The following is a 112,691-nucleotide window of genomic DNA, read 5'->3' on the forward strand; positions in this document are numbered from 1 at the left end:
CCGGGATCGCCGGCTTCAGTGACGACAGGCAGAAACGACCAGTTCCGGGGTCGTGTCGCCGAAAACTACCGGCTCACTTTCCGGGTCGGATACATCTTCCGTGCTGTGGCGGAGTCTCGACGTTCGCGTGGTGTCTCGACGCCCGGATGCGGTCTCTCGACGCCCGGACGCGGAGTCGGCGTTCGACGCGGTGGCATCGTTCGGACGCGCTCGGCGACGGCCGCTCCAGCGGGTGGTACGCTTATTGCGGTCGGTGGGAAAGCCCGAACGAAGCGAATGCCGCTCACCGACCTCATCGAGGACGCCGAACGGGGCGAAAAGCGGATCACGGTGTTCGATCCGCCGACGGACGCCGTCGTCGCCGAACTCCGCGAGTACGTCGCCGACCAGCAGGTCCGCGTCGACGTCGCCGCGACCGACAGCGACCTCTCCGGGTACGCGGTCCTCTCGGACGAGCGCGGCGACGAGGTGCTCACGGCCGTCGACCTCCGACACCTCGGCGGCGACCCCGTGGGCGAACTCGGGGCCGAACGGACGCTCTCGCCGATCTTCGAGGAGTTGGCCGACACGACGTTCACCTCCTACGACGTCGGGCAGATGATCGCGGCCTCCCGCGAGATCGAGGACCGCGCGTGGCGGACCGGCGTGGGCGAACTCCACGCCGGGTTCCAGACCGGGACGGCGCTGAGCGCACAGACGGCCGCATACCGTGACCTGGCCGCCAAGGACCTCGACGTCCACGTCTACTGTACCCCGGACACGAACGCGCCGCACCTCGACGGGGTCACCGTCCACGCGGCGGACGTCCGCGAGATCCGGGAGTCGTGGTTCGTCGTCTTCGACGGCGGAGGGGAGGACGAACGGGCGTGCGCCCTGCTGGCCGAGGAACGGGGCGCCGGCGACGAGCGGGCGTTCTACGGCTTCTGGACGTACGATCCGGCGATCGTCGCCGACGCGCTGGAACACCTCTGGGAGCGGTATCACCTCGCCGCGTGACTGGTTGTCTGAACGTTCATTCAGTTTCTGCTGGTTTGGCACGACTTATGAGTCGTGACCGTCAATCGCCGACATCGAGTTCATGTCCCGCCGCTCCATCGTCGTCTGTTTCGTCGTCCTGCTCGTGGCCGTGCCGATGGCCGTGAGCGCGGTCGACATCCGATTCGAAACGAGCGTCCCCGAACCGAACGTGCAGCCGGGGGCGTCCCAGGAACTCACGTTTCAGCTGACCAACGACGCGTACAGGGCCGACGACCGGGCCGACACCGCACGCGAAGTCGAGGTGACGGTCCGTGGCGGCGACACGAACATCTCCGTGCAGTCGGGGGTTCGGTCGCTCGGAACCATGCGGGACGGCGTCCCGCAGACGGTGAGCGTCCAGATCCAGGTGCCCGCCGACATCCCCGCCGGCACTCACGAACTGCCGGTGAGGGTGGAGTATCTCGACGCGGATGACGACCGCGAGACGAAGACCGTCACCGTCCCGGTCAGGGTCGAGGAGCGCGCACGGTTCGTCGTCGAGGACGTCGACACGACCGTGCCGGTCGGCGGCAGCGGCACCGTCACCGTCAACGTGACCAACGAGGGCGAGGAGGCGGCTTCGAACGCGGTGCTCGCCTTCCAGTCCGGGAACGCCGACGTGACGTTCTCCACCTCCGCGACCACCCGCCGGTTCGTCGGCGAGTGGGAACCGAACGAGACGAAATCCGTCGAGGTCGACGCCTCCGTCGCCAACTCCGCCGAGACGCGCGAGTACGCCGTCGATACCACCGTCGAGTACGAGGACACCGACGGCATCGCGGCCACCTCCCAACCGCTCTCGTTCGGCCTGACGCCGCTGTCCGAGCAGACGTTCGGCGTCGAGGGCGTCGAGAGCACGCTCCGGGTCGGTGACGACGGGACGATGACCGGCACGGTGACGAACACGGGCGAGCGCACCGCCCGGAACGTCGTCGTCATGCTGGAGACCTCGAACCCGAACGTCTCGCCGCTCGAAACCGAGGCCGCGGTCGGCGACCTCGAACCCGGGCAGTCCGCCGAGTTCGCCTTCGACGTCTCGGTGTCCGATTCGGCGGAAGCCGGCGCGCGACAGTTCGGCCTCACGATGCAGTACCGTGACGACGAGGGAACCCAGCGCACGAGCGAGTCGACCGACGTCCGCGTCGAGGTCGGCGAGGAGCGCGACGAGTTCGGCGTCTCGCCGGTCGACGCCAGCTTCGAGGTCGGCTCGGGCGGCGAGCTCGTCCTCGAACTGACGAACAACCGGGAGACGGCGGTCTCGGACGTCTCGGCGAAGCTGTTCGCCGACGCGCCGCTCTCCTCTGCCGACGACGAGGCGTTCGTCCCCGAACTCGGCCCCGGCGAGACGGCGGAGGTCGTCTTTGACCTGAGCGTCGCCGGCTCGGCGACCGACAAGACGTACCCGCTGAGCGTGGACTTCCAGTACGAGACGGCCGAGGGCGACACGCGAATCTCTGACGCCTACCAGGTCCCCGTCGAGGTCACCGAGCCCGAGGGCGGCGGGCTCCCGCTGCCGGTGCTTGGCGGCGTGGCGGCGCTCCTCGTCCTCCTCGGCGCCGGCGTCTACTACAGGCGTCGGTAACTGATGGCGGGGTTGGATCACGAACGGCTTCTCGAGCGGGCGAGCGGGCTGGTCACCGACCGTCCCGGCCGGATCATCGTCGCGTTCCTGCTCGTGACGTCAGTGTTCGCGGTGGGACTGGGCAACGTCTCGACCGAGGCCGGCACCTCGCAGTTCGCCGCGGGCATCCCGGCCGAGGAGGCGCTCTCGGACGTCCAGCGCGAGTTCGGCCCCTCGTTCACGGCCGACACCGGCAGCACGCAGCTCATCCAGCGGAACCGGAACGTGCTCACGAAGCCGGCGATGCTTCGGATGTTGCGGACACAGGAACGGATACAGGAACGTGACGACCTGCGCGTCACCGGCGTCTCCAGTTCGGCGGCGGTCGTCGCACGGACCATCGATCCGTCCGCGACGACCACGGAGGCACAGATCAGGGCCCTCGAGCGGTCGACGCCCGCCGAGGTCCGCGCCGCCGTCCGCGAGAACGCGGACAACCCCGCGTTCACCGGATCGGTCTCCTCGGACTTCAACCGGGAGTCGGCGACCGCCTCCGCCACCATCGGCGTCGTGTCACACGAGCTCCCGAGCGGGCTCTCCTCGGGCGCTGCGGCCGGACAGGGTGGGACGAGCCCGCTGACGCCGATCCAGCAGCGGATCGAACGCGTCGTCGCCAGCGGCGGCGGCGACATCACCGTCTTCGGCGCGGGCATCCTCGCGGCGGAGTTCTCACAGGTCATCGTCGACTCGCTGCTCATCGTCACCCCGGCGGCGGTCGTGTTCATCATCTTCTTCCTCGTCGTCGCCTACCGGGACCTGCTCGACCTGCTGCTCGGCACCGTGACGCTGCTGATGGCCGTCGTGTGGACGTTCGGGTTCCTCGGACTCGCGGGCATCCCGTTCAACCAGGTGATGATCGCGGTGCCGCCGCTGTTGCTGGCGGTCGGAATCGACTTCGGCATCCACGTCGTCAACCGGTACCGCGAGGACCGCAAGGACGCCGGCGTCGCCGGCGCGATGAGGGTGACGACGAGACAGCTGCTCGTCGCGTTCTTCATCGTCACCGGGACGACCGTCATCGGTTTCCTCTCGAACTTCGCCTCCGATCTCGGTCCGATCCAGGACTTCGGGCTCGTCGCGGCGGTCGGCATCCTGTTCACCTTCCTGCTGTTCGGGGTGTTCCTCCCCGCCGCGAAGGTGTGGATCGACCGCCGGCGCGACCGGATCCCGATCCCGACGTACAGTCAGGAGCCGCTCGGGGCCGAGGGCTCCCGGCTCGGGTGGGCGCTCTCCGGCGGCGTCACTGTCGCGCGGAAGGCGCCGGTGTTCTTCCTTGCCGTCATGCTCGTCGGCTCGATCGCCGCCGGCGGCTACGCGACCGGCGTGGACACGTCGTTCACCCAGGAGGACTTCCTCCCGCCCGAGGAGACGCCGGCGTATCTCGATTCGCTCCCGGAACCGTTCGCCCCGGCCGACTACTCGGTCGTGGGGACGCTGAACTACCTCGAGGACAACTTCGAGACGACGAACGACGGGCAGGTGACGGTGTATGTCGAGGGACGGTTGCAACGTGACACCTCCCTGGAGGAGATCCACAGGATGGGGAGCGACCCGCCGAACTCGTTCGTCAGCGAGGACCGACAGGCCGACTCCACCTCCATCGTGACGGTGATCCGGTCGCACGCCCGGGAGGACGAGGAGTTCAGCGAACTCGTCGCGCGAAACGACCGCGACGGCGACGGCATCCCCGACGAGGATCTGGGCGAGGTGTACGACGCGCTGCTCGCCTCCTCGGCGGGCCCGGAGGCGGCCCAGTACCTCGCCGAGGACCGCCGGTCCGCCCGCGTCGTCTACACGACGAAGGCGAGCGCGTCACAGAGCGAGATTACGGCCGACGCCCGCGGGGTCGCCGATCGCTTCCGCGGCGACGCGACCGCGACCGGCAACACGGTCGTGTTCCAGGCGGTCTCGGACCTGATCTTCCAGTCGGCGGTCCAGAGTCTGGCCATCGCGCTGGGGCTGACGGTCGTGTTCCTCCTCCTCATCTACCGGCTCTTCGAGGGGTTCGCGTCGCTGGGACTGGCCAACACCGTCCCCATCGTCATCGCGGTGGCGAGCGTCGCGGCCACGATGCGGCTCGCCGGCATCTCGTTCAACGCCTTTACCGCCACGATTCTCTCGCTCACCATCGGGCTGGGCATCGACTACTCGGTCCACGTCACCCACCGGTTCATCGACGAGCGTCGCGAGGCCGGGCTGTTCACCGCGCTCGACCGGACGGTCCGTGGCACCGGCGGCGCGCTGGCCGGCAGCATGATCACGACGACGACGGGAATCGGCGTGCTCGTGCTCGCCGTCCTCAGCATCCTCGGCCAGTTCGGCGTGCTGACGGCGCTGTCGATCCTCTACTCGTTCCTCGCGTCGCTGTTCGTCCTCCCCTCGACGCTGGTCGTCTGGGACCGCGCGCTCGGGTTCGATCCGGATCGCCCGATTCCGAAATCGTCCTCGGCGGGCGACGGCTCGCCGAGCGAGGAGTCCGCTGCTGCTTCCGCCGTGGACTGACTCCCCGTCCCGATACGACCATCCGTGTCGCACAGTCCGGCGATGGGTTTCGTGACCACGAACTCATCAGTGACGGGACTCAGCGACGAATGTGGAACCCCGACTCTCCCTCGGGGTCGCCGTACTCCGCCTCGACGTCCTCCACGAACGCGGCGTCGCTCCCGGAGTGACACCACTCGACCATCGTGGCCACGTCCGGACGCTCGCCCTCGAAGACGGCCTCGACCCGGCCGTCATCGAGGTTCCGGACCCAGCCGTCGACGCCCCGGTCGCGTGCGGCGTCCCGGGTGCTCGCCCGGTAGAAGACGCCCTGGACGGTTCCCGAGACGAACACGTGCGCGCGGGTGCGGTCGACGGAGTCGTCTGTCGCATCGCTCATACCAGTCGCTGTGTCGTCCGTCGGCAAAAGTCGGACGGCGACGGCGGTGGATGTGGGCTAGCAGGCGGCACGGGGAGGGTCCGAAGCGGTCTGCCGCACGTCCGCCTCGTCCACCGGGGCGACGCGGGAACCAACCGCTGGCCGCTTCGGATGCGTTCGTCAGGTCACGGGACGGCTGGCCGCGTCATCGTACATGAACGCTCGGGGCCGATTCCGGGAGAGTCTTTTAGCGCCGCCGTCGAGCCACCCGTATGGACCTGTTCGGTACCGCCGGAATCCGCGGAAGCGCCCGGGAGCGCGTCACGCCGGAACTGGCGCTGGACGTGGCACGCGCCGTCGGCGCTGCCGCGGTCGAGGCGGGCGACCGGGAGTTCGTGGTGGCCCGCGACGGCCGCGTGACGGGCCCGTCGCTCGCGGCGGCCGTCGAGGCCGGCCTCACCTCTGCGGGCGCGAACGTGACCCGGCTCGGCCAGCTACCGACGCCGGGGCTCGCGTTCGCCTCGCGCGGCCGGCGCGGCGTCATGCTCACCGCCTCGCACAACCCCCCGACCGACAACGGGATCAAGCTGTTCGCCGACGGCGTCGAGTACGCCGAGACGGCCGAGACTGACGTGGAACGCCGGGTCGAAGCCGGCGTCGCGCCGGCCCCGTGGGACGAGTGGGGCGACGTGTCGGCCGACGACACCCTGACGGCCTATCGGAACGCGGTCGCGGCGTACGCCGCCGGGTTCGGGTCGGACCCGGCGGGCGTCCGCGTCGCGGTCGACTGCGGCAACGGGATGGCCTCGGTGGCGACGCCGCACGTCCTGCGGGCACTCGGCGCGGACGTGGTCACCCTGAACGCGAACGTCGACGGCCACTTCCCCGGGCGGGAGTCGAAGCCGACCGCCGAGTCGCTCGCGGACCTGCGCGCGTTCGTGGCCGACGGTGGAGCCGCCTTCGGCATCGGCCACGACGGCGACGCCGACCGCATCGTCGTCGTCGACGGCGACGGGGCGGTCGTCCACGAGGACACCGTCCTCGCCATCCTCGCCGAGCGGTACGTCCGGGAGAGCGACGCGGCCGAGCCAGTCGTGGTGACGACGCCGAACGCGTCGGGGCGCATCGACGAGCGCGTCCGCGAGGCTGACGGCCGCGTCGAGCGGGTCGCGCTGGGATACCTCCACGACGGAATCGCCGCCGCCCACGAGGACGGTGACGAGGTCGTCTTCGCCGCCGAACCGTGGAAGCACATCCACACCGGGTTCGGCGGGTGGATCGACGGCGTCGCCAGCGCGGCAGTGTTGACCCGGCTGGTCGCCGAATCCGCGCGGGAGCGTGCGGACGCGACCGACGGAGCCGAATCGGCTGACGGAGCCGAAGCTGACGCGACCGACGGGGTCGAAACGACCGACGATGCGGACCGGTCCGCGACGGTCGACGGGCTCGCCGGCCTCCGGGAGCCCGTGACCGAGCGACCGTACCGGAAGGTGAGCGTCGACTGTCCGGACGGGGCAAAGCGGGCGGCGATGGACCGGCTGGGGACGACGCTCCCGGAGGCGTTCCCCGACGCATCGGTGTCGACCGAGTACGGCGTCCGGCTCACGTTCCCCGACGACGCGTGGACGCTCGTCCGGCCGAGCGGAACCGAGCCGTACGTCCGAGTGTACGCAGAGAGCGACGCGGTCGACGAGCTGGTCGAGGCGGTGGCCGGTCACGTCGAGTCGGCCGTGAAAGCCGTCAGCGAGCCGTAACGACCGGAGCGACGATTTTAAACCGGACTACTACGGGTCTACGTGTATGTCCCGAGACATAGACAGGCGTACGTTCGTGAAAGGAGCGAGTACCGCGGGAATCGTGGGACTCGCCGGCTGCGCCGGCGGTCCCGAGGACGGCGGCGGCGACGCGACGGACACGCCGAGCGACGAGGAGACCCCGTCCGGCGAGGACACGGCGACTGACACCCCCAGCGGGGGGTCGGCCGAACTCAACGTCGGGATGGTGTACGCCACCGGCGGCCTGGGCGACGGGTCGTTCAACGATCAGGCCCAGACCGGCATCCAGCAGGCCGCGGACGAACTCGGCGTCTCCTACGACGAGTCCCAGCCCGGCTCCGTCTCGGAGTTCGCGACCTACCAGCAGCAGTACGCCCAGTCCACGGACCCGGACTACGGGCTGGTCTCGTGTATCGGTTTCCTGCAGGCCGACGCGCTCTCGGAGACCGCCGCCGACTTCCCGGATCAGGACTTCATGATCGTCGACTCCGTCGTCGAGAGCGACAACGTCGCCTCCTACACGTTCGCCGAACACGAGGGGTCGTTCCTGGTCGGCCAGCTGGCCGGCCTGCTCACGACCTCCGAGTTCTCGGCCGGCGCGGGGTCGACCCAGCCCGACGAGACGAGCGTCGGCTTCGTCGGCGGCGTCGAGAGCAGCCTCATCCAGAAGTTCGAGGCCGGGTTCAGGGCCGGCGTCGCACACGCGAACTCCGAGGTCGACGTACAGACGACGTACGTGGGCGACTTCAACGACCCGAGCGGCGGGCAGGAGGCGGCGCTCGCGATGTACAACTCCGGCGCGGACATCGTCTACCACGCGGCGGGCAACACCGGCACCGGCGTGTTCCAGGCGGCACAGGAGGCCGGCCGGTTCGCGCTCGGCGTGGACTCCGACCAGTCGATCACCCGCTCGAACTACGCCGACGTCATCCTCGCCTCGATGGTCAAGCGCGTCGACACGGCCGTCTTCAACGCCGCCGAGGCGAAGATCAACGGCGAGTTCGAGGGTGGTTCGATCAACGCGCTCGGGCTGGAACAGGAGGGCGTCGCCATCGTCTACGGCGCCGAACTCGGCTCGGAGCTCTCCGCGGACGTCACGGACCCGGTTTCGGCCTCCCGGGAGGCGATCATCGACGGCGAGATCGAGGTCCCCCAGAGCCCGAGCGAACTGTAACGACGACCGACGGGACCGGCTCGACCCGTTCGCGGAACCGCCTCGTTTTTGGGACCGCCCGAACTGAACTGGCGGCTCTCCCCGCGCCCAGACCCGCCAGTATCGCTTTTCACCCGCGCGCCGCGTCCGAACAGAAACGGGCCGTTTATGCCGCCACCGTCAAAAGCGGGTACGAATGACTGAGGCCGTCCGCCTCGACGGAATCACGAAACGCTTCCCCGGCGTTGTCGCCAACGACGACGTGACGCTCTCCGTCGAACAGGGGACGGTACACGCCCTGCTCGGCGAGAACGGCGCCGGGAAGACGACGCTGATGAACGTCCTCTACGGGCTCTACGAGCCGACGGCCGGCGACGTGTACGTCGACGGCGAGGGGCTCGAACTCGACGAGGACGGCGAGTACGTCGCCGCCCCCAGACGGTTCGACTCGCCCCGTGACGCCATCGACGCCGGCGTCGGCATGATCCACCAGCACTTCATGCTGGTCGACCCGATGACGGTCGCCGAGAACATCACGCTCGGCAACGAGCCGCGAAAGTGGGGCGGGCTCGCCATCGACCGCGAGGCTGCACGGGAGTCGGTCATCGACCTCTCCGAGCGCTACGGCTTCGACGTCGAACCCGACGCGACGGTCGCGGACGTGAGCGTCGGCGTCCAGCAGCGCGTCGAGATTCTCAAGGCACTGTACCGCGGCGCGGACGTGCTCATCCTCGACGAGCCGACCGCGGTGCTCACGCCACAGGAGGTCGAGGACCTGTTCGAGGTGCTCGCGGAGCTGACCGACCAGGGGAAGACGGTCATCTTCATCACCCACAAGCTGGGCGAGGCGCTGGAGGCCGCCGACGAGGTGACGGTGCTCCGCGACGGGAAGAACGTCGGCAGCGTCCGGACCGACGAGACCTCCCGGGAGGAACTGGCCGAACTGATGGTCGGCCGCGAGGTCGTCCTCGAGACCGAGTCGTCCCCGGCCGACCCCGGCGGCCCGGTGCTCGACGTGGACGGCGTCTCCGCCACCGACGACCGCGGCGTGACCGCCGTGGACGACGTCTCGCTCACGGTCCGCGAGGGCGAGGTGTTCGGCATCGCGGGCGTGGACGGCAACGGCCAGTCGGAGCTCGTCGACGTCGTCACCGGCCTGCGCGACCCCGAGGCGGGCTCGGTCGCGCTCGACGGCCGGGACGTGACCGACGCCTCGCGCCGGGAGCGGACCCGTGCCGGCATGGCGTACATCCCCGAGGACCGCCAGGAGCGCGGGCTCGTCATGGAGTTCGATCTGACCGAGAACGGCGTGCTCGGCTCCCAGCACGACGCGCCGTTCGCCAGCGGCGGCCGCCTCGACTGGGACCGGGCCGGCGAGCACGCCGAGGACGTCATCGGCGAGTACGACGTGCGGCCGCCCGACTCGTCCGCGACGGCCAAGTCGCTCTCGGGGGGCAACCAGCAGAAGTTCATCGTCGGCCGGGAGTTCGCCCGCGAGCCGACGTGTCTCGTCGCCTCACACCCGACACGCGGCGTCGACATCGGCTCGACGGAGTTCATCCACGACCGGCTCATCGAGCTGCGGGACGACGGGCGCGGCGTGTTGCTCGTCTCCTCGAAGCTCGACGAGGTTCGTCGGCTCTCGGACCGGCTCGCGGTGATGTACCGCGGCCGGGTCGTCGCCGTCGTCGACCCCGACGAGGTGACCGAGGAACAGCTCGGCCTGCTGATGGCCGGCGAGGAGCCCGAGGACGTGCCGTACGCCTCCGAGACGGCCGCCGCGGCCGCGGAGGCCGACGGGTCGGGTCGGACCGCGGACTCCGTGGGGGGCGACCATGAGTGAGGACGGCGGCTCGGACGCGTCCGGCGGCGGGTCCGAGTCGGGGCTGCGGGCGCGGGCGGTGGCGATAACCAGGCGGCTCACGCACGCTTCGGCGACCGAGCGGCTGCTCATCTCCGGGTCGGCGCTGCTGCTCTCCATCGTCATCGGCTTCTTCCTCATCCTCGCCGCGGGGCGGATGACCGCCTGCCAGTCGGCGGCGTACTCGGTCGCTGGCGTCGGCTTCTGTTATGACCCGTTCGTGGTGTACGACCGGCTGTTCCTCGGCGCGTTCGGCGACGTACTCACCGACCCGCTGAACGGCCAGTTCGCCACGACGCTCGCCGAGACGACGGTGCTCCTGTTCACTGGCCTCGCGGTCGCGGTGGCGTTCAAGGCCGGCATCTTCAACATCGGCGGCCAGGGACAGCTCGTCGTCGGCGCGCTGGCGACCGCGCTGTCGGTGCTGTACGCCTCCTCGCTCGTCTCGGGCGTGCTCGGCACGCTCGTGCTCGTCCCGTTCGGCCTCGTGGTCGGCGCGCTCGCGGGCGGGCTGTTCGGCGCCATCCCGGGCGCGCTGAAGGCGTACGCGGACGCGAACGAGGTGATCACGACGATCATGCTCAACTTCGTCGCCACCTCGGTCGCGCTCTACCTCGTGCAGAACCACTTCAAGGACCCCGACAGCTTCGCCACCCAGACGGTCGCGCTGCCCGACTACGCGGTGTTCCCGCACGTCGTCTTCCCGGCGCGTGCGAACGTCTCGCTGCTCGCGTTCGCGTTCGCGCTGGTGCTCGCGGTCGCCATGGCGTACCTGCTCGCCCGGACGGCGTTCGGCTACGACCTCCGGACGAGCGGACTCCAGCCGGAGGCTGCCGAGTACGGCGGCGTCGACGCGCCCCGAACCATCGTCGCCAGCATGGCGCTCTCGGGCGCGCTCGCGGGCATCGGCGGCGCGGTGTACGTGCTGATGATCCTCGGCAACTTCCAGGTCGGCGTCCCGGACTACGGCTTCGACGGCATCACCGTCTCCATTCTCGCGGGCAACAACCCGCTCGGGGTCGGAGCCGCGGCGCTGCTGTTCGGCGTGCTCAAGTCGGGCAGCATCGTCGTCGACGTCGGAACCGACGTGCCGCCACAGCTCGTGGGCGTGTTGCGCGGGCTCATCGTCCTGTTCGTCGCGATGCCGGAGTTCTTCCGGATGGCCGGCCAGTACGCCGGCCTGGATCGCCCCGAGGGCGAGACGGTCGCGACCGACGGCGGCCGCGTCGTCGACGGCGCTGTCGAGACCGGGGACGACGCCGCGTCGGACTCGGGAGGTGAGCGGCGATGAGCGGGAACGAGTCGGGGACGGCGACCGTGCTCCGTGACTGGGTCGCAGGCCTGGGAATCCGGTTCGCCATCGGGCTCGCGGCGCTGGCCGCGTTCGCGCTCGTGGTCGTCGCGGGGGTGCTCCTGCCGGGGACGACGCTCGGTCGCTTCGTGGACGTGCTGTTCGCCAACACGACGATGTCGGCGGCGCTCCGGCTCTCGGTGCCGATCGCGTTCGCGGCGCTCGGTGGCATCTTCGCCGAGAAGTCCGGCGTCATCAACATCGGGCTCGAGGGGCTGCTCATCATCTCGGCGTTCGCCGGCGTGTACGCCACCGACATCACGGGGAGCGTCTGGCTCGGGCTCGGCGGCGGCATCGTCGCCTCCGCGCTGCTCGCGCTGCTGTTCGCGGTCGTCTGCATCGAGTTCCGGGCCGACCAGATCATCGCCGGGCTCGCGGTGTGGCTCATCGCGCTGGGGCTCGCGCCGTTCCTCTCGCAGGTCGTCTACGGCAGCACGAACACGGATAGCGTCGCCACGTTCCGGAGCCTGCCGCGCATCCTCGCCGAGAGCGGGGTCCCGGTGCTCTCGACCTCGTTCGTCGACTTCCTCGCTTGGGGCGCGGGCCTCCCCGTCGTGGGCGCGCTGTTCGACGCCTCGCCGATGGTGTATCTCATGTTCGTCGCGGTCGCGGCCTCGTGGTGGGCGCTGAACCGGACGACGTTCGGCCGCCACGTCCGCGCGTCGGGCGAGAACCCGAAGGCGCTCGACACGGCGGGCGTGAACGTCTCGCTCGTCCGGTATAAGGCGGTCGTGCTCTCGGGCGTGCTCGCGGGCATCGGCGGGGCGGCGCTCGCGCTCTCGCTCGGGCAGTTCACCGGCAACGGGCCGACGATGGTGAACGGCAAGGGGTTCATCGCCATCGTGGCGTTCCTGTTCGGCAACTACAACCCGGTCGGCGCGCTGCTCTCGACGATGCTGTTCGCCGGCCTCGACGCGCTCCAGCTCACCCTGCAGGCGCGGGACATCTTCGCCGTCCCCGCCGAACTGGTGCGGACGGTGCCGTACGTGACCGTCATCGTCGTGCTCGCGCTGTTCGGCCGGACGCGCATCCCCGAGGCCGCCGGCGACCACTACGAGTCCGGCGAGGAGTAGCCGCGGAACCGCATTTCGTCTCACCTTCTCCGACGGACGAACGCCGTTAGGTCGCTTTCGACGGCCTGCCGATTTCCCGGCGACGCGTCCGAAATCGCACCTGCGACGCGCAATCCCGACTACCGACGGCGATACCGCGGTAGTCCGACCGCGGCGACCCCCGAAGCCCGCAGAGCGACGCTCGGCCGACTTCCGGCGGGTGGGACTGAAAGGGGCCGCGGGGGCTTTCGCGGTCTGTACCACGATGGTCCCGGATGCGACCCAACCAAACCGGCATCGGCGGCGTTCAGGGAATAAAGAGTAAAGGCGCGCCGCGAGGGAGTTCCGCCCAATGACCACCTACGAGCCCGACGTCGCTGTCGTCGGCGCGGGTACCGCGGGCTGTTATGCGGCCGCGACGGCGGCGGAGGCCGGCCTCGACATCGTCGTCGTCGAGCGGAAGGACGAGGAGGAGGCGGGCCACATCGCCTGCGGCGACGCGCTCAAGGGCGCGGACGCGTTCCCGGAGGCGATCCCGAAGGAAACCATCGAACCGGCGTTCACGAACACGGGCGTCACGCACGGTCGGTTCGAGATCCCGAGCGAGGACACGATCCTCGAGATCCCCGTGCCGGGCGAACTCGCGGTGCTGGACCGCTGGGAGTACGGGCGTCGCATCATCCGGGGGGCCGCGGAGACGGGCGTCGAGTTCCACTACGACACCGTCGTCCAGGACGTGGTCCAGGACGACGCGGGGCGCGTCGAGGGCGTCCGCGGGAAACGGAAGGGCGAGCCGGTCGAGTACGACGCGGAGGTCGTCATCGACGCAGCGGGGTCGCTGTCGATCCTCCAGGACAAGGCCGACCTCTCGGGGGCGACGTTCGACACGAACGTCTCCTTCTCGCAGTTCTGCTCGGCCTACCGCGAGGTCGTCGAGGTCCAAGAGCCCGTCGAGTGGACCGACGCGTTGGTGTTCAAGCCCACCACGACGGCCGCGGGCTACGTCTGGTACTTCCCGCGGACGAGCACCGAGATCAACGCCGGCCTCGGCTTCCAGATGACCGAGGAGCCGATGAAGCTCGTCGAGGACCTGAAGGCGGACCTCCGCAACCGCGCGGAGTTCGCGGGCGCGACCGTGAAGGACAAGCTCGGCGCGGCGCTCCCGACCCGCCGGCCGTACGACTCGGCGGTCGCGCCGGGCTTCGTCGCCGTCGGCGACGCGGCGGGCCACGTCAACCCGACCACCGGCGGCGGCATCGCGGGCGCGGCTTACGCCGGGAAGTACGCCGCCGAGCAGGCCGTGAAAGCCATCTCGGACGGCGACACCTCAGAGGAGGCGCTCTGGCACTACAACGAGCGCGTGATGGACCACTTCGGCGGCCGCTACGCCGGTCTGGACGTGTACAACATCCTCGCCACCGCGGTGGACGTGGACGACCTGATGGGCCTGCTCGCCTCACTGCCGGGCGAGAAGCTCGCCGAGGCGCTCTACTCGGGCAAGACGTCGATGGGCTGGCGACTGAAGCTCCGGACGGCCATCGACAGCTTCGGCCACTGGCGACAGATCAGGGAGTTCTACGAGGTGAAGGGCTACGCCGAGGACCTCATCGAGCACTACGACCGGTACCCGACCAAGCCGGCGGCGCTCGCGGGCTGGCAGGACCAGCGCGACGACCTGATGGAGGACGTGTACGCGGCGACGGGCGCGGATCCGAAGTACTAGACCACGAACCTCTTTTGACGGGGGTCCTCCTCGCTCGGTCGGCCTGCGGCCTCCCGTGCTCGTGGTACTGACGCTAATGGTTACCGCAACCGGCTGTCCGGGTCTCGTCTCTCGGGGGATTTCGTCTTCAGCTACCCCGGTTGGAACCTCACGGAGTACGAATTGATTCCGAGGGCGGACCGATCCCAATGGGAACACGCCTTCAGGTTCTGGAACGAACAGGTCGGTATGGAGTCACGACGGAGCCTCTACGCGGCCGGGTTCGTGGGCCCCTCGATATCGTACATCTTCAACGTCCTGGCGTTCACCGGGCAGTTCGACGTGGGCCAGTGGGCCGTGTTCGCGGCGCTGTTCCTCGCCGTGTTCTTCGGCTTCGAGAAGTTCATGGAGTGGGCCGAGACGCTCGAACCCGCCTGACTCAGGGTCGCCGCTTCGCCGCTTCCAGCACCGCCTTCGAGAGCACCTCGACGCCGATGTCGAGCGACTCCTCGTCCACGTCGAACGTGCTCGTGTGGTGGCCGCCGGGGTGGTCCGTGCCGATGCCGACGTACGTGGCGTAGCCGCCGTTGTTCTGGACCGCCTGCATGAGGAACGTCGCGTCCTCGCTGCCGCCGAGTTCGTCGCGGACGGGCACCGACTCCACGCCGGACACGCCGTCGGCGACGTCGGCGACGACGTCGACGAGTTCCTGGTCCGAGGTGGCCGAGGGTGCACGCCCCAGGCGCTCGGTCTCGACCTCGACCTCGTGCATGTCGGCCGCGGACCGGAGGACAGTCTCGGCCTTCCCGTCCATGAACTCCATGAGGTCGGTCGTCTCGCCGCGCACCTCGCCCTCGATGAACGACTCCTCCGGGATGATGTTCGTCGCCGTCCCGCCGCCGACGAGGCCGGCGTTCACCCGCGTCGCGCCGTCGTGGTGGCGCGGGATGGCGTAGAGGTTCTGGATGGCCGCCGCCATCGCCTGCACCGAGTTCTTCCCCTCCTCCGGGTGGCCGCCCGCGTGGGCCGGTTCGCCCGAGAACTCCGCGCGGAAGTGCGAGACCGCGAGGAAGCCGTCGACGCCCGCGACGACCTCGCCGGTCGGGTGGTCGAGGCCGACGTGGGCGGCGATGAGATACTCCACGTCCGCGATCAGTTCCGAGTTCGCCATCGGCTCGCCGCCGACGATCTGCTCCTCGCCCGGCTGGAAGAACACCTTCAGCGTGCCCTCGAAGTCGGAGTCGAGCACCTCGTCGATGGCTCCCAGACCGAACGTCGCGTGGGCGTCGTGACCGCAGGCGTGCATCCAGCCCTCGTTCTCCGAGCGGAACGGCTCCGCCGCGTCGGCGGGCGCGTGGTCGGCGTCGGCCTCCTGGATGGGGAGCGCGTCGATGTCGACCCGGAGGCCGACGACGGGCCCCTCGCCGCGGCGGACCACCGCGACCGCGCCGGTGTAGCCGCCCTCCAGTTCCGCGAGGATTTCCTCGCGCGCGCCGGCCGCCTTCGCGCGCTCGAACCACTCACCGAGTTCGTCGTCGTCGGGGACGTTCATCCGCTCGGAGCCGAGGATCTCCGGGCCGTAGTGGATCTCGTCCACGTCGCGTTTCTCCAGTTCCTCGACGATCCGGGCGGTCGTGTAGAACTCGCACCACGCCGGCTCGGGGTGGCGGTGGAGGTCACGTCGGAACGAGACGAGCTCGTCGTGTTCGACTGCGAGGCTCATGATCGCCGTTTCGTGGGAGAGGGGATAAATGGCCACCTCGCGGCGACGTGGACCGTCGGCGCGGGTTCAGTCGGCCGGGCGCCACTCGGCCGCTGGCGGTCGCTCCGGGCTTCTCGTTCGGAGGTTCTCATCGGGGGTCCTCATCCGGGGCTCCTCATTCGGGGGCGCTCCCCTCCTCGTCTTCGCGCAGTCTGACCGTCAGTACGGGCTGGTTGGCCGAGCGGACGACGCGTTCGCTGACGCTCCCGAGCAGGTAGCGGTCGATGCCCGTGCGGCCGTGCGTCCCCATCGTGATGAGGTCGATGCCCTCCCGGTCGGCGTACTCGAGGATGGAGCGGAACGGCGTCCCGGAGACGACGGACTCGACGACTGGGACGTCGGCGTCGGTTCCCGACGCGGCGATGCGATCCACGGCGTCCTCGCCCTCCCGCCCGAGCGCCTCGGAGACGATCTGGCTGCCGGCGTCCAGCGATGAGTAGGCCGTCGAGTCGACGACGTACAGCGCGTGGAGCGTGGCGTCGAACCGGTCCGCGAGCGTCACCGCGTGCTCGATGGCGGCGTCCGCGGCTCGACTCCCGTCGGTCGGCACGAGGATGTCCTCGTACATGTGGGAACTGTTCGCACGGGCGGGACCTAAAGCCGACGGGCGATCAGGGAGTCAGTTCGAGTCCGACCCGGCGGACGGGTCCTGCTCGGGCGCGGTTTCGGCCCCGTCGGCCTCCCTGATGGCGTCCTCACACCGTCGGAGCCCCTCGTAGCGGTCGTCCTCCGACTCGACGGCGACGCTTTCGGCGACCTCCCACGCGCCGCCGAGGAAGCGGAGCCCCTTCACCCAGTCGTCGGTGGCGAGCAGCAGCCCCTCGGTCGGCCCGGACTCCTCCAGGGCGATGGCGAGCCTGACCGGGTCGGCCCTGTTCAGCTTCGCCACTTCGGCTTCCGAGAGCGGGCGGCCGGGGAGCGCGGCGACGAGTGACATGGCGTCTCGTGTGTCGACTCGGGGGCGTCCGGAAAGAGGATGTCGAAGCGACCGGACGAGCCACGGTCACGACCCGTTCGGTTCTCCGAGCGGACACGACTGACCGAGTCGAACTCGAAGTGGGGCTACCTCGAGCAGGAGGACAGAGTGACTCCTCGGAGGACTCGTCCCGTCGCGGACGCGGCTCCGGCGGCCCCGACCGGCGACCGTCGGCGGCAGTTCCCCGACCGGGACGGTGAAGTGCCGTGGGTCCCCAGCCCATCCATGGACTCCGTGGCGCTGGCGATGCGGGCGGCCGTCGTCCTCGCCGCGCTCGTCGCGTCCGTCGGCGTCGCCCTGCTCGAACGGAAACGCGGGGGAGACGCGCCGGGGCTCGGGACGCTCCTCCGGCGGCGGTTCGTCCTCGGCGTTCCCTGGGGGACGCTGACGACGGCCGCGCTCGTGCTGGCCGTCTACCTCTTCGTGCAGGGGGGCTTTGGTCACTGGTACTCGCCCGTCGTGTTGCCGTTCCGCGCGTGGTCGTATCTCGCCCCGCTTGGCGTGCTGTTTGCCGGCCTCTCCCACGTCGGCCCCGGACATCTGCTGGGCAACCTGATGGGGACGCTCGTGCTCGCGCCGCTCGCGGAGTACGCGTTCGGGCACTACGCCGCCGGGCGCGGCGAGTCGACGTTCGGGTCGCCCCGCCGGAACCCGTACGTCAGAGCGTTCCTGGTCTTCCCCGCCATCGCGGTGCTGCTCGCGCTGGTCTCGGCCGCCTTCTCGCTCGGCGCGGTCATCGGCTTCTCGGGCGTCGTGTTCTCCTTTGCGGGCGTCGCGCTGCTGTACTACCCGCTGGCGACCGTGATCGCGCTCTCGGCGACGAGCGCGCTGAACCTCGCGTACCAGTCGCTCCGGCAGCCGATCGTCGTCGCGTCGAGCAGGCCGGCGTACGTCTCGCCGGGCTGGGCGGACGTCGCGATCCAGGGCCACGCGCTCGGCCTGCTGGCGGGCGTCCTGCTCGCCGCGACGCTCGCTTCGCGCCGCGGCGACGACCTCCCCAGACCGCGGCGGCTGCTGGTGGGCGCGCTGCTGGTCGGGGTCGCACAGTCGCTCTGGGCGGTGTACTGGTACCGCGGGGCCGAGACGTTCGTGCTCTACCGGGCGGTCGGGCTCGCGCTCGTGCTGCTGTTCGCCGTGCTGCTCGCGGCGCTCACGGTCGGGGAGTGGGAGCCGGTCACGCTCCGCCCCGCACGGACCTTCGTCCGGACGCTGACCGCCCAGAACGCCGCGGTGCTGTGTCTGGTCGTCGTCACCGCGGCGCTCGCGGGACCGGCGGTGCCGGTGAACCTCACGACCGTCGGCGACGAGCCGCTCCCGGGCGAGCCCGTCGAGGTTCGCGGCTACAGCGTGACGTACGCCGAGAACGTCGAGAACGGGATGGTGTCGGTCGTCGACGTCGAGGCGTTCGGCGAGACGACGAGCGTGAACACGTCGGGCGTCGTCGTTCGCAACCCCGACAGGGGGATCTGGATGACGGAGACCACGAAGGGGCGGCTGGCGTTCTCGGGCCGGTCGCGCGTGGTGCTGGGCGGGCTCGGCTGGCGGGAGACGGTCGTCGCGGATCGTGAGGGCTACACCGCGGTCGGCGGCGGCACCGCCTATCGGGTGACGCTCGAACACGACGGGCGGGAGCGGGTCGCCTACACCTCCCCCCCGGCCACGGCGGAACCGTACATCGCGGGCCGGAACGTCTCCGTCCTGGTGAACGAGTCGTCGTTCTCGCTCGCGGTCAAACGGGACGAGGAGATCGCTCACGCGCCGATCCCCGGCGAGAACGAGACGGTGACCGCGGCCGGGCTCTCGTTCGTCAGGGACGGCAACGCGGTGTTCGCGCTCACGGCGGACAACGCGACGAGGGTGCGGGTGGCGAGCAGGGAGACGTACAATTAGGCGCTGGTAATCGCGGGAGGGAAGCGATCTCCGGGCGACTACCCCCACTCGATCCGGAACGCCTCGGCGTCCAGATCGCGGCGCTCCTCGTCGTGGTGGTCGAACTGGTGGTCGAGTTCGAACGTCGCCCGGAAGGCGTCGGTGACCTCGCCGCCGGCGTCGGAGGCGAACGACTCGACGAACTCGCGGCTGCCGGCGTTGTGCAGCGAGTAGGAGACGTCAGCGAACGACGAGACCGCGTCGAGGAACCGCCTGTCGGCGTGTTCGTTGCCCGACTGTGCGCCGAACGGCGGGTTCATGAGGACGGTCACCGGGCCGGCAGTCGAGGGATCGAGGCGAAGCGGCGCGCGGGTGGCGTCGGCGTGGATCCAGTCGACGGTCGTCCGGGCGCCGACCCGGCGCTCGTTGTCGCGGGCGACCGCGAGCGCGTCCCGGTCGAGTTCGACGCCGACGACGCGGGCCGCGCCGCGCAGGGCCGCGCCGAGCGCCAACATGCCGGTTCCGGCGCCGAGATCGACCACCGTCCGTCCGGCGACGTCGCCCCGGAGGTCCGCGAGGTGGACGACGTGGGCCGCGAGGTCCGGCGGCGTGGGGTACTGTTCGAGCGCGGCCGTCGGGTCGGTGAACCCGGCGACGACCGCGAGCCGTCCTTCGAGCGCCCGCTTACTCACGGTCGAGGCTGACGGGCCCCTCCACCGTGAGCGTGACGCCTTCGCGTTCTGCCCGCTCGGCGAGCGCGGCGAGCGCGGGTTCGACCTTCGACGGCTCGGCGACGTCGTCGGCGACGACCGTCAGGCGGCTCGCGCCGAGGAACGACGCCGCGCGGACGAACCCGCGGAGCCGGTTCGCCTCCGACTGCGTCTCGATGGAACAGTCCGCCGAGAAACAGGCCGACACCCGGAGGCCGGCGGGGAGATACCCTTCCTCGGCCAGGTCCGCCTTCAGGTCGTGCAGGTACTCGGGCCCCGTCGAATCCAGGGATTCGCCCGACAGCGTCACCGGTTCGACGTCCGCAGGCTCGCTCGAGGCCACCGCCCGTTCCACGCTCGCCTTCGCGCTCGTGCTCATGGTACCCGGATAGACGCCGATAATACAAAACACTTTGTAAATGCTCGATAGTAATGCCGGCGCGCTGAACGCGACGCGTTGCCTCCACCGAAACCCTCCTGGGGGTTGCGAGCGGATCACGCGCGAGGGCGACTCACACCAAAACTGTGGACAGACGACATGTCGAGGCGAAAAACCGGTGATATGACTATCGGTTCCCTCCTCGGGTGAAACGCGCGTCAAACCGGTCCTGTCGGGCCCCCCGGCGAGAATCGGGTTCCCAATCGCCGCCAAAGGTTTTTATACTGTCGTCACCACAAGCCTTATAATGGAAGGTCCGAGTCGACAGCGCCAGCGAGAAGCGGGTGAGTCGGAGCAGCAGTCGGACGAGAGCGTCTCCTGTCCGGAGTGTGAGTCGGAGGACGTGATCATGGAGGCCGACCAGGGTGAGCTCGTCTGCAACGACTGCGGACTCGTGCTCGACGAGCGCCAGATCGACCGCGGGCCGGAGTGGCGCGCGTTCAACCACTCCGAGCGGCAGTCGAAGTCCCGCGTCGGCGCGCCGGTCACGGAGACGATGCACGACAAGGGGCTGACGACGACGATCGACTGGAAGGACAAGGACGCGTACGGCCGGTCCCTCTCCTCGGAGAAGCGCTCCCAGATGCACCGGCTGCGCAAGTGGCAAGAGCGGATCCGCACGAAGGACGCGGGCGAGCGGAACCTGCAGTTCGCGCTCTCGGAGATCGACCGGATGGCCTCCGCGCTCGGCGTTCCCCGGAGCGTCCGGGAGGTCGCGTCGGTCATCTACCGGCGCGCGCTGAAGGAGGACCTCATCCGCGGCCGCTCCATCGAGGGCGTCGCCACGGCCGCGCTCTATGCGGCCTGCCGGCAGGAGGGCATCCCGCGCTCGCTCGACGAGGTCGCGGAGGTCTCGCGCGTCGAGCAGAAGGAGATCGGCCGAACCTATCGCTACATTTCCCAGGAGCTCGGCCTCGAACTGAAACCGGTCGACCCAAAGCAGTTCGTCCCGCGCTTCGCCTCCGCGCTCGGCCTCTCGGAGGAGACGCAGGCGAAGGCGACCGAGATCATCGACGTCTCCGCCGAGCAGGGACTGCTCTCGGGCAAGTCCCCGACCGGCTTCGCCGCGGCGGCCATCTACGCCGCCTCCCTGCTCTGCAACGAGAAGAAGACCCAGCGCGAGGTCGCCGACGTCGCCCAGGTGACCGAGGTCACCATCCGCAACCGCTACCAGGAGCAGATCGAGGCGATGGGCTTCCGGTAGACGAACCTCTTTTTCGGGGGTCCTCCTCTCGCGGGCCGGCGGAGCCGGTCCGCGTTCGTCGAACCTCCGAAATCCGTTCATGCCGTGGGATTCCTTCGAAATTCCACTGCTGACGGGAAATCGAAGATTTCCCGTTCATGCCAAAACGCCGCGACCCACGTCGGCGCGGCTCCGCCGCGCCTCCCTCGCTCGCGGTACTACTGCTGAACGAACACGACGACGTCCCGGTTCCAGAGCCCGAGCCGCAGTTCGAACTGCTCGTACTCGCCGTCGAGCCGTTCGGTCACCGCGGCCCGGTGGGTCGGTTTCGTGACGATGACGGGCGGGTCGTCGCCGGTGAGCAGGGACGGCGAGCGGACGCTCCGCGTCTCGGCGTCGATGCGCTCGAAGTACCACTGGAGCGGGAGCCGCGCCCCCCAGGCCGCCTGATCTGCGGCAGCCACGGGCGGGTCCCGGTACTCGTCCAGCGTGGCGAACTCCGACCCGACGTACACGACGTCCGCGCCGTCGGTGTGCCCGTCCATGGCGGCTGCGGCGGCCGCGAGCATCGCGTCGGGGTCGTCGACCGGCTGGCCGTACTGCGCGTACGCCGAGCCTGGCCCGGCCGGCCCGTAGGCGGCCGCGGCCATCGACCCGGCACCGCCCGCGACGAGGGCGACGACCAGCAGCGCGGTGACGGCCCGCGCGGGCGCGGCCCGATCCGTACGCGTCCACAGGAACCGCCCGCCCGCGGCGAGTGCAACCGCGCCGGGGAGCGCGAGCCAGGGGAGGAGGTGGACGGCCGTCCACGGTTCGGCGTTCATCGCGGCGAGTCCGAACACCAGCACGCCGAACCCCGCGACGTACGCGCCGAAGTTGACGACGGCCCGCGAGCCCCGTCGATACCGCTCGCGCAGGAAGCCGAGCAGCCCGAGGACGACCAGCAGCCACGACGTCGCCAGCGCGGTTCGGACGTAGCCGGTGATCGCCGGGATGAACTCCCTGCCGCCGGCGTAGCCCCGGTCGAGCCGGGGCGCGACCCGCACGCCGGCGAACTGCTCGGCGGCACCCGCGAACGCGGCGGCGACGACGTCGGGGAACGTGGCGGGGTTGAACAGTCCCGTGCCCATCCCGCCCGCGCGCGGCGCGAAGAAGAACAGCGTCACGCCGAGGAAGACGAACAGTGCGCGGGCCAGCGGCGTGGCGCGCTCGCGGAACCACTCGCGTCCCTCGTCGAGTCGGGCGACGGCGGCCCGGGGCGCGCCGCGGACGCGCGCCTCGTCGAGCACCAGCAGGCCGCCGAGGAGCCAGAGGAACGGGTAGGCGACGGCGAAGCCGGAGGACGCGAGCGCGAGCGCGGCGGCGGCTGCGGCGAGGTAGAGCCCCCAGCGCGCCCCGGTCTGCCGGTAGCGCACGATGCCGCCGACCGCGACGAACCCGAACGCGGCGGCGGGGACGTCGCCACGCAGGAACCGCGAGTAGTACAGCAGGAGCGGCTCGACCGCCAGGATGCCGGCCAGCGCGACCGTCTCGTCGTCGCGGAGCGCCCCGCGGAACAGCAGCGCGGCGAGCGGGAGCAGGCCGCCGACGAGCGCGACGACGGCCCGCGCGCTGGCGTCGCTCGCGCCGACCAGCGCGAACACCTGCCGGTTGACGACGTAGAGGAACGGGCCGCCCGCGGTCGGTCGGTACGAGTACGCGCCGGATTCGAGATAGCGCAGCGTCCAGTAGCCCACCCGACCCTCGTCCCAGTGGAACGGGCGGTCGCCGAGCGAGACGACCCGGGCGACGAGCGCGAGGAGGGCGATGCCCGCGACCGCGAGCGCGACGCGGTCGGGGCGGCGTCGGGACCCCTGACGGTCCCCCGTGTCGGACATACCCGCCCGTGTCCCCGCCTCGGTAGTATGTCTTCGGGTTCTTCTCCGTATGCTTGGTTCGCCGTATCGAGACCGACAGGTGTCTGGTGGTGAAAACCTCGAAAGCCCCAGCACGCGCCGGAATCGTCGGATCGGTCGTTCCGTCCGTTCGGAACGCTTCGGAAGCCCCCGCGGCTCTCGGCTCCGCGACCGCCGCTGCGCTCCTCGTCGTTCGCTTCGCTCGCTCCTGTGGTGCTTGTGGGGTCGGGGTCCCCCGAGAGCCGCGGCCCCTTCCATTTCCACCCGCGGGAAGTCGGCCGAGTGCAGCAGGCCTGACTACCGCTCGCGCCGCTGCGGGTAGTCCGCCGAGACGTTCGCCCGGCGGGCCGGCGAGTGCGTCGGCAGCAGCGGTGCGGTCAGCGCGTACTGGCGGTCGGCGCGCGTGGCTTGCGAGCGGTCTCGGCCGCGAGCATCGGCGCGCGCGAGGGGTGAGAAGCGCAGCGAGCCTGCGAGCGAGCATCGCAAGCGGCTGGGGAGGGCGAGGCTGCAATCACCGCCAGCAGTAGTGGTCTGCCCGGTTGAAGAGCCGGCAGAGATAGCGATGGTGAACCAATAAGCTCACGAAAACACCCAACAACCGACTCACTCCCACCCTCACCGTTCCAGTTCGTCCATGATCGGCCGCACCTTCGGCTGCAACTCGTCCCACTCGGCCTCGGGGTCGCTGTCGGCGACGATGCCGTTGCCGGCGAACAGCGTCGCCCCGGTCCCGCCCGCGACGCCCGACCGGATGCCGACCGCGAATTCGCCGTCGCCGTCGCCGTCGAACCAGCCGACCGGCGAGGCGTACCAGCCGCGATCGAACGACTCGGTCTCGCGGATGGTCGCCAGCGCCTCCGAGAGCGGCAGCCCGCCCATCGCGGGGGTCGGGTGGAGCGCCTCGACGAGGGTGAGGACGTGCTCGTCCTCGTCGAGGGTCGCCTCGATGGGCGTGTGGAGGTGCTGGATGTTGGTGAGTTTCCTGACGCCGCGCTCGCCCTCCCGGACCGTGCCGAACGCGTCGAGTTGCTCGGCGACCGTGTCGGCGACCAGTTCCTGCTCGTGCCTGATCTTCTCGCTTTCGAGCAGCGAGCGTGCGTGCTCGGCGTCCGCCTCCGGCGTCTCCCCGCGCGGCATCGATCCGGCGAGCGCCTCCGTCCGGACCGCACGGCCGTCGAGTTCGACGAGCCGTTCCGGCGGCGGGCCGAAGAACGCGTCGCCGTCGGTCGGCTGGACGAGGAAGCGGTAGCACTCGGGGTACGTCCGCCGGAGCCGTTCGAGCACGCTCGGGATGTCGATCTCGTCGGAGAGTTCCACGTCCAGCGCCGTGGCGAGCACGACCTTCAACAGCCCGCCGCCGCGGATGCGCTCGATCACGTCCTCGACCTGCTCGGTCCACTCGGCCTTCGGCGTGCGCCAGGCGGTGTCCGCGACGCCCGGTTTCCGACCGCTCGGGCGCATCATCGGCAGCGATTCGAGCGCCGCCTCGGCCTCGTCCAGCGCCGCCGAAACCGAGGTGGGCGTCGCGTCGGCGTCGTATCGAGTGACGGTCAGCCACGTCCCGGCGTCGGTTCGGGTGAGCTGGACCGCCGGGAGGACGAACGAGGCGGCGGGGAAGCCGCGCCAGGTGTCGGCCGGCTCGTGGTCCGCGTCGAACGAGAGTCCGCCGAGCATCCGCGGCCGAGTTTCGGGCGGGCCCTCGTGGTCCGCGTCCGCGAAGACGGTCGCGGCGTGGGTGCGGAGCGTGGCGAACCTGTCCTCACCCGACGCGGCGACGCGAACGGCCGCGCCGCCGCCGACGAGTTCCAGCCCGCCCGGCGAGGCCCAGTGGACCCGCGGCGTCTCCCGGGCCGCGAGGAACGCGCGAAAGGAGACGTCCGCGACCTCGCGACTCCGGCTGACGAGCCCGGCGTCGGGAGCGGGGCGGGCCGACGCCGGCGCCTCGCGCTCGGGAGGGTTCATCGACGGGGATTCGACGGGCTGACTTTTGACCTCTCTGGTTGGTGGCCGCCGAGTCCCGATCGTCACCCGCGTGTCGCCGGTCGGATCACGGACGGTACGCTATCTCGGCACGCTCATCGGCTATCGGCGCCGACGTACGCCCCGATCTCGCTCGCGATTCGGTCGACCGTCGTGTCCCGGAGTTGTCCGACGCCGGCGTCGAAGTTCGCTCCCTTCAGCGACATCACGTACCACGGTGAAACGTAGCTATCGCGGAGCGTTCCGCCCCGTGTCCAATCGGTGTCCGCGAGTGGCAGCGCCTGGGGTCGGGAAACGGTCGTGAGTGCGACGACGATGTACTCTTCCCCGTGATACGGGTGGTATTCGTCACTGAGAATCACGAACGGCCGACCGGCGTCGGGGTCGTCCTTGTAGGGTGCGGGATGCCAGACGACGTCGCCCCGCTCGAATCCGGCGGTCATTCACGCTCGTCACGTGGATCGACCGCGTGCTCGCTCCATTCGTCCCAGCTTTCGGTTCCGTAGCGTTCGTCGACGGATTTGAGACTGTCGAGCATGCCGACGTACGTCCCGACGCGGTCGTCCTCACCGATCGCCCAGTACGGTTCGCTGTGTCGAACGAGGTCGCGCTCCTTCAGCCGCTGGAGCGTCGGCCCGACGCTTCCCTTCGGAACGTCGGTCGCCTCCCGGATTTCCTTCGGAGTAAATCCCTGTTCGGGGTGATCCGCGAGGAACGCGAGGATGCGATGACCGTTCGAGCCGTCGCGCAGCGCCGGATCGAACTCGTGATTCCGGTCGTCGTACTCGTCGAACCGAACGGGCATACGTATCCATCAGTACTGCCAGGTATTAGATGTATCGAGAGGTATTCCCCCTTGTCCGTCGCCACTCCATCACCGACTGGGCGTGAAGCAATCGGTGGGAACCGAACTGACGGCTCGTCGTTCCCCCGCTCCGCCTAGCTGTACCGCTCCTCGGCCCACGGGTTCGCCGTGACCGAGTAGCCGCGCTTCTCCCAGTAGCCGCGCTCGGGTTCGGTGAGGAACTCGACGCCGGTCACCCACTTGGCCCCCTTGTAGGCGTACTTGTGCGGGGTGACGACCCGGAGCGGCCCGCCGTGGTCCGCCGGCAGCGGTTCCCCGTCGTACTCGTGGACGAACATGACCTCCTCGCGGCTGCAGTCCGAGAGCGCGAGGTCCGTCGTGTAGCCGTCGAGCGCGTGGAACATCACGTGTACGGCGTCGTCCTCGACGCCGGCCAGGTCGGCCAGGTGGGGGAACGTGACGCCGGTGAACTCGCAGTCGAACTTCGACCAGCCCGTGACACAGTGGAAGTCCTGTCGCTGGGTGACCGAGTCGAGCTCGGCAAACTCCTCGTGGGAGAACGAGAGCGGCTCCTCGACGGCCCCCCACACCTCGAACTTCCACGTCTCGGGGTTCCAGTCGGGCGTGCCCGACTTCGAGAGCACCGGGAACCGCTCGGTCTTCCGCTGGCCCGGCGGGAGCCGCTCCCCGTCGAACTCCTCGTGAAGGCCGGTGACGTCCGTCGTCATCGTCGGAGATGTCCGCTCGTCCTACCTGAGGCTGTCGGATCGGGACGGTGGGCTGCCGGCACCGGAACGGTGGGCTGCCGGATCCGGGAACGTTCGCTGTCGAATCCGGAACGTCGATCGGCGCAACGCCAAGGACGATTGGCCGCGAGAAAAGGGACCCCCGTAGGTTTTAAATGCGGCGTCGGTTTAGCATCGCGTAGATGCCCAAAGTCGAAATCACCATCCCGGAGCATTTGGAGATGCAGATCGCCCAGATGGTCGAACAGGGGGAGTTCGTCAATCGGGAGGAGGCGATCGAGGAGCTCATCTCGACCGGGATGAAGGCATACAAGACGAGCGGTCCCCAGGACGAGGACGCCGAGCCCGGGTTCGAGGACGACGGGATGATGGGCCACGAGGACGAGTACGTCTTCTGACCCCGCGAACCGTGCGCTGAACGCTGTGGTACCGTCTGCCGGACAATCCTTAAATCGGTTTGCCGCATAGGCGCGCCCATGCACAAGGACGAGCTCCTCGAACTCCACGAGCAGATGGTGACGATCATGGAGCACTTCAGCGAACGCGAGGACGTCGACGAGTCGGTGTTCGAGCCGTACCACCAGCTCAGCGTCGACCCCTCCCACGTCCACAAGTCCAAGAGCGAACACACCCACGCCGTGTTCGTGCTCGGCAACGCGCTCGCCTCCTCGCTCTCGGAGGACGAGTTCTCGAACGCCGGCCGCGTCGGCAAGCGGATGGAGGAGCTCGCCGACGACGCCGAGTCCAAGCTGTAACGGTGTCGACCCGGTCGGCGGCCCGTCGACGCGTCGCCCGCGCCCGCCGGTTCGCGGAACTGCTGGACTCGTCCGTTCGCGTTCCCGGCCTCGGCGTCAGGGTCGGTCTCGACCCGCTGCTGGGACTCCTCCCCGTCGCGGGCGACGCCGTCGCTGCCTGTTGCTCGCTGCTCATCGTCGCCGAGGCCTACCGGCTCGGCGCCGACCGCCGGACGCTCGCGCGGATGCTGGCCCACGTCGCCATCGACGCCTCCGTCGGGAGCGTCCCCGTCGTCGGCGACCTGTTCGACGCGGCCTGGAAGGCGAACGAGCGGAACGCCGACCTGCTGGCGGACGCCGCGCTCGAGGACTGAGCCGCTGACACACGCCGTTCCTCTCCCGACGTGCGATTCCGATCGAGGTCACGCGCCGCGCAGCACCGTCCATCCCACCGCGACGACGACGAATCCGACGCCGAGCACGAACGGGACCGTTCCCGTCGGGCCGCCGAACTCCCAGCCGAACGCCACGGAGCCGACGACGGCCATCGCCGCGGCGACGACGCCGACGAACTGGAGGGGCCGTGAACCGGACCGCTTCATGGGCGAACGCGGGGCCGACGCGACAAAAACGCTGGCGTCGCCCCGCCGGTTCGCGCGGTCGGTTTCGCCGCCCTATTTCACCCTGCCCCCCAATTCGTCCCCATGACCGCAGGAGCGCCAAACCGGAACGCGCTGTGGGCTCGCGCGCTCGTGGACGAACTGCACGAGGCCGGGGTCCGCGCCGTCTGTCTCTGTCCCGGCTCCCGCTCGACGCCGCTGACCGTCGCGTTCAGCGAGCATTCCGAGATACGGGCGTTCTCGCACCTCGACGAGCGCTCGGCCGGCTTCTTCGCGCTGGGCCGCGGGCGCCGAACCGGCGAGGTGACGCCCGTCGTCTCCACCTCCGGCACCGCGGCGGCGAACTTCCACCCCGCGGTCGTCGAGGCCCACCAGTCACGGGTGCCGCTGCTGGTCCTGACGGCCGACCGACCGCCCGAACTCCGCGACTCGGGCGCGAACCAGACCATCGATCAGGAGAAGCTGTACGGCGACGCCGTCCGCTGGTACGGCGACGTCGCGGAGCCGGAGGCGACGCCGCGAAAGCTCCGCTCGCTCCGGACCACGGCCGCCCGCGCCGTGGCGAAGGCGGAGGGGACCCCCGCCGGACCGGTCCACCTGAACCTCCCGTTCGACAAGCCGCTCGAACCCGTTCCCGTCGAGGGCGACGTGCCCGAGGACCTCCCCGAACTCGCCGCACGCGGCCGGGACGGCGCGTTCGTCTCCACGACCGAAGGCCACCCGGTCCCCGACGAGACGGAGGTCAGATCCGTCGCCAGCGCGCTGGAGGCCGGACGCGGCCTCCTCGTCGCCGGCCCCGCCGACGCGCCGGGCCCGGATCCGGAGGCGATCACGGCGCTCGCACACGCGACCGGCTTCCCGGTGCTGGCCGACCCGCTTTCCGGGCTCCGGTTCGGCTCCGCGACGCGGGTCGCGCCCGTGCTGGGGGGCTACGACGGTTTCCTCGCCGGCGACGGCACGGCCGACTGGCCGGACCCGGAGGTCGTCCTGCGCTTCGGCGCCTCGCCCACCTCCAAGCCGCTTCGAACCTACCTGGCCGACACGGACGCGAGACAGCTCGTCGTCGACCCCGCCGCGGGCTGGCGGGAGGCGGAGTTCACCGCCACGGACCTCGTCGTCGCCGACCCCTCCCGGCTCGCCGCGACGGTCGCGCGACACGTCTCCGGGCCGTCCTCGGCCGACTGGCGGGACCGCTGGGAGGCCGCCGAAGCGGCACACTGGGGGGCGGTCGAGGAGGCGGCGGCCGACGAGTTCTTCGAGGGGCGAGTGCTCGCGGACGTCGCCGAACTCGCGCCCGAGCCGGCGACCGTGTTCGTCTCGAACTCGATGCCGGTCCGGGACGCCGACCGCTTCGCGCGGCCCCGTGCGAAGGGGCTGACGATGCTCGGCAACCGGGGCGCGTCGGGCATCGACGGCGTCGTCTCGACGGCGCTCGGGGCCGGATCAGCGACGACCGACGACCTGACGCTCGTGGTCGGCGACCTGGCGTACTACCACGACATGAACGGCCTGCTCGCGCTGGCCCGCTGTGACGTCGACGCCACGGTCGTCTGTGTCAACAACGACGGCGGCGGCATCTTCCACATGCTCCCCATCGAGGGGTACGAGCCGCCGTTCACGGAGCAGTTCAGGACGCCCCACGGCCTCGACTTCTCCCACACCGAGGGGCTGTACGACCTCGCGTTCGAGCGCGTCGAGGGCGAGGACCGGAAGGGGTTCCGCGACGCCTACGCCGACGCCGTCTCCAGCGAGGGGACCCAAGTGATCGAGGTGACGAGCGACGCCGAGGCGAGCCATCGGGTTCGCGAGCGGCTGGCCGACGAGGTCACGGAGCGGGTCGCCGGGCTCGAGTAGGCGGTGCCGACGCGGTCCGTCGCGAGCGGCGTCACTGACCCCCGACCGGAACGGCGCCCCGTCCCGCGACGCGGACCGTCTTCCCAAACAGGCCGGGCCGGGAGGCCTGGACCGTGAACGAGCAGTGCAACCGGTCGGGGAGGCCGTTGGCTCCGGGATCGAACACGGCCGGAACCTCGATCGTCCCCCGCGTTTCGACGTCCCGGAGTTCGACGGTCGTTCGACGAACGAGGCCCTGAACGTCGTAGTACGCGGAAAACTCCTCCCACTGACCCGGCGGCTCGACGCGCACGTGGTGGTTGATGCGGCCGTCGTACGTTTCCGGCGGCCGGACGCGGAACCGGAACCAGTCCGGGTGATACCCCTCGTACGGCTCGGCCGAGGCGATCCCCCCGATGGTCGAGTTGAACGTGAGATTCACCGCCGTCGGGCGGCCGTCACGCCGAACGATCCGGTCGACCTCGACCGACGCGTACCCGATCCCCTCCGTTTCCCCCTCCCGCGGCGGGTACTGCCAGAGGACGCGCGGGTCCTCGTCCCGTTCGACCGACGTCTCGACGTCGAGACGCGTCGGACCCGTGCCGGGCAGCCGGCCGTTACAGCCCGCGAGGCCGCCGGCGACCGCCGTCCCGATTCCGGCGAGAAGACGTCTTCGAGCGGTGCGGTCGTCGCTACGCGGGAACCTGGAGGGCATCGACGGTGGGACGCTCCCGATGCATCGACAAATACCCTGGGATACCACCGACGTGGCGTCGTTCGGATCGCCGCTCGGACCGCTTCGACGAACATGAGCCCCATCGAACCGTGGATTCCGGCTCGTCACTCCGTGGAACTCGAATCTCCCGACCGCTAGAACGGCACCATCGCCAACTCCCCGTCGACGGTCGCCAGAATCGCCCCGTCGTCGCCCGCGGCGGGCGTCGGCGGGTACTCCCCCGGAAGGCTCGCGCGCCACAGTTCCGAGCCGTCGCCCGCGGAGTGTGCGAACACCGTCCGCGCCTGCCCGTCGGCCGAGACGACCGCGTCGCCGCCGCGGGCGCGTGGGATCGCCAGGTCGGTCGCGTCGGCGGTCCACAGCCCCGCCCCGGTCTCGCGGCTCAGTTTGACGACGCTCGAATCCGCGTTCGTGTAGAGCGCGTCCGGATCGAACGGAACGCCCGTCAGCAGGCCGCCGCCGTCGAACGACCATCGCCGGGGCCCGGTCGGGCCGTAGCGTGCGACGGTTTCGCCGCCGACGTAGAGATCGCCGCGGTAGCGGAGCGAGGAGACGACCGTCCCGCTCAGCGACCAGTCCATCGCGCCGGTTTCGGCGAACAGCGCGTGCATCGTCGGCTCGTCGCCCTCGTAGCGATCGACCCCCACGAAGGCGCGGCCGCCGCCGACCGCGGTCGCGCTGATTCGGTCGTCCCCGTCCGGGGCGAACTGGAAGCGCCGCTCCCCGGTCGCCACGTCGAAGCAGTCGACGCCGCCGTACAGTTCGACGGCGACGAAGTCGTCGCCGACGCTCCCACCCATCGCGTCCGCCGTCTCCGCGCGCCAGCGCTCCCGCCCGTCGGCGAGGTTCACCGCGATGGCGGCGTGCCCGCCCGAGTCGACGGGGCCGATGGCGTCGTCGCTCGTGCCGAGCACGACCGCCTCGTCGCCGAAGCCGACGACCGTGTGGAACCCGCCGGTGCCGGACTCGTACGTCCAGCGCTCCTCGCCCGCGGGCGTCAGCGCGTGGAGGACGTGGTCGTGCGCGCCGGTGCCGACGCTGATGCCGACGAGCGCGTACAGGACGCCGTCGTGGCGGACGAGTTCGGCGGCCGGCCGGCCGTAGTCACCTTCGGGCGAGACGGGGGACTCGAACGTCCACGCAGTCTCGCCGGTGGCGGCGTCGACGCCGTACACGGTTGTGCCGACGACGACGGCGACGTGTCCGTCCGCGTACACCGGGTCGGTCACGAGCCCGTCGCCGAGCGACGCCGTCCACGTCGGCGACGCGCCCTCGACGTCTATCCGCGAGTCTCCGGGCGTCTCGCTCGGGGTGCCGTCGGTCGGGCCGCCGCCGTCGGGCGTCGAGCCGTCCGGGGTGTCCGACTGGGTCGCGGTCGGCGTTCGGCCGCCGCGGTCGGTACAGCCGGCGAGGCCGAGGAGGCCGGCACCGGCGAGTCGGAGGGTGGTTCTGCGGGAAACCATGCCCGAACCGTTACGAGACGGCGGTATGGGTCTTGTGGGGTTCGACCGGCGGCGGGGCGGAGGTGCAGCCTCGCGGGTGGCCACGGGGGAGGCGAGGCGGACACCTATTTGTGCGCGCCGACCGCGCTCTCGGGTATGTCCGACTCAGTCTCGGAGACCTTCGACCCCGACCGCTGGGACCCGGTCGAGGGCAGCGACGAGTTCGACGACGTCACCTACCACCGCGCGGTCGACTCGCCGACCGTCCGCATCGCGTTCGACCGGCCGGAGGTCAGAAACTCGTTCCGCCCCGGAACGGTCGACGAACTGTACGCCGCGCTCGATCACGCCCGCAAGCAGGCCGACGTCGGCTGCGTCCTCCTCACGGGAAACGGCCCGTCGGAGAACGACGGCGGCTGGGCGTTCTGTGCCGGCGGCGACCAGTCGGTCCGTGGCGAGTCGGGCTACGAGTACCGCGAGGGCGACGAGGCGGACGATTCGGACGACCCGCTCGTCAGGGAGGCCAAGGCCGGCCGCCTGCACGTCCTCGAGGTCCAGCGGCTGATCAGGTTCATGCCCAAGCCGGTCGTCGCGGTCGTGCCGGGCTGGGCGGTCGGCGGCGGCCACTCGCTGCACGTCGTCTGTGACCTCACGCTCGCCAGCGAGGAGCACGCGAAGTTCCTCCAGACCGACCCCGACGTGGCCTCCTTCGACGGCGGCTTCGGCTCGGCGTACCTCGCCAAGCAGGTCGGCCAGAAGAAGGCCCGCGAGGTGTTCTTCCGCGGGAAGACGTACTCGGCCGAGGAGGCGGTCGACATGGGGATGGCGAACGAGGCGATTCCCCACGAGGACCTCGAATCCGTCGCGCTGGAGTGGGCGGACGAGATGACGAGCAAGTCGCCGACGGCGATGCGGATGCTGAAGTTCGCGTTCAACATGACCGACGACGGCCTCGTGGGCCAGCAGGTGTTCGCGGGCGAGGCGACGCGGCTCGCGTACATGACGCCCGAGGCGCAGGAGGGCCGGGACGCGTTCCTCGAGGGGCGCGAGCAGGACTTCTCGGGGTATCCCTGGCACTACTAAGGAACCTTTTCCTACGAACCTCTTTTTCGGGGGGCATGTCCTCGCGCGTCGGCGAAGCCGACGCGCTGCGGCCAGACCCCCGAAAAACCCGTTCATGCCAAAAACGCCGCTCGCTCGGTCGGCGTGGCTTCGCCACGCCTCTCTCCCTCACGGTGGGTGACCTCGTGCGCCCGCCTCCGCACAGCACCGCAACCGCATCCGCTCCGCCTCCGCACCGCAACCACCACCGCATCGCCACAGCACCGCAACCACCACCGCATCGCCACAGCACCGCATGTCGCCGTTACGCGGCCGTGGCCTCCGCGGTATCGGGATCGAACCTGCTCACTAGGACGCCGACCATGGCGACACAGAGGACCGCGACCGCGCCGATGGCGAGGAACGTCGTCCGGAGCCCCTGCCACTCGATGAGCGCGCCGAACACGGGCGCGGCGAGGGTGTTGCCGATCATGATGCCGACCGTGATGACCGCGAAGTTCCGCCCCACGTTGCCCCGCGCCGAGAGCGCGTCCGCGAGTTTGTCCCGCGCGGGCATCGCCAGGCTCCCGGCGCTCCCGGCGAGGACCGCGAAGACCGCCGCGGCCAGCGGCGGGATCACCATCGACCCGAGCGCGAACACGAACGCCGTGACCAGGAGGTAGCTCCCGACGAGGATGGGAGCCGGCCTGAACCGGTCGGTGAGGTCGCCGCCCAGCAGCACGAACCCGGCGCCGACGACGAACGACGCCGAGAGCGCGAGGTTCGCCGTCCCCGACCCCAGCCCGTAGCCGTCGGTCAGCAGCACGACGACGTACGTCGTCACGCCCCACATCACCGTCGAGGCGACGAGCGCGAACGCCCCGAGGCCGACGATGCCTGGCGAGGCGAGCATCGAGTCGACCCCCCTGCGGACCCGTTCGACGGGTGAGCGCACGGTCGCGTCGCCCGCTGCGTCGCCGGCGTCCCGGTGCGGTCGTCGGACCGACGCCGGGACGAACAGGCGGATGGCGAGGACACAGAGCAGCCCCAGCACGAGGCCGCCGCCGCCGATGAGCGCGAACGCGTCGCGCCAGGTCAATCCCGGGAGCGCGATCACCGCGGTGATGAGCACCGGCGGTGCCGCGAACCCGAGGTTGCCCGCGAAGCCGTGGATGCTGAACGCCCGGGCGCGGCTCGATTCCGGCGTCGCGTCCGCCAGCAGCGGGAAGTGCGAGGGGTGGTGGCCGGCGACGCCGAGGCCGATGAGCGCCTGGCCCGCGACGACCCACTCGAACGTCGGGGCGCCGGCGATGACGAGGACGCCGAGCGAGCCGAGGCCGAGACAGAGTCCCAGCGCGAGCGTCCGGTCCCGCGTGTCCGCGAGGTGGCCGTACGGGAGCTGGAAGGCGGTGTTGACGAACGCCTGCACGCCGAGCGCGAGGCCGAGTTGCGCCAGGGTCACGTCGAAGTCGGCTGCGAGGACGCCGAGGATGGGCGGGAACAGCACGAGGTACATGTGGTTCACGACGTGCGAGCCGCTGACGAGGCCGACGACGAGCGCCGTCTCGCGGGGCACCCTCCCGACGGCGCGACTGAACGGGGACACTGGTTGCTCGAACGTCGGCGAGCGCGGGCGAGAAACTACCGGTGGCGGCGACGGCTGCACCCGCTGGCGAGCGCCCCCGGGCCCGGACAGAACCCGAACTTTCACCGTCCCGGCACGCCGACCACAGGCAATGAACACATCGACCCGGGACGTCTCCGCGCGGCGGGCGTGGCTCATGGCCGCGCGCCCGCAGACGTTGCCCATCGCGCTCTCGCCGGTCCTCGTCGGCACCGGCCTCGCGCTCGACGCCGGCGTGTTCGCGCCGCTCCCGGCGGCCGTCGCGCTGGTCGGCGCGCTGTTGATCCAGATCGGGACGAACTTCGCCAACGACTACTACGACGCCGTCCAGGGCGCCGACACCGAGGAGCGCGAGGGGTTCACCCGCGCGACCGCCGGCGGCCTCATCGACCCGGCCGCGGTCAAGCGCGCGATGTGGCTCACGTTCGCGGCCGCGATCCTCGTCGGCACGTACCTCGTCTCCGTCGGCGGCCTGCCCATCGTCGTCGTGGGCCTGCTGTCGGTCGCCGCGGGCGTCGCCTACACCGGGGGCCCGTACCCGCTCGGCTACCACGGCCTCGGCGACCTCTTCGTCTTCGTCTTCTTCGGCCTCGTCGCGGTCACGGGCACCTACTACGTCCAGGCCGCCGCCGAACTCGGCGTCGACGTCCTCACGCTCGTCCCCCGGCCCGAACTCGTCCCGCTCGCAGCCGTCGTCGCCTCGCTCCCCGTCGCCGCCCTGGCCACCGACGTCCTCGTCGTGAACAACGTCCGCGACAGGGAGGAGGACGAGACGACGGGCAAGCGTACGCTCGCGGTCCGGTTCGGCTACGGCCCCTCGCGCGTCCAGTTCCTGCTCCTGCTCGGGATGGCGTACACTATCCCGGTCGTCTTCGCGGTCACGACCGGGAGCCTCGCCACGCTGCTCCCCCTCCTGACCCTGCCGTACGCCGCGCTCCTCACGCGAACGATGCTCACGGAGACGTCGGGGGAGGCGCTGAACCCGGCGCTCGAACGGAACGGCAAACTGCTCGCCGCGTTCTCCGCGCTGTTCGGGCTCGGGCTGGCGATCTGAGATGCCGGCGTTCGACGCACGGCTCCGCGAATTCTCGCTCCCGCTGCGGTCGCCGCTGGGCACCGCGACCGGCGAGCTAGCCACGCGAGACGTCACGATCCTCACGCTAGCGGCCGAGACGGCGGACGGCGACCCCGTTCGCGGCGTCGGCGAGGCCGCTCCGCTCCCGCCCTGGACCGAGGACGGCGAGACGTGTCGGGCCGCGCTCTCGGACGTCCAGGAAACGCTCCGAGGGGGCGGGGACGTCCCGCTCGAGGCCCACCCGCTCGACGACCGCCTGATCGAGGACCTCCCGCCGGCCGCCCGCCACGCGGTCACGCTCGCCACCGCCGACGCCGAGGCACGAGTCGAGGGCGTTCCGCTGGCGTCGGAACTGGCGGAACGGGCCGCGATCGACGCCGACCCGGCCGAAACGGTTCCCGCCAACGCCACCGTCGGCGACGGGTCGGTCGCGGAGACGGTCTCGGCGGCGACGTCGGCCGTCGAGGCCGGCTTCGACTGTCTCAAGTGCAAGGTCGGCGCCCGTGACCTCGACGCCGACCTCGACCGCCTGCGGGCCGTCCGGGCGGCCGTCGGCGACGACGCGTCGCTCAGGGCGGACGCCAACGGCGCATGGTCCCTGGCGGCGGCCGAACGCGCGATGGACGCGCTCGCCGACCTGGGTTTCGAGTACGTCGAACAGCCGGTCCCGGCGGACGCGCACGAGGACCTGGCCGCCCTCCGGGGACGGGGGGTCGACCTCGCGCTGGACGAGTCGGTGAACGCGGCCGGGGAGTGGCCCCGACCGATCCCCGAGTACGCGGACGTGGCCGTCCTGAAGCCGATGGCCCAGGGCGGGCCGGGGGCGACGGCGGCGCTCGCCCGGCACCTCGACTCGCAGGGCGTTGCTCCGGTCGTCACCACGACCATCGACGCCGCCGTCGCCCGGACCGCCGCGGTCCACGTCGCCGCCGCGGTGCCGGGCGGCGGCGAGCGCACCCACGGGCTCGCCACCGCCGACCTGCTCGCCGAGGACGTCGCGCACGACCCGGTTCCGGTGGAGGACGGTCGGATTCGGGTCCCCGCTGGGCCGGGGCTCGCGGGCGACGCCTTCGACGAACTGCGCTGATCGACGACTCCTGGCGCGTCGGCGCTATCGGTCCGCCGTGCGGATCACTACCCCTAGACGACCTCGATGACGCCCTTCATCCCGACGTTCCGGTGTGGCGAACAGAAGTACTTCGAGACGCCGGCCTCGACGAACTCGCGTTCCCACGTCGCGTCGCCCGCCCGGTAGTACGGGCTCTCGTAGTCGTCGTTTTCGGCCACGACGTTGTGCTGGCTGCCCCTGCCCGTCCACTCCCAGACGACGGTCGTGTCGGTCGAGACGCGGACTGCGGCGGGGGAGAACGCGAACCCGTCGCCCGCACCGACCTCGACGGCGACCTCGGACTGGCCGGTGCGGTCGGCCGCCTCGCCCTCGAAGCCGCCGGTGTTCGCGAGCCAGCCGCCGTACGGTCCCTCGTCGCCCTCGGCTCCGGAACTGCTCGAACAGCCGGCGAGCGCGGCGCTCCCGGCCACGCCCGTCGCTCCCAGCGCCCGGAGGAAACTGCGCCGTGTCGTCGGTTCCGCTTCGGGGGTACCCATCGGGCTCGCGTAGGAGGGGAGGGGGTTTCACTCCGCCGGATCGGAGCCGAGCGTCATGACGTCGGATCCGGGGTCACGCCGGGCGGACTGGGCGGTCGCAACCGGTCGGCGGCGCGGTCGCAATCGGCCGACGGTACGTCCGATTCGCGTGCGGGAAAGACTTTAGCGGAAACCCCCCGTTGCGATAATCTGTCATGGTCAATCTTGTCAATAACGTCGCCGCGGCCGCCGAGGAGCACGGCGACGGGACGGCGGTCAGCTTCCGAGGACAGGACGTTCCCTACCGGGAACTGTGGGGCCAGATCGGCGCGTTCGCGTCCGGGCTGGCCGAGGCCGGCGTCGAACCCGGCAACCGGGTCGGGCTCTACCTCCCGAACCTGCCCCAGTTCGTGATCGGCTTCCACGGGACGCTCCGGGCGGGCGGGGTCGTCGTGCCGATGAACCCGCAGTACAAGGCCCGCGAGATCGAACACCTGCTCTCGGACTCGGAGGCAGACGTCGTCGTCGCGCTCGCGGACCTCGCGCCGTTCGTCGAGGAGGTCCGCGAGGAGACCGGCGTCGAGCACCTCGTCACGGTCGGCGGGGAGACCGAGGGCGGGGTCACGTTCGACGAGTTCTGCGGGTCGCCCGCGTTCGAGACGGTCGGGCGGGCGGACGACGACGTCGCCTGCCAGCCGTACACCTCGGGGACGACCGGCCAGCCGAAGGGCGTCCTGCTCACCCACGAGAACCTGCGGTCGAACGCCGAGATGTCACAGACGCTCCCGGCGGGCGGGCTCCGGCCGGACGACAAGCTGCTCGGGGTGCTCCCGCTGTTCCACATCTACGGCATGACCGTCGTGATGAACGCGACGCTGTTCGCCGGCGGCGCGTACTACCCGCTCCCCTCGTGGGACGCCCAGGAGTCGCTGGACCTCATCGAGTCCGCCGAGCTGACGATGATGCACGGCGTGCCGGCGATGTACAACGACGTCATCAACCAGCCGGACGTCGAGGACCGGCACCTCTCCTCGCTCCGGATGTGCGGCGTCGGCGGCGCGGGCATCCCGATCGAGGTGCTCCGACGCTTCGAGGAGCTGTTCGACGTGAAGGTGTACGAGGGGTACGGGCTCACCGAGACGAGCCCGGTCACACACTTCAACAGCCCCGACGAGGGGCGCCGGGTCGGCTCCATCGGCCGGACGCTGCCCGGCGTCGACTCCCGGATCGTCACGCCCGAGTTCGAGGACGTCCCCCCCGTCGCGGAGGGGCCCGTGGACGAGGACGAGGTCGACCTGGACGAGATCACGGGCGAGGTCGTCGTCGCCGGCCCGAACGTCATGAAGGGGTACCACGACCGGCCGGAGGCGAACGAGGCGGTGTTCACCCACGCCGACGGGAAGCGCTGGTTCCACACCGGCGACGTCGGCTACCACGACGAGGACGGCTTCTTCTACGTCGTCGACCGGGAGAAGCACATGATCAACACCGCGGGCTACAACGTCTACCCGCGCGAGGTCGAGGAGCTGCTGTTCGAACACGAGGCGGTCGCCGACGTCGCCGTCGTGGGGATTCCGGACGACCGGCGCGGCGAGACGGTGAAGGCGTTCGTCGTCACGACGCCCGACGCGGACGTCACCGCCGACGAGCTCCGGCAGTTCTGTCTCGACAACCTCGCCGAGTACAAGCACCCGCGTGAGGTGGAGTTCGTCGAGGAACTCCCGCGGACCACGACCGGGAAGGTCCAGAAGTTCGAGCTCCGGGGCGAATGAGCGACGAGAGCGACCCCGCCGACCCGGTTCGGACCGACGGCGGCGACGGCGCGGGCGACCCGGGCGACGCCACGGGCACCGGTGCGAGCGATGCGGGTGCGACCGGCACCGACGCCGTCCGCCTCGAAACCGACGACGAGACGGGCATCGCGCGCGTCGTCCTCGCGGACCCCGACCGCCGAAACGCGCTCTCGGTCGAGGTGACCCACGGGATCATGGCCGCGCTCGAGGAGCTGGAGGGCGGCGACGCCCGCTGTGTCGTCATCGAGGGCGAAGGGCCGGCGTTCTCGGCCGGCGGCGACGTCGCTGCGATGCTGGAGCGCCACGAGGGCGATGAGCCGCTGGACGACGCGGTCCGACACATCGTTCAGGACACGGGCCGCTGCATCGAGCGCGTCCACGACTGCGAGTTCCCGACGGTCGCGAAGGTGGACGGCCCGGCGTTCGGCGCGGGCGGCAACCTCGCCATCGCGTGCGACGTGCAGGTGATGCACGAGGGCGCGAGGATCGGGTTCGGGTTCAGGAACGTCGGTCTCGCGGTCGACTCCGGAACGTCGTACCTGCTGCCGAAGCTCGTGGGCGCGAACGTCGCGAAGGAACTCGTGTTCACGGGCGAACTGCTCGACGCCGAGCGCGCGGCGGAACTCGGCGTCGTCAACCACGTCCACCCGGACGGCGAGTTCGAGGAGCGCGCGGAGGCGCTCGTCGCGGAGCTCGCCTCGGGCCCCACGGTCGCGCTGCGGACCTCGAAGCGCCTCCTGAACGCGGAGTTCGCGTCGCTGGCCGAGGCGGTCGAGCACGAGGCCGGCGCACAGTCCGCGGTGTTCGCCTCGCGCGATCACGCCGAGGGCATCGAGGCGTTCCGCGAGAAGCGCGACCCCGAGTTCGAGGGGACGTAGGTAGCCGTTCGGACCGGGCGTCGACGCCCCGTCTGGACCGAGCCGAGCGCGCTCTCGCCGCTCGGACGGTTTCGGCACGACCCTTCGAGGGTTTCAGGCGTCCCAGCCACTGAAGCCTGTATTTACCGGGATGTGCGGTAAATTAGCATCAACCGCCTGGAAGGACCATTACCATTAAATAAACACGTCCCCGACTTCGCGTATACTTTCCCCGGAGACCATGTCAGAGGACGAAGCGTCGGCCGACCCCGAGCTAGACATCGACACGTTCGAGGAGTGGCTGACACGCGTCGCGGACTCGCGTGACTCCTCCGAGGGCGCGGTGCTGGATCGGATGATGTCCTCCTACTGGGTCCTGGACGAGCTCGAGGAGCTCCTCGAAAGCCGCGCGACGGGCGCCGACCTCGACGTGGGTTCGGCTCCGGACCGTTCCTCGGCCGAGGAGGTGGCGTCCTCCGGCGACCCCGCGGACGTTCCCCTCGACGAGCTTCGGGAGACGGTCGAATCGGTCCTGTCCGAGGCCGACCTGCCGACGGCCGACCCGTCATCGTCGCCCGAGGGCGGCGAGCGGGACGCGGACGTGACCCGCCGGATGGACACGCTCGGGCGCGAACTCGCGTCGCTCACGTGGGAGGTCGACCGCCTGGCGGACCGGCAGGACGAGCAGGCCGAGTCGCTGGCCGCCACGAGAGAGCGACTCTCGGAGGCGGCCGCGAGGATGGAAGAGGAGCAGGAAGCATCCGTCGCCGCGGTCGAGTCGGCCGTTCGATCGCTCACCGAGCGCGTCGAGGCCGTCGAGGACGAACAGCGGGAGGTCCGTGGAAACCTCACCGAGGACCTCACGCACGTCGAGGAGGTGCTCCGTTACCTGGTCGAGCGGACGAACGAGTTCGACGACCGGCTGGAGCGCCTGGATCGGAAGCTCGAACGCGAACTCGACGTAATCCGGGAAGGCCAGACCGGCCAGCAGGAACTCGCCGACCTCATGCGGAGCGCGGCCGAACACGGGATCGACGGGGCGACGTGTGCGGACTGTGACGGCCGCGTCGAACTCGGCCTGCTCGTCGAACCGCGGTGTCCCCACTGCTCGTCGCCGATCGTCGACGTGACGCCGAAGACGGGCTGGTTCGGCTCCGCGACGCTGGAGACGGCCGCCGGCCCGGCCGGACCGGACCGATCCGGGCACTCGACCCGGCGAGTGCGGGGACGACGGGACGACGACGGTGAACTGACCCCGCCCGACGTCGACCTCGACGGAACGGACTCGACGCGGGAGGACGCTCCCGACGGAGGGAACGGCACCGGTAATTCGGACGCGAGTGACCCGTCGCCGTCCGAAACGACCGATGAGTGAGACGTCCCCGTCCGCAATGTGTAGCTCCGCCGCGGGGCGGTTCGTTCCCCCCACGAGCGTCGCCGGGCCGGGTCGGGCCGGTACGGACTCCCCCCGACCCGGACGGGACGGACGCGGATCGACGTCGAACCGGTCAGGAGGCTCCTCCCATGTCAGGTGACGACTCCACGGACGGTGTGGGCAGCGAGGACGAGACGAGGGCCTCGCTCGCGGAGCTTGCCGACTCAGTCTCGAACCGGTCCCGGAAGGAGTCCTCGCCTGTACCCAGTTTGAACCTGAGCGACTCCGGGACGGCGGCCGGGGACTCGTTCGAGTGGGTCCAGTCCGGGGACGACCGCACCTCGCCGCCGACCGACCCGACGACCGACGTCGGCGACGAGTCGAACGTGCTGGTGCTCGGTCCGCTCACGGGAGCCGATCACGACCGGCACTGTACGAACCTGCTCAGTAGCGGCACCACGACCCCCGAGAACGTCCTCTTCGTGACGCTGACCCGCACCGCGACCGAACGCTGGAACACGTGGCGGCGATACACGGACGAACAGCCGGCCAACCTGTGCGTGCTCAGCGTGGGCGAACGGACCCGGGGCGCGACGCGCTCGTCGGTCACCACGGCGAACGCCGGGTCGGGGACGATCCGGACGGAGACGCTCTCGGACGCCTCGGATCTCACCAGGCTCGGGATCAAGATCAACAAACTGCTCAAGGAGTGGAGTGACAGCCCGGGGCAGTCGAGGCTCTGTCTCCACTCGCTGACGGAGCTGCTCCAGTACACGGACCCCCAGCGGCTGTTCCGGTTCGTCCACGTCCTCCAGGGGCGCGTCGACTCGCTGGACGCGACCGCCCACTATCACCTCTACCCGGACGCACACGACGACCAGACCGTCGCGGTGTTCAGGACGCTGTTCGACACCGTGGCACGCGTGACCGAGGGGGGCGAGCTTGTCGTCGAGTCGGGTTCCGACTGAGATGGAGAGCCCGCGCCGCCGTCCGGACCTTTGCCCATCGAGGAGTCCGAGGACCGCCGGTCAGTCGTCCGTCCGCAGCTCCGGCGGCGGACCGTCGTCGCCGATCCGCATCTGCCGGCTGTAGTAGAGCTGGACGAACGCGGACACGCCGAAGGAGACCAGCACGACGCCGCCCCACGCGAGGTCCGGGAGCGCGTCGAACGGTCTGACCTCGTACCACGCGAGCCCGAGCAGGACGGCGTTCGCCAGGGTGAGTCCGGCGTAGAAGATGCTCCACGGGATGCTCTCCTTCGGGACGACCTCCAGATAGAGGTCCACGCCGCTCATCGAGTCGCTCAGCTCGACGGTTCCGGCCTCCGAATCGTACTCGACGAGCCCCTGTTTGTCCATCGTCGACAGATGGGACTGGTAAAGCGAGATGTACACCCGCTTTCGCTCCTGGGAGGTGAGCGCCTCGATCGACTTCCCGTTCTCCCAGGCGGCCACCTGTTCGGCGAGTTCCTGGACCGAGACGGGTTCGTTCCGCTGTTTCAGGTGGTGCAGGGCGTACCGACGCCTGGTGTCCGAGAGCGCGCTGTACAGCGCGGTTTCCGCGAGTGGTTCCTGGCGCGTGGAGTCAGGTTGATCGAGGGACATTGCAGACGTCGAAGAGGTTTCGTGCCCGCGAGTCGGTCGTATCGTGCCGTAAAGGTTGCCGTTCGTACGTGTTCGACGGACGTGGACCGATCGCGACCGAACCGAATCGAGTGGCTTAACGACCCGTTTAACCCGGTTTAGGAGGTCCTAACCGGAAAGTAGGGAGGTCTTACAAAGGGGGTGGGTGGTGTACGGCTGAGTAAGCCTCGCCGTGCCAGCACGGACGTGCTGGCGTGTGTGGGCGATAACCAACAAGGAGATCACGATACAATGAGACCCAAAGGAAAACTGTTCGCGCTGCTCGCGGTGTTCGCTGCAATCGGCCTCGTCACCGCGTCGGGCGCGTTTACGACGGTGAGTGCGGAACGGACTGCCACGGTGAACGTTGCTGGCGACTCGAGCGCGTTGCTCCAGTTACAAGGTAACAGCACGTACGCAACCACTGACGGTGGGCAGAACGGTGGAGAGCTGACGCTTAATTTCGACACGGATGCAGGCGCATCGGGCCTAAACCAGAACGCCACGACCGAGGTAAACCATGTGTTCAACATCACGAACCAGGGGAGCCAGAACGTCATTATCGACATCGGAGTGCAGAACGACTCCGATGCGGATTCGTTCGCCTTCTTTGATGGGAACGACGATAGCAGCATCAATGGCACAGAGCTTGGACCAGGTGACTCTGTCAGTGTTGGGATGGAAATAATCACTGACGGGGACGGAAACGACTTCAACGTGGACTTTACCATCGTCGCCGACGCTGAGGAGACAGCCTAAACTACCTCCTTCGGCCGTAGATTGCGCGGGTAGTAGCTCGAGTTCAGACAGAAACGGCCCCAGCTCGACCTTCTCGTCCGTCGACGAGCAACTGGTCCAAAACGCACGAAATGAAACTCCACAGCTTCAACGCCGCGGTCCTCGCCCTCGTCCTCGTGGGACTCGTCGTCCCGACCGGGGCCGCCGTGAGCGGCGCGCTCGCCGTGGACGACCTCTGGGCCGAGAACGACGTGGTTCTCACCCCGTCGGACGGGCCGAACGGCGAGTACGCGACCGTCGGCGAGGACGGCAACCTCTCGATCGACCTCCGGGACCCCGGCGTCAACGACGGCGGCGAGACCGTCATCGCGGACGTCGTCCGGATCGAGAATCGGGGTGAGACGGCACAGCGCGTCTGGCTCACCCACGAGGGCTCCCCGGCGGTCACGCTGGTCGACAGTTCGACCGGCGAGCCCATCGCGGGCGCGGATCACAACGTGACGCTGGTGGAGGGTGCCGCGGTCGCCGTCGGCATCCGCATCGACACCCGCGGCGAGGACACCGCCGCCGGAGACCTGCTTCTCGATTCGATCACGCTTCACGCGGCCGCCGCCGATCCGACGGAGCCGCCCGAGAACGGTTCGGACGGCGGTTCGGGAGGCGGTGGTGACGGGGATTCCGGCGCCGCGCCGGCAACGCCCGTGCCGACCGAACAGCCCACCGAAGCGCCGCCACTCGACCAGGCCAACGATTCGGACGTCGAGGTCGAGTTCGAGGAGGGGTCCCCGGACCGCAACGTCACCGTTCGGGCGATGGACCCGGACACGCTCGACGGGAACACGACCGATCCGGACCCGCGCCCACAGGCGGTCATCTCGCCGGACGACTCGGCGGGCGGCTCAGCCGGCGGTGACGGAACGGACGGTCGGACGCGCCGGATCGACAACGTCACCGTCGACGCCGTAACCACCGCGGGGGAGCCGATCACGCTCACCGGGACGCGCTCGACCGTCGATACGGTTGCCGACGTCGACTCGGACCGCCGGATCGTGAAGGTCGTGGACATCACGGCACCCCCGGGCCGGGAGAATCAGCCGGCGACCGTCCGCATGCGTGTCGCCCGTGACAAGCTCGAAGGAACGCCGCCCGAGGCCGCACGCATCGGTCACCGCACCGACAGCGGGTGGCAGCTCCTCGGGACCCGCGTGGTTTCGACGGCGGACGGCTCCGTCGTGCTGGAGGCCAGAACCGACGGCTTCAGCCCGTTCGCCGTGTTCCGGAGCCCGGGGGTCACATACGAGTGGCGGCTCCCGAACGGCACGGCCGTCTCGAAGGAGCAGCTCCGGTCGACGTTCGACGAGCCGGGCTTCTACAACGTCTCGCTCACCGTGCGGGACGCGAACGGGGACCAGGACACCACGAACTACCGGATCCTCGCCAACGACCGGCCCACCGTCACGCTCGATTCGCCCGCGAACGTCTCGGTCGGCGAGCCCGTTCCGCTCCGCGCGAACGTCTCGAACCGGTACGGGAACCACACCGTCACGTGGCACCTCCCGAACGGAACCGAGCGGACGGGCGAGGCCCTGAACTACACGTTCACCGGGGTCGAACGGACCGTGCGTGTGACGGTCCAGGACGAGTTCGGCGCGAACAGCACGACCGAGGAGACGTTCCTCGTCGGCGCGCCGGGTGCCGGCGGCGGGGGCGGACAACTCGCCGTCGTCGGCGAGAGCTTCCCGGTCGGGACGTGGCTCGCGCTCTTCGGGATCGTCGCCGGGCTGCTCGGAACCGTCTACTGGGCCAGTTCGGTCGACCTCCGGTGGGTGCTGGCGCTTCTGGGCCGCCGTTCCGGGGACGACGGTCCACGCGTTACGGCGTTCGAGAACCCCTCCTGGAACCGCCGGCTGGGACTGTTCGAGGTCGGCCACCTCCGCGTCGAGGATCCGACCGGCGATCTGGACCGGATCGACCTCGCGCTGTGTGACGGTGACGGGAACGAACTGGCCAGAAAGCGGATCGAGCCGGCACGCCCGGACGTGTACAGCGCGTCGCCCGAGCGGATCCCGGGCGTCGGGCTGTCCGCCGACGGTCCCGGCGACCTCGGGCGGGACTACTCGGTGAGCGTCCGCGCGGTGGATGCGGCCGACAACGTCGCCACGTTCAGCGGTTCCACGTTCCGAGTCGACCGGCGGGCGCCGGTTGCGACCGACGGCGGCGAGCCCGTCGACGCACGCGAGGAGTTCCGGTAACGACCCTCTCGTACCGGGCCGCCTGCCCGGCGAACCCGGCGTAACTGGTACCCTGACGAACGGGGTCGGATACGTGCGGACGGGGCTGAAAAACCGGGACGTCTTCAGTCGTCGTCGTCTTCGTCCTCATCGTCGTCACCATCCTCATCGTCTTCGTCGTCGTCTTCGTCATCGCCATCGTCGTCTTCCTCCTCGTCTTCACTGTCGTGGTCGTCGTCGCCATCGTCTCCGTCGTCACCATCCTCGCCCGCTCCTCCCTCTTCGTCATCGCCGTCGCCGCCGTCGTCCTCCTCGTCACCCTCGCCCGCGACGACGGTCTTCGTGTCCGAATCCACCACGAGGCCGTCGTCGTCGACGACCTCCACGATGACGGTATACGTGTCGCCCTCCGTCCCGCCCCGCGTGTAGGTCGCCGTCCCGGTCGGCGCGCTGGTGACCGTCTTCGTCTCGGTCGCCCAGTGCTTGTCCGGGTCCGTGTGCTCGAACGTGATCCTGACCGACTGGTACTCCGCCAGGTCCGCGACCTCGTACTCGACGGTGAACTCCGTGTTGTCGTTCTCGGTGGCGTCCGAGACGGTGAACCACTCCAGGGTCGGACTCGTCGGCCTGCTCAGATCGTCGTTCCCTGCCGGGTCCTCGCCGTCGGCAACGTCCTCGATCGTCTCGGTCAGGACCAGTTCGTCCGACGCGTCGAACACCTCGATGACGACGTCGTACGGGGTTCCCTCAGTCCCGCCGTGCCAGTACGTGAGCACCCCCGCCGACTCCGTGCTCGACCGAGACTCGGTCGCCCACGATTTCGATCCCGCGACGAACTCGACCTCGATGGAGCCGAACGACTCGACGCCCTCGACCCGGTAGGAGAGCTCGTACTCGGCGTTCGTGTCCCGCGTGAGGTCCTCGAGGACCCGCCTGAGGACGCCCACCGAGTCCACGTCGACCCGTCGCGTCTGCGTGATCGAGAGGACTCCCCCGTTCGTCGCGTCGATGGTGAACGGGAGCGCGTCGACCCCGGTCGGCCCGTTCGCCGCGAGGTCGACCTCGAAGGAGGCCGACTCGCCGGGCGCGAGGACGACCGACTGCGGGCTGAGCGACCCCTGCGACGGGTCGTCCAGCGACACCGACACGTCGAGGTCGACGTTCGCGTTGTTCGTCGCCGTCACGAGCCGCGTGGGGCCCGAGCCGCTCTCGACGGACGGCACGACGTCGAGCCCCAGGAGCGCGTCCTCGTCGGACGCGACGCCGACGTCCGCCCCTCGATTCGACGTGACCTGCGAGAACGCCCGCGTGTTCGTCGCCAGGCCCGCTGCGCCGAACAGGACCATGCCCGCGCCCATCAGCTTTCGGCGGGAGTAGCCACTGCGGCCACCGTCGCGCCCCCGTGATGGTCGGTTCCGGTCCCGTCGGCCCATGGCAGTAAGACATCACTACTCGGTCTCACGGGAACTTAAACAGTGTGCCATCCGTTCGTTGCCGCGAGCGGCCGCGACGCCGCCGACCGTCTCACGGACGAGCCTCCCGGGAACGGGTTCCGCGGGGAAGCCACCCCGGCCCGGACGGCGACCGGCGTCGAAATTGTTTTGTCTCCGAGAGGTAAGGGACGGGTACGTCGAACCGATGGGCACGTCTGCAACCAGCCTGAACCCGGTGCTCGCGGGTCAGTCCCTGCCGGCAACTCCGCGGCCGGCCGGTCCTCGACCGGGTCGGGCCGGTCGGTCGAACTGCCGGACGGACGGAGAGCGACCGTTCCACCCCGATGTCGAGTAGCGAGCGCGTCGACCGGTACCTGCACCAGTACGGGACGGCCGTCGTCGTCGTCCTGCTGCTGGCCGGGCTCGCCGGACTGGGGGGTGCCGCCGTGGAGTACACCGACTCGTCGACCGAGCAGGTCTCCGAGGAGGTCGACCGGCAGCAGTACGCGACGAGCGGCCGGACGAGCGCGGTCGTCACCGGGAACACGACGCTGTACGAGGCGAACGAACGGCTCGTGGACATGCCGGCGTACTTCTTCGCCGCGTCGCCGAACCTCACCGTCGCCGTCGAGACGAGCGTGCCGGCCGACCGGGAGGTGGAGGTCACCCAGCGACTGACGCTCAGGACGCGGGCGGCCAGGGAGGGACAGCAGTTCTGGGAGTCGCGGCGGCTCCTCGGTGCCGACTCCGTGACGGTGTCGGACGGTTCGCTCCGGACGAACGCCACGGTGAACATGTCGGCGGTCCGCGCGGCGCTCAACGAGAAACGGGCCGCCATCGGCACCGTCGGCACGCTGGACACGCGGCTGGTGGTGAACGTCACGTACGAATCGGACCTGTACTCCGGGTCGCTCACCGCGGAGGCGCCGGTCGTCCTGACCGACCGCGCCTACTGGCTCGGGTCGGACCTCTCCGCGTCCCAGCCCCACAGCAGGACCGTGACCCGACAGGTCACCGAACCGCCCAACCTGCCGCTCGCCGGGGGGCTCGCGGCCGCCGGCCTGGTGGCGCTGGTGCTGGCCGGGGCAGTCTGGAACCGGTCACAGTCGATCGACGAAAGCGCGCTCGGGACGACGGTCGCCCGAGCGCGGTTCGAGGAGTGGATCTCCGACGGCGAGATCCCGACGAAAACCGGGAAGGAGTACACCCGGACCGACTCGCTCGAGGACCTCGTCGACATCGGCATCGACTCCGGCAAGCGGGTCATCTACGACGACGAACTCGACGCCTACGCCGTCATCGAGGGCGACGTCGTCCACTACTACACGACGGGTGACGAGGACATCACCGACTGGTTCGACGTGTGAGTTCGGCGCGGTTTCGCCTGCTCGAACGGCAGTACCGACTGGGGATGTTTTCCCCGATCCGGCCGTCCCGGGGGCCGCTTACCGGAGCTTTCGCCGGAGCCAATCGAGCGCCGACACGTCCCGCGACCCCGCGTCCAGCCTGATCGGCCCCCAGCCCACGAGTGCGGCCGCGAGCGCGACGAACCCGACGGCGACGAGCGCGTCGATCACGACGATCGGGGCCCAGGGGTGGAGCCGGTACAGGGTCTCGATCGTCGACGTCGGCAGCACCGCGAGATACCGGTGTTCGTGGAAGGAGCGCCGGTAGTACCCCGTCTCCGGCGGCGCCTGCAGCGTGACCGTGGCGTTCGCCCGGCTGTTGGCGGCGATCGACATGCTCTCGGGCGAGACGCTGATCCCCTCGCTCGTCGGCTCGAAGAACACGACGACCGGGACGATGCCGTTGCTCGGGACGGTGTAGGTGAGGTTCTCCGACTCGCCGGCCGGGATCACTCCCTGCCGCCCTGAGTCGCTCTGGGAGCTCACCACGTCGAACTGCTGCTGGCCGCCGGGGACGACCATGCTCGCGGTGATGACGGTGACGAGGACGACCGCGAGCACGAGGATGACCGCACGTGCGTCGACGGACCCCGTCTTGCGCCGTCCGTTGCTCCGGCGTCGCTGGGTCCGCGGGGAGCCGAACAGCTCCGTGAGGACGTACGCGACCGTGCCGATCGCGAACAGGAGATAGGAGAGCCCCTGGGTGCCGAGCACCGCACGCGTCCCGAGCAGGATCGCGAGCTGCTGCTGGAACCCGGTGAGCACGTCGTTGACGCCGGTGACGAGCGTGCCCAGCCCCGGCAGGACGACCACCTCGCCGCCGACCTGGAGCGCCTTGGCGACCACCTGGTCCTCGCCGACGGGCGGCTCGACGCCGTCCTGGTCGGTGACCGGGTTCGCGTCGCCCCTGGTGACGTAGCCGGCGTCCGTCTCGCCCACCACGCGGTGGGTCGTGAGACCACCCCCGTGCAGCTCCTGTGCCTCGAACACGATGACGTTGCCGGGCTCGACCGGGCCGGCGATCGCCATCGGGACGGCGACGAACCCGTCGCCCGGATCCATGGTCGGGGCCATGCTCCCGGTCTCGACGTAGCCGAGCAGGACCGGCTGGCCGAGGACCTGCCCGAGAAACAGCGACAGGACGACCAGTGCCACGCACGCGGTGAGGACGTAGCCGACCAGTGAGCGCAGGTTCATGTGTCTCCTCCTGTTGGGCCGGAGTTCGCCCCGAGCAGCCCGCCTCCGCCGCTCGGTGGAGTCGTGCCGGGAACGGCGCGGACTGGCCGAGTGATGTCACCAGCACGCAACGGACGGGCCAGGTTATGGCTGTCGGTACTCGACGGGGGCGGGTGCAGGCGACCGACCGCACGTGGACGTGGCGGCCCTCCGTGGCGCCGGCGGCTCACGTCGACGCGACGAACAGGATCCAGGTGTTCCAGACGGTGACCAGAACGCCGAGGGTCGCCAGCCCGAGCGGGACGCCGACGCGGTGTGGACGGGGCGTCAGCCGCCAGAGCCCCACACAGAGCGCGACGGTGAGTCCTTTGAGGACGACCAGCGGCACGTAGCCGTGGGTGAGGACGTACGCCGCGACCGGTCCGACCTCGACGACCTGGTCCAGGCTGAGGCCGATCGTCGTCGTCACGAGGTCGCCACAGACGAAAAACAGCACCGCGCCGAGCCAGAGGTAGGCGCTCCTCGCGGTGAAGTACCGTATCGTCTCCTCGCCGAACGCTCGTGACATCCGTAGTGACCGTACGTCGACCGAGCGGAGCGTAAATATGTCGGTCACGTACACAGTGTCGCCGGCTTAAACTATCCGTTCAGGCGACGTCGCTTCCCCGCTCGACCGGCACCGTGAGCACCTGCACGGGCGCGGCACGAACCACGCGCTCGGTCGTGCTCCCGAGGTTGACTAGCCTGTCGAGGCCCGTCCGGCCGTGGGTGGCCATCACGACGAGGTCCGCGTCGTACGCGTCGATCGCCGCGACGATCTCGGCGTGCGGGACGCCCCAGCGGACGTGCTTTTCGACGCTGAGGCCCCGCTCGGCGGCCGCCCCGCCGACGTCGTCCAGCGCCGCCTCGGCCCGCCGTTCCGCGTCCTCGACGACGTGGTCGTACTCCCGGGTGACGTGCCGCTCGTCCACGACGAACAGCGCGTGAACCGTCGCGTCGTGCTCCTCGGCGAGCCGCAGGCCCGCGTCGACGCCACGCCGCGCGCCGTCGCTCCCGTCCGTCGGCAGGAGGATGTTCGCGTACATGGGGGCGCATCTCGGGTGGAGGAGATAAATGGGGGTGCCGGCGGTCAGGTGCGGCAGCGGCCGGAACGTGCAGGCTCAGTCGGCACGGGATGGAATCGACCATGACGGTCGGTCGACGGCCGGTGAGGACGGCGATCAGAAGTGGCCGGTCGAGTTCCCGAGCACCTCGTGACAGCGCTCACGACACTCGATGCCGGACGATTCTGGGCACTTGTTGCCGGACGATTCCGGGCCGAGAGACAGCACCTCGCGCCGGTCGTGGCGACACGCCATGTGGGGGAGAGGTGGCTGGAGTATCCTTGGTAGGAAGATGTTTCCGACCGGTTCCGGCGACTCGACCGGGGGAGTCCGCCGTCACCGGAGTTCCACCGACGCGGGGGCCGCCCGGACCGCGTCGTCGGTCGCTCGCTCCACCGCACACGCCCCCGCGGCGCCCAGCCGATCGGCCGCGGTCGCCGCGTCGTCCCACGCGTACTCGACGTGTTCGCCGCTCAGCGACACCGTCCGCACCTCCGTGGTGCAGGGGTAGTAGACGCCGAAGCGGCCGCGGTCGTCGTCGTTCCGCCAGGCGGTCGCGTGCACCGGCGGCCCGACGTCGACCGTCAGGCCGGTCTCCTCGGCGATCTCGCGTTCGAGTCCGGGGACCGCATCCTCGTCGTGGTCGAGGCGACCGCCGGGCAGTTCCCACTCGCCGTCGCTCGCCCGGCGGACGACGAGCACGTCTCCCCCGCCGTCGCGGATGATCCCCCGGAGGCTGATCGTCGCCCGGAGCGGTCTGTCCGTCATGGAGGCTCGTGGGGCGGTGTCCGGTAAGTTAGTCGGCCGATACCGGCGTCCGTGCACCCGCGTCCGGCCTCCCCCGATGACAAGAATTTAAGCGTCGTCCGACGACGGTTCAGCCGATGACCGAGTACACCGTCGAGTTCGTCGGCACGGGCGAGACGCTCGAGATGTCCGACAAGGAGACCATCCTCGGCGCGTGCATCGACGCCGGCATCGCCCAGGAGTACTCCTGCCGGGTCGGCATGTGTCTGGCCTGCTCGGCCGAGATCGTCGAGGGCGAGGTCGCCCAGGCCGCCGCGGTCGCCCGGGGGCTCACCGAGGCCGAGGCCGAGGAGTACGCGCTCACCTGCATGGCCCGGCCCCAGTCGGACCTGAAACTGGATCGGGGCGAGTACCCGCCCAGCATCGAGGACGACGCCGCGAACCTGGACGGGGCCGACGGCGCCGCCGCGGACGACTGAACGTTCCCCTGGTTCCGTGATGTCCGACTATTCGAGGTTGCCGTCGCTGAACTCGCCGTCAGGTAGGTCTCCGTATGGTTAGTGCGCTACTGAAACACCCAGTAGATGATACCGAGGATAGAGACGGCAAGGAGGAGGAGAAATCCTTCGACGAGAAGGACACCGGCACCCCTGGTAGTTTGGAGAATGGACCAAAACTGTGCCCCGAGGAGAACGATCAGGAGCCAGATGATGATATTGAGTCGAAAAACCACGTCGTCCCGTACCATTGTACTATTGTTCGACGTAATGAAGTAAAAGCTCATCGATAGGGCCCCTGTACGTGGCGAACTACCTCACCTGTTTCTCTCGATCAAAGTACCCTGTCGACTGTGTGAACGAGACTGTTGAGCACGGCCGCTTTCTGCGGTTTCAACGGACCGACTTCCACCCCTACCGATTCGCTTCCATCCACTCGACCCCGAAGTCGACGAGCGGCCGCTGGTCCACGAGCGTCGCGGTCGCCTCGCCGACGCTCCCGCGCTCCATCCCGTATTCCCGTTCGTAGGCCGCCTCGATCTCCCGGAAGTCGTCAGGGCCGGCGACGGTCTCGAACGTCACCCAGCGCCGCTCGCCGTCCACGAGCATCGGGCCGCCGTCGGACTGGAACGACTTGTCGTACTCGGCGCGACGCTCGGCGAGGTGGAGCGACGTGTTGGCCTCGACGCCCAGCCGGAGGACGGAGGCGTCCAGATCGTACAGGCGGGCGAGCGGCGACGTCTCGCCGAACGGCGGGTCGACGGCGTGGTCGGCGACGACGGCCTCGGCCCCCTCTCCCCACGCCGCAAACGAGGAGGTCGGGTGGCGGCTCCGGACGACCTCCGGATGGTCGCGGAAGCACTCGGCGACCGCGCCCATCATCCTGGTGGGGGTGAGTTCCGGGCGGTACGGCGGCATCGTCTCCCTGATCTCCGCGATCCAGTCGTCGGGAACCGGGGGGTTCTCCCAGTTCGACGGGTCCGAGAGCTGGGTGGAGTGGGTCGGCATGGCGAGCGTGCCGACGGGGGTGACGACGTCCAGCAGGGCGTCGACGACGGCTGGCGCGCCGCCGGGTACCCACCCGAGCGAGGAGAGCGAGGCGTGGACGAGCACGGCGTCGCCGGCGTCGACGCCCAGCGCGCGGAGGTCCCCGGCGATCCGGTCGGCGGTGACCGGCGCGTCGCTTCGGTCGATCGCGTCCGCTTCGGTCATGGGTCGCCCGACGCCATCGGCCGTGAAAACGGCCCCGTTTCCTAGCTCACCGCGCAGTTGTTCGGGCCGAGCTCCGCCTCGAAGGCGTCGTCGTCGTCCATCGACTCACGGCCGAGGTTCGTCGCGATGATCCGCTCGTAGTTCGAGGGTCGCGGCGGGAGGTCCGAGGCGACCCGCTCCACGAACGCCGCGCGGTCGAGTTCCAGCACGTCCATGTCGCGGAGGTCGCCCAGCGGTGCGGCGTAGCTCCCGTCGACGGCGTCGGCGTGATCTGCGTAGTGGCCCGGCGCGACGAGGGTCCCGTCGGGCAGCGTGAGCAGGCGCTCGTGGAGCGTGTCGTACCCGCGCTCGGCGTACTCGCGGGCGGCCCCGTCGCCCCGTTCGAGGTCCGGGCGGCCGACGCTCCGGAGGAACAGCGCGTCGCCGGTGAACAGCACGTCCGCGCCCTCGTCGCCGTCCCGCAGCCGGAACGCCGTGAGTTCGCTCGTGTGACCCGGCGCGTGGATCGCCTCGAGGGCCACGTCGCCCACTTGAAGCTCCTCGCCGTCCTCGACGAACTCCGCGTCGAAGGCGAGCCCGCGGTCAGACGCTCCCGCGGGGAGGACCACCTCGCCGTGGGCGCGGTCGCCGAGTTCGCGGACGCCGCTCACGTGGTCGGCGTGGACGTGTGTGTCGAGCGCGTACCGGAGTTCGGCGTTCCACTGCGGGAGGTCGTGCTCGTACCGCTCCGCGAACGCCCGCAGCGGGTCGACGATCGCCGCCTCCCCGTCGGAGGCGACGAGGTACGCGAGACAGCCCGACGATGGGCGCTGGTACTGGACGACGGTCGCCTCGCCGGCGTCGAGTTCCACGGCGAGGGCCGTCCGCGCCCAGTCGGTCATCCCGCCGGCGAGGTTGACGGCGTCGAGCCCCGATTCGCGTAGCATTTCGGCGACCTCCGCGCTCGCCTTTCCGCGGGGGCAGACGACGACGATGGACCCGGAGAGTTCGGCCAGTTCGTCGGGAATCAGATCGGCGGGATTCCCGCGCGCGTTCGCGGCGATGAACTTCGCGTGGGGGACGAGCGCGTCGGTGACGGTCCGCCCCTCGACGTGCCACGTTTCGTACTCGTCGCGGTTCCGCACGTCGAGGACTGCCACCCGTTCGCCGGCGCGAAGCCGCTGAGCCAGCGCTTCGGGGTGGATCTCCGTCTCGTCGGTCATGACCCCAGGTAGGCCCACGCACGGGGAAACGTTAACGCCGCGCAGGCGCAACCCGTCAATCATGGATTCGGCCGCGCTGCGCGAGCGGGTCGAGGCGGAGAAGGCGACCGAACTGGACCGGCTCGGCTCGAACAAGTTCCTCGTCGCGCTCACCGACGCCGACCTCACGACGGACGCGGTCCTGCGTGCGGCCGCCGACAGCGAGCACGCCGCCCACGTCACGTTCGCCGGGTGGGCGGAAAACGAGAACGACCCGGCCGCGCGGGAACTGTTCGGCTGGGTCGCCGACCGCGAGGCCGACCACCGCGACCGCGTGCTGGACGCGCTCGACGGTGACCACGACCCGAACGAGCGGGCGGAGGAAACCTCCGCTGCTGACCGGACGCAGTCCGGTAACGGCGGCACGATGCACTCGTACCTCCGCGCGCGGACCGACACGGTCGAGCGGGTCGCGGCCGGGCTGGTCGGTCGCCCGCTCGTCAGCGTCCGGGCCCACCTCCAGGTCGTCAGCCACTTCGTGAACGAGGCCGACGGGTCCCGCGCGGAGCTGTTCCGCGACCTGCGCTCGGAGACGGAAGAGGAACTGGAGCGCGGGCTGGACTATCTGGACCAGCACTGCGACGAGGAGGACGACGGGGACTGGGAATCGGCGGCGATGGTGGCGGCGTACGTGGTGCAACTGGCCTACGACGACTACGCGGACTCGCTGCGTGGGCTCGACATCGACGTGAAGCCGGTGTGTTGACGGTCGGTTCCGGCACCCCGTCATCGCGCGTCCCGACGCTTCCCGTGGCGGACTCGTCTACCCCATCGACCGATCCGAGAACGTCTCCTCGAGCGTCGCCGCCGTCTCGTCCTTCCCCATGCGCCGATACGTCTCGACGAGCGCGTCGGGCGGGAGGATCGGAACCCCACGAACGCGGTCGAGTTCGACGGTTCCGAGGTCGGCGAGCGGTTCCTGGTGGTCCTTCGCGCGCTCGGCGTACACGACCTCGAGCTCTACCCCTCCGATTCGGTACTCGTCGACCTGCGAGACGCCGACCTCCCCGGTCCCGACGAACTCGGCCGCGAGCGCGTCGCGGATGCGGGCCGCCCCGGCCTCGGCGGTGAGCACGTCGACGTCGGACGGGTCGGCCTCGAGCCCGCGGAGCGCGAGGTTCGCGCTCCCGAACACGCACCACCTGACGTCCGCCGGGACTGTCGAGACGAGTTCCTCCAGGACCGCTTCCTGCGCGTCGGAGAGAGCCATGGCTGATTCGAGCGCGTGGACGACCATGTATGTTGGCGGAGGTGCGCGGAGGTCGGCGGAGGTCAGCGGAAATCGGCGGAAATCGGCGGAGATCTGCGGGATTGCCACCGTTCGACCCGACCGATCGAACCCGGGGTGGGTCGGGTCGGCTCTCACGGCGCCACCGCGCCGGTTCGGTTCCTCGTAGCCTCGCTTCGAATCTCGAAATCCGGGATCGGGAAACCAGCAGGAGGATGTAAAACCGCAACCCGGCGGTACGAACCCGTACCCGAGCGATTGAAGGCCACGCCGGTCCGTCCCTCGAACGATGCGACACGACCACCTCCTCTCGGCCGGCCAGCTCACCCGGGAGGACATCGAGGCGGTGCTGGATCGGGCCGCCGAGATGGCAGCCGACCCGGCGGGCGTCGCGGAGCGCCACGCCGACCGGCTGCTCGCGCTGTGTTTCTTCGAGCCGAGCACGCGCACCAAGATGTCCTTCGATGCGGCGATGAAGCGGCTCGGCGGCGACACCGTCGACATGGGCACCGTCGAGTCCTCCTCGGTGAAGAAGGGCGAGTCGCTCGCGGACACCGTCCGCGTCATCGAGGGGTACGCCGACGGCATCGTCCTCCGGCACCCGAGCGAGGGCGCCGCGAAGCTCGCCGCGGAGTTCGTCGACGTCCCGGTCGTCAACGCCGGCGACGGCGCGGGCCAGCACCCCAGCCAGACGCTGCTCGACCTCTACACGATGCGGGAGAACGCCGGGCTCGACGACCTCACGGTCGGCATCATGGGCGACCTGAAGTACGGCCGCACGGTCCACTCGCTCGCCGAGGCGCTGACGACCTTCGACGCCCGGATGCACTTCGTCAGCCCCGAGTCGCTGAAGCTCCCGCGCGGGGTCCAGTTCGACCTCCACGAGGCCGGCGCGCGCCTCCGCGAACACACCGACCTGGCGGAAGTCCTGCCCGAACTCGACGTGCTCTACGTCACGCGCATCCAGCGCGAGCGCTTCCCCGACGAGAACGAGTATCAGAAGGTCGCCGGCCAGTACCAGATCGACGCCGAGACCCTCGATGCGGCACGGGACGACCTGACGGTGATGCACCCGCTGCCGCGCGTCGACGAGATCGCGCCGGACGTCGACGCGAACGAGCACGCGACGTACTTCCGGCAGGCGCACAACGGCGTCCCGGTCCGGATGGCGCTGCTGGACGAACTGCTCTCCGGGGAGGGGGGTGAGCCATGAGCGAACACGAGCTCCGCGTCTCGAAGATCCGTGACGGGACGGTCATCGACCACGTCACCGGCGGACAGGCGCTGAACGTGCTCGCGGTGCTCGGCATCGACGGCGACGAGGGGCTCGGCGTCTCCATCGGGATGAACGTCCCCTCGGACACGCTCGGGAAGAAGGACATCGTGAAGGTGGAGGACCGGGAGCTCTCACAGGGCGAGGTGGACATCATCTCGCTGCTCGCGCCGGAGGCGACCGTCAACATCGTCCGCGAGTTCGAGGTGGTCGAGAAGAACCGCGTCGAACGTCCCGAGCGCGTCGTCGGTCTCCTGCGCTGTCCGAACCACAACTGCATCACGAACGGCGAGGAGCCCGTCGAGTCGACGTTCGGGGTCGTCGAGGACGGCGTCCGCTGTGAGTACTGCGGCGAGATCATCCGCTCGGACATCGGCGATCACCTCGCGGTCAGCTGAGCACCGACACCTGTTCCCCCGACCCCTCCACGATACTAGTCGCTGAATTGACCGATCGTCTCGTTCAAACCGGACCGGTCGATAGCGAGGGTGAAACTCACACGTCGCGTAGGCCGAGACTGTACTCGAGTGCGGTGTCGACCTCCTCCATCCGCTCGTCGGGAACGGATCCGATCGTCTCCGAGACGCGGTGCGTGATCGACACCGTCCGAATCTGGCTGCACAGTGCAACCGAATCCTGCCGCAGCGGACACTCGTCGGCGGTCATTAACACTTCGAAGGGGTACAGTTCGTCGCCGAACGACGTCGTGAACGGAACCACGATCGTCGTTGGCGCGTTCTCGTTCCCGACGTCGTTTTGCACGACGAGACACGGACGGGTGCCTCGTTGTTCGGATCCCTCCGTCGGATCGAGCGCGACGATCACGACGTCTCCCCGGTGGACAACCATCGGCTACCAGTCGGGAGCCTCGCCCAGATACTCGTTCGCTTCGCGTGAGGCCCAGCGCATTTCCTCGTCGAGTTCGCGTGCCCGCGTCGCAGTCTGCCGATATCCCTCCGCGAGATCTGCTGGCGTGACTGGCTTGTCGATGATGATTCGCCCGTCTTGCTCCCGGACCACGACGTCATCACCGCCGTGGATGTCCAGCCTGTCCCGAAGCTCCTTGGGGAGCGTTACTTGGCCACGTTCACCCACCTTCCGCTTCTCGACACCGGACATACCTATTCATATCGTATTCGTACTCAAAACCGTTTCGACCCTCGAACCACGGTTGCCCCCCTCTGAATCGAGCACCAGCACCCACCACGCAGGTTTATTACTTAGTAATATTACTAGGTAGTCGATGGCCACACAGCTCGAACGCGCCAGGGAAGGCGAGGTGACGCCGGCGATGGAACGCGTGGCGGAGCGCGAACGACGCGACCCCGAGTTCGTCCGCGAGCAGGTCGCTGACGGTCGGGCCGTGATTCCGACCAACCACGAACACGAGGGGGGAGATCCGATGGTCATCGGCGAGGCGTTCGCCACGAAGGTCAACGCCAACATCGGCAACAGCGAGGACACCAGCGGGCCCGACGAGGAACTCCGGAAGCTCCACGCGGCGGTCCACTACGGCGCCGACACCGTGATGGACCTCTCGACCGGCGCGAACCTCGACCGCATCCGCGAGGCGAACCTCGCCCACTCGCCCGTCCCGGTGGGGACGGTCCCCATCTACGAGGCGGTCAAGCGCGCCGGATCGGCCGCCGAACTCACCCACGACCTGCTCCGGGACGTGATCGAGAAGCAGGCCGAACAGGGCGTCGATTACATGACGATCCACGCGGGCGTCCTGAGGGAACACCTCCCGCTGACCGACGGCCGGACGACGGGAATCGTCTCGCGGGGCGGTTCCATCCTCGCCCGCTGGATTGAGGAACACGGCGAGCAGAACCCGCTGTACGTCGACTTTCCGGACCTCTGTGGGGTCTTCAGGGAGTACGACGTGACCGTCAGCCTCGGCGACGGCCTGCGACCGGGCAGTCTCGCGGACGCCTCCGACGAGGCGCAGTTCGCCGAACTCGACACCCTGGGGGAACTGACGCGGACGGCACGGGAGCGCGGCGTGCAGGTCATGGTCGAGGGGCCGGGCCACGTCCCGCTGGACGAGATCGCCGAGAACGTGGAGCGCCAGCGCGAGGTGTGTGACGGCGCGCCGTTCTACGTGCTCGGCCCGCTCGTCACCGACGTCGCGCCCGGCTACGACCACATTACCTCGGCCATCGGCGCGACCGAAGCCGCCCGGGCCGGTGCCGCGATGCTCTGTTACGTGACGCCAAAGGAGCACCTCGGACTGCCCGAACGCGAGGACGTCCGCGACGGGCTGGCGGCCTACCGCATCGCCGCCCACGCCGCCGACGTGGCGAACGGGCTCCCCGGCGCACGCGACTGGGACGACGCGCTCTCGGAAGCGAGATACGCCTTCGACTGGCGGCGGCAGTTCGACCTCGCGCTCGACCCCGAGCGTGCCCGGTCGTTCCACGACCGGACGCTCCCGGGTGACAACTACAAGGAGGCCCGGTTCTGCTCGATGTGTGGCGTCGAGTTCTGCTCGATGCGGATCGACCAGGACGCGCGGGAGGCCGGCGACGGAATGTCTGATCTGGACGAGGGAACCGACCTCGGCACATCACGCGCCGCGAGCGTGAACCTGCCTCCCGTCGGCACGCACGACACGGCGGGCCTGCCGAACTGGCCCACGAACCTGGCAGGAAGCGACCGCACGGCGACCCTCGGTGACGACGACTGACCGGCGGCGACTCGTCCGGCGGGCCGGACTCCCGGGTGATTACCTCCCGTCCGTGGCCGCAATCGATTAGTATTCGCACGCCAATCGAGAACCATGTCCGGGAAAGCGAAACTCGTCCTCCTGTTCGGCATCGTCGTGCTGCTGTACCTCGTGCTCACCTCCGAGAGCGAACCCATCGAGATCGACGTCGAGGAGTAGCGGGGTCGCCCCGCCGTCGACTCCCGCCGAGCGATCGATTTCCGGCCGGGGTTCGATTCCCCGGGCCGCGACCGATCGGCTCCGTAGTCACGCGTCGATTCGATCCGAACGCGTTTCCGGTCGGTCACTGCCGCCCATCGACGTCTCCGTCCACCAACTCGCGTGTCCGCGGCGGGAAGTCCCGGAGAGTCGACTGGCCGTTCCCGGGCCGGCACCCGTTCAACTCCCCACTAACCGATTGTAGTCGGCTTCACGACCCCATAACGAACTGCGCCGGCGACGACCGTCCGGTGATGAGAAGCCGTCCGTGGTCCGCCCGGGGCCGATGACCCTCCGCAAACTGACCGCGTTCGTCGTCGTCTTCGAGATGTGTGCCCTCGGCGTCGTGCTTGCCGGGATACTCGCGTACACGGCCGCCAACGGCGGCGTCCAGACGTTCACCGTCGACATGACGCTGTTCGGCGAGCTGTGGCCCGAGTACGGTGCCCTGCTGGTCCTGACGGGCGTGACGCCGTACGCGCTCTACGTCGTCGAGCGGGAGCTACAGGGGGACTGATTCCCGGCCCCGATCGGCCCGTCGCCGTCACGGCGGAGGGCTTTCCCACGATCCGGGAGCCAGCGACGACTCACTCCCGTAGCCTGTCGAGCAGTGACGGGTTGAGCGTCCGGGTGTGGAACGCCGCCGAGAGGGCGATACAGCCCAGGAACGACCCCGCGATCACGCTGACCGGGAACGCCGACACCACGGGGACGCCGACGACGGCCGCGAGCACGGTCAACAGCCCGAGCACGCCGACGCCGAGATAGTACTCGCTCCAGGCGATCTCGTAGCCGGAGACGACCTCGAGGTAGACCGTCACGTCCTCGGCCGAGTCGCCCAGCCTGATCGCCCGCTCGTCCTCCCCGTACTCGACGATCCCGAGGTCGACGAGCCTGGGCACGTGCGTCTGCTGCAGTGAGACGTAGACGCTCTGGCGGACGTCGCGGGGGGCCGGCTCGACGCCGGATTCCCGCTCCGCGATCCGCTCGGAGAGCTCGTTCATCGTGTAGCTCCGCTCGTCCTCGGCCAGCACCGAGAGCAGCATCCGCCGCCGCTCGTTGCTCAACACGTCGTGGACGGCCGTCGCCTCGAGGGTCGAGCTATCGGTCACGGGTTCCCGAGAGAGTTTCGTTGCCACGCTCGACAGTGGCTACGGACACCTTGCTCATCAAACTATTCTATAATGTCATTACTGGCCGAGCGGAATTTGCCGGGCCGAGCGTTGAACCATCCCGCGATTAATCCCGAGCTTTAGCGCCGTAAGGACTCGTTTAACGGGCCGTTAAGCGGGTCATAATCGGCTCAATAATATACCACCTTGGTACCGTTGGTGTGTTGATAGCAACCACTCCGGTCGGGCGACACGACCGAGCGTTCGGAGGAATGCTCGGGTGGGTGATCGGGGTTCCCGCGGTCGGGACTCCGGTGTCGGGTGTCGCCGGGCTATCCAGGCTCATACACACATGACACAGGACTATTCACGCAAGACGCGGGCGCTCGTACTGGCGGTACTGATGACGACTTCCGTGTTCGCGGGGGTCGCCGCGTTCGGTGGAACGGCAGTTGCGGCTACGGCGAACACCGCGACGATCACGGTGGATGACGACGGGTCGGCTGATCACTCGACGATCCAGGCCGCGATTGACGCCGCCTCACCAGGTCAAACGATTCACGTGAAGGCGGGAACGTATAATGAGCAGCTCACGGTCGACAGCTCCGTGACGATCGTCGGTGCAGGGGAGGGTGCAACGACGATCGACGGTGGACTGAAAGTCGATAGCGCCGTCACGGGTCTGACGATACGGAACCTGACGATGGCCGGGAACCGTGGGGCATCCCGGACGTTGTACAGTACTTCGACGTTGACCGATCTTACCGTTTCGAACGTCACGTTCGACGGCCAGGACTCGGTCGGATTCGCCATCTACGGAAACGACTTCGCGGGTGACGTCGAGATCACGCACAGCACGTTCACCGGCTACAACGATGCCTCGCAGTGGGCGACCGTCTACGTGTCGACGAAGACGGGCATCGGGGACGTCGAGTTCTCCTCCAACGACGTCACCGACAACACCGGGATGGTCAACTTCAACGGGAACGAAGCCGCGAGCTCGGACCGGATCGACTCGCTGACCGTCACGGACAACACGTTCACCGGAACCGTGCTCGATAGCGGTGGAGCGTCCGCTGCCGCGCTGTCGGTAAAGGACGCGGACGACAGCACCATCTCGGGTAACGAGTTCAGCGGGAACTACGCCGACTTCCACTACGCGAACGCGAGCGTGCAGACGAGCGCGATCCTCGCCAACAACGACTTCCAGGCGGATGCCGTCCAGTTCAACACCTCGAACGGCTACGTCGTCTACCCGAGTTCTTCGGCCGCTCGCACCGCGCTAGCGAGCGACGACGCGACCTACGCGGAGAACGTCGAGACGGGTGACTTCCTCGTCGCGGACGGCATGTCGATCCAGACGGCGATTGATTCGGCCGACGCGGGCGATGAAATCCGTGTCGCCACGGGAACCTACGACGGGTTTATCGTCGACAAGGACGTTACCGTTACCGGCGAGGGAGCCGACGTCCTCATTGACGGTGGGGCCGACATCCGCGCGGACGCGGCGACGCTCCGGAACGTCACCTGGGACGACACCTACACTGGCAGCGGACCGCTGGTGAACGTCTCCGGGGACGAGGTTCTGCTCGAACACATCGAATTGGACAACGTTCCGACGAACCACGGCTCGTCGATCGTGATCCGGGGGGACAACGTTACTCTCACCGAGAGTACGCTGGTGCGTGGCGGTGACGGCGGGTTCGCGCTCATCCATCTCTTCAGAGGGCCGAACTCGGTCGTGGCGACCGGATCGCCTACCGGCGTCGAGATCACGGATAACGTCATCAGCGGCGGCGACGTCGGAGTGTTCCTCCAGGCCGACCAGTCGGTCACGATCGAGGACAACGAGATCACTCCGGCTTCCAGCGACGACGATGCGATCTGGGTGACCGGGGTCGCCTACGGCTCACTCTCCGCGGACGCGACGCTGAACATCGAGAACAACGGCGAGCTGGTGGAGGTGAACAACGCGACGACCGGGACGGTCCACTACATGACGTCCGTGTCGGCGGCGTTCACGAGCGACCAGTCGCCCATCACCGAGGGTAGCACGGTGTCGATTCCCGACGGAACGTACACGCTCTCGGAGCGGGCCGAGATTCCCGCCGACAACGTCACCGTCGAAGGGGAGTCTCAGGCGGGCGTCGTGATCGACGGCTCCGGCGTCCCGTGGCCAATCTACGCCCACAACAAGAGCGACCTGACGCTCCGCAACTTCACGCTCTACGGAACCGAGCAACCGAACAGCGACGATTCGATCAAGGTCGCGTTCGCGGACGGCCTGACGATAGAGAACGTCGCGGTGAACGGCTCCGACGGCAACGAAATCGACCTGAACAACGTCCGGAACGCGTCACTCAGGAACCTCGAAGCAAACGGTGAGGACACCGCGGGCGTCGGCGTCGGGCTCACCGCGGTCCAGAACGCCACGCTGGAGAACGTCGACACGCGGAACAACAGCTGGGGCGGCGTCGGGCTGTACGACGTCGCCTCGGACGTCTCATCCCCCACGGGCTGGACGCTGATCGAGAACTCCGGAGACGTAACCATCGCGGGGACGAGCGACCTGTCGGAGAGCGTTTCCCTCTACTCCGATCAGGAGTACGGAGGCACCCTCGGTGATCTGTACGCGCCCGACTACGAGTACGCGGTCGAGAACCCGGACCACAGGGAGAACGTGGATCAGCGGGGCGAGGACTTCGTCTACTTCCACAGGACGGAAGCCGACGCGATCGCGTACGCACGCGGCCTCGACAACAACCAGAGTTCGACGGTCCGGACGCTGAGCAAGGACGGATCGGGCGAGATCGACCTCGGATCGACGTTCGTCGTCGAGGACGGGATGTCCGTCCAGGCCGCGGTCGACGCGGCGGACGCGGGCGACACGATCCAGGTCCGCGAGGGGACCTTCGCGGGTGACATCACCGTCGACAAGCCGCTCACCATCGAGGGCGCGGGCGCGGACGCGACCGTCATCGACACGAACGGCGGCGGACACGCGTTCACCGTCTCCGCGTCGGACGTGACGATCAGCGGCCTCAACGCCACCAACGGCAACACGGGCATCGACGTGCCGCGGACCGCCGAAGTGTCGAACTTCCACCTCGAGAACGTCGTCCTCTCGGGGAACCAGTTCGGCGTCTACGTCCACGGGGACACCGTCAACACCGACGACACCGACAACGGCGAGTTCGACGGCGTTCACTTCGAGAACGTCCACATCACCGACAGCGTGGAGAAGGGGATGTACATCGAGAAGCTCTCGAACGCGACGTTCGATGGCGTCATCGTCGACGGCGTCACCAGCGACACCTACGGGTTCAACAACGGGATCGACATCAACCTCAAGGACGGCGACTACGAGAACGTCACCATCCGGAACTCGGTCGTCCGGAACGTCTCGAAGGGCACGCCGTACGACGGGACGGACTCGTTCTCGGCCGCCATCGCCATCAAGGCGCGCGACGACGAGAACAAGGACTACGGAGACGACCCCGGAACCCTTGATGGCGTTACCATCGACAACGTCACCGTCGAGAACTCGTTCAACGGCCTGCGGTTCGGCGAGCCCGGATCGACGAACAACGAGCCGACGAACGTGACGGTCCGGGACTCCACGTTCCGGAACAACGTCGGCTACCACGTGTCCATCGAGACGGAGTCGCTGAACCTCAGTGACGCGGTCACGACCTCGAACAGCTTCGGGAAGCAGGTCCTGCTCGCGGAGGGCCAGCCCGAGGACCGTGCGGACTTCACCGGCGGCATCTGGGCGAACATCGGCGACGCCGTCGAGTCGGCCGAGAACGGCGACTACGTCGTCATTGGGGCCGCCACGTACGACGAGACGGTTCGGATCAACACGGACAACGTCACGATCATCGGAGCGCCCGGCGCGACGATCGCGCCGTCCGACCAGACGATGGCGTCCACGAGTCGCGACCGCATCATCGACACCGATCGCCATTCGAACGTGACGATCCAGGGGCTCACCATCGTCGGCACGGGAACCAAGATCGATGATCCCGTCGGCGTGACGCTCTGGGGCGCGAACAACACGGTCGAGGACGTCACGATTGAGAACGTCCTGACCGCGGTTCAGACCGCGTCAGGCGGCTCCGACAACGCGACGGTTCGGGACGTGACGGCCGTCAACGTCGGCGTCGGTATCAGCGTCCAGTCGAACGATACCGAGGTCACCTCGAGTTCGGTCGAGAATGCGAGCATCTCCGGAATCGGGGTTCTCAACGGCCGTGAGGACGTCCGCCTGATCGGGAACGAACTGACCAACGTTGACGGACCGGCTGTCAAGGTCAGCGACCACCTCGACACGACGAGCGGATCGGTCCGGATGCTCAACAACGTGTTCGGAAACGACACCGACGGGGTGAACAACGCCGGCGGCGTTTCAGTCAACGCGACGTTCAACTACTGGGGCAGCCCAGCGGGACCGAACGCATCCGGGAACACCTACAACTCGGACGCACAGGGTGTCAACGTCACCGGCGACGTAACGTTCACGCCGTGGCTCGACAGTTCGCCCTCGACCGGATCGCCGGCCACCGGTATCGCTCCCGTGATCAACACGGACACCAACGAGACGTACGCCTCCATCCAGGCGGCAGTCAGCGACGCGAGTTCGGGTGACACGATCTACGTCACAGCGGGAACGTACGACGAGTTCGTCGACATCAGTGCGAACAACGTCACGATCGTCGCTGAGGACGGTGCGAAGATTGCGCCGTCCGAGTCGACGATAGCGAACCAGAACAGTCGTGCCTGGCTCGTTGACCTGCGTGGGCACTCGAACGTGACGATCGACGGACTCGCGTTCGAGGGCAACGGCACTGACTCCCTCGTCGGTGTGGCAGTGAACGGGGAGAACGCCACCGTACACGGTGCTACCATCGAGAACGTTCTCACCGGCATCCAGACGCACTCGAAGTGGGATCTGGCGAACAACACGTTCGGGGAGAGCTCCTCCGACGGGGCCAGGATCCTGAACAACGACATCCACAACGTGGAGTACGGGATCAGCATCCAGTCGAACGAGGCGATCGTCTGGAACAACTCGATTTCGGACGCCAACTCCGGGGTTGCGGTCCTCAACGGCCGCGACAACGTCGTCGTGATCGAGAACGACTTCGCCGCCCTCAACGAGACGGCGGTCGGAATCAGTGACGGCTTCGTGAAGGACGGCTCGGTCGTCACGACCGGATCCGTCGAGGTGCACTGGAACGATCTCAGTGGCGGCACGCACGGAGTCAACAACACTGCCGGCGTCGACGTCAACGCCACCCACAACTACTGGGGAGCGCCGACCGGGCCCGCCGGCGAAGGGCCCGGCGCGGGCGCGAACGTCAGCGAGAACGTCACGATCGTTCCGTTCTACACGGACGCGGCGCTGACCGAACTCTCGACCGAGCCGCCGCGACTCTCGGCCGTCTCGCTGATCGACGAGACCGACGGCAACGGCGTGGTCGACTCGGGTGACGTACTCAACGTGAGCGCACGTGTAGAAGACGGAAGCGGCGTCGACACCGTCGTCGTCGACGCCCAGCCGTTCGGCGGCAGCGGGACGCTGGCGCTGACCGACGAAAACGACGACGGCGTCTACGACGCGGCGTTCACGGTCGACGCCGACGCGGCGACTTCACCCGACAGCAGCTTGTCGCTGGGGGTGACCGCCACCGACGCCGGCGGCGCGAACGCCAGCGCGTCGACCAACGCCGTCACGCTCGAGACCGACTCGGAGACGACGACGACCTACACCGTCTCGGACACCAGCCCGCTAAGTTCCGAGGTGGTCTCGGTGAACGTCACCGTCGCCAACGTCGGCAACCGCTCGGCCGACCGGACCGTCACGCTGCTGGTCGACGGTTCGGCGGTCGCGACCCGCTCGGTCTCGGTGGCCGAGGGTGCCAACCGGACGGTGACCTTCGAGCGGAAGTTCGCCTACGGCGAGCACGTCGTCACCGTCAACGACTCGGTGAGCACGCTGGTGAACACGACGGTCACCGCCGTGCGGCCGACCAACCCGAACGCCGACGTGGCGATCACCTCGCCGAACGCGGGCGAGTCCTTCGCCAGCGACTCGGTCACCGTGGAGTACGACCTGACCGACGTCGACTCCGGCATCGCGAACCTCACCTACGCGGTCGACGGCGGGTCGGCGACGACCGTCACCGACCTGACCCGGTCCAACGTCACCCTGACCGCGCTCCCGGACGGTGAGCACACCGTCACCCTGACGCTCGTGGACAACATCGACAACACGGTCGCGAGCGACACCGTCACGTTCGACGTCGACTCCACGGAGCCGGTCGTGACGATCCAGCCCGGACGGGACGGGAACGTCAGCGCGAACCGGTCGGTCGACGTCGACCTCGCGGTCGACGAGGAGAACCCGGGAACCGCGACGTTCGAGGTCCGGGACGGCGGAACGACCGTCTACAGCGAGGACGTGAGCGACGAACTCGCCGACGGCTCCGAGACGCTGACCTGGGACGCGACGAACGACGCCGGCGACAAGGTTGCGACGGGCGAGTACGACCTCGTCCTGAACGCGACCGACGCGGGCGGGCTCTCGAACGAGACGACCGCGACGGTCAGCGTGGACAACACGCCGGCCTCGGTCACCAGCATCACGCCGGACACGACCGACCTCGGCAGCGGTGACTCGGTGACCGTCACGGTCGACGCGACCGACGCCCACTCGGGCGTCTCGAACGTCTCGGTGACGCTCGTCGCCGACGACGTGAACTACCGGACGACCGCCGACGCGACCCGGAGCGGCGGGTCGTGGGAAGCGACGTTCGACGTCGCGAACCTCTCGGTCGACGGGAGCTACAGCGTGCACGCGACCGCGACCGACGCGGCGGACAACGATGGAACGGACGTGAACGCGGGCGCCCTCGACGTGGACACGACCGCGCCGACGGTGAGCGCGATCATCGACACGAAGAACGACACTCACGGGTACGTGAACGTCACAGTCGCCGACGACGTGGCGGGCACGGGCGATATTGGACTCAACCTGACTCGCGGAGGAAATTCGGTGACCGTCACTGGCCTCTCCCAGGTAGATAGCTCGAACACGTACTCTGGGACATTCCCCCTCAGCTCCGGCAATTACGTTCTCGAGGCCAACGCGACCGACGCGGCCGGAAACCTCGGAAACGCCACCGCGAGCGCGAACATCACGGCCGGCCTGAACGGGCCCGCCGGTGACACGAAAACGATCTCCGGAGCGGACGGCACGGAGATCGAATTCAACTTCAACGAGTCCTACTCCGACGGGCAGGCCGCGCTCACTACGTCCGGGACGGCGCTCGCTGACCTCGGGACCAACGTGGGGTCGACGTTCCTCAACGGCGAACTCAACGAGAACCTCACCGACGCGCTCGACAACGCGACGATCCGCATCCCGGTTCAGGGCAACGTGCCCGACGGGGTCGACGAGGAGAACGTCACCATCAGCCGGTACAACGAGACCGCCGGCGAATGGGAGCAGCTCGATACGACGGTCGAGGGTGACTACTTCGTCACCACGGTGGAGCACTTCTCCACCTACGGGCCGGTGAACCCCGACACGACGGCGCCGAGCATCGACGCCTCCGACGTGTCGCCCACCTCGCCCACCTACAGCACTGACACGGTCGACGTGACCGTCGAGTACAGCGACAACAACAACGTCGACGCCGGGAACGTCACCGTCCGGTTCGACGGCACGGACGTGACCGCCGCCGCCGCGACGAGCGTCTCGCCGACCGAGGTGACCTACTCGGCCAGCGGCCTCGTCGGCTCGGGGACCCACTGGCTGAACGTCACCGTGGTCGACACGGCCGGCAACAGCGAGACCAGCAACGTCAGCTTCATCGTGCCCGAGGACACCGAAGCGCCGGACGTGACCGCCGAATTCGCGGACTCGTACGCCTACGGCACGACCACGGTCCCGATCGAGTTCAGCTTCGACGACGCGCTGAGCGGGGTCGACGCGAGCAGCGTGACGCTGACCGTGGACGGGACGAAGGTCGCCGACGCGGACGCGACGATCACCGAGGACGGCGTGCAGTACGACGCGACCGGGCTCGCGTCCGGAAGCCACACCGCGAAGGTGACCGTCTCGGACGAGGACGGGAACCCGGTGACCGAAACCGTTTCGTTCACCATCGCGAGCGACACCGACACCCCGCGGGTGACCGACTCGACGATCTCGCCGACGCCCGACGACGGCGTCCTGGCGCTCGGGACCACGCAGGCAACGATCAGCTTGGACTACACCGACGACACCAGCAGTATCGACGCGGGCGCCGTCGAGGTCACCTTCGACGGCACGGACGTCACGGACGAGGCGGTCGTCACCGCCACCGGGCTCGAGTACACGGCCGTCGGGCTCGAGAACGGCAGCAGCTACACCCTCTCGGCGAAGATCGTCGACGACGGGGGCAACACGATCACCGAGAACGTGACGGTCGAGGTCGCCGCCCCGCCGTCCGACGACTCCGGTAGCGTCGGTGGGACGACCGGTTCCACCGGCGGCAGCGGCTCGGCACCGACGAGCCGCGTGACGACCTCGCTCGTCGGCGGGCAGGCTCACATGACAGTCGGCGGGAGCGTCTCCGACGTGAGCATCCACTTCAGCGGGGGCGGCAGCGGGGGTTCGGTCTCCGCACAGCCGCTCTCCGAGCGGCCCGACTCCGTCCCGGCGATTCCCGACGCCGACGGCTTCGCGTACGTCGACCTGAGCGTGCCCGCCGACCGGGCCGACGCCAGCGCCACGCTGGAGTTCACGGTCAAGTCGAACGCCATCGGCGACACGGCCCCGAGCCAGCTCACCGTCTACCACTACGGCGACGGCGAGTGGTCGGCCCTGGAGACGACGGTCGTCTCCTCGGGCGGCGGGGAGGTCGTGCTGGAAGCCACGACGCCCGGCTTCTCGCTGTTCGCGGTCGGCGCACAACAGCAGCAGACCGACCAGCCGGACGACACGACTGACGCGCCCGACGACACGACGGACCAGCCGGACGACACCACCGACGCGCCGGACGACACGACGGACCAGCCCGACGACGGCACGGACGCGCCCGACGACACGACCGACGAGCCGGTCCAGGAGCCCGGCGGGTTCGACTTCGGCGCGCTCGCCGTGATCCTGCTGGTCATCGTCGTGCTCGTCGCCGGATACGCAGTCTGGACCCGGGCCGAGTAACCGACGCTCGGACCGCGGGTTTCGGCGCGTTCAGGTCGCCGGAGACGAGATGTCCATTTTCCGGGGTGCGATCTGGAAGGTGACGTACGGGACGATGTAGCCGAAGCAGTAGCCCAGCAGGTGCAAGAACAGGTTGAGGACGGTGCCGTCGCCGGTCACCACGTTCGGGAACGCTGCGAACTGGAGCAGGACGAACACGCAGGTGCCGAGCGCGAGCACCGGGAGCGGGTCACGCTCGCGGCCGCCGTCGGCCCGAACGTGGCCGAGCGGGACGGTGCGACTCCCGAGCAGGCTGTGGACGCACAGCCCCACCACGACGAGGTTCGCCGCGCCGACGAGCAGGCTCTCGACACCCGGCGGTACCGCCCTGAACGTGATGACGGTCGCACCCATGAAGAACGGGAGCGGCGACCGCGAGAGGTTCGCGCCGGGGACCGTGTCGTCGAAGTAGCCCGCCAGCGCGTGGGGAAGGAACCCGAGGAACGCCATGTTGAGCCCGGAGAACCCGAAGCCGATCCGCGGCCTGGTGAGCAGGACGTTCATCGCCGAGAGCGCGAACGGGAACGCGACCAGCACGGTGAGGAACGTGACGAAAAATCGGCCCCGGTGGCCGCTCCGAACGCTCACGAACCAGGCGAGCGGGACAACCGTGAGATACACGGCAATGTTCGTCAACAGGTGTCCCGAACCCAGGTGGACGAAGTGGGAGGTGTACATCGTCACCACCGTCGGCTCGACGTACGAGAGCGTGAACGAGAGCCGAACCGGCCGCGGAAGCGACGCGACGCCGAGCAGCAGCGCCGGCACTCCCAGTATCGTAGCGACGTCGAGCGGTGACGCGCCGCCGCGTCGGAGGGGCGAGCGCAGTCCGCCCACGCTATCGACCTCCCCGGGCCGGCCCGGTGCCCGCACTCGCCGCTCCACGCCGGCTGCTCGTGAACCCGGTCACACGCGTTCGACTGCGGACGGAGGGTGGTTCGCTCGCCCCGCGGCTCTGAAACCGCATGATGCTCTGATGTCCCGACCGAGCCCGTCAGGGCTTATCTACGCTCCGCCCGAATTATCGGAGCTGATACCATTCTTCGCCGGGGCCCGGTGTCGGGACTCAGTTCCGAGAGACTTACCCACACACCGACCGTAGCCGCCCGCAATGACCGACTACGGGGTCGTCACGCGAAACGCCGAGGAGGTCGCGTGGCCCGAGTTCGACCGCGGCTTCTACGAGGTGAAGGACGTCACCGGCCGCTCGGCCGAGCCGCTGGAAGACGCCGTCAACATGGTGTCCTGCTTCGGCGACAACGCGGCCGCCGAGTCCACCCCCGACCTCGTCCCGGTGAACGACGCCGGCGAACCCGCGACCCGCGACCGCACGTACTTCGACTGGGCGTACGTCTGCCCGACCCACGACGACTACCGCCGCGGCCTGCTGGAGATCATCGAGGACTGCGCCGAGGTGAACGGCGACGTCCGCCTCGACGACGTGGGGTTCCCCCGCCAGGGCTACTGCCGGTGTGACCGCTGTCGGCGGCTGTTCGAGGAAAGCGAGCACGAGGAGTGGGCGGACTGGCGCGCGGAGGTCATCACGGCGTTCGTCGCCGAGGCGACCGAGCGGATTCCCGGCCGCGCGTACCTCACGCTCTACCCGGACCCCTACCCGGGACACCTGTACGAGCGCGCCGGCCTCGACCTCGACGCGCTGGCCGACCACGTCGACGAGTTCGTCGTTCCGCTGTACGACACCCACTACGGGACGACGTACTGGCTCGAGACCATCGCGAAGGGGTTCGTGAGCCGCCTTGCCGACCTGGACGTCGAGTTCTCCGTGGAACTGTACGCCGTCGACGTCGACATCGACGACCTGGTCCACGCGACGGAGGTCGCGGAGGCGTACGCGAGGGAGGTGTTCTTCGGCTACGACGCGGGACAGGCGTCCGCGATGATCCGCCGAAAACGGGCCGATTCGAGGGAGGGCGAATCGTTCGGGAGCGATGGCGAGCGAACGGAGTGAGCGAGGGTGAGCGACCTGAACACCGTCGCTCCCACGCCGACCGATGCCGCTACCGGTTCTCCTCGACCGTCTCGCCGCCGGAGCCGAGCGTCGTCGCCGTCGGGAGCCGCCAGTCGAAGCGGACCGCCGCCAGCCGGACCAGCACCGTCACCGCCGCACACGTCGCCGCGGCGGTGCCGGCGGCTCCGCCCAGCCCCGTCACGAGCACGTGCGTCCCGCCGCCGAGCACCGCACAGCTCGCGTAGAAATCCTCGAACAGGATGAACGGCGACCGGTCGAGCAGCAGGTCGGCGAACGCGCCGCCGCCGACCGCGTTGATGGTGGCGACGGCGACGACGCCGAACGTCGGGAGACCGAACTCGACCGCCACGATGGCCCCGGCCGTCGTGAACGCCGCGAGCCCCACGGCGTCGGCGACGCGGGTGACGGCGTGGTCGTCCGGCGAGTCGAGCACGACGCTCAGTCCGAGCGCCAGCCCCACCCCCAGCAGCCCGAGGGCCATCTCGCCGGTCGACTGCAGCGCCAGCGGGATGCGACCGACGAGCACGTCGCGGGTCGCGCCGCCGGCGAACGCGGTCGCGAGGCCGACGACGGCGACCCCGAACAGGTCGAACCCCTCGCGGATCGCCTTGGCCGCGCCGACCAGCGCGAACGCGACGAGTCCGACCGTGTTCATCACCGCGAACGGGTCGCCGAGCAGCGTCCCGCCGAGTTCCTGAACCACTGGCTCGGCCCTCGAACGGGCGCGTAATGAGCACACCGCTTCGACCGCGTGTGACCGTCCGCCCGTGCCGGTCGGCCCGCCGGAATCGACCGACTCGCAGTTTCGCCCCGCGAGTTGGTTTTATTCGGACCCGCCACGAACGGCGTTCGTGGACCTGTACGACCGGCTGTACGAACTGTACGCGGAGTTCGACACCGAGACGCTGCGCGCCTACCGGGAGTTCGTCGACCTGTTCCCGCCGCTCGGCTCCCGCGTCGCGCTCGACCGCTGGGACGAGGCCAACGGGGCGCTCGCGGAGCGACACGCCGGCATCGAGGCGGCGTTCGAGGACGGCGACGTCCTCGCGTCCATCGCCCAGCGGGCCGACCGGGAGGCCGCCTTCACCGCGCTCGACCTCCGGGGGAAGTACGGCCGCGCGGTCAACGCGCTCGTGCTCGACGTGGACGAGACGCTCCGCTCGGCGGGCGATACGGACAACGAGATCCCCCGCGAGACGCTCCACCTGCTGACCGAGTTCGCGGAGAACGGCGTCCCGCTCGTCATCTGCACCGGCCAGACGCTGGAGAACGTGAAGGGCTTTCTCGTGCAGGGGCTCGGGAGCGAACTCGTCCACTCGGGCGACGTGTCGGTCGTCTACGAGGCCGGCGCGGGCGTGTTCACGCCCGGTCGCGGCGCGGACACGAAGCGCCTGCTGTACGACGACCTCGACGGGGACGTCCGCGGCGTCGTCGACGACGTCCGCTCGCGCGTGCTCCGCGAGGCACCGGAGTCGGTCCGTCGCGGCTGTCACCTCCAGGGAAACGAGTTCAACGTCACGCTGAAGCCGAACTACGAGACCGGAAGCGACCGCGCGGACGAGGTGATCGACGGCGGGATGGCCCACCTGCTCGCGCTCGTCGGCGAGGCGGCCGCGGAGCGACTCGACGGCGGGGGGACGGACGCCGGGGGCGACGGCGGAACGCTCGACGGCCCGGCCGCCGCCCGCGCGTTCTACGCGGACGCCGACCCCGAGATCGAGGCGTCGCTCCGGCGTGCCGGCGCCGGGATCCCCGACGAGGTCGACTCCGACGCGGCCGCGCTGTTCGAACGCCTGGAGGTCGCGCTGTACCGCGCCGACGCGGCGGAACTGGCCGCGAGCGACCTCGACAAGGCCGCGGGCGTCCGGGCCGGACTGGACGCGCTCGGCGTCGACGACCCGTTCGTCTGCGTGATGGGCGACAGCAAGTCCGACCTGCGGCCGATGCGGTGGGCGACCGAGACGGGGTCGGGGATCGCGGCCGCCCCGGCCCACTCCTCCGAATCGGTGCTCGAGCACGTCCGCTCGACGGACGACCTCGTGTTCGCGCCGGGCGGTGCCGACGAGATCCTCCGGACGGTGTACGCGCTGAACCGGCTGGCCGGCCTGGAGTAACACCGCGGCCGACGCCCCGTGAGTCGGCGGCGTCGCTCCCACGTCACGCGTCCGTTTCGACCGTCCACCCGGAGCCGCTCGACGCCTCAATCGCCGATCCCGCCTCCCCATCGAAGTGTCACGTATCCAAAGACATATTGTCGTCAGCTGCGAACCATTTGTGGAACGTCACATGTCGCCCGTGACCCGGCTAGAGGAGAGTCGGTTCATCTCCGACGACCGGCCGAGCGTCGCGGTCGTCCGGAGCGTCGCCAGCACGCTGGAGGTGAATCCGACCGACGTGCCGATCGTCTCGAACGTCGTCGACCCCGAGGCGCTCGACGCGGTCGTCGAGGGGGAGCCGACCACGAGCGTCACCGTCCCCCTGGCCGGGCTCTCCGTGACGGTGAACGGCTCGATGGAGGTCGTCGTCCGCGATCCCGGCTTCCGAGCGACCCTGGAGCGGTTACGCCGCGCGCCCTCGAACGTCCTCGTCCTCGGAACGCCTGAGATCCCGCTGGATCGGGTGCTGTGGTCCGACCCGTTCGTGGAGCGAGGGGGCAACCGGGGGCCACTCGTCACGGTGGTTCCGGCGGAGTCGGGTGCGGCCACCGGCACCCACGTCCCGGGGACGCGGTCCAGGGTGGCCGTCGTCATCGTCGGCGACTTCGTCCGGTCGAGAACGTCGGAGCCGGATTCGGCGCCCGAGACCCCGGAGAACCTGACGATCCGGTCGATCGGGCGGCCCTCCGACCTCACTGCGCTCGGACTGTCCGTCCACGAACAGCTCTCCGTCTGGGCCGACGCGGACCGGCCGACGACTGTCCGCGTCTCCGCCATCGAACAGCTGCTCGACGAGGTCGAGACGGCCCGGCTGTTCCGGTTCCTGCACCTCCTCGTCGGGCGCGTCCGGCTCGACGGGGGCCGCGGTCGCTACTTCGTGGACCCCGAGCGGGTCGACCGGACGGCGCTGCGAACGCTGGAGCCGCTGTTCGACGCCGTCGTCACGGTCGAGGAGAACGGCGACCGGACGATCGAGGTCCACGACCCGACCGTCACCGCCGGGGTCGACGGCACCGACCTGCGGCTCGGGTAGTGCCGCTCGGGCAGCTACCCGGCCGGTCGCTGCGACGATGTGTCACCGTGACCGAACGGGTCGGCCGCGACTCCGAGGAGACGACTCAGGGCCAGTCGCCGGGGAGCGACTCGGCCGACTCGTCGAGCAGGACCAGCAGCGGTTCGAAGTCGTCGAACGCCGGCCCCCGGCTGACCCGGTCATCGGTCCCGTTCCACTCGACGTATCCCGACTGGGCGAGCATCGGAAGGTGTGTGTGGTGGAGGTCGAGTCGGACCTCGTCGTCGCTCACCTCGCCCGACGAAACGATCGGGAGGGCCCGGATCGCCTCGTTCTCACCGCGTTCGAGCAGTTCGGCCAGGATTACGCGTCGAGTCCCGTGGGACAGCACGTGGAACAGCTCATCGAGCATGACCCGTCTGTGCGACCGGCGATGAAATGGGTGTCGCCCCGGCTATCAGTTCGTGTATCTCGCGGCTTCCACGCCGCTTTTTCGCCGTATCGTTTCTTCGCCGCCTCGCTTCTCTGCCGTATCACTGCTTCGTCACGTCGCTTCTCCAAAACCCGATGTCGCTCGCGGCGTGTCCACCGGCCGACCTCGACGGCGCTCTCACGTCCATTTCCCGAGTTCCGATCCCACCCGGCCGGGTGGGAAACTCGAACGTGCCCCCGAAACCGTTACGTGCCCCGATACGGTTCGCGCGTGCCCCGCCTCCGACCGAAGATTTACCTGCAGCCGAGTAAATCACGACCCATGAGCCGGAACTACGAGTCGCTCCACGACCCGAACGCGGAGTACACGATGCGGGAGCTCTCCGCGGAGTCGATGGACGTGCGGGCGAAACGCGGCGGCGGCCGCGACGTGGAGATCACGGACGTGCAGTGTACGATGGTGGACGGCAACTTCCCGTGGACGCTCGTGCGCGTCTACACCGACGCCGGCATCGTCGGCACCGGCGAGGCGTACTGGGGCGCGGGCGTCCCCGAACTCGTCGAGCGCATGACGCCGTTCGTCGTCGGCGAGAACCCGCTCGACATCGACCGCCTGTACGAGCACCTGATCCAGAAGATGTCCGGCGAGGGCTCCGTCGAGGGCGTCACCGTGACGGCCATCTCCGGCATCGAGATCGCGCTCCACGACCTCGCGGGCAAGATCCTCGACCTCCCCGCCTACCAGCTGCTCGGCGGGAAGTACCGCGACTCGGTCCGGGTGTACTGTGACTGCCACACCGAGGAGGAGGCCGACCCCGAGGCCTGCGCGGACGAGGCCGAACGCGTCGTCGAGGACCTGGGCTACGACGCGCTGAAGTTCGACCTCGACGTTCCCTCCGGGTATGAGAAGGACCGCGCGAACCGCCACCTCCGCCCGGGCGAGATCCGGCACAAGGCAGAGATCGTCGAGACAGTCACCGAGCGCGTGAAGGACCGCGCGGACGTCGCGTTCGACTGCCACTGGACGTTCTCGGGCGGGTCGGCCAAGCGCCTGGCGAACGCCATCGAGGAGTACGACGTCTGGTGGCTCGAGGACCCCGTCCCGCCGGAGAACCTGGAGGTACAGGAGGAGGTCACCAAGTCCACCGTGACGCCCATCACGGTCGGGGAGAACCGCTATCGCGTCACCGAGGAGCGCCGCCTGATCGAGAACGGCGCGGTCGACATCATCGCGCCCGACCTCCCGAAGGTCGGCGGGATGCGCGAGACCCGGAAGATCGCCGACGTGGCGAACCAGTACTACGTCCCGGTCGCCATGCACAACGTCGCCTCGCCGGTGGCGACGATGGCCTCCGCACACGTCGGCGCGGCCGTCCCCAACGCGCTCGCCGTCGAGTACCACAGCTACGAGCTCGGCTGGTGGGCGGACCTGGTCGAGGAGGACGTCATCGAGGGGGGCTCCATCGAGATCCCCGAGGAGCCGGGGCTCGGCGTGACGCTCGACATGGACGCCGTCGAGGCGCACATGGTCGAGGGCGAGACGCTGTTCGATCCGGCATAGCCGGATCGAACTCACGGCGCGAAGCGCCGGGTAGTTCGAGGAAGCGTAGCTCCCTCAGACTCGCCGAGCTCGCTCGGCGTCGTTCGATCCGGCGTGTTCCGGTTCGTCCTCCCCGACGAGCGCGTCGGTCCAGATTCGAGCGGCCGAGCCCCGAGTCGGCCGTGCTTGCGTGCGGACTCTCACTTGCATGCGATTGCCGGGCTGGTCTCCAAGCGGCTGGGCCCCGTAGGTCAGCAGAGAGTTCGAATGAGCCCGTCGTGGACGGAGTCGGCATGAGTTCGAGTTCGGGCGTCGTCGAGAACCCCATCAAGCGCTGGCTGCTGCTCACCGGAAGCCGTTTAGTCATTTCGCTCGTGGTTATCGTCGGTATCGTCGCCCTGACGGCGGCCCTGACCGTCACCGGCGTGCTCTACGTGGGGGCCGGAAGCAACCTCTCGACGGTGCTCGCGAGCGGGATGCTCTCGGGACTGCTCACGCTGGTCACGGTCGCGCTCTCCATCAACCAGCTCATCCTCTCGCGGGTGTTCGGCACCCCATCCGACCTGAGCGACACGGTCGAGGGGAGCATCGAGTTCCGCCAGCGGGTCGAGGACATCGCAGACCGGCGGGTGAGCCCGAACGAGCCCTCCGAGTTCCTGGCGCTCATGGGGCGGACGCTGACCGATCGGGCGGAGTACCTCCGCGCGAACCTGGACGGGAACGTGAGCGACGCCGCGGCCGCCCGACAGTTCGTCGACGGCCTGACCGACTACGGCGACCACGTCGCGAACGCCGGTGACACAACGGACGCCTTCGAGGTCATCCGGATGTCGCTCGGGACGACGTACGCGGAGTTCCTGACGGACGCCCGTCGGCTCAAGCCCTCCGCACAGGTCCTCTGGGACGAGGAGGCGGATGCGCTGGAGGAGGTGCTCTCGCTGCTGAAGGCGGTCGCGACGATGCGCCAGTTCTACAAGACGCTCGCCATCCAGCAGGACCTCGCCCGGCTGTCGCGCCGGCTCATCTACACCGGGTTCGCGGCCGTCCTGGTCTCGCTCTACCTCGCACAGGTGTACACGGCGTCGTCGTCGCTCCCGACGACGCTTCCCGAATCCGTGATGCCGGTCGTCGTGAGCGCGGCATTCGGGGTTCTCCTCTCGCCGTTCGTGGTGCTCGTCGTCCACCTGCTCCGGGTCGCGACCGTGACGTTGTACACGGCCTCCGTCGGCTCCTTCATCCCGCCCGTCGAGAGCTTCGAGGAGACGGAGTGAGGCGGATCGCTGGCAGGTCGCCTCCGCCCCCGGTCGGGTCGGCAACCATCCCCGACGGGCGGATTTATCGGCCTCCGCGCGTACTATGTTACCATGCAACAAGATGGCGTCGCGGCGGACGGCTACACGGTCGACCATCGACTCTCGGACGCGGAGGGGAACATCCATCGGGCGTGGGACAACTCGCTGGACCCGGTGCTCACCGTCGAGTCCGGCGAGGTCGTCCGGTTCGAGTGCCGTGACGCGGTCGACCGCCAGATCGACGTGGAGACGACCGCCGAGGACGTGCCGGACGTCTCGTTCGATCCGGTCCACCCGCTCACCGGACCGGTGTACGTCGAGGACGCCGACCCCGGGGACGTCCTCGAGGTCGAACTGCTCGACCTCCAGCACAAGGGCTGGGGGTACAACACGTTCTTCCCGGGCGAGATGGGGCTCGGGCTGCTCCCCGAGGAGTTCGACGAGCCTGGCATTCACGTCTGGGACCTCCAGGGCGACGTGGGGAAGTTCGTGAACGGGATCGAGGTTCCGCTCGACCCGTTCCCGGGCGTCATCGGCAACGCCCCGGCCAACGCAGGCGAACACGACACGCTCCCGCCCCGTGACGTCGGCGGCAACATGGACGTCAAGCACATGACCGCGGGATCGACCGTCTACCTCCCGGTCGAGGTGGAGGGCGCGCTGTTCTCGACGGGCGACTGTCACGCCGCCCAGGGCGACGGCGAGGTGTGTGTCACGGGCGTCGAAGCGCCGATGTTCGTCACCGCGCGCTTCTCGGTCAGGACCGACATGGACGTCGAGCAGCCCCAGCTGCACACGGGCGGGCCGTTCACGCCGACCGGCGCGGACGAGCCGATGTACGCGACGACCGGCATCGACCCGGACCTCATGGAGGCGACGCGGAAGGCGACCAGGCACATGATCGATCACCTGCACGAGCATCGTGGGCTGACGCGTGGCGAGGCGTACCTGCTCTGCTCGGCGGCGATGGACCTGAAGATCAGCGAGGTCGTCGACGCGCCCAACTGGACCGTCACGGCCTACGTCGCGGACGGCATCTTCCCGGAGTGAGGCGGGCAAACGGGGGAAGCGGTCGCTGGCGCGCCGCTACTCGCCGCCGTCGCCGCGCAGTCGGTCGACGATACGCTCGCCCATCCCGCGGGCGTCGGGTTCCAGCAGGTCGAGTTCGTCGCCGACCGATAAGGGGCCCGCATCGAGCACGTCCACACAGATGCCGCCCCGGCGCTCCTTCAGCGCCCGCGCGACGCCCTTCTCCCCCGCGACCTGCTCGACGTGCGCGCACGGCGGTCGGGGTCGCGTCCCGCGGAACGTCGCCCCGCCGATCCGGAACTTAGCGCCGAGCAGGTCGTGGAGTTCGTCGGTGCCGACGCCGCGGAGGACGACGTTCCGGCGGTGGCGGCCGTCGGTGAGGTCGAGGTCGAACGCCTCGCGGATCTCGTCGACGGCCTCGGCCGCGACGAAGGTGACCTCACAGACGTCGAACGGCGAGTAGTAGCCGGTCCCGAGCAGGTAGCGGTCCCCCTCGATGCCGCCCTCGACGCACTCGACCCGGTCGTACCGGACCATGGGGGCCGAGTCCTCCGGCGCGGTGAACAGCGCCTCTACGTGGGGATCCATGCTAGAATCATCTTCACGGATTCGGTTAGTTCTTCGTCGGTTTCGGATCGTGGTTCGTCGCTGGGTCTCGCTGGTCGCGACCGTGGAAGCCCCCGGAAGGATGGGAATCGGTGGTGGCTCAGTCACTGGATAGCAGTTCTCGAACGCCCCCGACTGGGTCCGCTCCCACGGAACGCGGCCGCCGCGTGCCAGGTGGCTCGTCCAGTCGAGTGCGGTGGCGCGCGGCCGACGGACCTCCGTTCACGCGAGCGAGCCTGCGAGCGAGGGTGAACTCACGGGACCGCAGGTCCCGGGTAGTGCCCGCCGCCGTCGCGCGAGGGATGAGGGAGCGTAGCGAGCGAAGCGAGCCGAGCGAACGAATCGGCTGGGGAGGCGTGTGGCTGTGCGGGGCGGTGGGTGGGACTGAAAGGGGCCGCATCTGTGGGCGATGGCGCGGACCGTCAAGCACCGCAGGAGGGAGGCCGCAGGCCGACCGACGAGGAGCGCAGCGGCCGCACCGAGCCGACAGGTGCGGGGGCTTTCGAGGCGTGCGCCACGACCACTGAGCCACCGAATGAATCGATAGATGCGGGGGCTTTCGAGGCTGTACTGTCGAAACCAGTCCTCAAACTCCGAAGCTCGATTCAAACAACGAATCAGAAGAACCCGACCAGGACTAGGGCCAGTTGCCGTTGTCCATGTACGCGTCCACCACGCGCTGGATCGCCACCACGTAGGCCGCGGTCCGGAAGTTCGGCACGTCGAGCGCCTCGTAACAGTCGATCAGGTCCTCGAACGCCGAGACGATCTGGGTCTCCAGTTCGTCGTTGACGCGCTCCTCGCTCCAGTAGAAGCGCTGGCGGTTCTGCACCCACTCGAAGTAGGAGACGGTGACGCCGCCCGCGTTGGCGAGGATGTCCGGAAACACGGCCACGTCGCGCTCGGTGAGCACGTCGTCGGCGTCGGGCGTGAGCGGCCCGTTCGCGGCCTCGACGACGACGTCGGCCCGCACGTCGCGCGCCAGGTCGCCGTCGACGGCGTTCTCCAGGGCCGCGGGAACGAGCAGGTCCACGTCGAACGTGAGCAGGTCCTCGTTGGAGAACTGCTCGTCGGCGCCCCCGTAACCCGTGACCGACCCCGTCTCGTTCTTGTGTTCCTTCACGTCGCGGGTGTCGAACCCGTGCTCGTGGTAGATCGCGCCCGAGGAGTCAGAGACGGCGACGACGTCCGCGCCGAGGTCCTCGAGGAGGTAGGCGGCGATGTGGCCGGCGTTGCCGTACCCCTGGACGGCGACGTCGGCGCCCTCCATCTCCTTGCCGAGGTAGTCGAACGCCTCGCGCGCGGTGAGCATCGTCGAGCGTCCCGTCGCCTCGACGCGCCCCTCGCTGCCGCCCGATTCGAGCGACTTCCCGGTGACGACGCCCGGCTCCGTGGTGTTCTCCAGCGTCTCGTAGGTGTCCTTGATCCAGTTCATCTCTCGCTGGCCGGTGTTGACGTCCGGCGCCGGGATGTCCGTGTCCTCGCCGATGAACGGGCGCAACTCCTCGGCGAACGAGCGCGTAATGCGTTCGAGTTCGGCCGCCGAGTACTCCGCCGGGTCGACGTCGATGCCGCCCTTCCCGCCGCCGTAGGGGATGTCGACGACGGCGCACTTGTACACCATCCACCCCGAGAGCGCCTTCACCTCGTCGCGGCTGACGCCCGGGTGGTACCGGATGCCGCCCTTGTACGGTCCGCGGTCGCCGTTGAACTCCGAGCGGAACGCCCGGAACCGCCCAACTGAGCCGTCGTCGAGGTCGACCGAGAGGTTGAGTTCGAGCACCCGCTCGGGGTGTTTCAGGCGCTCGAGGACGTCGCCGCTCACGTCGAGATACGCCGCCGCGTCGTCGACCTGCTCTTGCAGGCTCTCGAAGGGGTTGGCCTCGCCTGACATGGTGCGCGATTCATGGCTTCGGGTGTTAGGTCTGTCGGCGACCGTCGCGGAGTGCCCCGCCGCTGTCGGTCGATTCCCTGCCCACCGATGACTAGTGACTAGCGGGGGAAATCTATAGTATACAAATGTGTATTATGACCTTATCTCTCTCAGTATCATCAATATTTTATCTACGCGGCGGCGAGCGGGGGTATCGACCGCCGTTCCGCGCGGCGACGCGTCGACACAGCACCATGTCAACCGGAACTGCAGACACGACCGAACAGGAGTCGACCGACGGCGACGCGACGCCGGCCGACGGGCCCGAGGAGCCCGAGACGGCCCTGGAGACCGCTCGCCGGCAGCTCGAACACGCGGCCGCACACCTCGACGTCGACCCCGGCGTCATTGAGCGCCTGAAGCACCCGACGACGGTCCACCGCGTCGCGGTGCCCCTCGAACACGACGACGGCAGCGTCGAGGTGTACACCGGCTACCGCGCCCAGCACGACGACGTGCGCGGCCCGTACAAGGGCGGCCTGCGCTACCACCCGCACGTCAGCGAGGAGGAGTGCGTCGGCCTCTCGATGTGGATGACCTGGAAGTGTGCCGTGATGGACCTCCCGTTCGGCGGCGGCAAGGGCGGCGTCGTCGTCGACCCCCGCGAACTCAGCGACGGGGAGAAGGAGCGACTCACGCGCCGGTTCTCGGAGGAGCTCCGCAAGTTCGTCGGCCCGAAGAAGGACATCCCCGCGCCCGACATGGGCACCGACTCCCAGACGATGGCGTGGTTCATGGACGCCTACTCGATGCAGGAAGGCGAGACCATCCCCGGCGTCGTCACGGGCAAGCCGCCGGTCGTCGGCGGCAGCGAGGGCCGCGAGGAGGCGCCCGGCCGCAGCGTCGCGCTCGTCACCCGCGAGGCGGCCGACTACTTCGACTACGATCTCGAGGGCCTCACGGTCGCGGTGCAGGGGTACGGCTCGGTCGGTGCCAACGCGGCGCGCCTGCTCGACGACTGGGGCGCGGACGTCGTCGCCATCTCGGACACCGGCGGCGCCATCCACGACCCCGACGGACTCGACACCCACGCCGTCCCCTCGTTCGCCGAAAAGCAGAACGCCGTCACCGAACACGACGCGCCCGAACTGCTGGAGGACGGGAACGACGTCCTCGAACTTGACGTCGACGTCCTCGTTCCCGCGGCCGTCGGCAACGTCATCACCACCGAGAACGCGGCCGACGTCGACGCGGACATCGTCGTCGAGGGCGCGAACGGCCCGACGACGTTCGCGGCCGACGCCATCCTCGCCGAGCGCGGCGTCCACGTCATCCCCGACATCCTCGCCAACGCTGGCGGGGTCACCGTCTCCTACTTCGAGTGGCTCCAGGACATCAACCGGCGCACCTGGACGCTCGAAGAAGTGAACGAGGAGCTCGAATCCGAAATGCTCTCGGCGTGGGACGACGTCCGCCGCGAGGTCGAAGCGCGCGACGTGACGTGGCGCGACGCGGCCTACATCGTCGCGCTCGACCGCATCGCGGAGGCCAAGAGCGTCCGCGGCCTCTGGCCGTAAGTCGGGCGTTCGGCTCCCGGTTCGGGGTTCGATCCTGACCGTGTCCCGCCCGTCCTCCCCCTATTCGTCGCCGTTCCGTTCGCCGGTTCCTCGCTCGTCCGCCAGCCGCGCGTACTCCAGGATCCGCTCGGCCTGCGCGACCAGCGGCGCGTCGATCATCTCCCCCTCGACCTCGAACACGCCGCGATCAGCGGCGGCCGCCTCCTCGCGCGCGGCCAGCACGCGCTCGGCCCACTCGACGTCGGACTCGGCGGGCGTGAACGCCTCGTTGATGACCGGCACCTGCGCGGGGTGGATCGCCATCTTCCCGTCGTAGCCCAGCCCCGCCGCGAACTCGGTCTCCTCCCGCAGGCCATCGGCGTCCTCGAACTCCGTGAACACGGTGTCGACGGCGTCGACGCCGGCGGCCGCGGCCGCGACGACGACCTTCTCGCGGGCGTACAGCACCTCCGTTCCCTCCGTCGTCCGCGTCGCGCCGACGTCGGCAGAGAGGTCCTCCGCGCCGAACAGCAGGGCGTCGGTCGCGTCGGCGTCCGCGATCCCGGCGGCGTTCAGCACCCCCCGGGCGGTCTCGACCAGCGCCAGGACCGGCACGTCGCAGTCGTGTTCCCGCAACTGATTCGCGAGGTGGTCGACCGCGTCGGCGGACTCGGTTTTCGGGAGCATCACCGCGTCGAAGTTCCCCGGCCCCTCGTCCGCCAGCGCCTCCAGGTCGCCGTACGCGTCGACCCCGCTGACGCGGACGCACACCTCGGCGTCGGGGTCGAACGCCGGGTCGGCGAGCACGTCGCGGACCGCGGTGCGGGCCTCCTCCTTCCGCGCCGGCGCGACGGCGTCCTCGAGGTCGAAGACGATCGTGTCCGCGCCCGCGCTCGGCGCCTTTCGCATGAGTTCCGGGCGGTCGCCGGGGGAAAAGAGGACGCTGCGTCTCACCATGGCGTGAGGTTCGTGTGGGCCGGATTTCAATCCTCCCGTCTCCGACCTGTCCAGTAGTGGTGTCGGATCTTCATCTCTCGCGACGATGGCGGACACGGAGGTTCGCCAGCCACGCGCCGACTGCGTTCGACCAGCACCATTGAGCGTCGTCCGGATGGGTCACGTCTCGAAACGTCCGAGGTCGGTTCCCCCACGGTTTTGGTCCCCGGCGGCGACCCTCGCGCATGGCCGGGAAGTACTACGAGGAGTTCGAGGTCGGCGAGACCATCGAGCACGAGAAGCGCCGCACGGTGAGCGAGCGCGACAACCAGGCGTTCTGCGACATGACGATGAACCAGCAGCCGCTCCACCTCGACGCCGACTTAGCCGCCGACACGCGGTTCGGCGAGCGACTCGTCAACGGCATCTACACGATGGCGCTGGCGACCGGGCTCTCGATCCCGGACACGACCGACGGCACCATCGTCGCCAACCTCTCGTACGACGACGTCGAGCACCCGAACCCGGTGTTTCACGGCGACACGATCTACGCGCGCTCGACCGTGCTCGACAAGCGCGAGACGAGCGACGGCGAGCGCGGGGTCGTCACCATGCGCGTCGAGGCGTTCACGGTCGGCGACGGCGACGCGGAGGCTGACGGCGGCGGCGGTGACGGCTCCGACGGCGACGCGGAGGACGACACGCTCGTCTGTGAGTTCGAGCGGACGGTGCTCAGCCTGAAGCGCGAGAACGCCGAGTGAGTTCGGCCGCGGTTCCCTCGGCGACCGAGCCCCGACCGCGGGCGTGACGCTGTCGCATGGGTTTATACTGTCCCGCCCGCCACCATCGGCCATGGCTTCACCCTCCACGGACGACTCGCTCCCGGATGACTCGCTTCCGGACGGATTCGATTGGCTAACCCTCGACCCCGACGAGGACGTCGTCTGGACCGGCATCCCGCACAAGCTCAGCCTGGTCCCCGCGCTCGTCGTCGGGGTCCCGCTGTCGGTGGTCGTCGTCGGCATCCCGATCATCGTCTCGGCGTACCTCAGCCGCGAGAACACCGAGTACGTGCTGACGACCGACGCGCTGTACAAGAAGCGGGGCATCCTCTCGCGTGACGTGAAGCGGATCGGCTTCGAGAAGGTCCAGGACACCTCCTACTCGCAGGGCTTTTTCGGCACCCAGTTCGGCTACGGCACCGTCGAAATCTCGACCGCCGGCGGCTCGGGCGTCGAACTCAGCTTCGACAACGTGCCCGAACCCAAGCGGGTACAGGAGCTCGTGAACGAGCGCATCCGCACCCGCGAGGGGGGACGGACCGACGGGGAGACGAAATCCGACGTGCTCTCGGACATCCTCGCCGAACTGCGGGCGATCCGGACGGTGGTCGAGGGTGACGCCGTCGATGGCGACGCCGTCGGGGCGGACGCGACCGACGGAGCGGCGACGGACGAGGACGCGACCGACACCGAGGTGGCGGAGGCGACCGACTCCTTCGACTACCCGGACGCGGAGGAATGACCGACGCCGAGGCTCCGCCGGCGCTCCCGCTCGCGGACGACGAGCCGGTGGGCTGGACCGGCCGGCCGCGGCTCTCGGCGGCGATTCCCTCGGCGCTCGTCGGGTTCGTCGTCGCCGTGGTCGGCGTCGGCTGGTGGGCGCTCCCGGCGGTCTCGACTCGGCCGCCGCTCCTGCTGGTCGTCGCCGCGGTACTGCTCGGCGTCACGGTTCCCGCGGTCTCGCTGCTCTCGCTCGTGAACACGCGCTACGTGGTGACCGACCGCGCCGCGTACGTCAAGCGCGGCGTCCTCGGCCGCCGGGTCTCACGGGCGCGGCTCGCCAAGGTGGAAAACACCGCGTACAGACAGTCCGTGACGGGCTCGCTGTTCGGCTACGGGACCGTGGAGCTGCAGACGGCCGGCGGGTCGTTCACCTTCCGTCGGGTCGACGATCCGGCGTCGGTCCGCGCGACGGTGGACGAGCGCACGGGCGGGTCGGGCGACGCGGACGAGCCGGTTCCGGGCAGCCTGCGGGAGTGGCGGGCGGTCCGTGAGGAGGTCCGGGCGCTCAGGGCCGGATTCGAGGGGGGCGGCTGAGACCCTCAACTCGCGGCGCCGGCTGACGGACGGCGACAGGGCGGCGCGAGCGCGGGACGGGTCGCCGTGCGAGTGCGTGGCGTCTCACGGTAGTCGGTCAGCGCACGGTCGGGCCGGTCCAGCCTTCGTATTTGAACCTCGGTGACGTTCGTCTACAGCACCGTGCCGTGCTTCTTGTCGGGGACGGACTTCTCGATGTCCGCGTAGAAGTCGAACCGCTGGACGAGTTCTTCCCGTAGCTCCGAGGGCGGCACGATCTCGTCGATGACGACCTCGCTCGCCATCCGGTGGACGTCGATGTCGCGGCGGTACTCCTCGCGGAGTTCGGCCTCCCGCTCCTTTCGCTCCGCCTCGTCCTCGATGTCGTTCAGCTTGTTCGCGTAGACGGCGTTGATCGCGGCCTCGGGCCCCATGATGCCGATCTCGCCCGACGGGAGCCCGATGACCGATTCGGGCTCGTAGGCGGGCCCGCCCATCGCGTAGATGCCCGCGCCGTACGCCTTCCGGACGACGACGGTCTGCTGGGGGACCGTCGCCGAGGAGGTGGCGTAGATGAACTTCTTCCCCTTCTCGAGGATCGCGTCCTTCTCGACGTCCGAGCCGGCCATGAACCCCGGCGTGTCACAGAGGTACAGCAGGGGAACCTCGTAGGCGTCGCAGGTCCAGATGAACTCGGCGGCCTTCTCGGCGGCGTCGGGGAAGATGGCGCCCGAGCGCTGGGTCGGCTGGTTCGCGACGACGCCGACCGGGCGGCCGTCGATGCGGACGAACGCCGTGACGATCTCCGTGCCGTACTCGGGTTTGAGTTCGAAGACGGACTCCGCGTCCGCGACCCGTTCGATCAGGTCGTGGACGTCGTAGGGGAGGTTCGGGGCCTCGGGAATCAGTTCGTCGATGCCGCCGGGCGAGAACTTCGGCGGTTCGGCGTCCGAGCGCGGCGGCTTCTCGCCCGCCTTGTCGGGAAGGTACGTCATCAGTTGGGAGACGAGTTCGCGCGCGTGCTCCTCGTCGCGGGCGACGAGGTCGGCGCTCCCCGAGTACTTCGCGTGGACGTCCGGGCCGCCCAGTTCCTGCATGTCGATCTCCTCGCCCGTGACCATCTTCACCATCCGCGGCGAGGCGATTGCCATCGCGGACATCCCCTCGACCATGACGGTGAAGTCGGCGAAGACGGGGGTGTAGGCCGCGCCGGCGATGCAAGGGCCGTACAGCACGCAGATCTGTGGGACGCGCCCCGAGAGCATCGAGTGGTTGTAGTAGTACTTCCCGATCCCCTCGCGGTTGGCGAAGAATCCGGTCTGCTGGTCGATGCGCCCGCCCGAGGAGTCCATCAGGTACAGCACCGGCTTCCCGTTCTTCAGCGCGCGCTGTTGCATCCGGAGGAACTTCTCGACCCCGCGGCCGGCCATCGACCCCGCCTTCACGGTGAAGTCGTTCGCCATGAAGTGGACGTCGCGGCCCCCGAACTCGGCGGCGCCCGTGATGAGTCCGTCCGCGGGGACGCGGTTCGACTCGTCGTACTCCTCGACGTCCGGCGAGTTGCGGTGATACGAGTCGAAGTTGGCGAACTTCCCGTCCTCGAACTTGAGGCCGTCCGTGGCTCCCTCGGCGTCCGCGTCGCCGCCGCCGCCCTCGCCGCCGCCGCCGAACCAGAGGTCGAGGCGGTCGCGGACGAACAGTTTCCCCTGCTCGGGCAGCCGCTGCTTGTACTTCTCGGGGCCGCCCTGGAGGATGTCGGCGATCTCCTCGCGGAGCGTCGCCTCCCGGTCGGTCGGGCCGAGGTCGTCCGCAAGCGGGTACTCCGGTTCCGGCGGTTCGGCGACGGCCGCGGGGTCGTCGCGCTCGCCCGCGAACACCTCGATGTCGACGCCGAGGTGTTCAGCGAGCGCGGACGCGATGGCGCCCGCCTCCTCCTCGCTCGCCCCGGCACCCACGTGGACCTTCATACAACTGTCTGTGCAAGAATTGCCCTAAGGAGTTTCCATGCGCGCCGGGCGTCGCTCGCCGGATCGGTCCCGGAAGCCGACTCGGTCGGTCGACCGCACCGTCGCCCCATCCGTAAATATGTTTACAGGAGGGCGCTTCTGGAAGGTATCAAGTCGCTCCCGACCGACGTTCCCCTCGCAATGGCCGACACCCTCCAGGAACTGGCGGAACTGCCGACGATGGCGCACCCGACCGTCGCGCCGGACGGGGCCGAGATCGCGCTGTACTACGACGTCGACGGCCGGAACGAACTGTATCGGCTCGACCCGGAGACGGGCGAGTTGACCCAGTGGAGCGACGGCAACGTACCGAAGAACGTGGTCCACGGCTTCGAGTGGGGCGCGGACGGCGACCGGGTGTTCTTCCATCTGGACGAGGACGGCGACGAACAGAACGACCTGTTCGCCATCGACCGCGACGGCGACGTCGACCCGATCGTCCAGCAGGACGCCCAGGTGATGCTCCAGTCGGTCGGCGAGGACGGCGAGACGCTCCTGTTCGGCTCGAACCGCGACGGCCAGATGAACGTCTACCGGCACGACCTCACGAGCGGCGAGACGACGAAGGTGACCGGGTACGACCGGGCCGTCTGGACGGCCGAACTCTCGCCCGACTGCGACCGGGTCGCCTACGCCACGAACGAGTCCGACGACTACGACAACGTGGACACCTTCGTTGCGGACGCCGACGGCTCGAACGCCCGCACCCTCGACGTCGGCGAGACGGGTGCGGAGGCGAGCCCCGCGGACTGGCACCCCGACGGCGACGCGCTGCTGGTGTCGGACAACTCGCCCGGCCTCACTCGGGCCGGCGTCTACGACCTCGACGCCGACGAGGTGACGTGGCTCGGCGACGGCACACGCGAGGAGGAGCCCGCGTTCTTCCTGCCGGACGGCGACCGCGTCGTCGTCTCCCGAACCAGGAACGCGGAGGTCGTCCCGGTCGTCTACGACGTCGAGACGGGCGAGGGGCGCGAGTTCGACGTCCCCGACGGCGTCGCCACGTTCGGCCGCGGCGGCGCTGGCGGCGAGTGGGTCCTCGACGACGGGCGCGTCCTCCTGATGCACACGACCCCCACCCGCCGGGTCGAACTCCTCGCGTACGACCTCGAGACCGACGAGTACGGGACGGTGCTCCCGGCGGAGTACGGCCCGTTCTCGCCGGCGGAGTTCGGCGACGCGGAGTACTTCACCGTCACCTCGGACGGCGTCCCCGAGACGCCCCAGCGCGCGGTCGAACACGACCCGTACGAGGAACTGGAGATCGGCGCGATCCTCTACGACTCGGGCGAGCGACCGTCGCCGCTGGTGGTCAACCCGCACGGCGGCCCCCGCCACCGCGACAGCCTCTCGTTCGGCTACCGGACGCAGTTCCTGCTCTCGCGCGGCTTCTCCGTGCTCCAGGTGAACTACCGCGGCTCGACCGGTCGCGGCCGGGAGTTCGTCGAGGAACTGTACGGCGACTGGGGCGGGGCCGAGCAGGGCGACGTCGTGACCGCGGCCGAGCACGTCCTCGACGAGCACGACTGGCTCGACGAGGACCGCGTCGTCGTGTACGGCGGCTCCTACGGCGGCTACTCGGCCTACTGGCAGCTGGTCCAGTTCCCGGACCTGTACGCCGCCGGCGTCGCCTGGGTCGGCCTGAGCGACCTCGAGGACATGTACGAGAACACCATGCCCCACTTCCGCTCGGAGCTGATGGTGAAGTACCTCGGCGAACCCGACGAGAACCCCGACCTCTACGAGGAGCGCTCGCCGGTCACCCACGTCGACAACGTCGACGCCCCGCTGCTGATGGTCCACGGCGTCAACGACCCGCGCGTGCCGGTCTCGCAGGCGCGCATCTTCCGGGACGCGATGGACGAGGCCGGCTACGAGGCGGGCGCGGACTACGAGTACGAGGAACTGGGCGAGGAGGGCCACGGCTCCTCGGACATCGACGACAAGATCCGCAGCCTCCGACTGCTCGACGAGTTCCTCGACCGTCGCGTCGGGACGGTCGACGCGGGGACGCCAGCCGCGGACGACTGACCGGGCCGAGCGACCCGTCCCGACCGAGCGGGGTCCCCGTCGCCGCCCTCCCGGTCTCGCCCGCTCCGTTCGCTCGACCGGTTCAGTCGAACATCCGGTCGTCGAACTCGGGGATGTCGAAGCCGCCGTCGCCGCCCCAGCCGTCCATCACGCGGCTCTGGTACAGCGCCATCGCGACCTGGGGTACCGCCTGCGGCGGGACGGGCGAGGGCTCGTCGAACGCCTCGCCCGCCCACTCGTTGTACCCGTCGACCACGTCCATCGCGTCCTTGAACGAGCGCAGCATGAGTTCCTTGTAGCGATCTCTCATTGCCCCGACCTTGGGAGGGGCACGGGAATCGCTTTCGGGACGCGGCTACCGCGAGACGGCGGATTCCAGTCGCTCGATCAGGCCGCGGTTGCCGACGTGGACCGGGGTCCGCTGGTGCAGTTCGGTCGCCTCGACGTCGAGCAGCGAACCCCCACCGTCCGAGGACGCCCCGCCGGCGGCCTCGACGATGTAGCCGATGGGCGCGCCCTCGAACACCAGGCGGAGTTTCCCGTCCGGGCTGGACGCCAGGGCCGGATACGCGAACACGCCGCCGTAGGTGAGCACCTGGTTCACGTCGCCGATCATCGAGCCGCCGTACCGGAGCTTCAGCTCCCGTTCCACCTCTTCGACGTACCCCGAGAAGTCGTCGGGCCAGTCCGGGACGCGGCCGCCGAAGCCGTACACCGTCGGCTCCTCGGGGAGTTCCACGTCGCGGAGTTTCTCACGGTCGCCGTCCTCGGTGACGAGGAACTCCGTGGGGGTGCCCTCGCGGGCCACGACCATCGTCGTGATGGGGCCATAGAGGACGAACGCGGCCGCGACGAGGTCGCGGCCCGACGCCGGCAGCGGGGCGTCGTACACGCCGACGATGGTGCCCATCGTGTTGTTCGGCTTGAGGTTCGAGGAGCCGTCGAGCGGGTCGCAGGCCACCGAGAGCCCCTCGCCGGCGTTGACGACGCCCTCGCGCTCCTCGCTGGCGTACGCGCCGACGCCGTCGACGGCGGTCAGTCGCTCCTCCAGCAGGTCGTCGGCGTAGACGTCGGCGTCGAGCATCGATTCGCCGGAGGGGTTCTCCTCGTCGAGGTACGACCTGCGGCCCGCGAGCGCATCGCGGACGTCGGGTGCGGCGCGCGAGACGACGTCGACGATCCGGGCGAGGGCGTCGTCGCTCCCCATCAGTCGTCCGCGACCGCCGCGTTGCCGGTCCGTTCGAGCGCCTCCTCGGCGGTCGCCTCCTCGTAGATGACCGCCTCCAGCGCGTCGAGGATCTCGACGGGGTTCTCGCGCTGGAACACGTTCCGGCCGACCGCGAGCCCCGCCGCCCCGGCCGACACCGCGCTCTCGACCGTCGAGAGGAACGCGCGGTCGTCCGTCTTGGACCCCCCGGACATGACGACCTTCGCCGGGCCGGCCATCTCGCAGGCCTCGGCCATCGCCTCGGGCGAACCGGGGTACTTCACCTTCGCCACGTCGGCGCCGAGTTCGAGCCCCTGCCGGGCGGCGTACGCGATGGTCCGCGGGCTGGTGTCGTTTTTCATCCCCTGGCCGCGCGGGTACGACCACAGCACGACGCCCATGTCGTGCTCGCGGGCGGTCTCCTGGGCCTCGCGGAACTCTTCCGCCATCTCGACCTCGTTGTTCGAGCCGCCGTACAGCGTGAAGCCGATCGCGTCGGCCCCCAGATCGGCGGCGTACTCGGCCGACCAGTTCACCGCCGAGTCGGGTTCGCCCATCCACATGTTCGAGGTGCCGTTCAGCTTCGCGAGCAGCGACACGTCCTCGGAGTACGACGGGTAGTACGCCTCGGCGATCCCCTTCTGGACCGCGAACGCCGACACCGCGTCGTGGGTGGCGAGCTCCCAGACCGCCTCGGGATCGGCGGTGTCCGGGTTCGGGTCGAAGTCGACCGGTCCGTGTTCGAGGCCGTGGTCGTACGCGAGGATGAGGGCCTTGCCGTCACGGGTGATCGCGTCGTCCGCGTGGGGAAGCATCTCGTAAAACGGTCGCGCGTCGCGTCACATAAAGCGTCCGGTGGTGGCGGGCGTGAAATTAACTCGAAATCGAATAGCGACTTCGCCGCGTCGTCGGCTCGTTCCGGCGGTCGGTCTATCCCAGATAGTTGCTGGCCGCGTCCCGAAGGCTCGTGACGCGGTCCGCGTCGCGGTCGAGCGCCTCCGCGACCTCGCCGGGGTCCGCAGTGGAGAGCGATCGGACGGAGGTGATCCCCGCCTCGGCCAGGTCCGTGATCGTCTCGTCGTCGAGGTCCTCGAGCTCGGACAGCGGCGTCGGGGCCGAGCGCTCGCGCCACGCGGATTCGGCCGCGACCGGGTCGCCCGACCCGTCGGCCTCCGTCGCCTGTTCGGCGTTCGAGGCCGACGCCGCGACCCACGCCGCCTCGTCGTCGGCCCCGTCCTCCGAGGGGGTGAGGTCGCGCTCGCTCCAGTCGTCGGAGGCGGCGGCGACCCACGCGCGCTCGGCGTCGCCCAGCCCGCGAACCTGGGAGGACCGTCGCCGGAGGTCGTCCGGGTCCTCGGACTCGAACGACCACGACAGCGAGTGCTCGCGGCGGATCTTCGCCGCGACCCCGGGGTTGACGCCCACGTCGAGGAGCATTCTGAACGAGACGTTCTTCGAGCGAACGTCCGCCGCGTCGAACGGGGCGTCGGCCAGCACCGCGGCCGTCGCCGGTCCGACGTACTTGATGTCGGTGGGGTCAGGTGCGTCCTCTGTCACGAGCGCTCACCAGTTGGCAGTGCCTTGGACCCCGGGTCCTTAACCTTTCTGTGCCGGTTATCGAATACGAATAATTCGACCGACAGATCCGCCGGAGTCACCGATATTTGGACGGATGACGTGCGAACGAGACTACTCGATGACAGGAACGTCGCTCGGGCCCCGCTGGTCTCCCGGCGGCGGCTCCGCTACGCTTACGGCCTCCCGCCCGGCATCACTGGTCATGCGCGGACTCTCCGAGGTCGACACCGTCGCCGTCATCGGGGCGGGGACGATGGGCAACGGCATCGCTCAGGTCGCTGCGACCGCAGGCTACGACGTGCTCGTGCGCGACGTCGAACGGGAACTCCTCGACGAGGGCTTTGCCGCCATCGACTCGTCGCTCTCGCGGCTCGCAGGGAAGGACGAACTGGACGAGGACCCCGAGGCGATTCGCGGCCGCATCACGGGGACGACGGATCTCGCGGACGTCGCCGACGCCGACCTCGTCGTCGAGGCTGCCGTCGAGAACATGGACGTGAAGCGTGACATCTTCGCCGACCTGGACGAGGTCACGGACGAGGGCGTCGTGCTGGCGACGAACACGTCGACGCTCTCGATCACCACCATCGCCGCGGCGACCGACCGTCCCGACCGGGTCGTCGGCCTGCACTTCATGAACCCGGTGCCGATCATGGCCGGCGTCGAGCTCGTCGTGGGGGAGAAGACTGCTCCGGAGGTGACCGCGTTCGCCCACGAGTTCGCGGAGGACCTGGGCAAGGAGACGTGGGAGAGCGACGACAAGCCCGGCTTCGTGACGAACCGCGTGCTGATGCCCTGGATCAACGAGGGCATCCGTGCCTACGACGAGGGCGTCGCCTCGAAGGAGGACATGGACCGCGGGATGAAACTCGGGACGAACGTGCCGATGGGTCCGCTCGAACTCGCGGACCACATCGGGCTCGACGTCTGTCTCGACGCGAGCCGAACGCTCCACGAGGAACTGGGCGACCGTTACAAGCCCGCCTACCTCCTCAAGCGGAAGGTCGACGCCGGCGACCTCGGGAAGAAGACGGGGAAGGGGTTCTACGAGTACGAATAGGGAGTTCACATACGGGGTGAGACGACTTTTCGGGTGGCGCGCGTGACTGCGAGCGAAGCCGAACGAGTTCGAGCTCACGGACATCGTCTCCCCCGCGGAGCCATCCGGAACGACTAACCCCGCCCCGGCCGGTCGGGCGGACATGAAGGCGACCGCGACGGCCCACCCCATCCAGGGCCTCGTCAAGTACCACGGGATGCGCGATCCGGACCTCCGGCTCCCGTACCACGACTCCATCAGCCTCTGTACGGCCCCATCGCGGACGACGACCACCGTCGAGTGGGAGCCGGACGGAAGCGATGACGGCTACCGCATCGACGGCGACGAGGTCGACGGGCGCGGCGCCGAACGGATCGATCACGTGGCCGACCACGTCCGCGATCTCGCCGGGTTCGACCACGCGGTCCGCGTCGAGTCGGAGAACTCGTTCCCGTCGAACGTCGGGTTCGGCTCCTCCTCGTCCGGCTTCGCCGCGCTGGCGACGGCGCTCGTGGAGGCCGCCGGACTCGACATGACGCGACCCGAGGTCTCGACGGTCGCGCGCCGCGGCTCCTCGTCGGCCGCCCGCGCCGTCACTGGCGCGTACTCGCACCTCTACGCGGGGCTGAACGACCACGACTGCCGCTCCGAGCGCATCGAGACCCGGCCGAGCGAGTCGTTCGACCCGGAATCGGACCTCCGGATCGTCACCGCGCTCGTCCCCGCGTACAAGGAGACCGAGGAGGCCCACCGCGAGGCGGAGGCCAGCCACATGTTCGACGCGCGCATGGCTCACGTCCACGAGCAGATCCAGCGGATGCGCGACGCGCTCCGCCGCGGCTCGTTCGACGACGTGTTCGAACTCGCCGAACACGACTCGCTGTCGCTCACGGCGACGACGATGACCGGCCCGTCGGGCTGGGTGTACTGGCAGCCCGAGACCATCGCCGTGTTCAACGCCGTCCGGGAGCTCCGTCAGGAGGCTGACGTGCCCGTCTACTTCTCGACGGACACCGGCGCGAGCGTCTACGTGAACACGACCGCGGAGTACGCCGACCGGGTAGAGGAACGCGTCGCTGCGGTCGGCGTCGAGACCGACGTCTGGGAGCTCGGCGGCCCGGCGCGCGTGCTCTCGGAGTCGAAGGCGCTGTTCTGAACCGGGAGGATCGAATCGCCCCGGCGCGGCCGCCATCGAGTTGGCGAACTGGCGGAACCGGCGGCTCCCGTGGCGGCGTTCCGCACGACCGCGCCACGCCACGGGGCGTTCGTCACGTCACGGGGGCGCTGGTCGGGTTCCGGTACAAAAACCCTCGCCGCTACCTACTTTCCGGTGGCCCACCAAGCGCGGACGTCAATGCACGTCGTCGTCCTCGGAGCCGGGTACGCCGGTCTCTCGCTCGTCCGTCGCCTCGAATCCCGACTCCCGCCGGCGGTCGACGTCACGCTCGTGAACGACGGGGCCGAGCACGTGTTAATCCACGAGGCGCACCGGGCCATCCGCAGGCCGGCCCTCGCGGACGCCATCTCGGTGTCGATCCCGGACGTGCTGGACCGGACCGAGTTCGTGAACGCCCGGGTGGACTCGGTCGAGTTCGATGCCGGGCGGGCGGTACTGGACGACGGCGAGGCGCTCTCGTGGGACTACGGGGCGGTCTGTCTCGGGTCGGAGACGGAGTACTACGGCATCGAGGGGCTCCGCGAGCACGCGACGCCCATGAAGTCGCTCGCGGACGCGGCGACCATCCGCGAGGGGTTCCGCTCGGTGCGTGAGGCCGGCGGCCGCGCGGTCGTCGGCGGCGCGGGGCTCTCGGGCGTGCAGGTGGCGGGCGAACTGACCGCTCTCGCCCGCGAGGAGGAATTCGCGGTTCCCGAGGAGGTCGAGGTCGTCCTGCTCGAACGGTTCGACGGGGTCGCCCCGAACTTCCCGGCCAACTTCCGACGTGCAGTCCACGATGAACTCCTCGAGCGGGACGTGGACGTGCGGACGGGGACGGCCGTCGAGCGGGTCGGACCGGAACGTGTCGTGACGGAGGAGGGAGAACTCCGGTACGATCAGCTGATCTGGACGGGCGGAATCACCGGACCGGCGGCAGCGGACGGAAACAGACCGACCGTCCGCGCCGACCTCCGCGCGGCCGACCGGACGCTCGCGCTGGGGGACGCCGCGCGCATCGTCGACGCCGACGGGGAGCCGGTTCCCGCGAGCGCCTCGGCGGCCATCCGCGAGGCGAAGACGGCCGCCGAGAACCTCTCCCGACTGGTCGAGGCGGATCGCTCGGAATCCGTCGAGGCGTTCCGTCCCCGCCTCTCGCAGTACAGGTTCGACGTGCCCGGCTGGATCGTCTCGATCGGCGAGGGCACCGTCGCGCAGGTCGGCTCGACGGTGCTCCGCGGAAGCGCGGCGAAGGCTGCCAAGGCCTCGGTCGGCGCGGGCTATCTGACGTCCATCGGGGCCGCCAGGAACGCCGGATCGCTCGCCGAGGAGGAACTTCGGTGAGAGCGATGTCTGGACGATCGGAAATAACCAAAATAAATAGACGAACGTTCAGTAACTCCATATAAGGTAACTATACTGTGGGATGATGGGCAAGGAAACGTTTACTCGTCGGGCCACGGTACGTCGTCACATGCCAACCTCCGAGATCGATCCGTACACGCCGTCGGGGGGGCTGTTCGAGTGCGTCGTCTGCGGGGCGCGCGAGCGGTCGAGCAGCAACCCGGGGACCTGTTCGTCCTGTGGCGGCGCGGTGCAGAACATCGCGATCGCTCGGGAGTGAGCCCCCGTTCTCGCCGCGGTCGGGGTCCGGGAGGGACCGGACCGGCCCGCCGGGAGCGCGGGGCTTAACCCCCTCGCACCGCAATCCGCTCCAATGAGTGACGCGGCGCGGGCGGGGGGAATGGACGCCTTCGCCGCGCTCGGCGACGCCGTCAGGACGGCCCTCTCCGAGCGCGGGTTCACGACGCCCACCGAGCCACAGCGCCGCGCCATCCCGCCGCTCGCCGCCGGGAGGGACGCGCTCGTCATCGCCCCGACCGGGACCGGGAAGACGGAGACCGCGATGCTCCCCGTGTTCGATTCGCTGGTGCGGGGCGAGGGGGCCGACGGCGACGCCGCGGCCGCTGAGACGGCGGCGGGCGATGCCGGCCCGCCCGAGGGCATCGGCGCGCTGTACGTCACGCCGCTGCGGGCGCTGAACCGCGACATGCAGGAGCGGCTGGAGTGGTGGGGTGAGACCCTCGACCTCGACGTGCAGGTCCGCCACGGCGACACGACCGACTACCAGCGGAGCAAGCAGGCGAACGACCCGCCGGACGTGCTCATCACGACGCCCGAGACGGTGCAGGCGATGCTGACCGGCGAGAAGCTCCGGAAGGGGCTCTCGGATCTGCGCCACGTCGTCGTCGACGAGGTCCACGAACTCGCCGCCTCGAAGCGGGGCGCGCAGTTCACCGTCGGGATGGAGCGGCTGCGGGCGCTCGCGGGCGACTTCCAGCGGATCGGCCTCTCGGCGACCGTCGGCGACCCCGACGAGGTGGGCAAGTTTCTGACGGCCGATCGGGGCTGTGAGATCGTCGAGGCCGACGGCGGGACGAACGCCCAGTTCGACGTGCTCTCGCCCGAGATCACCGACGAGGACGAGCGGCTGGCCGGCGAACTGGCGACGGACGCGACCGTCGCCAGTCACGTCAGGGCCATCCGGGACGTCGTCCGGGACCACGAGTCGACCCTCGTGTTCGTCAACACCCGCCAGTCGGCCGAGGCGCTCGGCTCCCGGTTCAAGAAACTGGAGGAACCGGTCGGCGTCCACCACGGATCGCTCTCGAAGGACGCCCGAATCGAGGTCGAGGAGGCGTTCAAGGCTGGCGAGGTCGACGGGCTCATCTGCACCTCCTCGATGGAACTCGGCATCGACGTGGGACGGGTCGACCACGTCGTCCAGTACAACTCGCCCCGGGAGGTCGCGCGCCTGCTCCAGCGCGTCGGGCGCGCGGGCCACCGACGCGGCGAGACCTCACACGGCACCATCATCACCGACCACCCCGACGACACCATGGAGGCGCTCGCCATCGCCCGGCGCGCTGCCGCCGGCGAGGTGGAGGACGCCGGCATCCACCACGCGAGCCTCGACGTCGTCGCCAACCAGACGGTCGGCCTGCTGATGGACTTCGACGAGATCGACGCCCGCGAGGCGTACGACCTCCTGACGGGCGCGTACCCGTTCCGCGACCTGACCGAGGAGACGTTCCGGGAGGTGGTCCGGGAACTCTCCCGAAACCGCCTCGTCTGGATCGACGAGGAGCGGGACGTCCTCGAGTCCTCGAGCGGCACCTGGCAGTACTTCTACCGGAACCTCTCGATGATCCCCGACGAGGAGACGTACGAGGTCACCGACATCTCTTCGCGCCGCCAGATCGGCACGCTTGACGAGCGCTTCGTCGTCAACTTCGCCGCGCCGGGCGAGACGTTCATCCAGCGCGGCGAGATGTGGCGCATCAACGACATCGACGACGAGGAGGGCGAGGTGAACGTCGCGCCGATCGAGGACCCCGCCGGCGAGGTGCCGTCGTGGACGGGCCAGGAGATTCCGGTCCCCCGCGCGGTGGCGGGCGAGGTCGGCGAGATGCGCGGCGTCGCCGAACCGCAGTTCGCCGGCGGCGCCTCGGCGGACGCCGTCGCGCGGGAGTTCGCCTCCCGCTACCCGACCGACCGGCGGACGGCCCGGGTCGGCCTCGAACAGGTCGAACGCCAGGTCGAGACCGGCGGGCCGATGCCGACCGATCGACGGATCGTGCTGGAGGGCCGGGGCCGCTCCGTCGCGCTCAACGCCGCGTTCGGCCACGAGGTAAACCGGACGCTCGGCCGCCTGCTCTCGGCGCTCATCGGCCAGCGAACCGGCTCCTCGGTCGGGATGGACGCCGACCCGTACCGCGTCGAACTCGAGGTCCCCTCGTCGGTCGACCCCGGGACCGTCATCGAGGTGCTGGAGGAGACGGACCCCGGGCACGTCGAGGCGCTGCTGGAACTCGCGCTCAAGCGGTCGGACACGCTGAAGTTCACCCTCACCCACGTCGCCGCGAAGTTCGGGTCGCTGAAGCCGTACCAGGGGAAAAAGCGGTTCGGCGCGGACCGGCTGATGGCCGCCCTGGAGGACACGCCCGTGTTCGAGGAGGCGATCAGGGAGGTGTTCCACACGGAACTGGCCGTCGAGGAGACGGCCGACCTGCTCGCGGATATCCAGTCCGGCGAGGTCGAACTGGTGGCCGCGCGCGAGCGAACGCCGATCGGGTCGGGCGGACAGTCCTCGGGCCGCGAGTTCCTCGTCCCCGAGAACGCCGACGCGTCGGTCATCCGGACGATCAGGGAGCGCATTCTCGACGACCGGGTGATCCTGCTGTGCATGCACTGCCGGGGCTGGACCCACACGACGAAGGTGCGTCGCGTCCGGGAGACGCCGCGCTGTCCCGAGTGTGAGTCGACCCGCGTCGCCGCGCTGAACCCGTGGGACGAGGAGGCGGTGCAGGCGGTCCGGGCCGACGAGAAGGACGAGGAGCAGGAGCGGCTCACCCGGCGCGCGTTCCGCTCGTCGAACCTGGTGCAGGCACACGGCAAGCAAGCGATCGTCGCGCTCGCCGCGCGCGGGGTCGGCCCGCACAACGCCGCCCGCATCATCGGGAAACTGCGCGAGGACGAGGACGACTTCTACCGTGACATCCTCGCACAGGAGCGTCAGTACGCCCGGACCCAGAGCTTCTGGGACTAGCTCGCGGAGATCACGGGCACGACACCGAGGCCGACGGCGTTCGGACGGTGGCACCGACGGCCCGACCGAGCCGTTTTTCCGCGGGTTCGGCCTACCTGGTTCCAGATGGCGGACCGGACCAGACGCGACGTGCTCGCCGCCGGTGTCGGGGCGCTCGGGGCCTGCGCGCTCGGATCGGGGGCGGTCGGGACCGTTCGAGCCGACGCCCCGCGGGTGTCGGTCGCCACGCGCAACTGCTATCTCGGCGCGGACCTCTTCCGGCTTCTCGCCGCGGCGACGGTCGGGGAGGGGTCGGTCCGGGACGCGATCGGCGAACTCGTCGCGGCGGTCGACCGGAGCCACGTCGAGCGACGCCTCGACGCCGTCGCCGCCGAACTCGGCCGGACGGAGCCGGATCTGGTCGGGATCCAGGAGGCCGCGCTGCTCCGGACGGGCCCCCCGAGCGAGGGGACGACGCCGACCGCGACCGACGTCCGGTACGACTTCCGGGAACTACTGGTCTCTGCGCTCGACGAGCGTGACCTCCCATACCGGGTCGTCGCCGCGGCCGAGACGACCGACGTCCAGCTCCCCGGGAGGGTCGACGGGGAACGGCGCGACGTGCGGCTGACCGACCGGGACCTGATCCTCGCACGCGAGGGGGTCACGACGACCGAGCCGGTCACCGACACCTTCGACGCGGCGTTCTCGGTGACGCAGAACGAGCGCACGCTCACGGTCGAGCGAGCCTACGGCATCGTCGACGCGACGGTCGGCGACGGACGGCTCACGTTCTGTAACACGCACCTCGAGGCGGCCTCCGCCGAGACGCGGGCCGAGCAAGCGGCGGAGCTCCGGGCGGCACTCGGGGACGTCCGGGACCCCGTCGTGCTCGTCGGCGACCTGAACGACGGCCCGGGTGGGTCGGACGGGGCGTACGCGCGCCTCACGGAGACGTTCACGGACGTCGCGGGTGGCAGCGGCCCGACCTGCTGTCACGCCGCCGACCTCAGGAACCCGGAGCCGTCGCTGGGGTCGCGGATCGACCATGTGCTCGTCCGCGGGGAGCTACGCGCGACCGGCGTGACGCGCGTCGGCGTCGACCCCGCGGAACGGATCGCCGTCGACGGCGACCGGCTCTGGCCCGCCGATCACGCGGGCGTGGTGGCGACGCTCGCGCCCGGCACCCAGGCCGCGTCGGCCACGACCGAACCCGCGACGGCGACGACGTCCGCCCCTGCCACGACGACGCCGATGGACGCGGCTACTGGCGCGACGACTGCCGAGACGGACGCCACCGGCACCGACCCCGACGCGGATTCGGCCACGACCGCCCCCGGGTTCGGCGCGGCGACGGCGCTCGGCTCGCTCGTCGCGGCGGCGCTGGCCGCCCGCAGTCGGTCCGCGGAGTGACGACGGTCGAGCCTACTCCCCGTCCACGCCGGCCCCGTCCACGTCCTCCCGGTCGGACAGTTCGTCGAGCCGGACCGTCGACACCCGAGCGCCGTCCACTCGCTCGATCTCGAGCACGTGGCCGTCGACCTCGACCACGTCGCCGACCTCCGGTGCGCGCCCGAGCCGGTCCAGCACGAGGCCGCCGACGGTGTCGAACGACTCCGCCTCGAACCCGGTGCCGACCGCGTCGTTGACCGCCGCGATGGTGACCCCGCCGTCGAGGACGTACGACCCGTCGGGCCGCGGCTCGATGTCGGGTTCGCGCTCGTCGCTGTCGAACTGGTCGCGGAGGTCGCCGACGAGCACCTCGACGACGTCCTCGACGGTCGCGATGCCCTCGAAGGAGCCCCACTCGTCGATGATTGCGGCCATCTGGACCCGCTCGCGCTGGAACTCCGCCAGGAGGTCGTCGATGCGGCCGCTCTCCGGGATGACGGGGAGCTCGCGGGCGAGGTCTCCGGCCGTGATCGCGCCCTCGTCGCCGTCGCGCCCTTCGCCGCCGTCGAGCGACTCTCGCGCACGGAGCACGTCCTTCACGTCGACGAACCCGACCACCTGCTCGGCGTCCTCGGCGTCGATGACCGGGTACCGGGTGTGGCCCGAGTCGATGATCAGGCGACGCAGCTCCGGGAGCGGGAGATCGGACGGGACGCTCACCACGTCGGGACGGGGCACCATCACCTCGCGGACTGACGTGTCGTCGAGCTCGAACACGCGCTCGATCATCTCCACCTCCGACTTGTCGACCTGGCCCTCCCGGCCCGAGCGCGTCAGCACGAGCAGGATCTCCTCCTCCGTGAACGTCTCCTCGGACTCGGAGGCGGGCGGGATGCCGATCAGCCGGGTGAAGAAGTTCGCCGTCCCGTTGAACACGATGATGCCCGGCACGAACAGGTAGTAGAACGCCCGCATCGGCGCGGCGACGAGCAGCGACACGCGCTCGGCCCGTGCGATTGCGATGGTCTTTGGCGCGAGCTCGCCGAACACGACGTGGAGGAACGTGATGGTGCCGAAGCCGAGCGCGAACGCGACGAGGTGGATGACGCTCCCGGGGAGGACCGGTTCCAGCACGGGTTCGATGAGCGCCGCGACGGCGGGCTCGCCGATCCAGCCGAGCCCGAGCGAGGAGAGGGTGATGCCGAGCTGGGTGACCGCGAGGTAGTCGTCGAGGTTCGCCATCGCGTCCTGGAGCATCGTCGCGCCCGGCGCGCCCTCCGCGACGAGCTGGTCGACCGCGGTCGAGCGGATGCGCACGTAGGCGAACTCGGCGGCGACGAAGAAGCCGTTCAGGAGCACGAGCACCAGCGCGAGGAGCAGTCGCCCCGCCGAGAGCGCGAGGTCTACCATCCCGCCACTCCCGTCGACCGGGGTCGCCCGGGTCGGTCCCGCCGACCAGCCAACTGACGACGGACGGCACGAACAGTTCGAGTCATGGCTTCGATACTTCGCGGCCTCACAAAACGGTGGCGTCCTGACGGCCCGGGCCGGCCACCCCGAGTCCGGGCCAGCAGGACCGGGTCCGGCCGGTCCACCCGACCAGTCAGGCTTCCCACTCGGCCAGCGTCGCGGTCAACGCGTGGGCGAGCGCGTCGAAGTCGCGCAGTTCCACGCCGTCGGTCGTCACGAACACGCCGGTGTTCTCGCCGCCGACGCGGACGAGGTAGCCGTTCTCGAACACGCGGAGCGTGTATCGGTACCCCCCGAGCTCGGACCCGCGGTAGGCGTCGGTCGTCGTGTTGAAGTCCTGGCGCTCGTTGCCGATGAAGCCCATCAGGTCGGCGTCCTGCTCCAGGTCGTCGCGGAGGTACACCTGCTCGAAGTCGCTCCGCGTGAAGTACGTCACCGACCGGAGGTTGTCGCCGACGGTGGTCCGACAGGTCGCGATGAGCCGCTCGGTCGCCTCCTCCGGCAGCAGTCCGTCCATGCCTCCCCCTCACGCTCCGGGGGGTTGACCGCACCGGTCGGCGAGAGCCTTGCCGAGTCCATGCGACTCAGTACCAGTTCTCACGCAGGTTTACGGTCGCACTCGGCCGAGGGGGAGCCATGTCCGACCCGTTCGGTCGCGCCATCCGCGACTTCCACCGGGACGAACAGGACGAACCGCTCCGCCAGATCGACGGCGAGGAGGTGCTCGAACACCCGATCGAGCGGTTCTACTTCGACGACCGGGACCCGGAGGACGAGCGGACGCGGTGGCTCGAATCCCGCCTCTCGGGGCCGCTGCTCGACCTCGGTGCCGGCGCGGGCCGGGACGTGCTGTACTTCCAGGAACGGTTCGAGACGGTCGGGCTGGAGGTCAGCGAGCACCTCGTCGAGACGATGCGCGAGCGCGGCGTCGAGCGAGCGGTCCGGGGCGACATGTTCGACCTGCCGGCGACGTTCGACCGGGACCGCTTCGCGTCGGTGCTCGCCCACGGCACGCAGCTGGGGCTGGCCCGGCCGGACCACCGTCTGCGGGAGTTCCTCGCGGACCTCGCGTTCGTGACGACCGACGACGCGACCGCGGTGCTCGACAACTACAACCCCGACGCCGAAACCGCGCAGAACCTGCTGGGGTTCCGCGAGGACCCGGAGCCGGGGATGGGCTACCGCGTGATGCACTTCGAGTACGAGGGCGACCGCGGGGAGACGCTGCTGTTCCGGCCGTTCACGCCGGGCGTGCTCCGGGACGCTTGCGTCGGGACCGGGTGGGACCTCGCAGAGGTGGAGTTCAGCAACGAGCACCACTACCACGCCGTGCTGGAGAAACGCTGAGACTTCGGCATCCACGACGTCGCCAGTCCCAGGGCGGTGGCGGTCACGCGAGCGAAGCGAGGGTGACGTCACGGGACCGGTGGTCCCGGGTAACGCGTGACTGCGAGCCGTAGGCGAGCAGACGCGCGCGAGGGACGAGGTCCCGACCGCAGGGAGGGGCCTCGTCGGCTGGGGAGGCCGTGGCTGCGGTGCGGTCGCGGCGGGTGGGACTGAAAGGGGCCGCTGGGGTCGACGACGGCGGACCCGTCAAGCACCACAGGAGCGAGCGAAGCGAGCGACGAGGAGCGCAGGCGCGGTCCCCCGAGTCGACCCCAGCGGGGGCTTTCGAGGCGTGCGTCACGACGACCGAGAAAACGTCAGAGTAGAGCACTGCGGGGCTTTCGAGGCGGCCCAACTACCAAACCAAGCCTGCCAAAACACCAACGCGACGGAAACCTACGACGACAACGAAGGCGAAACCGACTCCAGCGCGGCCTCGAAGTCCGCCATCGTCACCGACAGCTCGTCGGCGTGCTCGTTGGCGTCGTCCCCGAATTCATCAGCTACCCGCTCGACAGCGCGCATCGTCGCGTCCCGGGTGACGGCCGTCAGGTCGGCACCGGAGTACCCGGCCGTCCGCGAGGCGAGCTCGGCCAGATCGACGTCGTCAGCCAGCGGCTTCTCCGCGGTGTGGACCTCCAGAATGCGGAGCCGCGCGTCCTCCCCGGGCGCGGGGACCTCGACGTGGCTCTCCAGCCGGCCGGGACGGAGCAGCGCGTCGTCGAGGCTGTTCCGTCGATTGGTCGCGGCCAGCACGGCGAGGCTCGGGTTCTCTGCCGCGCGGTCGAACTCGGTGAGCAGCTGGGAGACGACCCGCTCGCCGACGCCCGAGTCGCCGCCGGCGAAGTCACGGTCGCCCGCGAGTGCGTCGATCTCGTCGAAGAAGACGATGACCGGGGCGGCCTGCCGGGCGCGCTCGAACAGCTCCCTGACCGCCTTCTCCGACTCGCCGACGTAGCGGTCGAGCAGCTCCGGCCCGGCGACCTGGATGAAGTTCACCTCCGACTCGCCGGCGATGGCCCGCGCGAGCAGCGTCTTCCCGGTGCCGGGCGGGCCGTACAGCAGCACGCCCGTCGGCGGGTCCGCGTCCGCGGCGTCGAACAGCGGCCCGTAGGTGAGCGGCCAGGTGACGGCCCGCTCCAGCGTCTCCTTCGCCTCCGTCAGCCCGCCGACGTCCGCGAACGTCGTCGAGGGCTTCTCGGCGACGTACTCGCGCATCGCCGACGGCTCGACGCTCGCCATCGCCGACTCGAAGTCCGCGCGGGTCACTTTCACGCCCCCCAGGTCCGCGTCGGCGTCGTCGTGGCGGACGCGACGGAGCGCGGTCAGCGCCGCTTCGGTGGTGAGCGAGTCCACGTCCGCGCCGACGAACCCGTACGTCCGGGCGGCGAGGCGGTCGAGGTCCACGTCCTCGGCCAGCGGCATCCGCCGCGTGTGGACCTCGAGGATCTCCCGACGGCCGGCCTCGCCGGGCACGCCGATCTCGATCTCGCGGTCGAAGCGCCCGCCGCGCCGGAGCGCGGGGTCGAGCGCGTCGACGCGGTTCGTCGCGCCGATGACGATCACGTCCTTCCGGGCGTCGAGCCCGTCCATGAGCGAGAGCAACTGGCCGACGACGCGGTTCTCCATGTCGCCGCCGTCCTCTCGCTCGCCCGCGATGGAGTCGATCTCGTCGAAGAAGATGATGGCGGGCGCGCTGTCGTCGGCCTCCCGGAAGATGTCGCGCAGGCGCTCCTCGCTCTCGCCCTTGTACTTCGAGGTGATCTCCGGGCCCGACACCGAGATGAACGTCGCGTCCACCTCGTTGGCGACCGCCTTGGCGATGAGCGTCTTCCCGGTGCCGGGCGGCCCGTGGAGCAGGACGCCCTTCGGCGGGTCGATGCCGAGCCGGGTGAACACCTCCGGCTCGGCCAGCGGGAGTTCGATCGTCTCGCGCACGAGATCGAGCTCCTCGTCCAGGCCGCCGATGTCCTCGTAGCTGACGCCCGCGGCCGCGGGGGTCGACTGTGCGGGCGTTCCGGTCGTTCCTCCCGTCCCCGTGCCGCCGCCCGCGGCGTGATCGCTCCCGCCGACGCTCGTCCGCGTCGACCCCGAGGTCGAGCGCGTCCGGTCGCCGGCGTCCTCTCCCCCGCCGCTCTCGCCGCTGCGCCGGACGGTCAGCCGCGTCCCGTCGCCGATCTTCACCGGTCCGTCGGGCGACGTGGAGGCCACGACGAACACGTTCCCGCCGAGGTGTGGCAGCCGGACCTGCTCGCCGGCGGTGACGGGCCGGCCGTCGAGGTCCCGTTTCGCCGCGCGCGAGAGCGTGGCGTCCTCGATGTCCACGTCGTCGAGCGTGGTCGGCGCGGTCAGGGTGACCGAGTCGGCCGGCCCGACGCTCTCGGGGGTCACGCGGACGGTCTCGCCGATCTTCGCGCCGGCGTTGGCCCGCGTGTCGGCGTCGATGAGGAGTTCGCCGTCGCCGGCCTCGGTCCCGGCGGGCCAGACTTTCGCCGCCGTCTCGCGCTCGCCCGCGATGCTGACCGTCTCGCCCGAGAGCACGCCCAGCGCGCTCATGGCCGCGTCGGGGAGGCGCGCGATACCCCGGCCCGCGTCCCGTTTCGCCGCCCCGCGGACCTGGAGGGAGATCCCGTCGTCGTCGCCGTCGTCGGTCATGTCGCGTCGTTGGAATGGCTGGGGTTTACCCCTTTCCACTGGCCGGACGCCGCGGTCGGCGGTGGAACTTACTCACGCTGGCGCGAACGGCCGACCGAGATGACGACTCCCGCCGACCACGTCGAGCGCATCGAACGCCTCTTTCGGGGGGTGTGGAACGGGGAGAACCCGGCCGTCGCGGACGACCTGGTGGGTCCCGACTACCTGATCCACGACCGCGACCTCGCGGCGGAGCTTCGCGGGCCCGACCTGTACCGGGAACTGGCGGCGGGGACGCGGGCCGTCTTCCCGGACATGGCGTTCACGATCGAGGACACCGTGGCTGACGGCGACGAGGTCGCCGTCCGCTGGACGATGACGGGGACTCACGAGGCCCCGGCGTTCGGCGTCGAGCCGACCGGCCGTTCGGTCGAACTGACCGCCGTCGAGATCAACCGGTTCGCGGACGGCCTGCTCGTCGAGACGTGGACTCGGAGCGACATGCTCGGTCTGATGGAACAGGTCGGGGCGCTCCAGTCCGGCGACGAGTAGCACGCCGCCGGGCGAGTGGCCCGAACCGCGCCGCGAACTCGAGTGTTCGTCGCTCGCACCACCGTCTCGGAGCGTGCCTCACGCGAACGGGCTGTCGCCGCCCGTGTGGCCGATGCCGTCGCCGGCCGGGACGTCCGCGCCGCAGGCGTCGTCGGGGTCGCCGTGGGTCTCGCCGTCGTACTCGTTGCCACAGACGATCCGCTGGTCGGCCTGTCCCTGGCCGTCGGAGCGGTACGGGAGGCTGAGCGCGAGCCCGTCGTTCCCAGTCAGCCGGTTGCCGTAGATCGCGTTGTTCGAGCCGCCGGCCGCGGCGGCCGGCGGCGGGTCCTCGGACGCCGCGGCGTCACAGTCGATCTCGATCCCCGCCTGCGCGCCGTCGGCGAGGACGTTCCACCGGACGGTGACGTCCGTTCCCGCGATGACGACCGCGCCGCCCGTCGTGTCGTCGGCGATCACCTCGTTCGAGCCGCCCGCGTCGGTGCAGTACTCGATCGTGACGTCCGAGAGCCCCGGCTTGCAGTCGACGAGTTCGGCGTGCGGGATGCCGGCGCTGTTGTCGATGTGGTGGACGTGGATGTCGTGGGACTGCTCGGGCGGGTAGCCGTCGCCCGGCCACGAGATGCCGAGGTAGACGATCTCCGAGTTGTGACCCGTCTCGTCGCCCTTCAGGAACTTCGCGCCGGCGACGCCGAACGTCTCGAACTCGCCGATCTCCACGTCGTTCGCGTACTGGTGTTTGATCAGGTCGGCCCGGCAGTTGCCGATCCGGTCGGGTTTGACGACGACGTCCCTCAGGTACGCCGAGTCGTCCATCCGCTCGGGCGGGTTCTCGACGTCGGTGGCGAGGTTCTCCGCCCGGGGGTTGATGGCGATGAGCCGCTCGACGTACGACTCGGGATCGTCGGGCCGGTCCGGGGTGTGCAGGCCGTCGAACGTCAGCCCGCGGAGGTGGACGTGGCTGTGGTTGATCAGGAACGCCTCCCCGCGCTCGGGGGCGAACACGGCGTCCGGGGGACCGGTGACGGTGATCGGCGCGTCCGGTTCGCCGGCCCCTCTCGTCTCGACGTTTCCGGAATGCCGCCCGGGGCGGACCCGGATCGTGTCGCCCGGTTCGGCCGCCCGGAGCGCGTACTGGATCGTCGCGACCGGGTCGTCCGCGGCGCCGGACCCGTAGTTGCTCCCCGCCTCGGCGTCGACGAAGATGGCGTTCGGCTGCTCCCGTGGGGTCGCGGTCGGCTCCGGTTCCCCGGTCGACGTCGGACTCGTCGTCCGGGACCGGGTCGGTTCGGTCTCGCTCGGTTCGGCCGTTCCGGACCCGCCATCGCCCGCACAGCCGGCCGAACCGGCCGTCCCGAGCGCCGCGAGTTCGAGGAATCGGCGTCGGTCCATGGGCGGACGATACTACGGGTTGACAAAAATCGCACGGTGCCGGCGACTCCCGAGCGTCACTGTCCGTCAGGGTCGGCGTCGGCGAGCAGGGCGTCGATGACCGCGTCGAGGTCGCCGGGCCGGACGCCCCCGGTTCCCGCGTCATCTGGTTCGTCCCGTTCGGCTTCGTCGTCCGTGGGTTCGCTCTCGTCTGCTTCGCGCTCGCCGGCATCGTCGCCCAGGGACTCGCCGTCGCCGCCGTCGGCCCCGACACGCTCGGCGTACCACCGGAGTGCGGTGGCGAGCACCTCCGCCGGGTCCCCGCCCGCAACCTGGATGCTCGCCGTCCCGTCGTCGGCCTTCCCGGCGAGCGCGAGGCCGTACGGCGCGCTCAGCGCGTCGAGTTCGGCCGCGAGGGCGTCGAGGTGCGGGCGGTCGTCGTCGGGAACGTCGGGTGACCCCGCCTCGTCGCTCTCCCCGGCCGTTTCAGCGTCGCTCCCGTCGTCGTCCCGGTCGTCGGCCGGCGGGTCGTCGACCGCGGCCCCGCCGTCCTCGGTGGAGATGACGTACCGTCCGTCACCCTGCTCGGACACGCCGTCGTGCTCGCGGATGTCGAGTTCGTCCGGGTCGAGGACCCCGTCCCTCTCCGCCGGTTCCGACGTCGACTCGTCGGTCCAGTCGCTCACGGCGAGCGCTCGGATCCCATCCATCTTAGTTCCTCACCCCAGGCTATCAGCGTTGAGAGCGACCGCGAGGCTCCCGGCTCGGTCGGCTCATCGGTCGTACTCCGGTCGGTCGTCGCGGCAGTCGCCCGCGGGCCCGCGTACAGCCAACACTGCGACACCACGGTTTTCATATGCGCCGGGCCGGTTCTCCCGGTATGGACGACAGCGACGTCTCGGACCAGTACGCGCCGGGGGCGGTCGAGGACGCCGTCACGGAGCGCTGGGACGAGGAGGACGCCTACGAGGCGGCCACGGCCGCACACGCCGACGACCCGGCGTTCTTCTTCGTGGACGGCCCGCCGTACACGACCGGACAGATGCACCTCGGCACGGCCTGGAACAAGACGCTGAAGGACACCGTCATCCGGCACAAGCGGATGACCGGCCACGACGTCACCGACCGGCCGGGCTACGACATGCACGGGCTCCCCATCGAGACGAAGGTGGAGCAGGAGCTCGGCTTCGACACGAAGCGTGACATCGAGGAGTTCGGCATGGAGAACTTCATCGAGGAGTGCCGCGAGTTCGCCGAGCGCAACCGCGAGAACATGGACGAGGACTTCCAGTCCATCGGCGCGTGGATGGACTGGGACGACCCGTACAAGACCATCTCGCCCGAGTACATGGAGGCGGCCTGGTGGGCGCTCTCGCGGGTCCACGACCGCGGGCTCGTCGAACGGGGCAAGCGCGCCATCTCGCAGTGTCCCCGCTGTGAGACGGCCATCGCCAACAACGAGGTCGAGTACGAGGAGATCGAGTCGCCATCGATCTACGTGAAGTTCCCCCTGCGCGAGCGTGAGGGGAGCCTCGTCATCTGGACGACGACGCCCTGGACCATCCCGGCGAACGCGTTCGTCGCGGTCGGCTCCGACCTCACGTACCAGGAGGTCAGGGCGACGAAGGACGGCGAGACGGAGACGCTGTTCCTCGCCGAATCGACCGTCGAGGACGCGCTCGGCCGCGGCCGCTACGACGACTACGAGGTCGTCGCCGAGTACGGCGGCGAGGACCTCGTCGGCTGGACGTACGAGCACCCGCTGGCCGAGGAAGTCCCCGACCACGCCGACTTCGAGGGCGCGGGCGAGGTGTACACCGCCGACTACGTCGAGGCCGACCGCACCGGCCTCGTCCACTCCGCGCCCGGCCACGGCCAGGAGGACTTCGAGCGCGGGCAGGAACTCGGCCTGGAGACGTTCTGCCCGGTCGGCGGCGACGGCACGTTCACCGACGAGGGGGGGAACTACGCCGGCCAGTTCGTCCGGGACGCCAACGACGACATCACCGCCGACCTGGACGCGAAGGGCCTGCTGCTCGCGAACGAGACCCACACCCACAGCTACGGCCACTGCTGGCGCTGTGACACGCCGATCGTGTTCCTGGCGACCGACCAGTGGTTCATCCGCATCACCGAGGTGAAGGAGGAACTGCTGGCGAACATCGACGACAGCGAGTGGCACCCCCACTCCGCCCGGGAAGGTCGCTTCCGCAACTTCGTCGAGGAGGCGCCCGACTGGAACATCTCCCGGCAGCGTTACTGGGGCATCCCGCTTCCCATCTGGGTGCCCGAGGGCGAGGAGAACCCGAACATGGACGACCTGCTCGTCGTCGCCACGCGCGAGGAACTCGCCGAGCGCGCGGACCAGGACGTCGACCCCGAGACCGTCGACCTCCACCGGCCGACCGTCGACGACCTCACCATCACCGAGGACGGCGTCACCCACGAGCGCGTGCCGGACGTGTTCGACGTCTGGTTCGACTCCTCGGTCGCCACGCTGGGCACCATCGGCTACCCGTCGGATCAGGAGACGTTCGAGCGATTGTGGCCCGCCGACCTCATCATCGAGGCCCACGACCAGACGCGCGGCTGGTTCTGGTCACAGCTCGGCATGGGCACCGCCGCGCTCGGCGAGTCCCCCTACGACGAGGTGCTGATGCACGGGTTCACGACGCTGGGGGACGGGACGAAGATGAGCAAGTCGCGGGGCAACATCGTCACCCCGGAGGAGGCGATCGAGGAGGTCGGGCGCGACCCGCTCCGGTGTTACCTGCTGGGTCACGAGCAGCAGGGTCAGGACCTCGCGTTCGAGTGGGACGGCCTGCACGCGATGCAGTCGACGCTCAACATCCTCTGGAACGTGTTCCGCTTCCCGCTGCCGTACATGCGTCTGGACGGGTACGACCCCGCCGACCCCGACCTGGACGACGGCGACCTGACCGTCGTGGACGAGTGGGTCCTGAGCCGGCTCCAGACCACGAAGGCCGAGATGGCCGACGCCTGGGACGACTACGAGGTGGACGACGCGCTGAACGCGCTGCTCTCGTTCGTCACCGAGGACGTCTCGCGCTTCTACGTGAAAGCCATCCGCGAGCGGATGTGGGAGGACGAGGACTCCGCG

The 112,691-nt window shown here is 69.6% G+C and carries 98 protein-coding genes (1 of these 98 running past the window's edge); 53 read left to right on the forward strand and 45 right to left on the reverse strand.

Going from position 1 to position 112,691, the window contains the following annotated elements; all coding sequences use genetic code 11:
* The first annotated feature begins 276 nt into the window (after window positions 1-276).
* The 3 genes from RJT50_RS05110 (at window position 277) to RJT50_RS05120 (ending at window position 5,140) form a co-directional block, all read left to right on the forward strand.
* The gene (locus RJT50_RS05110) at window positions 277-996 is read left to right on the forward strand and encodes a DICT sensory domain-containing protein (protein ID WP_313694689.1); all 720 of its coding nucleotides are present in this window, start codon (window positions 277-279) and stop codon (window positions 994-996) included.
* Window positions 997-1,078: 82 nt separating this feature from the next.
* Window positions 1,079-2,599: a COG1361 S-layer family protein gene (locus tag RJT50_RS05115; protein ID WP_313694692.1), complete on the forward strand. Its 1,521-nt coding sequence runs from the start codon at window positions 1,079-1,081 to the stop codon at window positions 2,597-2,599.
* Window positions 2,600-2,602: 3 nt separating this feature from the next.
* Window positions 2,603-5,140, forward strand: coding sequence for an efflux RND transporter permease subunit (locus RJT50_RS05120; protein WP_313694694.1), 2,538 nt, complete (start codon window positions 2,603-2,605; stop codon window positions 5,138-5,140).
* Window positions 5,141-5,219: 79 nt separating this feature from the next.
* Here the strand turns inward: RJT50_RS05120 and RJT50_RS05125 are convergent, their stop codons facing one another.
* Complete coding sequence (locus tag RJT50_RS05125) at window positions 5,220-5,519, reverse strand: acylphosphatase (RefSeq protein WP_313694695.1); 300 nt, start codon at window positions 5,517-5,519, stop codon at window positions 5,220-5,222.
* Window positions 5,520-5,770: 251 nt separating this feature from the next.
* On the opposite strand from RJT50_RS05125, the gene RJT50_RS05130 reads away from it, so the two are divergent.
* From RJT50_RS05130 to RJT50_RS05160, 7 genes are all read left to right on the forward strand, one after another.
* Entirely contained in the window at window positions 5,771-7,252 is a 1,482-nt protein-coding gene (locus RJT50_RS05130) for a phosphohexomutase domain-containing protein (protein WP_313694697.1), read from the forward strand.
* Between the two features lie 46 nt (window positions 7,253-7,298).
* Window positions 7,299-8,447, forward strand: coding sequence for a BMP family lipoprotein (locus tag RJT50_RS05135; protein WP_313694699.1), 1,149 nt, complete (start codon window positions 7,299-7,301; stop codon window positions 8,445-8,447).
* A 175-nt stretch (window positions 8,448-8,622) separates the two neighbouring features.
* Window positions 8,623-10,269: an ABC transporter ATP-binding protein gene (locus tag RJT50_RS05140; protein ID WP_313694700.1), complete on the forward strand. Its 1,647-nt coding sequence runs from the start codon at window positions 8,623-8,625 to the stop codon at window positions 10,267-10,269.
* Window positions 10,262-11,578, forward strand: coding sequence for an ABC transporter permease (locus RJT50_RS05145; RefSeq protein ID WP_313694701.1), 1,317 nt, complete (start codon window positions 10,262-10,264; stop codon window positions 11,576-11,578). The genes RJT50_RS05140 and RJT50_RS05145 overlap by 8 nt, the downstream gene beginning before the upstream one ends.
* On the forward strand, window positions 11,575-12,711 hold the full coding sequence (locus RJT50_RS05150; RefSeq protein WP_313694702.1) for an ABC transporter permease: 1,137 nt from the start codon (window positions 11,575-11,577) through the stop codon (window positions 12,709-12,711). Before RJT50_RS05145 ends, RJT50_RS05150 begins: the two co-directional genes overlap by 4 nt.
* A 331-nt stretch (window positions 12,712-13,042) precedes the next feature.
* The gene (locus RJT50_RS05155; protein WP_313694704.1) at window positions 13,043-14,413 is read left to right on the forward strand and encodes a geranylgeranyl reductase family protein; all 1,371 of its coding nucleotides are present in this window, start codon (window positions 13,043-13,045) and stop codon (window positions 14,411-14,413) included.
* Between the two features lie 228 nt (window positions 14,414-14,641).
* Entirely contained in the window at window positions 14,642-14,830 is a 189-nt protein-coding gene (locus RJT50_RS05160; RefSeq protein ID WP_313694705.1) for a hypothetical protein, read from the forward strand.
* Between the two features lies 1 nt (window position 14,831).
* On the opposite strand, the gene RJT50_RS05165 is transcribed toward RJT50_RS05160, so the two are convergent.
* The 3 genes from RJT50_RS05165 to RJT50_RS05175 form a co-directional block, all read right to left on the reverse strand.
* Window positions 14,832-16,115, reverse strand: coding sequence for an amidohydrolase (locus RJT50_RS05165; protein WP_313694707.1), 1,284 nt, complete (start codon window positions 16,113-16,115; stop codon window positions 14,832-14,834).
* Between the two features lie 154 nt (window positions 16,116-16,269).
* On the reverse strand, window positions 16,270-16,722 hold the full coding sequence (locus RJT50_RS05170; protein WP_313694709.1) for a universal stress protein: 453 nt from the start codon (window positions 16,720-16,722) through the stop codon (window positions 16,270-16,272).
* Window positions 16,723-16,773: 51 nt separating this feature from the next.
* Window positions 16,774-17,091: a DUF7964 domain-containing protein gene (locus RJT50_RS05175; protein WP_313694710.1), complete on the reverse strand. Its 318-nt coding sequence runs from the start codon at window positions 17,089-17,091 to the stop codon at window positions 16,774-16,776.
* A gap of 264 nt (window positions 17,092-17,355) precedes the next feature.
* Between RJT50_RS05175 and RJT50_RS05180 the strand changes: the two genes are divergently transcribed.
* Window positions 17,356-19,020: a rhomboid family intramembrane serine protease gene (locus tag RJT50_RS05180; RefSeq protein ID WP_313694712.1), complete on the forward strand. Its 1,665-nt coding sequence runs from the start codon at window positions 17,356-17,358 to the stop codon at window positions 19,018-19,020.
* 38 nt (window positions 19,021-19,058) lie between these two features.
* Here RJT50_RS05180 and RJT50_RS05185 read toward each other — a convergent pair whose 3' ends face one another.
* Entirely contained in the window at window positions 19,059-19,691 is a 633-nt protein-coding gene (locus RJT50_RS05185; protein WP_313694713.1) for an METTL5 family protein, read from the reverse strand.
* Window positions 19,684-20,088, reverse strand: a complete 405-nt coding sequence (locus tag RJT50_RS05190) for a DUF7961 family protein (protein ID WP_313694714.1) — start codon at window positions 20,086-20,088, stop codon at window positions 19,684-19,686. The genes RJT50_RS05185 and RJT50_RS05190 overlap by 8 nt, the downstream gene beginning before the upstream one ends.
* Window positions 20,089-20,395: 307 nt before the next feature.
* On the opposite strand from RJT50_RS05190, the gene RJT50_RS05195 reads away from it, so the two are divergent.
* On the forward strand, window positions 20,396-21,352 hold the full coding sequence (locus RJT50_RS05195; RefSeq protein WP_313694716.1) for a transcription initiation factor IIB: 957 nt from the start codon (window positions 20,396-20,398) through the stop codon (window positions 21,350-21,352).
* Between the two features lie 197 nt (window positions 21,353-21,549).
* Here RJT50_RS05195 and RJT50_RS05200 read toward each other — a convergent pair whose 3' ends face one another.
* From RJT50_RS05200 to RJT50_RS05220, 5 genes are all read right to left on the reverse strand, one after another.
* Complete coding sequence (locus RJT50_RS05200; protein WP_313694718.1) at window positions 21,550-23,208, reverse strand: flippase activity-associated protein Agl23; 1,659 nt, start codon at window positions 23,206-23,208, stop codon at window positions 21,550-21,552.
* Window positions 23,209-23,841: 633 nt separating this feature from the next.
* A complete protein-coding gene (locus RJT50_RS05205; protein ID WP_313694720.1) occupies window positions 23,842-25,188 on the reverse strand; it encodes an isochorismate synthase in 1,347 nt (448 codons plus the stop codon).
* A 113-nt stretch (window positions 25,189-25,301) separates the two neighbouring features.
* The gene (locus RJT50_RS05210) at window positions 25,302-25,649 is read right to left on the reverse strand and encodes a type II toxin-antitoxin system PemK/MazF family toxin (protein WP_313694722.1); all 348 of its coding nucleotides are present in this window, start codon (window positions 25,647-25,649) and stop codon (window positions 25,302-25,304) included.
* Window positions 25,646-26,011: a MarR family transcriptional regulator gene (locus RJT50_RS05215; protein WP_313694724.1), complete on the reverse strand. Its 366-nt coding sequence runs from the start codon at window positions 26,009-26,011 to the stop codon at window positions 25,646-25,648. The genes RJT50_RS05210 and RJT50_RS05215 overlap by 4 nt, the downstream gene beginning before the upstream one ends.
* Window positions 26,012-26,145: 134 nt before the next feature.
* Window positions 26,146-26,739 carry a sulfite oxidase-like oxidoreductase gene (locus tag RJT50_RS05220; RefSeq protein WP_313694726.1) on the reverse strand — a complete coding sequence of 198 codons (594 nt, stop codon included), beginning with the start codon at window positions 26,737-26,739 and terminating at the stop codon, window positions 26,146-26,148.
* A 200-nt stretch (window positions 26,740-26,939) separates the two neighbouring features.
* Here RJT50_RS05220 and RJT50_RS05225 point away from each other — a divergent pair, with 200 nt between their 5' ends.
* From RJT50_RS05225 to RJT50_RS05235, 3 genes are all read left to right on the forward strand, one after another.
* A complete protein-coding gene (locus RJT50_RS05225) occupies window positions 26,940-27,155 on the forward strand; it encodes a ribbon-helix-helix domain-containing protein (protein WP_313694728.1) in 216 nt (71 codons plus the stop codon).
* A gap of 78 nt (window positions 27,156-27,233) precedes the next feature.
* Window positions 27,234-27,512, forward strand: a complete 279-nt coding sequence (locus RJT50_RS05230; RefSeq protein ID WP_313694730.1) for a UPF0058 family protein — start codon at window positions 27,234-27,236, stop codon at window positions 27,510-27,512.
* Window positions 27,513-27,514: 2 nt separating this feature from the next.
* Window positions 27,515-27,865: a DUF4112 domain-containing protein gene (locus RJT50_RS05235; protein WP_313694732.1), complete on the forward strand. Its 351-nt coding sequence runs from the start codon at window positions 27,515-27,517 to the stop codon at window positions 27,863-27,865.
* A gap of 48 nt (window positions 27,866-27,913) precedes the next feature.
* Here RJT50_RS05235 and RJT50_RS05240 read toward each other — a convergent pair whose 3' ends face one another.
* Entirely contained in the window at window positions 27,914-28,093 is a 180-nt protein-coding gene (locus tag RJT50_RS05240) for a hypothetical protein (RefSeq protein WP_313694734.1), read from the reverse strand.
* Between the two features lie 102 nt (window positions 28,094-28,195).
* Here RJT50_RS05240 and menD point away from each other — a divergent pair, with 102 nt between their 5' ends.
* Window positions 28,196-29,965, forward strand: coding sequence for a 2-succinyl-5-enolpyruvyl-6-hydroxy-3-cyclohexene-1-carboxylic-acid synthase (gene menD / locus RJT50_RS05245; protein ID WP_313694736.1), 1,770 nt, complete (start codon window positions 28,196-28,198; stop codon window positions 29,963-29,965).
* Between the two features lie 31 nt (window positions 29,966-29,996).
* Here menD and RJT50_RS05250 read toward each other — a convergent pair whose 3' ends face one another.
* Window positions 29,997-30,659: a hypothetical protein gene (locus RJT50_RS05250; RefSeq protein WP_313694738.1), complete on the reverse strand. Its 663-nt coding sequence runs from the start codon at window positions 30,657-30,659 to the stop codon at window positions 29,997-29,999.
* Between the two features lie 155 nt (window positions 30,660-30,814).
* Complete coding sequence (locus RJT50_RS05255; RefSeq protein ID WP_313694741.1) at window positions 30,815-32,143, reverse strand: outer membrane protein assembly factor BamB family protein; 1,329 nt, start codon at window positions 32,141-32,143, stop codon at window positions 30,815-30,817.
* Window positions 32,144-32,278: 135 nt separating this feature from the next.
* Here RJT50_RS05255 and RJT50_RS05260 point away from each other — a divergent pair, with 135 nt between their 5' ends.
* Window positions 32,279-33,205: a 1,4-dihydroxy-2-naphthoyl-CoA synthase gene (locus tag RJT50_RS05260; RefSeq protein ID WP_313694743.1), complete on the forward strand. Its 927-nt coding sequence runs from the start codon at window positions 32,279-32,281 to the stop codon at window positions 33,203-33,205.
* A 283-nt stretch (window positions 33,206-33,488) separates the two neighbouring features.
* Here RJT50_RS05260 and RJT50_RS05265 read toward each other — a convergent pair whose 3' ends face one another.
* Entirely contained in the window at window positions 33,489-34,769 is a 1,281-nt protein-coding gene (locus tag RJT50_RS05265; protein ID WP_313694746.1) for an MFS transporter, read from the reverse strand.
* 130 nt (window positions 34,770-34,899) lie between these two features.
* Here RJT50_RS05265 and RJT50_RS05270 point away from each other — a divergent pair, with 130 nt between their 5' ends.
* Together RJT50_RS05270 and RJT50_RS05275 are read left to right on the forward strand one after the other, a co-directional pair.
* On the forward strand, window positions 34,900-35,841 hold the full coding sequence (locus tag RJT50_RS05270; protein ID WP_313694748.1) for a 1,4-dihydroxy-2-naphthoate polyprenyltransferase: 942 nt from the start codon (window positions 34,900-34,902) through the stop codon (window positions 35,839-35,841).
* A 1-nt stretch (window position 35,842) separates the two neighbouring features.
* A complete protein-coding gene (locus RJT50_RS05275) occupies window positions 35,843-36,949 on the forward strand; it encodes a mandelate racemase/muconate lactonizing enzyme family protein (RefSeq protein ID WP_313694750.1) in 1,107 nt (368 codons plus the stop codon).
* 53 nt (window positions 36,950-37,002) lie between these two features.
* Here RJT50_RS05275 and RJT50_RS05280 read toward each other — a convergent pair whose 3' ends face one another.
* Window positions 37,003-37,467, reverse strand: coding sequence for a halocyanin domain-containing protein (locus tag RJT50_RS05280; protein ID WP_313694752.1), 465 nt, complete (start codon window positions 37,465-37,467; stop codon window positions 37,003-37,005).
* Between the two features lie 194 nt (window positions 37,468-37,661).
* Here RJT50_RS05280 and RJT50_RS05285 point away from each other — a divergent pair, with 194 nt between their 5' ends.
* The 4 genes from RJT50_RS05285 (at window position 37,662) to RJT50_RS05300 (ending at window position 42,439) form a co-directional block, all read left to right on the forward strand.
* On the forward strand, window positions 37,662-39,218 hold the full coding sequence (locus tag RJT50_RS05285) for a long-chain-fatty-acid--CoA ligase (protein WP_313694754.1): 1,557 nt from the start codon (window positions 37,662-37,664) through the stop codon (window positions 39,216-39,218).
* The gene (locus RJT50_RS05290) at window positions 39,215-40,117 is read left to right on the forward strand and encodes an enoyl-CoA hydratase/isomerase family protein (RefSeq protein ID WP_313694757.1); all 903 of its coding nucleotides are present in this window, start codon (window positions 39,215-39,217) and stop codon (window positions 40,115-40,117) included. The genes RJT50_RS05285 and RJT50_RS05290 overlap by 4 nt, the downstream gene beginning before the upstream one ends.
* A 220-nt stretch (window positions 40,118-40,337) precedes the next feature.
* On the forward strand, window positions 40,338-41,471 hold the full coding sequence (locus tag RJT50_RS05295) for a hypothetical protein (protein ID WP_313694758.1): 1,134 nt from the start codon (window positions 40,338-40,340) through the stop codon (window positions 41,469-41,471).
* Between the two features lie 149 nt (window positions 41,472-41,620).
* Window positions 41,621-42,439 carry a DUF7504 family protein gene (locus RJT50_RS05300; RefSeq protein ID WP_313694760.1) on the forward strand — a complete coding sequence of 273 codons (819 nt, stop codon included), beginning with the start codon at window positions 41,621-41,623 and terminating at the stop codon, window positions 42,437-42,439.
* Window positions 42,440-42,499: 60 nt separating this feature from the next.
* Here the strand turns inward: RJT50_RS05300 and RJT50_RS05305 are convergent, their stop codons facing one another.
* On the reverse strand, window positions 42,500-43,075 hold the full coding sequence (locus RJT50_RS05305; RefSeq protein WP_313694761.1) for a DUF7344 domain-containing protein: 576 nt from the start codon (window positions 43,073-43,075) through the stop codon (window positions 42,500-42,502).
* Between the two features lie 270 nt (window positions 43,076-43,345).
* On the opposite strand from RJT50_RS05305, the gene RJT50_RS05310 reads away from it, so the two are divergent.
* Window positions 43,346-43,852, forward strand: a complete 507-nt coding sequence (locus tag RJT50_RS05310) for a hypothetical protein (RefSeq protein WP_313694763.1) — start codon at window positions 43,346-43,348, stop codon at window positions 43,850-43,852.
* A 110-nt stretch (window positions 43,853-43,962) separates the two neighbouring features.
* Window positions 43,963-46,083: a PKD domain-containing protein gene (locus RJT50_RS05315; RefSeq protein WP_313694766.1), complete on the forward strand. Its 2,121-nt coding sequence runs from the start codon at window positions 43,963-43,965 to the stop codon at window positions 46,081-46,083.
* Between the two features lie 104 nt (window positions 46,084-46,187).
* Here the strand turns inward: RJT50_RS05315 and RJT50_RS05320 are convergent, their stop codons facing one another.
* Window positions 46,188-47,408, reverse strand: a complete 1,221-nt coding sequence (locus RJT50_RS05320) for a hypothetical protein (RefSeq protein WP_313694768.1) — start codon at window positions 47,406-47,408, stop codon at window positions 46,188-46,190.
* 431 nt (window positions 47,409-47,839) lie between these two features.
* On the opposite strand from RJT50_RS05320, the gene RJT50_RS05325 reads away from it, so the two are divergent.
* On the forward strand, window positions 47,840-48,862 hold the full coding sequence (locus RJT50_RS05325) for a DUF5305 family protein (protein WP_313694770.1): 1,023 nt from the start codon (window positions 47,840-47,842) through the stop codon (window positions 48,860-48,862).
* A gap of 78 nt (window positions 48,863-48,940) precedes the next feature.
* Here the strand turns inward: RJT50_RS05325 and RJT50_RS05330 are convergent, their stop codons facing one another.
* From RJT50_RS05330 to RJT50_RS05345, 4 genes are all read right to left on the reverse strand, one after another.
* Window positions 48,941-50,098 (reverse strand): S24/S26 family peptidase, encoded by a 1,158-nt coding sequence (locus RJT50_RS05330; RefSeq protein ID WP_313694773.1) that lies wholly within the window; start codon window positions 50,096-50,098, stop codon window positions 48,941-48,943.
* A 205-nt stretch (window positions 50,099-50,303) separates the two neighbouring features.
* Window positions 50,304-50,645 (reverse strand): DUF5658 family protein, encoded by a 342-nt coding sequence (locus tag RJT50_RS05335; protein ID WP_313694776.1) that lies wholly within the window; start codon window positions 50,643-50,645, stop codon window positions 50,304-50,306.
* A 79-nt stretch (window positions 50,646-50,724) separates the two neighbouring features.
* The gene (locus tag RJT50_RS05340; protein WP_313694778.1) at window positions 50,725-51,162 is read right to left on the reverse strand and encodes a universal stress protein; all 438 of its coding nucleotides are present in this window, start codon (window positions 51,160-51,162) and stop codon (window positions 50,725-50,727) included.
* A gap of 354 nt (window positions 51,163-51,516) precedes the next feature.
* Entirely contained in the window at window positions 51,517-51,948 is a 432-nt protein-coding gene (locus RJT50_RS05345; protein WP_313694781.1) for an NUDIX hydrolase, read from the reverse strand.
* A gap of 116 nt (window positions 51,949-52,064) precedes the next feature.
* On the opposite strand from RJT50_RS05345, the gene RJT50_RS05350 reads away from it, so the two are divergent.
* The gene (locus tag RJT50_RS05350; RefSeq protein WP_313694784.1) at window positions 52,065-52,406 is read left to right on the forward strand and encodes a 2Fe-2S iron-sulfur cluster-binding protein; all 342 of its coding nucleotides are present in this window, start codon (window positions 52,065-52,067) and stop codon (window positions 52,404-52,406) included.
* A gap of 86 nt (window positions 52,407-52,492) precedes the next feature.
* Here the strand turns inward: RJT50_RS05350 and RJT50_RS05355 are convergent, their stop codons facing one another.
* The 3 genes from RJT50_RS05355 to RJT50_RS05365 all read right to left on the reverse strand — a co-directional run bounded on the left by RJT50_RS05355 (window position 52,493) and on the right by RJT50_RS05365 (window position 54,838).
* On the reverse strand, window positions 52,493-52,675 hold the full coding sequence (locus RJT50_RS05355; protein ID WP_313694786.1) for a hypothetical protein: 183 nt from the start codon (window positions 52,673-52,675) through the stop codon (window positions 52,493-52,495).
* Between the two features lie 163 nt (window positions 52,676-52,838).
* Window positions 52,839-53,636, reverse strand: coding sequence for an AAC(3) family N-acetyltransferase (locus tag RJT50_RS05360; RefSeq protein WP_313694788.1), 798 nt, complete (start codon window positions 53,634-53,636; stop codon window positions 52,839-52,841).
* Window positions 53,637-53,677: 41 nt separating this feature from the next.
* Window positions 53,678-54,838, reverse strand: coding sequence for an MBL fold metallo-hydrolase (locus tag RJT50_RS05365; protein ID WP_425499708.1), 1,161 nt, complete (start codon window positions 54,836-54,838; stop codon window positions 53,678-53,680).
* 61 nt (window positions 54,839-54,899) lie between these two features.
* Between RJT50_RS05365 and RJT50_RS05370 the strand changes: the two genes are divergently transcribed.
* Window positions 54,900-55,583: a ferritin family protein gene (locus RJT50_RS05370; protein ID WP_313694790.1), complete on the forward strand. Its 684-nt coding sequence runs from the start codon at window positions 54,900-54,902 to the stop codon at window positions 55,581-55,583.
* Window positions 55,584-55,640: 57 nt separating this feature from the next.
* Here RJT50_RS05370 and RJT50_RS05375 read toward each other — a convergent pair whose 3' ends face one another.
* Window positions 55,641-56,087 (reverse strand): nucleotidyltransferase family protein, encoded by a 447-nt coding sequence (locus tag RJT50_RS05375; protein ID WP_313694791.1) that lies wholly within the window; start codon window positions 56,085-56,087, stop codon window positions 55,641-55,643.
* Window positions 56,088-56,394: 307 nt separating this feature from the next.
* Between RJT50_RS05375 and pyrB the strand changes: the two genes are divergently transcribed.
* Both pyrB and pyrI read left to right on the forward strand, forming a co-directional pair.
* Window positions 56,395-57,318 (forward strand): aspartate carbamoyltransferase, encoded by a 924-nt coding sequence (pyrB, locus tag RJT50_RS05380; RefSeq protein WP_313694792.1) that lies wholly within the window; start codon window positions 56,395-56,397, stop codon window positions 57,316-57,318.
* Window positions 57,315-57,776 carry an aspartate carbamoyltransferase regulatory subunit gene (gene pyrI / locus RJT50_RS05385; RefSeq protein WP_313694793.1) on the forward strand — a complete coding sequence of 154 codons (462 nt, stop codon included), beginning with the start codon at window positions 57,315-57,317 and terminating at the stop codon, window positions 57,774-57,776. Before pyrB ends, pyrI begins: the two co-directional genes overlap by 4 nt.
* A gap of 97 nt (window positions 57,777-57,873) precedes the next feature.
* Here pyrI and RJT50_RS05390 read toward each other — a convergent pair whose 3' ends face one another.
* Window positions 57,874-58,227, reverse strand: coding sequence for a type II toxin-antitoxin system PemK/MazF family toxin (locus RJT50_RS05390; RefSeq protein WP_313694795.1), 354 nt, complete (start codon window positions 58,225-58,227; stop codon window positions 57,874-57,876).
* Window positions 58,228-58,230: 3 nt separating this feature from the next.
* A complete protein-coding gene (locus RJT50_RS05395; RefSeq protein WP_313694798.1) occupies window positions 58,231-58,497 on the reverse strand; it encodes an AbrB/MazE/SpoVT family DNA-binding domain-containing protein in 267 nt (88 codons plus the stop codon).
* A gap of 124 nt (window positions 58,498-58,621) precedes the next feature.
* Here RJT50_RS05395 and thiC point away from each other — a divergent pair, with 124 nt between their 5' ends.
* Window positions 58,622-60,067: a phosphomethylpyrimidine synthase ThiC gene (thiC, locus tag RJT50_RS05400; protein ID WP_313694800.1), complete on the forward strand. Its 1,446-nt coding sequence runs from the start codon at window positions 58,622-58,624 to the stop codon at window positions 60,065-60,067.
* A 523-nt stretch (window positions 60,068-60,590) separates the two neighbouring features.
* A complete protein-coding gene (locus tag RJT50_RS05405; RefSeq protein ID WP_313694803.1) occupies window positions 60,591-60,821 on the forward strand; it encodes a hypothetical protein in 231 nt (76 codons plus the stop codon).
* Window positions 60,822-60,891: 70 nt separating this feature from the next.
* Here the strand turns inward: RJT50_RS05405 and RJT50_RS05410 are convergent, their stop codons facing one another.
* Window positions 60,892-61,416, reverse strand: a complete 525-nt coding sequence (locus RJT50_RS05410; protein WP_313694805.1) for a DUF7344 domain-containing protein — start codon at window positions 61,414-61,416, stop codon at window positions 60,892-60,894.
* Window positions 61,417-61,768: 352 nt separating this feature from the next.
* Between RJT50_RS05410 and RJT50_RS05415 the strand changes: the two genes are divergently transcribed.
* Entirely contained in the window at window positions 61,769-70,627 is an 8,859-nt protein-coding gene (locus RJT50_RS05415; protein ID WP_313694807.1) for a right-handed parallel beta-helix repeat-containing protein, read from the forward strand.
* Between the two features lie 30 nt (window positions 70,628-70,657).
* Here RJT50_RS05415 and RJT50_RS05420 read toward each other — a convergent pair whose 3' ends face one another.
* Window positions 70,658-71,503: a hypothetical protein gene (locus RJT50_RS05420; RefSeq protein ID WP_313694809.1), complete on the reverse strand. Its 846-nt coding sequence runs from the start codon at window positions 71,501-71,503 to the stop codon at window positions 70,658-70,660.
* Between the two features lie 274 nt (window positions 71,504-71,777).
* Here RJT50_RS05420 and RJT50_RS05425 point away from each other — a divergent pair, with 274 nt between their 5' ends.
* Complete coding sequence (locus RJT50_RS05425; RefSeq protein ID WP_313694810.1) at window positions 71,778-72,635, forward strand: glycoside hydrolase family protein; 858 nt, start codon at window positions 71,778-71,780, stop codon at window positions 72,633-72,635.
* A 49-nt stretch (window positions 72,636-72,684) separates the two neighbouring features.
* Here RJT50_RS05425 and RJT50_RS05430 read toward each other — a convergent pair whose 3' ends face one another.
* A complete protein-coding gene (locus tag RJT50_RS05430; protein ID WP_313695931.1) occupies window positions 72,685-73,311 on the reverse strand; it encodes a trimeric intracellular cation channel family protein in 627 nt (208 codons plus the stop codon).
* A gap of 196 nt (window positions 73,312-73,507) precedes the next feature.
* Here RJT50_RS05430 and RJT50_RS05435 point away from each other — a divergent pair, with 196 nt between their 5' ends.
* Entirely contained in the window at window positions 73,508-74,770 is a 1,263-nt protein-coding gene (locus RJT50_RS05435) for an HAD family hydrolase (RefSeq protein ID WP_313694813.1), read from the forward strand.
* A 172-nt stretch (window positions 74,771-74,942) separates the two neighbouring features.
* On the forward strand, window positions 74,943-75,845 hold the full coding sequence (locus RJT50_RS05440) for a DUF7504 family protein (protein WP_313694816.1): 903 nt from the start codon (window positions 74,943-74,945) through the stop codon (window positions 75,843-75,845).
* 85 nt (window positions 75,846-75,930) lie between these two features.
* Here RJT50_RS05440 and RJT50_RS05445 read toward each other — a convergent pair whose 3' ends face one another.
* Window positions 75,931-76,236 (reverse strand): hypothetical protein, encoded by a 306-nt coding sequence (locus RJT50_RS05445; protein ID WP_313694818.1) that lies wholly within the window; start codon window positions 76,234-76,236, stop codon window positions 75,931-75,933.
* A 342-nt stretch (window positions 76,237-76,578) separates the two neighbouring features.
* Between RJT50_RS05445 and RJT50_RS05450 the strand changes: the two genes are divergently transcribed.
* The 3 genes from RJT50_RS05450 (at window position 76,579) to RJT50_RS05460 (ending at window position 80,138) form a co-directional block, all read left to right on the forward strand.
* Window positions 76,579-77,817: a mandelate racemase/muconate lactonizing enzyme family protein gene (locus RJT50_RS05450; protein WP_313694819.1), complete on the forward strand. Its 1,239-nt coding sequence runs from the start codon at window positions 76,579-76,581 to the stop codon at window positions 77,815-77,817.
* A gap of 272 nt (window positions 77,818-78,089) precedes the next feature.
* Window positions 78,090-79,067 (forward strand): DUF7972 family membrane protein, encoded by a 978-nt coding sequence (locus RJT50_RS05455; protein ID WP_313694821.1) that lies wholly within the window; start codon window positions 78,090-78,092, stop codon window positions 79,065-79,067.
* A 93-nt stretch (window positions 79,068-79,160) separates the two neighbouring features.
* Window positions 79,161-80,138, forward strand: coding sequence for an acetamidase/formamidase family protein (locus tag RJT50_RS05460; RefSeq protein WP_313694822.1), 978 nt, complete (start codon window positions 79,161-79,163; stop codon window positions 80,136-80,138).
* A gap of 36 nt (window positions 80,139-80,174) precedes the next feature.
* Here RJT50_RS05460 and RJT50_RS05465 read toward each other — a convergent pair whose 3' ends face one another.
* A complete protein-coding gene (locus RJT50_RS05465; RefSeq protein WP_313694823.1) occupies window positions 80,175-80,705 on the reverse strand; it encodes an MOSC domain-containing protein in 531 nt (176 codons plus the stop codon).
* 655 nt (window positions 80,706-81,360) lie between these two features.
* Window positions 81,361-82,617, reverse strand: coding sequence for a Glu/Leu/Phe/Val family dehydrogenase (locus RJT50_RS05470; RefSeq protein ID WP_313694824.1), 1,257 nt, complete (start codon window positions 82,615-82,617; stop codon window positions 81,361-81,363).
* A gap of 233 nt (window positions 82,618-82,850) precedes the next feature.
* On the opposite strand from RJT50_RS05470, the gene gdhB reads away from it, so the two are divergent.
* Window positions 82,851-84,173 (forward strand): glutamate dehydrogenase GdhB, encoded by a 1,323-nt coding sequence (gene gdhB / locus RJT50_RS05475; RefSeq protein WP_313694825.1) that lies wholly within the window; start codon window positions 82,851-82,853, stop codon window positions 84,171-84,173.
* A 60-nt stretch (window positions 84,174-84,233) separates the two neighbouring features.
* On the opposite strand, the gene RJT50_RS05480 is transcribed toward gdhB, so the two are convergent.
* Window positions 84,234-85,109, reverse strand: a complete 876-nt coding sequence (locus RJT50_RS05480; RefSeq protein ID WP_313694826.1) for an HpcH/HpaI aldolase/citrate lyase family protein — start codon at window positions 85,107-85,109, stop codon at window positions 84,234-84,236.
* Window positions 85,110-85,333: 224 nt separating this feature from the next.
* Between RJT50_RS05480 and RJT50_RS05485 the strand changes: the two genes are divergently transcribed.
* From RJT50_RS05485 to RJT50_RS05495, 3 genes are all read left to right on the forward strand, one after another.
* Window positions 85,334-85,849: a MaoC family dehydratase gene (locus RJT50_RS05485; protein WP_313694827.1), complete on the forward strand. Its 516-nt coding sequence runs from the start codon at window positions 85,334-85,336 to the stop codon at window positions 85,847-85,849.
* 91 nt (window positions 85,850-85,940) lie between these two features.
* Window positions 85,941-86,612: a PH domain-containing protein gene (locus RJT50_RS05490; protein WP_313694829.1), complete on the forward strand. Its 672-nt coding sequence runs from the start codon at window positions 85,941-85,943 to the stop codon at window positions 86,610-86,612.
* On the forward strand, window positions 86,609-87,187 hold the full coding sequence (locus RJT50_RS05495; protein WP_313694831.1) for a PH domain-containing protein: 579 nt from the start codon (window positions 86,609-86,611) through the stop codon (window positions 87,185-87,187). Before RJT50_RS05490 ends, RJT50_RS05495 begins: the two co-directional genes overlap by 4 nt.
* A gap of 152 nt (window positions 87,188-87,339) precedes the next feature.
* Here the strand turns inward: RJT50_RS05495 and RJT50_RS05500 are convergent, their stop codons facing one another.
* On the reverse strand, window positions 87,340-89,133 hold the full coding sequence (locus tag RJT50_RS05500) for an acyl-CoA carboxylase subunit beta (protein WP_313694833.1): 1,794 nt from the start codon (window positions 89,131-89,133) through the stop codon (window positions 87,340-87,342).
* Between the two features lie 180 nt (window positions 89,134-89,313).
* On the opposite strand from RJT50_RS05500, the gene RJT50_RS05505 reads away from it, so the two are divergent.
* Window positions 89,314-91,203, forward strand: coding sequence for a S9 family peptidase (locus RJT50_RS05505; RefSeq protein WP_313694835.1), 1,890 nt, complete (start codon window positions 89,314-89,316; stop codon window positions 91,201-91,203).
* Between the two features lie 82 nt (window positions 91,204-91,285).
* Here the strand turns inward: RJT50_RS05505 and RJT50_RS05510 are convergent, their stop codons facing one another.
* The 4 genes from RJT50_RS05510 to RJT50_RS05525 all read right to left on the reverse strand — a co-directional run bounded on the left by RJT50_RS05510 (window position 91,286) and on the right by RJT50_RS05525 (window position 93,967).
* The gene (locus tag RJT50_RS05510) at window positions 91,286-91,513 is read right to left on the reverse strand and encodes a hypothetical protein (protein WP_313694836.1); all 228 of its coding nucleotides are present in this window, start codon (window positions 91,511-91,513) and stop codon (window positions 91,286-91,288) included.
* 45 nt (window positions 91,514-91,558) lie between these two features.
* Window positions 91,559-92,410: a class 1 fructose-bisphosphatase gene (locus tag RJT50_RS05515; RefSeq protein WP_313694838.1), complete on the reverse strand. Its 852-nt coding sequence runs from the start codon at window positions 92,408-92,410 to the stop codon at window positions 91,559-91,561.
* A complete protein-coding gene (locus tag RJT50_RS05520; RefSeq protein WP_313694840.1) occupies window positions 92,410-93,225 on the reverse strand; it encodes a class I fructose-bisphosphate aldolase in 816 nt (271 codons plus the stop codon). The genes RJT50_RS05515 and RJT50_RS05520 overlap by 1 nt, the downstream gene beginning before the upstream one ends.
* Before the next feature lie 115 nt (window positions 93,226-93,340).
* The gene (locus tag RJT50_RS05525; protein ID WP_313694841.1) at window positions 93,341-93,967 is read right to left on the reverse strand and encodes a DUF7409 domain-containing protein; all 627 of its coding nucleotides are present in this window, start codon (window positions 93,965-93,967) and stop codon (window positions 93,341-93,343) included.
* A 223-nt stretch (window positions 93,968-94,190) separates the two neighbouring features.
* Here RJT50_RS05525 and RJT50_RS05530 point away from each other — a divergent pair, with 223 nt between their 5' ends.
* From RJT50_RS05530 to RJT50_RS05555, 6 genes are all read left to right on the forward strand, one after another.
* A complete protein-coding gene (locus RJT50_RS05530) occupies window positions 94,191-95,048 on the forward strand; it encodes a 3-hydroxyacyl-CoA dehydrogenase family protein (protein ID WP_313694844.1) in 858 nt (285 codons plus the stop codon).
* Between the two features lie 142 nt (window positions 95,049-95,190).
* Complete coding sequence (mvaD, locus tag RJT50_RS05535) at window positions 95,191-96,183, forward strand: phosphomevalonate decarboxylase MvaD (protein WP_313694845.1); 993 nt, start codon at window positions 95,191-95,193, stop codon at window positions 96,181-96,183.
* Between the two features lie 198 nt (window positions 96,184-96,381).
* Window positions 96,382-97,524: an NAD(P)/FAD-dependent oxidoreductase gene (locus tag RJT50_RS05540; RefSeq protein WP_313694847.1), complete on the forward strand. Its 1,143-nt coding sequence runs from the start codon at window positions 96,382-96,384 to the stop codon at window positions 97,522-97,524.
* Between the two features lie 130 nt (window positions 97,525-97,654).
* Window positions 97,655-97,804, forward strand: coding sequence for a rubrerythrin-like domain-containing protein (locus tag RJT50_RS05545; RefSeq protein WP_313694848.1), 150 nt, complete (start codon window positions 97,655-97,657; stop codon window positions 97,802-97,804).
* Window positions 97,805-97,897: 93 nt separating this feature from the next.
* The gene (locus RJT50_RS05550; protein ID WP_313694849.1) at window positions 97,898-100,789 is read left to right on the forward strand and encodes a DEAD/DEAH box helicase; all 2,892 of its coding nucleotides are present in this window, start codon (window positions 97,898-97,900) and stop codon (window positions 100,787-100,789) included.
* 105 nt (window positions 100,790-100,894) lie between these two features.
* Window positions 100,895-102,181 carry an endonuclease/exonuclease/phosphatase family protein gene (locus RJT50_RS05555; RefSeq protein ID WP_313694850.1) on the forward strand — a complete coding sequence of 429 codons (1,287 nt, stop codon included), beginning with the start codon at window positions 100,895-100,897 and terminating at the stop codon, window positions 102,179-102,181.
* A 12-nt stretch (window positions 102,182-102,193) separates the two neighbouring features.
* On the opposite strand, the gene RJT50_RS05560 is transcribed toward RJT50_RS05555, so the two are convergent.
* Window positions 102,194-103,570: a hemolysin family protein gene (locus RJT50_RS05560; RefSeq protein WP_313694853.1), complete on the reverse strand. Its 1,377-nt coding sequence runs from the start codon at window positions 103,568-103,570 to the stop codon at window positions 102,194-102,196.
* A 193-nt stretch (window positions 103,571-103,763) separates the two neighbouring features.
* Complete coding sequence (locus RJT50_RS05565) at window positions 103,764-104,147, reverse strand: DUF7522 family protein (RefSeq protein WP_313694855.1); 384 nt, start codon at window positions 104,145-104,147, stop codon at window positions 103,764-103,766.
* A 119-nt stretch (window positions 104,148-104,266) separates the two neighbouring features.
* On the opposite strand from RJT50_RS05565, the gene RJT50_RS05570 reads away from it, so the two are divergent.
* Window positions 104,267-104,977, forward strand: coding sequence for a methyltransferase domain-containing protein (locus RJT50_RS05570; RefSeq protein ID WP_313694856.1), 711 nt, complete (start codon window positions 104,267-104,269; stop codon window positions 104,975-104,977).
* Window positions 104,978-105,412: 435 nt separating this feature from the next.
* Here RJT50_RS05570 and RJT50_RS05575 read toward each other — a convergent pair whose 3' ends face one another.
* Window positions 105,413-107,671 carry an AAA family ATPase gene (locus tag RJT50_RS05575; RefSeq protein WP_313694857.1) on the reverse strand — a complete coding sequence of 753 codons (2,259 nt, stop codon included), beginning with the start codon at window positions 107,669-107,671 and terminating at the stop codon, window positions 105,413-105,415.
* Window positions 107,672-107,770: 99 nt separating this feature from the next.
* On the opposite strand from RJT50_RS05575, the gene RJT50_RS05580 reads away from it, so the two are divergent.
* A complete protein-coding gene (locus RJT50_RS05580; protein WP_313694859.1) occupies window positions 107,771-108,202 on the forward strand; it encodes an ester cyclase in 432 nt (143 codons plus the stop codon).
* A gap of 78 nt (window positions 108,203-108,280) precedes the next feature.
* On the opposite strand, the gene RJT50_RS05585 is transcribed toward RJT50_RS05580, so the two are convergent.
* Together RJT50_RS05585 and RJT50_RS05590 are read right to left on the reverse strand one after the other, a co-directional pair.
* The gene (locus RJT50_RS05585; protein WP_313694861.1) at window positions 108,281-109,591 is read right to left on the reverse strand and encodes a right-handed parallel beta-helix repeat-containing protein; all 1,311 of its coding nucleotides are present in this window, start codon (window positions 109,589-109,591) and stop codon (window positions 108,281-108,283) included.
* Between the two features lie 56 nt (window positions 109,592-109,647).
* Window positions 109,648-110,280, reverse strand: coding sequence for a DUF7500 family protein (locus tag RJT50_RS05590; protein ID WP_313694862.1), 633 nt, complete (start codon window positions 110,278-110,280; stop codon window positions 109,648-109,650).
* Window positions 110,281-110,450: 170 nt separating this feature from the next.
* Between RJT50_RS05590 and ileS the strand changes: the two genes are divergently transcribed.
* Window positions 110,451-112,691, forward strand: partial view of an isoleucine--tRNA ligase gene (ileS, locus tag RJT50_RS05595; RefSeq protein WP_313694863.1) — the 5' portion only. The gene runs 954 nt beyond the window's last position; the window shows 2,241 of its 3,195 coding nt (coding positions 1-2,241); it begins with the start codon at window positions 110,451-110,453; the stop codon falls past the right edge of the window.

The sequence above is a fragment of the Halobaculum sp. XH14 genome, from assembly GCF_032116555.1.
GTDB classification, from domain to species: Archaea; Halobacteriota; Halobacteria; order Halobacteriales; family Haloferacaceae; genus Halorarum; species Halorarum halobium.

Excerpts from the sequence above, each read along its gene's own strand:
- RJT50_RS05110 (WP_313694689.1), top strand. The coding sequence starts at position 277 with ATGCCGCTCACCGACCTCATCGAGGACGCCGAACGGGGCGAAAAGCGG.
- RJT50_RS05115 (WP_313694692.1), top strand. The coding sequence starts at position 1,079 with ATGTCCCGCCGCTCCATCGTCGTCTGTTTCGTCGTCCTGCTCGTGGCC.
- RJT50_RS05120 (WP_313694694.1), top strand. The coding sequence starts at position 2,603 with ATGGCGGGGTTGGATCACGAACGGCTTCTCGAGCGGGCGAGCGGGCTG.
- RJT50_RS05125 (WP_313694695.1), bottom strand. The coding sequence starts at position 5,519 with ATGAGCGATGCGACAGACGACTCCGTCGACCGCACCCGCGCGCACGTG.
- RJT50_RS05130 (WP_313694697.1), top strand. The coding sequence starts at position 5,771 with ATGGACCTGTTCGGTACCGCCGGAATCCGCGGAAGCGCCCGGGAGCGC.
- RJT50_RS05135 (WP_313694699.1), top strand. The coding sequence starts at position 7,299 with ATGTCCCGAGACATAGACAGGCGTACGTTCGTGAAAGGAGCGAGTACC.
- RJT50_RS05140 (WP_313694700.1), top strand. The coding sequence starts at position 8,623 with ATGACTGAGGCCGTCCGCCTCGACGGAATCACGAAACGCTTCCCCGGC.
- RJT50_RS05145 (WP_313694701.1), top strand. The coding sequence starts at position 10,262 with ATGAGTGAGGACGGCGGCTCGGACGCGTCCGGCGGCGGGTCCGAGTCG.
- RJT50_RS05150 (WP_313694702.1), top strand. The coding sequence starts at position 11,575 with ATGAGCGGGAACGAGTCGGGGACGGCGACCGTGCTCCGTGACTGGGTC.
- RJT50_RS05155 (WP_313694704.1), top strand. The coding sequence starts at position 13,043 with ATGACCACCTACGAGCCCGACGTCGCTGTCGTCGGCGCGGGTACCGCG.
- RJT50_RS05160 (WP_313694705.1), top strand. The coding sequence starts at position 14,642 with ATGGAGTCACGACGGAGCCTCTACGCGGCCGGGTTCGTGGGCCCCTCG.
- RJT50_RS05165 (WP_313694707.1), bottom strand. The coding sequence starts at position 16,115 with ATGAGCCTCGCAGTCGAACACGACGAGCTCGTCTCGTTCCGACGTGAC.
- RJT50_RS05170 (WP_313694709.1), bottom strand. The coding sequence starts at position 16,722 with ATGTACGAGGACATCCTCGTGCCGACCGACGGGAGTCGAGCCGCGGAC.
- RJT50_RS05175 (WP_313694710.1), bottom strand. The coding sequence starts at position 17,091 with ATGTCACTCGTCGCCGCGCTCCCCGGCCGCCCGCTCTCGGAAGCCGAA.
- RJT50_RS05180 (WP_313694712.1), top strand. The coding sequence starts at position 17,356 with ATGGACTCCGTGGCGCTGGCGATGCGGGCGGCCGTCGTCCTCGCCGCG.
- RJT50_RS05190 (WP_313694714.1), bottom strand. The coding sequence starts at position 20,088 with ATGAGCACGAGCGCGAAGGCGAGCGTGGAACGGGCGGTGGCCTCGAGC.
- RJT50_RS05195 (WP_313694716.1), top strand. The coding sequence starts at position 20,396 with ATGGAAGGTCCGAGTCGACAGCGCCAGCGAGAAGCGGGTGAGTCGGAG.
- RJT50_RS05200 (WP_313694718.1), bottom strand. The coding sequence starts at position 23,208 with ATGTCCGACACGGGGGACCGTCAGGGGTCCCGACGCCGCCCCGACCGC.
- RJT50_RS05205 (WP_313694720.1), bottom strand. The coding sequence starts at position 25,188 with ATGAACCCTCCCGAGCGCGAGGCGCCGGCGTCGGCCCGCCCCGCTCCC.
- RJT50_RS05210 (WP_313694722.1), bottom strand. The coding sequence starts at position 25,649 with ATGACCGCCGGATTCGAGCGGGGCGACGTCGTCTGGCATCCCGCACCC.
- RJT50_RS05215 (WP_313694724.1), bottom strand. The coding sequence starts at position 26,011 with ATGCCCGTTCGGTTCGACGAGTACGACGACCGGAATCACGAGTTCGAT.
- RJT50_RS05220 (WP_313694726.1), bottom strand. The coding sequence starts at position 26,739 with ATGACGACGGACGTCACCGGCCTTCACGAGGAGTTCGACGGGGAGCGG.
- RJT50_RS05225 (WP_313694728.1), top strand. The coding sequence starts at position 26,940 with ATGCCCAAAGTCGAAATCACCATCCCGGAGCATTTGGAGATGCAGATC.
- RJT50_RS05230 (WP_313694730.1), top strand. The coding sequence starts at position 27,234 with ATGCACAAGGACGAGCTCCTCGAACTCCACGAGCAGATGGTGACGATC.
- RJT50_RS05240 (WP_313694734.1), bottom strand. The coding sequence starts at position 28,093 with ATGAAGCGGTCCGGTTCACGGCCCCTCCAGTTCGTCGGCGTCGTCGCC.
- menD (WP_313694736.1), top strand. The coding sequence starts at position 28,196 with ATGACCGCAGGAGCGCCAAACCGGAACGCGCTGTGGGCTCGCGCGCTC.
- RJT50_RS05250 (WP_313694738.1), bottom strand. The coding sequence starts at position 30,659 with ATGCCCTCCAGGTTCCCGCGTAGCGACGACCGCACCGCTCGAAGACGT.
- RJT50_RS05255 (WP_313694741.1), bottom strand. The coding sequence starts at position 32,143 with ATGGTTTCCCGCAGAACCACCCTCCGACTCGCCGGTGCCGGCCTCCTC.
- RJT50_RS05260 (WP_313694743.1), top strand. The coding sequence starts at position 32,279 with ATGTCCGACTCAGTCTCGGAGACCTTCGACCCCGACCGCTGGGACCCG.
- RJT50_RS05270 (WP_313694748.1), top strand. The coding sequence starts at position 34,900 with ATGAACACATCGACCCGGGACGTCTCCGCGCGGCGGGCGTGGCTCATG.
- RJT50_RS05275 (WP_313694750.1), top strand. The coding sequence starts at position 35,843 with ATGCCGGCGTTCGACGCACGGCTCCGCGAATTCTCGCTCCCGCTGCGG.
- RJT50_RS05280 (WP_313694752.1), bottom strand. The coding sequence starts at position 37,467 with ATGGGTACCCCCGAAGCGGAACCGACGACACGGCGCAGTTTCCTCCGG.
- RJT50_RS05285 (WP_313694754.1), top strand. The coding sequence starts at position 37,662 with ATGGTCAATCTTGTCAATAACGTCGCCGCGGCCGCCGAGGAGCACGGC.
- RJT50_RS05290 (WP_313694757.1), top strand. The coding sequence starts at position 39,215 with ATGAGCGACGAGAGCGACCCCGCCGACCCGGTTCGGACCGACGGCGGC.
- RJT50_RS05295 (WP_313694758.1), top strand. The coding sequence starts at position 40,338 with ATGTCAGAGGACGAAGCGTCGGCCGACCCCGAGCTAGACATCGACACG.
- RJT50_RS05300 (WP_313694760.1), top strand. The coding sequence starts at position 41,621 with ATGTCAGGTGACGACTCCACGGACGGTGTGGGCAGCGAGGACGAGACG.
- RJT50_RS05305 (WP_313694761.1), bottom strand. The coding sequence starts at position 43,075 with ATGTCCCTCGATCAACCTGACTCCACGCGCCAGGAACCACTCGCGGAA.
- RJT50_RS05310 (WP_313694763.1), top strand. The coding sequence starts at position 43,346 with ATGAGACCCAAAGGAAAACTGTTCGCGCTGCTCGCGGTGTTCGCTGCA.
- RJT50_RS05315 (WP_313694766.1), top strand. The coding sequence starts at position 43,963 with ATGAAACTCCACAGCTTCAACGCCGCGGTCCTCGCCCTCGTCCTCGTG.
- RJT50_RS05320 (WP_313694768.1), bottom strand. The coding sequence starts at position 47,408 with ATGGTCCTGTTCGGCGCAGCGGGCCTGGCGACGAACACGCGGGCGTTC.
- RJT50_RS05325 (WP_313694770.1), top strand. The coding sequence starts at position 47,840 with ATGTCGAGTAGCGAGCGCGTCGACCGGTACCTGCACCAGTACGGGACG.
- RJT50_RS05330 (WP_313694773.1), bottom strand. The coding sequence starts at position 50,098 with ATGAACCTGCGCTCACTGGTCGGCTACGTCCTCACCGCGTGCGTGGCA.
- RJT50_RS05335 (WP_313694776.1), bottom strand. The coding sequence starts at position 50,645 with ATGTCACGAGCGTTCGGCGAGGAGACGATACGGTACTTCACCGCGAGG.
- RJT50_RS05340 (WP_313694778.1), bottom strand. The coding sequence starts at position 51,162 with ATGTACGCGAACATCCTCCTGCCGACGGACGGGAGCGACGGCGCGCGG.
- RJT50_RS05345 (WP_313694781.1), bottom strand. The coding sequence starts at position 51,948 with ATGACGGACAGACCGCTCCGGGCGACGATCAGCCTCCGGGGGATCATC.
- RJT50_RS05350 (WP_313694784.1), top strand. The coding sequence starts at position 52,065 with ATGACCGAGTACACCGTCGAGTTCGTCGGCACGGGCGAGACGCTCGAG.
- RJT50_RS05355 (WP_313694786.1), bottom strand. The coding sequence starts at position 52,675 with ATGGTACGGGACGACGTGGTTTTTCGACTCAATATCATCATCTGGCTC.
- RJT50_RS05360 (WP_313694788.1), bottom strand. The coding sequence starts at position 53,636 with ATGACCGAAGCGGACGCGATCGACCGAAGCGACGCGCCGGTCACCGCC.
- RJT50_RS05365 (WP_425499708.1), bottom strand. The coding sequence starts at position 54,838 with ATGACCGACGAGACGGAGATCCACCCCGAAGCGCTGGCTCAGCGGCTT.
- RJT50_RS05370 (WP_313694790.1), top strand. The coding sequence starts at position 54,900 with ATGGATTCGGCCGCGCTGCGCGAGCGGGTCGAGGCGGAGAAGGCGACC.
- RJT50_RS05375 (WP_313694791.1), bottom strand. The coding sequence starts at position 56,087 with ATGGCTCTCTCCGACGCGCAGGAAGCGGTCCTGGAGGAACTCGTCTCG.
- pyrB (WP_313694792.1), top strand. The coding sequence starts at position 56,395 with ATGCGACACGACCACCTCCTCTCGGCCGGCCAGCTCACCCGGGAGGAC.
- pyrI (WP_313694793.1), top strand. The coding sequence starts at position 57,315 with ATGAGCGAACACGAGCTCCGCGTCTCGAAGATCCGTGACGGGACGGTC.
- RJT50_RS05390 (WP_313694795.1), bottom strand. The coding sequence starts at position 58,227 with ATGGTTGTCCACCGGGGAGACGTCGTGATCGTCGCGCTCGATCCGACG.
- RJT50_RS05395 (WP_313694798.1), bottom strand. The coding sequence starts at position 58,497 with ATGTCCGGTGTCGAGAAGCGGAAGGTGGGTGAACGTGGCCAAGTAACG.
- thiC (WP_313694800.1), top strand. The coding sequence starts at position 58,622 with ATGGCCACACAGCTCGAACGCGCCAGGGAAGGCGAGGTGACGCCGGCG.
- RJT50_RS05405 (WP_313694803.1), top strand. The coding sequence starts at position 60,591 with ATGACCCTCCGCAAACTGACCGCGTTCGTCGTCGTCTTCGAGATGTGT.
- RJT50_RS05415 (WP_313694807.1), top strand. The coding sequence starts at position 61,769 with ATGACACAGGACTATTCACGCAAGACGCGGGCGCTCGTACTGGCGGTA.
- RJT50_RS05425 (WP_313694810.1), top strand. The coding sequence starts at position 71,778 with ATGACCGACTACGGGGTCGTCACGCGAAACGCCGAGGAGGTCGCGTGG.
- RJT50_RS05430 (WP_313695931.1), bottom strand. The coding sequence starts at position 73,311 with ATGAACACGGTCGGACTCGTCGCGTTCGCGCTGGTCGGCGCGGCCAAG.
- RJT50_RS05440 (WP_313694816.1), top strand. The coding sequence starts at position 74,943 with ATGTCGCCCGTGACCCGGCTAGAGGAGAGTCGGTTCATCTCCGACGAC.
- RJT50_RS05445 (WP_313694818.1), bottom strand. The coding sequence starts at position 76,236 with ATGCTCGATGAGCTGTTCCACGTGCTGTCCCACGGGACTCGACGCGTA.
- RJT50_RS05450 (WP_313694819.1), top strand. The coding sequence starts at position 76,579 with ATGAGCCGGAACTACGAGTCGCTCCACGACCCGAACGCGGAGTACACG.
- RJT50_RS05455 (WP_313694821.1), top strand. The coding sequence starts at position 78,090 with ATGAGTTCGAGTTCGGGCGTCGTCGAGAACCCCATCAAGCGCTGGCTG.
- RJT50_RS05460 (WP_313694822.1), top strand. The coding sequence starts at position 79,161 with ATGCAACAAGATGGCGTCGCGGCGGACGGCTACACGGTCGACCATCGA.
- RJT50_RS05465 (WP_313694823.1), bottom strand. The coding sequence starts at position 80,705 with ATGGATCCCCACGTAGAGGCGCTGTTCACCGCGCCGGAGGACTCGGCC.
- RJT50_RS05470 (WP_313694824.1), bottom strand. The coding sequence starts at position 82,617 with ATGTCAGGCGAGGCCAACCCCTTCGAGAGCCTGCAAGAGCAGGTCGAC.
- gdhB (WP_313694825.1), top strand. The coding sequence starts at position 82,851 with ATGTCAACCGGAACTGCAGACACGACCGAACAGGAGTCGACCGACGGC.
- RJT50_RS05480 (WP_313694826.1), bottom strand. The coding sequence starts at position 85,109 with ATGGTGAGACGCAGCGTCCTCTTTTCCCCCGGCGACCGCCCGGAACTC.
- RJT50_RS05485 (WP_313694827.1), top strand. The coding sequence starts at position 85,334 with ATGGCCGGGAAGTACTACGAGGAGTTCGAGGTCGGCGAGACCATCGAG.
- RJT50_RS05490 (WP_313694829.1), top strand. The coding sequence starts at position 85,941 with ATGGCTTCACCCTCCACGGACGACTCGCTCCCGGATGACTCGCTTCCG.
- RJT50_RS05495 (WP_313694831.1), top strand. The coding sequence starts at position 86,609 with ATGACCGACGCCGAGGCTCCGCCGGCGCTCCCGCTCGCGGACGACGAG.
- RJT50_RS05500 (WP_313694833.1), bottom strand. The coding sequence starts at position 89,133 with ATGAAGGTCCACGTGGGTGCCGGGGCGAGCGAGGAGGAGGCGGGCGCC.
- RJT50_RS05505 (WP_313694835.1), top strand. The coding sequence starts at position 89,314 with ATGGCCGACACCCTCCAGGAACTGGCGGAACTGCCGACGATGGCGCAC.
- RJT50_RS05510 (WP_313694836.1), bottom strand. The coding sequence starts at position 91,513 with ATGAGAGATCGCTACAAGGAACTCATGCTGCGCTCGTTCAAGGACGCG.
- RJT50_RS05515 (WP_313694838.1), bottom strand. The coding sequence starts at position 92,410 with ATGGGGAGCGACGACGCCCTCGCCCGGATCGTCGACGTCGTCTCGCGC.
- RJT50_RS05520 (WP_313694840.1), bottom strand. The coding sequence starts at position 93,225 with ATGCTTCCCCACGCGGACGACGCGATCACCCGTGACGGCAAGGCCCTC.
- RJT50_RS05530 (WP_313694844.1), top strand. The coding sequence starts at position 94,191 with ATGCGCGGACTCTCCGAGGTCGACACCGTCGCCGTCATCGGGGCGGGG.
- mvaD (WP_313694845.1), top strand. The coding sequence starts at position 95,191 with ATGAAGGCGACCGCGACGGCCCACCCCATCCAGGGCCTCGTCAAGTAC.
- RJT50_RS05540 (WP_313694847.1), top strand. The coding sequence starts at position 96,382 with ATGCACGTCGTCGTCCTCGGAGCCGGGTACGCCGGTCTCTCGCTCGTC.
- RJT50_RS05545 (WP_313694848.1), top strand. The coding sequence starts at position 97,655 with ATGCCAACCTCCGAGATCGATCCGTACACGCCGTCGGGGGGGCTGTTC.
- RJT50_RS05550 (WP_313694849.1), top strand. The coding sequence starts at position 97,898 with ATGAGTGACGCGGCGCGGGCGGGGGGAATGGACGCCTTCGCCGCGCTC.
- RJT50_RS05555 (WP_313694850.1), top strand. The coding sequence starts at position 100,895 with ATGGCGGACCGGACCAGACGCGACGTGCTCGCCGCCGGTGTCGGGGCG.
- RJT50_RS05560 (WP_313694853.1), bottom strand. The coding sequence starts at position 103,570 with ATGGTAGACCTCGCGCTCTCGGCGGGGCGACTGCTCCTCGCGCTGGTG.
- RJT50_RS05565 (WP_313694855.1), bottom strand. The coding sequence starts at position 104,147 with ATGGACGGACTGCTGCCGGAGGAGGCGACCGAGCGGCTCATCGCGACC.
- RJT50_RS05570 (WP_313694856.1), top strand. The coding sequence starts at position 104,267 with ATGTCCGACCCGTTCGGTCGCGCCATCCGCGACTTCCACCGGGACGAA.
- RJT50_RS05575 (WP_313694857.1), bottom strand. The coding sequence starts at position 107,671 with ATGACCGACGACGGCGACGACGACGGGATCTCCCTCCAGGTCCGCGGG.
- RJT50_RS05580 (WP_313694859.1), top strand. The coding sequence starts at position 107,771 with ATGACGACTCCCGCCGACCACGTCGAGCGCATCGAACGCCTCTTTCGG.
- RJT50_RS05585 (WP_313694861.1), bottom strand. The coding sequence starts at position 109,591 with ATGGACCGACGCCGATTCCTCGAACTCGCGGCGCTCGGGACGGCCGGT.
- RJT50_RS05590 (WP_313694862.1), bottom strand. The coding sequence starts at position 110,280 with ATGGATGGGATCCGAGCGCTCGCCGTGAGCGACTGGACCGACGAGTCG.